107 protein-coding genes and 5 pseudogenes are annotated in these 115,343 nt (G+C 64.4%); 44 read left to right on the forward strand and 68 right to left on the reverse strand.

What is annotated here, in order from left to right; all coding sequences use genetic code 11:
• The 3 genes from N415_RS09290 to N415_RS31380 form a co-directional block, all read left to right on the forward strand.
• Nucleotides 1–1,141: Ldh family oxidoreductase (locus tag N415_RS09290; protein WP_068180016.1), on the forward strand; the 1,141-nt coding region annotated here is incomplete at its 5' end.
• 37 nt (nucleotides 1,142–1,178) lie between these two features.
• Nucleotides 1,179–2,300: a hypothetical protein gene (locus N415_RS09295; RefSeq protein ID WP_068180018.1), complete on the forward strand. Its 1,122-nt coding sequence runs from the start codon at nucleotides 1,179–1,181 to the stop codon at nucleotides 2,298–2,300.
• Between the two features lie 391 nt (nucleotides 2,301–2,691).
• Nucleotides 2,692–3,309, forward strand: coding sequence for a hypothetical protein (locus N415_RS31380; RefSeq protein WP_152531308.1), 618 nt, complete (start codon nucleotides 2,692–2,694; stop codon nucleotides 3,307–3,309).
• Between the two features lie 279 nt (nucleotides 3,310–3,588).
• On the opposite strand, the gene N415_RS09305 is transcribed toward N415_RS31380, so the two are convergent.
• Complete coding sequence (locus tag N415_RS09305; protein ID WP_161630285.1) at nucleotides 3,589–4,296, reverse strand: helix-turn-helix transcriptional regulator; 708 nt, start codon at nucleotides 4,294–4,296, stop codon at nucleotides 3,589–3,591.
• Nucleotides 4,297–4,523: 227 nt separating this feature from the next.
• Between N415_RS09305 and N415_RS09310 the strand changes: the two genes are divergently transcribed.
• Nucleotides 4,524–5,318 carry an SDR family NAD(P)-dependent oxidoreductase gene (locus tag N415_RS09310; RefSeq protein WP_068180026.1) on the forward strand — a complete coding sequence of 265 codons (795 nt, stop codon included), beginning with the start codon at nucleotides 4,524–4,526 and terminating at the stop codon, nucleotides 5,316–5,318.
• 209 nt (nucleotides 5,319–5,527) lie between these two features.
• A complete protein-coding gene (locus tag N415_RS09315) occupies nucleotides 5,528–6,085 on the forward strand; it encodes a cupin (RefSeq protein WP_152531309.1) in 558 nt (185 codons plus the stop codon).
• Nucleotides 6,086–6,121: 36 nt separating this feature from the next.
• On the opposite strand, the gene N415_RS09320 is transcribed toward N415_RS09315, so the two are convergent.
• From N415_RS09320 to N415_RS09335, 4 genes are all read right to left on the reverse strand, one after another.
• Nucleotides 6,122–6,667 carry a DDE-type integrase/transposase/recombinase gene (locus N415_RS09320; RefSeq protein WP_161630286.1) on the reverse strand — a complete coding sequence of 182 codons (546 nt, stop codon included), beginning with the start codon at nucleotides 6,665–6,667 and terminating at the stop codon, nucleotides 6,122–6,124.
• A 462-nt stretch (nucleotides 6,668–7,129) separates the two neighbouring features.
• Nucleotides 7,130–7,366 carry a hypothetical protein gene (locus N415_RS31885; protein WP_161630287.1) on the reverse strand — a complete coding sequence of 79 codons (237 nt, stop codon included), beginning with the start codon at nucleotides 7,364–7,366 and terminating at the stop codon, nucleotides 7,130–7,132.
• A gap of 260 nt (nucleotides 7,367–7,626) precedes the next feature.
• Nucleotides 7,627–9,258, reverse strand: coding sequence for an NAD(P)/FAD-dependent oxidoreductase (locus N415_RS09330; protein ID WP_068180033.1), 1,632 nt, complete (start codon nucleotides 9,256–9,258; stop codon nucleotides 7,627–7,629).
• Between the two features lie 98 nt (nucleotides 9,259–9,356).
• Complete coding sequence (locus N415_RS09335) at nucleotides 9,357–9,977, reverse strand: TetR/AcrR family transcriptional regulator (RefSeq protein ID WP_068180036.1); 621 nt, start codon at nucleotides 9,975–9,977, stop codon at nucleotides 9,357–9,359.
• A 151-nt stretch (nucleotides 9,978–10,128) separates the two neighbouring features.
• Here N415_RS09335 and N415_RS09340 point away from each other — a divergent pair, with 151 nt between their 5' ends.
• Nucleotides 10,129–11,247, forward strand: coding sequence for an NDMA-dependent alcohol dehydrogenase (locus N415_RS09340; RefSeq protein WP_068180039.1), 1,119 nt, complete (start codon nucleotides 10,129–10,131; stop codon nucleotides 11,245–11,247).
• Here the strand turns inward: N415_RS09340 and N415_RS31890 are convergent.
• Nucleotides 11,234–11,404 (reverse strand): hypothetical protein, encoded by a 171-nt coding sequence (locus N415_RS31890; RefSeq protein WP_161630288.1) that lies wholly within the window; start codon nucleotides 11,402–11,404, stop codon nucleotides 11,234–11,236. The two genes, N415_RS09340 and N415_RS31890, sit on opposite strands and share 14 nt — an antisense overlap.
• 230 nt (nucleotides 11,405–11,634) lie before the next feature.
• Here N415_RS31890 and N415_RS09350 point away from each other — a divergent pair, with 230 nt between their 5' ends.
• On the forward strand, nucleotides 11,635–12,255 hold the full coding sequence (locus N415_RS09350) for a TetR/AcrR family transcriptional regulator (RefSeq protein WP_068180052.1): 621 nt from the start codon (nucleotides 11,635–11,637) through the stop codon (nucleotides 12,253–12,255).
• A gap of 36 nt (nucleotides 12,256–12,291) precedes the next feature.
• Here the strand turns inward: N415_RS09350 and N415_RS09355 are convergent, their stop codons facing one another.
• On the reverse strand, nucleotides 12,292–13,488 hold the full coding sequence (locus N415_RS09355) for a serine hydrolase domain-containing protein (protein WP_239645476.1): 1,197 nt from the start codon (nucleotides 13,486–13,488) through the stop codon (nucleotides 12,292–12,294).
• Nucleotides 13,489–13,715: 227 nt separating this feature from the next.
• Between N415_RS09355 and N415_RS09360 the strand changes: the two genes are divergently transcribed.
• Complete coding sequence (locus tag N415_RS09360) at nucleotides 13,716–14,885, forward strand: LLM class flavin-dependent oxidoreductase (RefSeq protein ID WP_068180056.1); 1,170 nt, start codon at nucleotides 13,716–13,718, stop codon at nucleotides 14,883–14,885.
• 165 nt (nucleotides 14,886–15,050) lie between these two features.
• Here N415_RS09360 and N415_RS09365 read toward each other — a convergent pair whose 3' ends face one another.
• The 6 genes and pseudogenes from N415_RS09365 to N415_RS09385 form a co-directional block, all read right to left on the reverse strand.
• Nucleotides 15,051–15,839, reverse strand: a complete 789-nt coding sequence (locus N415_RS09365) for a glucose 1-dehydrogenase (protein ID WP_068180057.1) — start codon at nucleotides 15,837–15,839, stop codon at nucleotides 15,051–15,053.
• A gap of 39 nt (nucleotides 15,840–15,878) precedes the next feature.
• Complete coding sequence (locus tag N415_RS09370) at nucleotides 15,879–16,916, reverse strand: NAD(P)-dependent alcohol dehydrogenase (protein ID WP_068180060.1); 1,038 nt, start codon at nucleotides 16,914–16,916, stop codon at nucleotides 15,879–15,881.
• 454 nt (nucleotides 16,917–17,370) lie between these two features.
• Nucleotides 17,371–17,496: pseudogene (locus tag N415_RS31390) on the reverse strand (acetyl-CoA C-acetyltransferase); the annotation flags it as partial.
• Between the two features lie 54 nt (nucleotides 17,497–17,550).
• Nucleotides 17,551–18,594 (reverse strand): phosphotransferase family protein, encoded by a 1,044-nt coding sequence (locus N415_RS09375; RefSeq protein ID WP_068180314.1) that lies wholly within the window; start codon nucleotides 18,592–18,594, stop codon nucleotides 17,551–17,553.
• Nucleotides 18,591–19,337 carry an SDR family oxidoreductase gene (locus tag N415_RS09380; protein ID WP_255342518.1) on the reverse strand — a complete coding sequence of 249 codons (747 nt, stop codon included), beginning with the start codon at nucleotides 19,335–19,337 and terminating at the stop codon, nucleotides 18,591–18,593. Before N415_RS09380 ends, N415_RS09375 begins: the two co-directional genes overlap by 4 nt.
• 34 nt (nucleotides 19,338–19,371) lie before the next feature.
• Nucleotides 19,372–20,631, reverse strand: a complete 1,260-nt coding sequence (locus tag N415_RS09385; protein WP_239645477.1) for an acyl-CoA dehydrogenase family protein — start codon at nucleotides 20,629–20,631, stop codon at nucleotides 19,372–19,374.
• Between the two features lie 162 nt (nucleotides 20,632–20,793).
• On the opposite strand from N415_RS09385, the gene N415_RS09390 reads away from it, so the two are divergent.
• Together N415_RS09390 and N415_RS31395 are read left to right on the forward strand one after the other, a co-directional pair.
• The gene (locus N415_RS09390) at nucleotides 20,794–21,519 is read left to right on the forward strand and encodes a TetR family transcriptional regulator (RefSeq protein WP_204366817.1); all 726 of its coding nucleotides are present in this window, start codon (nucleotides 20,794–20,796) and stop codon (nucleotides 21,517–21,519) included.
• A 10-nt stretch (nucleotides 21,520–21,529) separates the two neighbouring features.
• A pseudogene (locus N415_RS31395) lies at nucleotides 21,530–21,622 on the forward strand (IS3 family transposase); the annotation flags it as partial.
• Nucleotides 21,623–21,696: 74 nt separating this feature from the next.
• Here the strand turns inward: N415_RS31395 and N415_RS09395 are convergent.
• The 8 genes from N415_RS09395 to N415_RS09430 form a co-directional block, all read right to left on the reverse strand.
• On the reverse strand, nucleotides 21,697–22,428 hold the full coding sequence (locus tag N415_RS09395) for a TetR/AcrR family transcriptional regulator (RefSeq protein WP_068180063.1): 732 nt from the start codon (nucleotides 22,426–22,428) through the stop codon (nucleotides 21,697–21,699).
• A gap of 22 nt (nucleotides 22,429–22,450) precedes the next feature.
• Nucleotides 22,451–23,590 (reverse strand): acyl-CoA dehydrogenase family protein, encoded by a 1,140-nt coding sequence (locus N415_RS09400; protein ID WP_068180066.1) that lies wholly within the window; start codon nucleotides 23,588–23,590, stop codon nucleotides 22,451–22,453.
• On the reverse strand, nucleotides 23,587–24,813 hold the full coding sequence (locus N415_RS09405; protein ID WP_081665147.1) for an acyl-CoA dehydrogenase family protein: 1,227 nt from the start codon (nucleotides 24,811–24,813) through the stop codon (nucleotides 23,587–23,589). Before N415_RS09405 ends, N415_RS09400 begins: the two co-directional genes overlap by 4 nt.
• Before the next feature lie 142 nt (nucleotides 24,814–24,955).
• Nucleotides 24,956–25,246 carry an acyl-CoA dehydrogenase family protein gene (locus N415_RS09410; protein ID WP_255342519.1) on the reverse strand — a complete coding sequence of 97 codons (291 nt, stop codon included), beginning with the start codon at nucleotides 25,244–25,246 and terminating at the stop codon, nucleotides 24,956–24,958.
• A gap of 18 nt (nucleotides 25,247–25,264) precedes the next feature.
• Complete coding sequence (locus N415_RS09415; RefSeq protein WP_068180075.1) at nucleotides 25,265–26,824, reverse strand: class I adenylate-forming enzyme family protein; 1,560 nt, start codon at nucleotides 26,822–26,824, stop codon at nucleotides 25,265–25,267.
• Between the two features lie 176 nt (nucleotides 26,825–27,000).
• On the reverse strand, nucleotides 27,001–28,251 hold the full coding sequence (locus N415_RS09420; protein WP_068180077.1) for an LLM class flavin-dependent oxidoreductase: 1,251 nt from the start codon (nucleotides 28,249–28,251) through the stop codon (nucleotides 27,001–27,003).
• Between the two features lie 68 nt (nucleotides 28,252–28,319).
• On the reverse strand, nucleotides 28,320–29,312 hold the full coding sequence (locus N415_RS09425; protein WP_068180081.1) for a cyclase family protein: 993 nt from the start codon (nucleotides 29,310–29,312) through the stop codon (nucleotides 28,320–28,322).
• 83 nt (nucleotides 29,313–29,395) lie between these two features.
• Nucleotides 29,396–30,253 (reverse strand): amidohydrolase family protein, encoded by an 858-nt coding sequence (locus N415_RS09430; RefSeq protein ID WP_068180084.1) that lies wholly within the window; start codon nucleotides 30,251–30,253, stop codon nucleotides 29,396–29,398.
• A gap of 206 nt (nucleotides 30,254–30,459) precedes the next feature.
• Here N415_RS09430 and N415_RS32600 point away from each other — a divergent pair.
• The 4 genes and pseudogenes from N415_RS32600 to N415_RS09450 form a co-directional block, all read left to right on the forward strand.
• Nucleotides 30,460–30,800, forward strand: a pseudogene (locus tag N415_RS32600) (acetyl-CoA C-acyltransferase); the annotation flags it as partial.
• Nucleotides 30,800–31,537 carry a 3-oxoacyl-ACP reductase FabG gene (gene fabG / locus N415_RS09440; protein ID WP_068180088.1) on the forward strand — a complete coding sequence of 246 codons (738 nt, stop codon included), beginning with the start codon at nucleotides 30,800–30,802 and terminating at the stop codon, nucleotides 31,535–31,537. The pseudogene N415_RS32600 and the gene fabG, both read left to right, overlap by 1 nt.
• 9 nt (nucleotides 31,538–31,546) lie before the next feature.
• On the forward strand, nucleotides 31,547–32,314 hold the full coding sequence (locus N415_RS09445) for an SDR family oxidoreductase (protein WP_068180093.1): 768 nt from the start codon (nucleotides 31,547–31,549) through the stop codon (nucleotides 32,312–32,314).
• A gap of 18 nt (nucleotides 32,315–32,332) precedes the next feature.
• Nucleotides 32,333–34,138, forward strand: coding sequence for an acyl-CoA dehydrogenase (locus tag N415_RS09450; protein WP_068180096.1), 1,806 nt, complete (start codon nucleotides 32,333–32,335; stop codon nucleotides 34,136–34,138).
• Between the two features lie 146 nt (nucleotides 34,139–34,284).
• Here N415_RS09450 and N415_RS09455 read toward each other — a convergent pair whose 3' ends face one another.
• Nucleotides 34,285–34,470, reverse strand: coding sequence for a hypothetical protein (locus N415_RS09455; RefSeq protein ID WP_068180099.1), 186 nt, complete (start codon nucleotides 34,468–34,470; stop codon nucleotides 34,285–34,287).
• On the opposite strand from N415_RS09455, the gene N415_RS09460 reads away from it, so the two are divergent.
• Nucleotides 34,463–34,765: a hypothetical protein gene (locus N415_RS09460; protein ID WP_068180320.1), complete on the forward strand. Its 303-nt coding sequence runs from the start codon at nucleotides 34,463–34,465 to the stop codon at nucleotides 34,763–34,765. The genes N415_RS09455 and N415_RS09460 overlap by 8 nt on opposite strands.
• A 256-nt stretch (nucleotides 34,766–35,021) precedes the next feature.
• Here N415_RS09460 and N415_RS09465 read toward each other — a convergent pair whose 3' ends face one another.
• Nucleotides 35,022–36,107: a CaiB/BaiF CoA-transferase family protein gene (locus tag N415_RS09465; protein ID WP_068180102.1), complete on the reverse strand. Its 1,086-nt coding sequence runs from the start codon at nucleotides 36,105–36,107 to the stop codon at nucleotides 35,022–35,024.
• A 275-nt stretch (nucleotides 36,108–36,382) separates the two neighbouring features.
• Here N415_RS09465 and N415_RS32605 point away from each other — a divergent pair.
• A pseudogene (locus N415_RS32605) lies at nucleotides 36,383–36,625 on the forward strand (IS30 family transposase); the annotation flags it as partial.
• A 402-nt stretch (nucleotides 36,626–37,027) separates the two neighbouring features.
• Here the strand turns inward: N415_RS32605 and N415_RS09470 are convergent.
• The gene (locus N415_RS09470; RefSeq protein WP_068180105.1) at nucleotides 37,028–37,264 is read right to left on the reverse strand and encodes a TetR family transcriptional regulator; all 237 of its coding nucleotides are present in this window, start codon (nucleotides 37,262–37,264) and stop codon (nucleotides 37,028–37,030) included.
• Nucleotides 37,265–37,363: 99 nt separating this feature from the next.
• Here N415_RS09470 and N415_RS09475 point away from each other — a divergent pair, with 99 nt between their 5' ends.
• Together N415_RS09475 and N415_RS09480 are read left to right on the forward strand one after the other, a co-directional pair.
• The gene (locus tag N415_RS09475; protein ID WP_068180106.1) at nucleotides 37,364–38,230 is read left to right on the forward strand and encodes an LLM class F420-dependent oxidoreductase; all 867 of its coding nucleotides are present in this window, start codon (nucleotides 37,364–37,366) and stop codon (nucleotides 38,228–38,230) included.
• Entirely contained in the window at nucleotides 38,227–38,964 is a 738-nt protein-coding gene (locus N415_RS09480; protein WP_068180111.1) for a hypothetical protein, read from the forward strand. The genes N415_RS09475 and N415_RS09480 overlap by 4 nt, the downstream gene beginning before the upstream one ends.
• Nucleotides 38,965–39,458: 494 nt before the next feature.
• Here the strand turns inward: N415_RS09480 and N415_RS09485 are convergent, their stop codons facing one another.
• The 3 genes from N415_RS09485 to N415_RS09495 all read right to left on the reverse strand — a co-directional run bounded on the left by N415_RS09485 (nucleotide 39,459) and on the right by N415_RS09495 (nucleotide 42,144).
• Nucleotides 39,459–40,076, reverse strand: a complete 618-nt coding sequence (locus N415_RS09485; protein WP_068180116.1) for a TetR/AcrR family transcriptional regulator — start codon at nucleotides 40,074–40,076, stop codon at nucleotides 39,459–39,461.
• An 80-nt stretch (nucleotides 40,077–40,156) separates the two neighbouring features.
• Entirely contained in the window at nucleotides 40,157–41,362 is a 1,206-nt protein-coding gene (locus tag N415_RS09490; RefSeq protein WP_068180324.1) for a cytochrome P450, read from the reverse strand.
• A 224-nt stretch (nucleotides 41,363–41,586) separates the two neighbouring features.
• Nucleotides 41,587–42,144: a TetR/AcrR family transcriptional regulator gene (locus N415_RS09495; RefSeq protein ID WP_068180120.1), complete on the reverse strand. Its 558-nt coding sequence runs from the start codon at nucleotides 42,142–42,144 to the stop codon at nucleotides 41,587–41,589.
• Between the two features lie 155 nt (nucleotides 42,145–42,299).
• Here N415_RS09495 and N415_RS09500 point away from each other — a divergent pair, with 155 nt between their 5' ends.
• A complete protein-coding gene (locus tag N415_RS09500) occupies nucleotides 42,300–43,235 on the forward strand; it encodes an alpha/beta hydrolase (protein WP_239645478.1) in 936 nt (311 codons plus the stop codon).
• 135 nt (nucleotides 43,236–43,370) lie between these two features.
• Here the strand turns inward: N415_RS09500 and N415_RS09505 are convergent, their stop codons facing one another.
• The 5 genes from N415_RS09505 to N415_RS09525 all read right to left on the reverse strand — a co-directional run bounded on the left by N415_RS09505 (nucleotide 43,371) and on the right by N415_RS09525 (nucleotide 49,933).
• Nucleotides 43,371–44,585: a CaiB/BaiF CoA-transferase family protein gene (locus N415_RS09505; RefSeq protein WP_068180328.1), complete on the reverse strand. Its 1,215-nt coding sequence runs from the start codon at nucleotides 44,583–44,585 to the stop codon at nucleotides 43,371–43,373.
• Nucleotides 44,586–44,847: 262 nt separating this feature from the next.
• Nucleotides 44,848–45,462, reverse strand: coding sequence for a PaaI family thioesterase (locus N415_RS09510; RefSeq protein ID WP_068180330.1), 615 nt, complete (start codon nucleotides 45,460–45,462; stop codon nucleotides 44,848–44,850).
• Between the two features lie 324 nt (nucleotides 45,463–45,786).
• On the reverse strand, nucleotides 45,787–47,325 hold the full coding sequence (locus N415_RS09515) for an acyl-CoA synthetase (RefSeq protein WP_068180126.1): 1,539 nt from the start codon (nucleotides 47,323–47,325) through the stop codon (nucleotides 45,787–45,789).
• 553 nt (nucleotides 47,326–47,878) lie between these two features.
• Complete coding sequence (locus N415_RS09520; protein WP_152531311.1) at nucleotides 47,879–48,544, reverse strand: TetR/AcrR family transcriptional regulator; 666 nt, start codon at nucleotides 48,542–48,544, stop codon at nucleotides 47,879–47,881.
• Between the two features lie 108 nt (nucleotides 48,545–48,652).
• Nucleotides 48,653–49,933 (reverse strand): amidohydrolase family protein, encoded by a 1,281-nt coding sequence (locus tag N415_RS09525; protein WP_068180134.1) that lies wholly within the window; start codon nucleotides 49,931–49,933, stop codon nucleotides 48,653–48,655.
• Between the two features lie 378 nt (nucleotides 49,934–50,311).
• Here N415_RS09525 and N415_RS09530 point away from each other — a divergent pair, with 378 nt between their 5' ends.
• Entirely contained in the window at nucleotides 50,312–51,091 is a 780-nt protein-coding gene (locus N415_RS09530; RefSeq protein WP_068180139.1) for a coniferyl-alcohol dehydrogenase, read from the forward strand.
• A gap of 386 nt (nucleotides 51,092–51,477) precedes the next feature.
• Here the strand turns inward: N415_RS09530 and N415_RS09535 are convergent, their stop codons facing one another.
• From N415_RS09535 to N415_RS09555, 5 genes are all read right to left on the reverse strand, one after another.
• Entirely contained in the window at nucleotides 51,478–51,777 is a 300-nt protein-coding gene (locus tag N415_RS09535; RefSeq protein WP_193376423.1) for a ferredoxin, read from the reverse strand.
• A gap of 8 nt (nucleotides 51,778–51,785) precedes the next feature.
• Nucleotides 51,786–53,084 (reverse strand): NADH-ubiquinone oxidoreductase-F iron-sulfur binding region domain-containing protein, encoded by a 1,299-nt coding sequence (locus tag N415_RS09540; RefSeq protein WP_068180146.1) that lies wholly within the window; start codon nucleotides 53,082–53,084, stop codon nucleotides 51,786–51,788.
• Nucleotides 53,081–53,473: a Rieske 2Fe-2S domain-containing protein gene (locus tag N415_RS09545; protein WP_239645479.1), complete on the reverse strand. Its 393-nt coding sequence runs from the start codon at nucleotides 53,471–53,473 to the stop codon at nucleotides 53,081–53,083. The genes N415_RS09540 and N415_RS09545 overlap by 4 nt, the downstream gene beginning before the upstream one ends.
• A gap of 69 nt (nucleotides 53,474–53,542) precedes the next feature.
• Nucleotides 53,543–54,685 (reverse strand): amidohydrolase family protein, encoded by a 1,143-nt coding sequence (locus N415_RS09550; RefSeq protein WP_068180152.1) that lies wholly within the window; start codon nucleotides 54,683–54,685, stop codon nucleotides 53,543–53,545.
• Between the two features lie 25 nt (nucleotides 54,686–54,710).
• Nucleotides 54,711–55,817 (reverse strand): amidohydrolase family protein, encoded by a 1,107-nt coding sequence (locus tag N415_RS09555; RefSeq protein ID WP_239645480.1) that lies wholly within the window; start codon nucleotides 55,815–55,817, stop codon nucleotides 54,711–54,713.
• A gap of 665 nt (nucleotides 55,818–56,482) precedes the next feature.
• On the opposite strand from N415_RS09555, the gene N415_RS09560 reads away from it, so the two are divergent.
• Entirely contained in the window at nucleotides 56,483–57,535 is a 1,053-nt protein-coding gene (locus tag N415_RS09560; RefSeq protein ID WP_239645481.1) for a cytochrome P450, read from the forward strand.
• Nucleotides 57,536–57,908: 373 nt separating this feature from the next.
• Here N415_RS09560 and N415_RS09565 read toward each other — a convergent pair whose 3' ends face one another.
• Nucleotides 57,909–59,315, reverse strand: a complete 1,407-nt coding sequence (locus tag N415_RS09565) for an aromatic ring-hydroxylating dioxygenase subunit alpha (protein WP_068180155.1) — start codon at nucleotides 59,313–59,315, stop codon at nucleotides 57,909–57,911.
• A gap of 205 nt (nucleotides 59,316–59,520) precedes the next feature.
• Between N415_RS09565 and N415_RS09570 the strand changes: the two genes are divergently transcribed.
• On the forward strand, nucleotides 59,521–59,955 hold the full coding sequence (locus N415_RS09570; protein ID WP_068180158.1) for an SRPBCC family protein: 435 nt from the start codon (nucleotides 59,521–59,523) through the stop codon (nucleotides 59,953–59,955).
• Between the two features lie 170 nt (nucleotides 59,956–60,125).
• Here N415_RS09570 and N415_RS09575 read toward each other — a convergent pair whose 3' ends face one another.
• From N415_RS09575 to N415_RS09585, 3 genes are all read right to left on the reverse strand, one after another.
• Entirely contained in the window at nucleotides 60,126–61,358 is a 1,233-nt protein-coding gene (locus N415_RS09575; protein WP_068180338.1) for an acyl-CoA dehydrogenase family protein, read from the reverse strand.
• A gap of 17 nt (nucleotides 61,359–61,375) precedes the next feature.
• On the reverse strand, nucleotides 61,376–62,527 hold the full coding sequence (locus N415_RS09580; RefSeq protein WP_068180161.1) for an acyl-CoA dehydrogenase family protein: 1,152 nt from the start codon (nucleotides 62,525–62,527) through the stop codon (nucleotides 61,376–61,378).
• 286 nt (nucleotides 62,528–62,813) lie between these two features.
• Nucleotides 62,814–63,707 carry a VOC family protein gene (locus N415_RS09585; RefSeq protein WP_068180164.1) on the reverse strand — a complete coding sequence of 298 codons (894 nt, stop codon included), beginning with the start codon at nucleotides 63,705–63,707 and terminating at the stop codon, nucleotides 62,814–62,816.
• A 104-nt stretch (nucleotides 63,708–63,811) separates the two neighbouring features.
• Here N415_RS09585 and N415_RS09590 point away from each other — a divergent pair, with 104 nt between their 5' ends.
• The 3 genes from N415_RS09590 to N415_RS09600 all read left to right on the forward strand — a co-directional run bounded on the left by N415_RS09590 (nucleotide 63,812) and on the right by N415_RS09600 (nucleotide 66,186).
• Nucleotides 63,812–64,303: a MaoC family dehydratase N-terminal domain-containing protein gene (locus N415_RS09590; protein WP_068180167.1), complete on the forward strand. Its 492-nt coding sequence runs from the start codon at nucleotides 63,812–63,814 to the stop codon at nucleotides 64,301–64,303.
• A gap of 21 nt (nucleotides 64,304–64,324) precedes the next feature.
• Nucleotides 64,325–65,752, forward strand: a complete 1,428-nt coding sequence (locus N415_RS09595) for an NAD-dependent succinate-semialdehyde dehydrogenase (RefSeq protein WP_068180170.1) — start codon at nucleotides 64,325–64,327, stop codon at nucleotides 65,750–65,752.
• A gap of 128 nt (nucleotides 65,753–65,880) precedes the next feature.
• Nucleotides 65,881–66,186 (forward strand): hypothetical protein, encoded by a 306-nt coding sequence (locus N415_RS09600; protein WP_239645482.1) that lies wholly within the window; start codon nucleotides 65,881–65,883, stop codon nucleotides 66,184–66,186.
• Between the two features lie 312 nt (nucleotides 66,187–66,498).
• On the opposite strand, the gene N415_RS09605 is transcribed toward N415_RS09600, so the two are convergent.
• Nucleotides 66,499–67,320, reverse strand: coding sequence for an SDR family oxidoreductase (locus N415_RS09605; protein WP_068180175.1), 822 nt, complete (start codon nucleotides 67,318–67,320; stop codon nucleotides 66,499–66,501).
• A 100-nt stretch (nucleotides 67,321–67,420) separates the two neighbouring features.
• Entirely contained in the window at nucleotides 67,421–68,542 is a 1,122-nt protein-coding gene (locus N415_RS09610) for a cytochrome P450 (RefSeq protein WP_239645483.1), read from the reverse strand.
• 184 nt (nucleotides 68,543–68,726) lie between these two features.
• Between N415_RS09610 and N415_RS09615 the strand changes: the two genes are divergently transcribed.
• From N415_RS09615 to N415_RS09625, 3 genes are all read left to right on the forward strand, one after another.
• Complete coding sequence (locus tag N415_RS09615; protein ID WP_068180178.1) at nucleotides 68,727–69,539, forward strand: enoyl-CoA hydratase-related protein; 813 nt, start codon at nucleotides 68,727–68,729, stop codon at nucleotides 69,537–69,539.
• Nucleotides 69,540–70,067: 528 nt separating this feature from the next.
• Nucleotides 70,068–71,624, forward strand: a complete 1,557-nt coding sequence (locus N415_RS09620) for an aldehyde dehydrogenase family protein (protein ID WP_068180180.1) — start codon at nucleotides 70,068–70,070, stop codon at nucleotides 71,622–71,624.
• 264 nt (nucleotides 71,625–71,888) lie between these two features.
• Nucleotides 71,889–72,320: a nuclear transport factor 2 family protein gene (locus tag N415_RS09625; protein WP_068180184.1), complete on the forward strand. Its 432-nt coding sequence runs from the start codon at nucleotides 71,889–71,891 to the stop codon at nucleotides 72,318–72,320.
• A gap of 91 nt (nucleotides 72,321–72,411) precedes the next feature.
• Here N415_RS09625 and N415_RS09630 read toward each other — a convergent pair whose 3' ends face one another.
• From N415_RS09630 to N415_RS09655, 7 genes are all read right to left on the reverse strand, one after another.
• Nucleotides 72,412–73,695: a DUF427 domain-containing protein gene (locus N415_RS09630; protein ID WP_081665149.1), complete on the reverse strand. Its 1,284-nt coding sequence runs from the start codon at nucleotides 73,693–73,695 to the stop codon at nucleotides 72,412–72,414.
• A 16-nt stretch (nucleotides 73,696–73,711) separates the two neighbouring features.
• Nucleotides 73,712–73,963, reverse strand: a complete 252-nt coding sequence (locus tag N415_RS32610) for a hypothetical protein (RefSeq protein ID WP_081665150.1) — start codon at nucleotides 73,961–73,963, stop codon at nucleotides 73,712–73,714.
• A 9-nt stretch (nucleotides 73,964–73,972) separates the two neighbouring features.
• Nucleotides 73,973–75,478: a fatty acid--CoA ligase family protein gene (locus N415_RS09635; RefSeq protein ID WP_068180187.1), complete on the reverse strand. Its 1,506-nt coding sequence runs from the start codon at nucleotides 75,476–75,478 to the stop codon at nucleotides 73,973–73,975.
• Nucleotides 75,475–76,230 (reverse strand): SDR family oxidoreductase, encoded by a 756-nt coding sequence (locus N415_RS09640; protein WP_068180189.1) that lies wholly within the window; start codon nucleotides 76,228–76,230, stop codon nucleotides 75,475–75,477. The genes N415_RS09635 and N415_RS09640 overlap by 4 nt, the downstream gene beginning before the upstream one ends.
• Nucleotides 76,230–77,696: an aldehyde dehydrogenase gene (locus tag N415_RS09645; protein ID WP_068180192.1), complete on the reverse strand. Its 1,467-nt coding sequence runs from the start codon at nucleotides 77,694–77,696 to the stop codon at nucleotides 76,230–76,232. The genes N415_RS09640 and N415_RS09645 overlap by 1 nt, the downstream gene beginning before the upstream one ends.
• Nucleotides 77,697–77,799: 103 nt before the next feature.
• Nucleotides 77,800–78,411: a TetR/AcrR family transcriptional regulator gene (locus tag N415_RS09650; protein WP_068180194.1), complete on the reverse strand. Its 612-nt coding sequence runs from the start codon at nucleotides 78,409–78,411 to the stop codon at nucleotides 77,800–77,802.
• A 238-nt stretch (nucleotides 78,412–78,649) separates the two neighbouring features.
• On the reverse strand, nucleotides 78,650–79,258 hold the full coding sequence (locus N415_RS09655; protein ID WP_068180348.1) for a TetR/AcrR family transcriptional regulator: 609 nt from the start codon (nucleotides 79,256–79,258) through the stop codon (nucleotides 78,650–78,652).
• Nucleotides 79,259–79,575: 317 nt separating this feature from the next.
• Here N415_RS09655 and N415_RS09660 point away from each other — a divergent pair, with 317 nt between their 5' ends.
• The 10 genes and pseudogenes from N415_RS09660 to N415_RS09700 all read left to right on the forward strand — a co-directional run bounded on the left by N415_RS09660 (nucleotide 79,576) and on the right by N415_RS09700 (nucleotide 88,635).
• Nucleotides 79,576–81,594: a dehydrogenase E1 component subunit alpha/beta gene (locus tag N415_RS09660; protein WP_068180197.1), complete on the forward strand. Its 2,019-nt coding sequence runs from the start codon at nucleotides 79,576–79,578 to the stop codon at nucleotides 81,592–81,594.
• Complete coding sequence (locus N415_RS09665) at nucleotides 81,591–81,818, forward strand: lipoyl domain-containing protein (RefSeq protein ID WP_068180200.1); 228 nt, start codon at nucleotides 81,591–81,593, stop codon at nucleotides 81,816–81,818. The genes N415_RS09660 and N415_RS09665 overlap by 4 nt, the downstream gene beginning before the upstream one ends.
• Nucleotides 81,815–82,669 carry an enoyl-CoA hydratase/isomerase family protein gene (locus tag N415_RS09670; protein ID WP_068180202.1) on the forward strand — a complete coding sequence of 285 codons (855 nt, stop codon included), beginning with the start codon at nucleotides 81,815–81,817 and terminating at the stop codon, nucleotides 82,667–82,669. The genes N415_RS09665 and N415_RS09670 overlap by 4 nt, the downstream gene beginning before the upstream one ends.
• Before the next feature lie 5 nt (nucleotides 82,670–82,674).
• Nucleotides 82,675–83,646 (forward strand): nitronate monooxygenase family protein, encoded by a 972-nt coding sequence (locus N415_RS09675; protein ID WP_068180205.1) that lies wholly within the window; start codon nucleotides 82,675–82,677, stop codon nucleotides 83,644–83,646.
• Between the two features lie 107 nt (nucleotides 83,647–83,753).
• Nucleotides 83,754–84,839: an S-(hydroxymethyl)mycothiol dehydrogenase gene (locus N415_RS09680; protein WP_068180208.1), complete on the forward strand. Its 1,086-nt coding sequence runs from the start codon at nucleotides 83,754–83,756 to the stop codon at nucleotides 84,837–84,839.
• Nucleotides 84,839–85,462, forward strand: a pseudogene (locus N415_RS09685) (MBL fold metallo-hydrolase). Before N415_RS09680 ends, N415_RS09685 begins: the two are co-directional and overlap by 1 nt.
• A 3-nt stretch (nucleotides 85,463–85,465) precedes the next feature.
• A complete protein-coding gene (locus N415_RS32220) occupies nucleotides 85,466–85,603 on the forward strand; it encodes a hypothetical protein (protein WP_193376422.1) in 138 nt (45 codons plus the stop codon).
• Nucleotides 85,604–85,697: 94 nt separating this feature from the next.
• Nucleotides 85,698–87,191, forward strand: coding sequence for a CoA-acylating methylmalonate-semialdehyde dehydrogenase (locus N415_RS09690; RefSeq protein WP_068180211.1), 1,494 nt, complete (start codon nucleotides 85,698–85,700; stop codon nucleotides 87,189–87,191).
• 146 nt (nucleotides 87,192–87,337) lie between these two features.
• Nucleotides 87,338–87,844, forward strand: a complete 507-nt coding sequence (locus N415_RS09695; RefSeq protein ID WP_068180214.1) for a nuclear transport factor 2 family protein — start codon at nucleotides 87,338–87,340, stop codon at nucleotides 87,842–87,844.
• Nucleotides 87,841–88,635, forward strand: a complete 795-nt coding sequence (locus tag N415_RS09700; protein WP_068180215.1) for an SDR family oxidoreductase — start codon at nucleotides 87,841–87,843, stop codon at nucleotides 88,633–88,635. The genes N415_RS09695 and N415_RS09700 overlap by 4 nt, the downstream gene beginning before the upstream one ends.
• A gap of 117 nt (nucleotides 88,636–88,752) precedes the next feature.
• Here the strand turns inward: N415_RS09700 and N415_RS09705 are convergent, their stop codons facing one another.
• The 12 genes from N415_RS09705 to N415_RS09760 all read right to left on the reverse strand — a co-directional run bounded on the left by N415_RS09705 (nucleotide 88,753) and on the right by N415_RS09760 (nucleotide 101,956).
• Complete coding sequence (locus tag N415_RS09705) at nucleotides 88,753–90,186, reverse strand: AMP-binding protein (protein ID WP_343203456.1); 1,434 nt, start codon at nucleotides 90,184–90,186, stop codon at nucleotides 88,753–88,755.
• A gap of 695 nt (nucleotides 90,187–90,881) precedes the next feature.
• Complete coding sequence (locus N415_RS09710; protein WP_068180220.1) at nucleotides 90,882–91,730, reverse strand: NAD(P)-dependent oxidoreductase; 849 nt, start codon at nucleotides 91,728–91,730, stop codon at nucleotides 90,882–90,884.
• A complete protein-coding gene (locus N415_RS09715) occupies nucleotides 91,723–91,914 on the reverse strand; it encodes a ferredoxin (RefSeq protein WP_068180224.1) in 192 nt (63 codons plus the stop codon). Before N415_RS09715 ends, N415_RS09710 begins: the two co-directional genes overlap by 8 nt.
• A 1-nt stretch (nucleotide 91,915) precedes the next feature.
• Nucleotides 91,916–93,103, reverse strand: a complete 1,188-nt coding sequence (locus N415_RS09720) for a cytochrome P450 (protein ID WP_161630289.1) — start codon at nucleotides 93,101–93,103, stop codon at nucleotides 91,916–91,918.
• A gap of 50 nt (nucleotides 93,104–93,153) precedes the next feature.
• Nucleotides 93,154–94,329, reverse strand: coding sequence for an acyl-CoA dehydrogenase family protein (locus N415_RS09725; protein ID WP_068180230.1), 1,176 nt, complete (start codon nucleotides 94,327–94,329; stop codon nucleotides 93,154–93,156).
• Nucleotides 94,326–95,351, reverse strand: coding sequence for an acyl-CoA dehydrogenase family protein (locus tag N415_RS09730; protein ID WP_161630290.1), 1,026 nt, complete (start codon nucleotides 95,349–95,351; stop codon nucleotides 94,326–94,328). The genes N415_RS09725 and N415_RS09730 overlap by 4 nt, the downstream gene beginning before the upstream one ends.
• A 1-nt stretch (nucleotide 95,352) precedes the next feature.
• Nucleotides 95,353–96,456, reverse strand: a complete 1,104-nt coding sequence (locus tag N415_RS09735; RefSeq protein ID WP_068180233.1) for an amidohydrolase family protein — start codon at nucleotides 96,454–96,456, stop codon at nucleotides 95,353–95,355.
• 2 nt (nucleotides 96,457–96,458) lie between these two features.
• Entirely contained in the window at nucleotides 96,459–97,730 is a 1,272-nt protein-coding gene (locus N415_RS09740) for an amidohydrolase family protein (RefSeq protein ID WP_068180236.1), read from the reverse strand.
• A gap of 117 nt (nucleotides 97,731–97,847) precedes the next feature.
• Nucleotides 97,848–98,543 carry a TetR/AcrR family transcriptional regulator gene (locus N415_RS09745; RefSeq protein WP_161630291.1) on the reverse strand — a complete coding sequence of 232 codons (696 nt, stop codon included), beginning with the start codon at nucleotides 98,541–98,543 and terminating at the stop codon, nucleotides 97,848–97,850.
• A 111-nt stretch (nucleotides 98,544–98,654) separates the two neighbouring features.
• Complete coding sequence (locus N415_RS09750; protein WP_068180242.1) at nucleotides 98,655–99,104, reverse strand: nuclear transport factor 2 family protein; 450 nt, start codon at nucleotides 99,102–99,104, stop codon at nucleotides 98,655–98,657.
• Nucleotides 99,101–100,327: a CoA transferase gene (locus N415_RS09755; protein ID WP_068180245.1), complete on the reverse strand. Its 1,227-nt coding sequence runs from the start codon at nucleotides 100,325–100,327 to the stop codon at nucleotides 99,101–99,103. Before N415_RS09755 ends, N415_RS09750 begins: the two co-directional genes overlap by 4 nt.
• Before the next feature lie 30 nt (nucleotides 100,328–100,357).
• Nucleotides 100,358–101,956 carry a GMC family oxidoreductase N-terminal domain-containing protein gene (locus tag N415_RS09760; RefSeq protein ID WP_068180247.1) on the reverse strand — a complete coding sequence of 533 codons (1,599 nt, stop codon included), beginning with the start codon at nucleotides 101,954–101,956 and terminating at the stop codon, nucleotides 100,358–100,360.
• A 257-nt stretch (nucleotides 101,957–102,213) separates the two neighbouring features.
• Here N415_RS09760 and N415_RS09765 point away from each other — a divergent pair, with 257 nt between their 5' ends.
• The 3 genes from N415_RS09765 (at nucleotide 102,214) to N415_RS09775 (ending at nucleotide 104,600) form a co-directional block, all read left to right on the forward strand.
• Nucleotides 102,214–102,822: a TetR family transcriptional regulator gene (locus N415_RS09765; protein WP_068180250.1), complete on the forward strand. Its 609-nt coding sequence runs from the start codon at nucleotides 102,214–102,216 to the stop codon at nucleotides 102,820–102,822.
• A 286-nt stretch (nucleotides 102,823–103,108) separates the two neighbouring features.
• Nucleotides 103,109–103,924 carry a hypothetical protein gene (locus tag N415_RS09770; protein ID WP_068180253.1) on the forward strand — a complete coding sequence of 272 codons (816 nt, stop codon included), beginning with the start codon at nucleotides 103,109–103,111 and terminating at the stop codon, nucleotides 103,922–103,924.
• 232 nt (nucleotides 103,925–104,156) lie between these two features.
• The gene (locus tag N415_RS09775) at nucleotides 104,157–104,600 is read left to right on the forward strand and encodes a nuclear transport factor 2 family protein (RefSeq protein WP_239645485.1); all 444 of its coding nucleotides are present in this window, start codon (nucleotides 104,157–104,159) and stop codon (nucleotides 104,598–104,600) included.
• A 541-nt stretch (nucleotides 104,601–105,141) separates the two neighbouring features.
• Here the strand turns inward: N415_RS09775 and N415_RS09780 are convergent.
• From N415_RS09780 to N415_RS09800, 5 genes are all read right to left on the reverse strand, one after another.
• On the reverse strand, nucleotides 105,142–105,942 hold the full coding sequence (locus tag N415_RS09780) for a thioesterase family protein (protein WP_068180256.1): 801 nt from the start codon (nucleotides 105,940–105,942) through the stop codon (nucleotides 105,142–105,144).
• Between the two features lie 536 nt (nucleotides 105,943–106,478).
• The gene (locus N415_RS09785; protein ID WP_161630292.1) at nucleotides 106,479–107,063 is read right to left on the reverse strand and encodes a TetR/AcrR family transcriptional regulator; all 585 of its coding nucleotides are present in this window, start codon (nucleotides 107,061–107,063) and stop codon (nucleotides 106,479–106,481) included.
• Between the two features lie 275 nt (nucleotides 107,064–107,338).
• Nucleotides 107,339–108,394 (reverse strand): NAD-dependent epimerase/dehydratase family protein, encoded by a 1,056-nt coding sequence (locus N415_RS09790; RefSeq protein WP_068180262.1) that lies wholly within the window; start codon nucleotides 108,392–108,394, stop codon nucleotides 107,339–107,341.
• Between the two features lie 39 nt (nucleotides 108,395–108,433).
• Nucleotides 108,434–109,228, reverse strand: coding sequence for a hypothetical protein (locus N415_RS09795; protein ID WP_068180265.1), 795 nt, complete (start codon nucleotides 109,226–109,228; stop codon nucleotides 108,434–108,436).
• 699 nt (nucleotides 109,229–109,927) lie between these two features.
• Entirely contained in the window at nucleotides 109,928–110,587 is a 660-nt protein-coding gene (locus N415_RS09800) for a TetR/AcrR family transcriptional regulator (RefSeq protein ID WP_239645486.1), read from the reverse strand.
• 375 nt (nucleotides 110,588–110,962) lie between these two features.
• On the opposite strand from N415_RS09800, the gene N415_RS09805 reads away from it, so the two are divergent.
• Nucleotides 110,963–111,781: an Emopamil-binding protein gene (locus N415_RS09805; protein WP_239645487.1), complete on the forward strand. Its 819-nt coding sequence runs from the start codon at nucleotides 110,963–110,965 to the stop codon at nucleotides 111,779–111,781.
• A 194-nt stretch (nucleotides 111,782–111,975) separates the two neighbouring features.
• Nucleotides 111,976–112,821: a VOC family protein gene (locus N415_RS09810; protein WP_081665155.1), complete on the forward strand. Its 846-nt coding sequence runs from the start codon at nucleotides 111,976–111,978 to the stop codon at nucleotides 112,819–112,821.
• Between the two features lie 25 nt (nucleotides 112,822–112,846).
• On the opposite strand, the gene N415_RS09815 is transcribed toward N415_RS09810, so the two are convergent.
• Nucleotides 112,847–113,722, reverse strand: coding sequence for a helix-turn-helix domain-containing protein (locus tag N415_RS09815; RefSeq protein ID WP_081665156.1), 876 nt, complete (start codon nucleotides 113,720–113,722; stop codon nucleotides 112,847–112,849).
• A gap of 130 nt (nucleotides 113,723–113,852) precedes the next feature.
• On the opposite strand from N415_RS09815, the gene N415_RS09820 reads away from it, so the two are divergent.
• Entirely contained in the window at nucleotides 113,853–115,094 is a 1,242-nt protein-coding gene (locus N415_RS09820; protein WP_068180276.1) for an amidohydrolase family protein, read from the forward strand.
• Nucleotides 115,095–115,343 lie beyond the last annotated feature (249 nt).

The following is a 115,343-nucleotide window of genomic DNA, read 5'->3' on the forward strand; positions in this document are numbered from 1 at the left end:
GGAGAGCCGCATGACAACTGACGTGAAGATGCAAGGCAGCCAGCACCTACAGGAGGGCTTCCGCGTCGATGCAGACCGCCTCAAGTCGTTCGTGCGGGTACCGCTGATCGCCGAGGGCATGACCGAGGAGGACGCTGACATCGTCGCAGAGGTCCTCGTTCGCACCGATCTCCGCGGCGTCCATTCGCACGGCACCCAGCCTCTCTGGAGGTACCTGACCGGCCTGCGTGGCGGCGCCATCAACCCGCGCGGAGGCTTCACGGTCGTTTCGGAAACACCGGCGACGGCAGTGATTGAGGGAGGTGGCGGGGAAGGTCACGTCCTCTCCTATAAAGCGACCAAGCTCGCCATGGCTAAGGCAGAGACCACCGGCGTCTCAACCGTGCTCGTACGCAACAGCAATCATTTCGGGGCGGGCGGCTTCTACGCGCTCATGGCGGCGGAAGCCGGGTTCGCATCGCTGATCATGACAAGCACGCCGCTCGTCCTGGTGCCCACCGGGGGGACTCGTGCCGCAATGGGTAACGGTCCGCTTGCTTATGGCTTCCCCAGCCGTGACGGAATTCCGGTCATTCTGGACCTGGCGATGAGCGTCACCGCGGGCAGCGTCGTGGAAGCTGCCGCCATGCGCGGAGAGTCGGTGCGAGAAGGGTCGATCGTCGATAGGGACGGCCTGCCGACGACCGATCCCACCAAGGTCGCCGGTCTCCTTCCTATCGCCGGCTACAAAGGCTATGGGCTGGCACTCATGTGCGAGCTTTTTGGTGGGGCGCTAGCCGGCGCAGATGTCGGATCGAAGGTCAATGGCGGGGGGGACAACTCGGATAATCTCGCAAACTGGGCCCGAGTGCGTCCAGACGTGCCTTTTGGTGTCGGGCACTCGTTCATGCTCTTCAAGCCGGAGTTCTTCCTGGACGAAGGGCGCCTCGAAGACACAGTCGCGGAGTACGCCGGTGAGCTCCGCAGCGAGCGCACCGCGCCCGGTGTCGACCGCATCTATACCCCTGGGGAAATGGAGCATTACCGCGAGCTTGACTACCGCGAGAACGGCATCGGATTCGACGAGGCGAGCATTGCGGCACTTCGCAAGATCGCGTCCGACTACGACTGTGGCGAGCTGCTGGAGGCTGCGATCCACTGAATGGTCACCTGCGCAATACACCGATCGAAGGGTAAATGTGCTTAATCCATTCGACGACTACCCGATTCATTCCAGCGCGGATCCGATAGCGCATCTGGTCAGCGGCGACCCGAACCACTATGACCGGTACTGGTTCAACGGACACCAGAACGATGGCGGTCTTTTTTTCGGCGCGGCCATGGGGCTATATCCGGTCCGAGGAGTTATCGATGCTGCGTTCAGCGTGGTGCTGGACGGGGTCGAGCACTCGATCTTCGCATCGGGAACGATGCCGCTCGACCGGACGACCAGCGTGGGGCCGGTCCATATGGAGGTGCTAGCCCCGATGCGAGTCATCCGCTTCTACGTCGAGCCAAACGAGCACGGTATTTCCTGCGATCTAACGTTCCGGGCAGTGACCGTTGCTGTGGAGGAACCGCGGCAGCGACGATTGAGTCCCGAAGGTGTACTCCTGATGGATCACACGCGGATGACCCAATGGGGCACGTGGCAGGGCACCATCACCGTCGACGGCGTCAAGATTGGGGTCGAAGCATGGCAAGTTTCGGGCACCAGGGACCGTTCCTGGGGTCTTCGCCCGTTGGGTGATCAGGTGCCGAACCAGCGTCAGATGGGCGAGTTTCAGTTGTTCTGGCTATGGGCACCACTTCATTTCAATGATCGCTTCACCCACCTTGCGCTGCACGAGCACGCCGACGGATCGCGGTGGTTGGAGACCGCCCTGGTGCTGCAGCCCCTACCAACCGATGCTGCGCCGTGGAGTACCGCCGGCGTACGCCGCTGTCGGAATATCGAATACGAGTTGGAATGGAAGCCTGGAACGCGGGAAATGAAACGAGCGCAGCTGCGGTTCGAGGACCCCGTGGAAGGACAAGTCACCATCGAATTGGAGAAACACTTCGCCTTTAGGATGCGCGGTATCGGCTACGCACATCCGTACTGGGCCCACGGCACACTGCATGGAGCACTCGAGGTCGGGCGAGAGTCGCTTCCACTTCATGACGTCGACCCCGTGGACTTCAGCTCACTTCATGTGCAGAACGTCGTCACGGCAACGATGGGTGACAGAACCGGCATCGGTGTGCTTGAGCAGATGCACATCGGCCCGCACGGTCCATCGGGGCTTACAGGACTGCTCGACGGCTATTCAGCCCGATGAGGGTCATCACCCCTGAGGTGAGCCAGCGGGATGGATGGACCTGCTAGACCGTGCCCTCGTACGTCTGAGCAGCGGGCACTGGACTCGCAACCCTACCGGGCCACGTCATAACGATCCTCGGTGCCGTCACGGTGTGCATCGTGATGGCCGGACTGGCCTTAACCAACCAGCTGCCCTCCTCGGCCACGCGCCGTGGCCCTGGGCGATATGTCGCGGGAGCCGGCGATTTCCGCCCCCGCGCGTTTGGCACTAGTACAACCCTCCTACTCACCCTGCTGGTACTCGCCGATGATCACATCGTCGGCTGGGTGATCTACGAACTTCGGGTCAAGACCCCAGCGGTGGATCTGCGGTCGCCCGGGACCCGCGCGTCCCGATCGCCCACCTCTCAATGTTCATCGCGACGACCGGCTTGTTCTCCGCGGCCATTGTCACTTCGGTCGTCTTTCAAGCGCCGTCGGCGACAGGCATCGGCCTCGGCCAGACCGCCTTGGGCGCAGCGCTCGTCATCGCACCCGGGACGCTCATCGGCGGTGCTCTCTTCAGCCCACTCGCGGGCCGAATGTCCACGGACACGGGCGCTGGCGTCGCAATGCTGGTGGGAAGCCTCATCATCTTCGTCGGCTATACAGCCCTCGTGTTCGGCGGCACCAAGCCGCCGATCCTCATCGGCGGCGTCCTATTGGGGCTGATTGGCATCGCCTTCGTCTATTCGGCCATCCCGAATCTGTTGCTGCCGGCGGTCGCGTCAGAGCGCACCAGTGAGGCCGCCAACCTGAACCAGGTGATGAAGTCGATAGGTGCCGCCGTGGGCCCGCTGGTCTTCTCCGCGATTCCTCGCGAGCAACCTGGTACCGATCAACGGCGTGCCCATGCCCTCACCGACGTCCTACCTCGGAGCCTTCATCTTCATGTCGCTCTCCGGTCTGGCGCTCGTTGTCCTGTCCATGCTCGTCATCCGGTTCGAGCGCCAGCGACTCGACCGGCTGAAGAAAGATCCGGCCACTGACGACATCGAGGTGGAGGTGGTAACCGAGTCGGCCGACTGACCTGCCGGTGATCTTGGACGGCTGGACCCACGCCATGCCAGCGTCGCCGAACAACGCCCACACCGCCGCCGCGGCCAGCGCCCTGGCGACCCTACAACTAATTGGTTCGGCCGCCCAGTGCCAGCACTTCACGGCGTTCGGCGTCATCGAGTGTCAAACCTGAACATCTCGCGACCCGCCGCAACACCGATGTGGCAACGGAAGAGGACCAACGTGCTTCGGCACCTCGTCACCTGACGTCAGTCTGTAGCCGCGAGGACTGCGAGCTCGGTACGCGATTGGCAGCCCGTTGTTGTCAGGGCCCGGCTCACGTACTTCTTGACGGTATCCTCGGTGAGCCACAATGCTTCGGCGATCTGGCGATTCGTCCGTCCGCGGGCAAGCAACTCCACCACGTCGCGTTGCCGTTTCGGCAACTGCGCCAGCGGGTCGAGTCGTACCCGAGAGGGCGCCAGCAGACGCGACAGCCCGCTCAAGCGGCGGCACAACGAGCGGAGTGCCGCCGCGTCACGGGCACTGACTGCATCCGGGTCGGGGTCGAACAAACCGATCAGCCCGTGCGTCGCGGTCCCCATCGGAAAGGTGAACGCGTTACCCGACTGAACACCGGCCGCGTAGAGAAACTGCGTGACAAACGGCGGCGCGGAGTCCCGAACTGACGGCAAGTCAAGCAGGCTGACCGATCCAGCCGTGCGCAGCCGATCCAGGGCGGTTGGGGTCGCAAACACGTCGTGCTCGCGCCACCTGCTCAGATAGTCACCCAGCTTCGCTCCAGTAGCGTCGCCCGTGATCACCGGCGTGGTGTCGGCGAAGGCCTCGGCCAACGTCGCTCCGGTGAAAAACGTGACTCCTTGAACGTCGAACACCTCGCTGACCGCACGCACGACGGCCAGGCGGAACTCGGCAAAGTCGGCCGTGGTGTCACAGGCGTCGAGCACCGCGAACACCTTCTCGTAGTCTGCTACCCGCAGTTCAGAAGTGACGTCGCCCACGCATCGAGTAAACGTCGGCGCATGCGAACTGTCCACTTTCGTGCACTTTCGGCGATGTGGGGGCGAGGCTAATCTTGCCGCTGACAAGCACACACTTCGCGGCAAGGAGGCCTGGTGTCCCCGGCTCCGGTTTGGTTGTTTCACCGCCCGCCCAAGAAGTACGGGGCCGAAAGATCCAATAAATGAGTGCATTTGACGGAAAAGTCGCTTTGGTAACTGGGGCCGCGTCAGGCATCGGACTGGCCGTCTCGCGGCAGTTGATCCAGGACGGTGCGAAAGTCGTCGGCGCCGACATCTCCGAGGACAATCTGAACCGGGCCGCAGCCGATATGGGTCCGAACTTCGCGCCCGCGATCACCGATGTCCGGATTGAGGAGCAGGTGATCGCGGCCGCTGCGATAGCCCAGAACCACTTCGGAGGCATGCACTTGGGGTTCAACATCGCCGGAGCGAGCAGCATCGGCGCGATCACCGACATGGACGAATCCACCTGGGATTTCACCGTCGATGTCGTACTCAAGGGCACATTTCTGTGCACCAAGCACGAAGGGCGCCGCATCACCGAAACCGGTGGCGGCGGGGCGATCATCAATGTAGCTTCGCTCAACGCCCATGTTCCGATGGAGTTGGGCAGCAGTTACGCCGCAGCCAAGGCAGGCGTCGAGATGTTCAGCAAGAACGCCGCTTTAGAGCTGGCTGCTCACGATATTCGCGTCAATGCCGTGCTGCCGGGATTGGTCGATACTCCGATGACGAGCCCGCTGCTGGGAATCGGACGAGTCCGCGAGGACTTCATGAATCGCATCCCGATGCGCCGAGCCGCCAGTCCGGAGGAAATCGCTGACGTATGCCTTTACCTGGCCGGAGATCGCGCGTCGTATGTCACGGGCACGAGCCTGGTGGTGGACGGAGGCTGGGAGATCACAAACTACCCGCCGCTCAGTCTGCACTTGGCGGCCCTGGCTGAAAGCCAGTGAGATCGGTGGCTACTTCACAAAATGACGCGATACTGTCCCGCTCGGCGGTGGTGGTACCTGGCCGGCCTCGCCGCGACGGATCACGCCATCGCGAGGACGACGGACCGCAGGCTCGGCACATGGTGACGCCCTAGGGGCAAGGAGAGCTGCTCGTTCGGTCGAATACCGAGTCGAGACGCCGTGAACCGTCTACTACGAAGGGTGAGTGCATGTCTGACGTATTGCCAACCGTCGAGCAAGGGAACGCTTCTGTCGACGCGACTGCCGGGCGGGCCCCGGGGATCAGCGTCTACTCGGGAGCGTCGCTAGGGCCCGTTACCGACGTCATGAGCTATCCGGAGTTTCCACCAGGAATCGTCGAGCAATTCGACATCTCCTTTCTTCTCGCCGGAACTGTCGTCGACGTCGTATTCGAAGACAGCAGGCCGGACGGCTTCAGCCTCACCAACATTCGGCTGGCCCCCGACTTCATCCTGCCGGCTCACCACCACGACGTCGACTGCCTGTACTACGTTCAATGCGGATGGATCCTGCTCGGTCGCAGGCGCATCGACCCGGGCGGTGGATTCTTGGTCCTCGCCGAGCGGCCTTACGGTTACCGCGCGGGCCCGGAAGGGGCCACCGTCTTGGAGTTCCGGCTTGCCCGCAGTTTCAACATGGTCGTCACCGAGACGAGCCCGGCTAAGTGGAAAGAAATGGTCGGCGTCGCCGAAAAGCACGCCAACTGGCCGGGATTCACTGAATCAGTCGCCCTGCCGACAGACTGACGGTCGAGCTCGGCCAAATGCCTCCGCTGACCGATTTCATGTGCGCGGAGGCCCCATATTCCACGGCGTGCCGGGCGAAATGTGGGACAGACCGACCTTGTTCACGCAGAACTGTTGCAGCGCTTGAGAAACCAACGCCGGCCCGTTGTCCATCCGCAGCACCATCGGCGGTCCGCCGGTTGCGTCGAACACCTTCTCGAGCTCGACGACGAGACGGTCGTCGATGATCGACCGTTCCACCAGATGCAGCAAGGATTCGCGGGTGTGCTCGTCGACCATCGAGGCGATTTTGATCGCCTTGCCGTCGACGGTCGAGCCGAATTGGAAGTCGATCGCCCACACCATCTTCGGGGCATCGGTGATCACCTCCGGCACCGAGGACACCCTGCGCGGGTTGTGCACGCGGCGCTGCAGCCCCTCCTGGCACCACAGCCGGTGCACCTTCTTCACGTTGAGCACCTGGCCCTCGTCGTGAGGCAGCGCCGCCCAGGCACGCCGGAACCCATGACACTGGTGTCTGGTGGCGTAGACACGCAACCACGCCCGCAGATCGGCATCGGGATCGGCTGGCGTCGCTGCCATCGGCAACGTCCGGTAGGTCGACCGGGCAAGCCCAACCGCTTTGCATGCCAACCGTTCCGACATGCTCCTCGTGTCCTTGAGCATGTCCACGGCGCGCCGCTTGGCGGCTGGGCTCAGAATTTTCCCTTGGCCACCTCGCGCAGGGCGTCCTTCTCCAGCTCCGCGTCGGCGAGCTGCCGCTTGAGCCGCCCGTTCTGCTCGCGGCAGCTACCGCGAACACGCCATGGATTTTGGTGGCCAACCCACCGCGCGACCGCCCGATCGCGTGACCTGCAGGTTCACACTCGGCCAGCGGAAGATTCGTGTCATTCGACCCAGCCCCTGTGTCCTGATTGGGGCGCGGTGAACCGCCCCGGCGAGTCCGGAGACTTCAATGTGCGCCGGAGTTCCTGGTGAACTGAGTTGCCCCGATTCCGGTGACTACGACAAGGTCGCGCAGCGGATCGCCAGGCACAACGGTGCTCAAGCGCCCGGCCCAGTGACACGCCAAGCGCGGGCAGGCACGCGGCCAGTGACTGGGTCGAGGCGCGCATGCGCAGGGCTGACCTTGACCAGTTCGGTCTTTGGCTCGCCGGGCATTGCGCCGGAAGCCTCCACGGCGGTATGCCACGTGGCAATGGCCAACGCACGATACTGCTCGAGTTCGTCGGGATCACCAACGTCGTCGGGAACTTGCATCTCGTACACCCAATCGGCCACGTCGTGAGATCCTTTCCGTTCGTCGCGGTCAGCGACGCAGAATCGTCCCCGGCGCAGTTGCCGGCGGCGCCGAGGACGTGGGCCAAACCAACACGGGCTGAGTCGATCTGACGCTTACCGCTTCTCCCCGCAGTTGCTGCACGATCTCGACGACCTGTCCCAGATGCGACGCACCGACCGGCTCACCCTAACTGATAAAGCCTCCGTTGGCGTTGACGGGCTTAGAGCCCCAATGTCGGTCACGCCGCGATCGATTGGCACTAACTCAGGGCGTGGATGGAGGCTTCTCTAGCAAAGGTGAAGCCCTCGAAGCCGTCCGCCTCGACCTGGTAGCAGACATCGGCGTACAGGTTGAGGTTGCCGGGCAGGAAGAGCGCCGCGTGTTTCTTCCCCGGAATGTTGGCGCCGACGTTCCACGCCCGGACCCCGATGCCCGCCGTCAGGATCGATGGTCGGCTCAGCAGTTTCACCAGCCGCCCGTTCCACGCCTCGACCGCCTCGGCGGTCGGCTCGGCGGTCCCGATCCCCTTCTCCTCCATCCACGCCACCATGCGTCCGATCCAGGTCGCGGTGAAATCGATCACCAACGGGATGTTCGAGAAAACGGTCTGCGGACCGGAGATCATGAACAGGTTGGGGAATTCGTCGATCGCGATCCCGAGGTACGTCCTCGGACCGTCGGCCCACTTCTCGCGCAGGCTCCGACCGCCGCGTCCGCGGATGTCGATCGAGGTCATGGCGCCGGTGCCAGCGTCGAACCCGGTGGCGAGGATGATCATGTCCAGCTCGTACTCGGCATCGGCCGTCTTGAGACCGTTCGGTGTGATCCGCTCGATCGGCGCCGTGCTGACGTCGACGAGCTCCACGTTCGGGCGGTTGTACATCTCGTAGTAGGAGTGCCCGAGAGGCGGACGCTTGGCCATCAAGGGATACCTCGGGCACAGAAGATCGGCGGTCTCCGGATCCTTGACGATCGCCCGGATCTTCTTCCGGATGTACTCGCAGGCGGCCTCGTTGATCTCCGGATTGGAGAACATGTCGGAGACGGTTTCGAAGACGAAGTGGAACCCACCGCGTTCCCACCCGACGTCGAACGCCGCGCGAAGCTCCTCGGGGCTCATGTCGGCGCCATTGCGCGCCGGTTCTGTCATGTCGTACCCGTAGAAGTGGTTGTGGCAGCGCTCCCAGATCGTCGCGTAGTCGCGCTTGATCTCGGCCCGCTGGGCGTCGTCGATCGGATGGTTACGGCCAGGCAGGACCCAGTTGGGCGTCCGCTGAAAGACCGTCAAGTGCTCGGCCAGGCGGCCGACCTCCGGCACCAGCTGGACGCCGGTCGCACCAGTTCCGATGATTCCGACCCGCTTCCCGTCGAATGACACTGTCTTGTCCTTCGGCCAACGGGCGCTGAGATAGAGCTCACCCGTGAAATCGTCGAGGCCCTCGAACGGCGGCACGTAGGTCGCCGAGAGAAGCCCCGTGGCGAAGACGACGTATCGGGAGGAGAGCGTGTCGCCCCCGGTCAGAGTGACCGTCCAGGTGCTCGAGTCCTCGTCGTATGCCGCGGCGTCGACGTGCGAGTCGAAGCGGATGTATTCCCGTAACCCGAGACGATCCGTCGCGAAGGAGAGGTAGCGCTGCACCTCCTCCTGACGGGGGAACCGGTGCGTCCAGTCCCACTCCTGGAGGATCTCCTGGGAGTGGCTCATCGCGTAGATCCAGGCCTCGCTGTCGGTACGGGCGCCCGGATAGGAGTTCCAGTACCAGGTCCCACCGACGTCGGATCCGGCCTCGAGCAGGATTGTCGAGAGCTCGAGCCGACGGAACTCGTGAAGCGTGCGCAGGCCGCCGAAGCCCGCGCCGATGATGATCGCGTCGACGTCGATCTCCGTCATTGCCTACCACCTCTCCCCTCGACGATGTCGTCTGAGACGATGGTTCAAGTTACCACATGGCTATTCGGTTTTTGAAGGTCGCGGACGAACCGACGGGATCATGGGTTTCCGCGTATCTCCCCCAGCTCCCGGAGCAGGAGCCGCCGTGCGAGGACCCAGACCTCGCTGCTCACGCCGATGCTGTCCCTCGCCTGGGAGACGGCGACGCCTCGAGCGGTGTCGACGACGAGCCAGACGAATGTGAGCCAGTTGGGGTCCGCCGGCGCGACACCCACCTCCCAGCCCGCGGCGGCGATCTCGCTGATCTGACGTACGCCATCCTCGGAGATCCGGTCCAGAGCGAGGCGCAGTTCGGCATCGGTGCGGGCGACGACCTGCACCGACAGAAAGGCCTGGTAGAACGGTCCGTAGAAGACGATGAAGATGTCGTCGAGGATCCGTTCGTCGCGGTCGGGCAGGGATGCCGCCTTCTTCACCCGACGCCGGAACCGCTGCACTCCCCCAGCGACCGCATCCTCCAGGATCGCGAGGCAGAGGTCTTGCTTGCGCGGGAAGTAGTGGGCGAGTGCGCCGGTCGAGAGGCCTGCCCGTTTGGCGACATCGCTGAAGGTCATCGCGTCGTAGCCCTTCGCGGCCAGAGCCTCTAGCCCGGCGGACGTGATCTTCGCCCGGGCGAGGGCCCGTCGTTCCGCCTGGGTCCTGCGTTGAGTCTCCGGCACCGGGTGGAGACTAGCCGATTGACAGGGTCTCCGGCATGCCCTATAAAAAATAACCGAACCCTCATGTTAGATCTTGCCGCCGCGCCCTACCGCGAGCGGTCTACCCGGGGAGGACCAGTGTGACCAGCGCGACCAGTGCGATGACCACACGATGAAGACCCGGGCCGCGGTGTTGACAGAGCTGAACACCCCTTGGGAGATCCTCGAGTGCGACCTCGAGGGGCCGCGCCAGGGCGAGATCACCGTGAAGATTAAGGGCTCGGGCCTGTGCCATTCGGAGATCCACATCTCGGCGGGCCGGCTCGCGGTCGGCCACCTCCCCATCTGCTGCGGCCACGAGGGCGCCGGCGTCGTCGTCGAGGTCGGGCCCGAAACGCCCGGATTCGTGGTCGGCGACCACGTCATCCTCTCGGCGCTCCCGTTCTGCGGCTACTGCCGCTGGTGCCAGAGCGGCCATTCGAACCTCTGCGATCTCAGCCGTCACCTGATGACCGGTGGTCGCTTCGAGGATCCACCGACCTTCCGCCTCAGCCATGAAGGCGAACGGGTGGGCCAGATCGTCGGCATCGGGGCCTTCTCCGAACTCACCACCGTCAGCACGATGTCGGTGGTGAAGATCGATCCCGAGGTGCCGCTCGACCGAGCCTGCCTAATCGGCTGCGCCGTGGCTACCGGCTGGGGCTCCGCGGTCAACCTCGGATCGATCGAGCCCGGCAACACCGTGATCGTAATGGGGACCGGCGGGCTCGGGGTCTTCGCGGTGCAGGGCGCCGTCCACGCCGGGGCGACGAACGTGATCGGCGTCGATCCCCTGCTCGATCGGCACGCCCAGGTCGAAGCGCTGGGCGCGACCCACACCTGCGCGAGCATCGAGGAGGGAACCGACCTGGCCCGCTCGATGACTAACGGGCAGGGCGCCGACACGACGATCATCACGGTCGGCAACCTCGAACGCGACATGATCTCCCAGGCGCTCACCTCGGTCCGCAAGGGCGGCACGGTTGTCGTTACCGGGCTCGGCGATCAGCGCAACTTCGACTACCCCTTCAGCATGGTCGATCTGACCTTGTCGCAGAAGCGGCTGCAAGGGTCACAATACGGCGGGATCGCGATGGGCCGGGACATGCCGCGTCTGATTGACATGTACCGGCGCGGCCACCTCAAGCTCGACGAGGTGATCACCAGGCGCTACACGCTCGACGAGATCAACAAGGGCTACGAGGACCTCGAAGCCGGCCTCAACCTGCGCGGCGTCATCACCTTCGACTGATGCCCCGTCGACCGGCGGCAGCACGGTCCCGGTGAGGTAGCCGGCGTCGGACGAGGACGAGGACGAGGACGAGGACAGCGTCGGCGATCTCGGTCGGCTCGGCGAAGCGACCCATCGGGATCAGCGCTTCGATCGCCTTGGGACCCTCCTCGGGCATCGAGTCGATCATCCGCGCCCGGGCATCAGGCGAGATCGCTTTGACGGCGCCCCGAAGCGGGCAAGCTCCTCGGCCGCGGTCTTGGTGGACCAGCGCGTGTTTAAGAAGTTGATCACAAGCCGCTGTGGTCGGTGTGTCATGAGCGGAGACAGGTGAGATCTCCGGTAGATGCATCAACGACGAAGAGACCAAATACCCGAGGCGGTGCGCCCAATGACTAGACTCGCGTCGTGTCGACCGAGCGGGTAGCGCCCCAGCGTCCCCCAATCCGGGAGTCGCAGAAGGCGGCGACCGCCAAGGTGCTACTGGACGCCAGCGAGGAGCTCTTTTTCGAGCAGGGCTACACCGCGACGACGATCGGTCAGATCGCCGCCCGAGCAGGCGCGAGTCGGGCCACGTTCTACCTCCACTTCGACGCCAAGTGGCGCACGGTGGCGGAGTTGGCCCGGCTCAAGCTCGTGCCCGAGACGATCGACTTCTACCGACGACTTGACGCTCACACCGACATCTCGCGGCATGACATGCGCTCCTGGCTCGACGACGCCCTCGAGTTCTACGTGCGCAACCGCGACTTGGTGCTGATCGTCGTCCAGGTCCTGCAGCTCGAGCCGGAGTTCGCAGCCGAGAACGAGCGCATCGTCCGCACCTTCGCGGCCGAGATGCCCCACCTGCTGCAGCGGTGGGGACCGGACCGACGCGCCGAAGTGCACCTGCGGCTCGGCTTGCTCATCTCCCAGCTCAGCGACTTCGCGGCCGGCTGGCTGACCGGGATCTGGAACGGCGTCGACCGCGCGGTGGCGATCGACGTGCTCACCGACTTCTGGATGGCCGGTCTGCGAGCCCAGGGGTGATCATGAGCGCGGGACGGACTTCGAGCCGATCGCGAGTCACAGGCACTGTCGCAGCGCCTCCACGATGACCGCTGTCCGCACTTCTCCCACCAGGCTTCTGCTCAGCTGGTTCGGGGTGTAGCCGAAGCCCACCCCGTGCCCGACGTCGGCGAATCCGAGAGCGCCACCGGCTCCGGGGTGACCGAAGGAGTCGTCGCCGAGCAGCGGCGCACTCGGGCTTGCGAGCATGAAGCCCGAGGCGTAGCGGCTAGGCCCCAGGGTGACCCGGTCGGGGCCGCTGACGACCTCGGCCCGTGCGGCGTCGACCGTGTCGGATCGCAGCAGGCGCACGCCGTCGACCTCGCCCAGCGTCGCGGCGTACATCTTGGCCAAGGACCGGGCGTTGCTCACGCCGTTGGCCGCAGGCTGCTCGTGCCGAAGGGCGTCGCGGGTGTTCCAGGTTGCGGCGTGCGGTGTCGGGAGAGCCCCGTTGGTCGTGAACACCCGCGACATCAGCGACTGCGGATCGACCATCGCGGCCAGCATCGCCTCGACGCCGGCCCGGACCTGCGGGTCGGCGATGCTTTCGACGGTCGAGAGGTCGGGCGTCCCGTCGAGCAGTGGCGCGAAGTCCACCTCGACCGCATCGGGGAGCCCGATCCAGAAGTCGAGCCCGAGGGGTCCCGCGACCAGATCGCCGAACAGCTCCGACACGCTCGAGCCGGTCGCGCGGAGCACCAGCTCGCTTACGAGCCACCCGAAGGTCAGCGCGTGGTAACCGTGCGCCGTCCCCGGCTCCCACAGCGGCTCCTGCGCGGCCAGCGCCTGCGCCGCCGGGGTCCCTGCGAAGAGCTCCTCCCGCGTGAGCTGCTCCGTCGGGACCGGCAGGCCCGCCTGGTGGCTCACGAGCTCGCGCACCGTGATCCGGTCTTTGCCGTGGGCGCCGAACTCGGGCCAGTAGTCGGCGAGGGGCCGCTCCAGGTCCAGTCGTCCCTCCTCGGCGAGTCGGTGCAGCACGATGCTGGTGGCGCCCTTGGTGGCCGAGTACACGAGCGTCACCGTGTCGGGCTTCCACGCCCGGTCGTGCGCGGGGTCCGCGAGGCCACCCCAGATGTCGACCACGCAGCGACCTCCGACGTATACGGCGAGCGCGGCGCCGACCTCCTCGCCGTCGGTGAAGTTCGAGCAGAAGGCGTCGGCCACGCTCTCGAAGCCGGGCTCCACGGTCCCCTCGACGCTCATTCGCTCAGCCATGTGTCCCCTCTGGTGACAGTCATGGACGACCGTGGTGTGGCCGCCGGGTGTCAGCCACCGTAGCCCTGGCGACACTGGAGTACAACGATCAGATTCAGAGCCACTGTGCAATCCTGGGAACTATCGCGAGACCTAAGTCTACTCGATTGACATTGGTATCCAGGAGGGGCACTCTGATCGGCAAAGCGTGACGGGCGTCACGTCCGCAGTGGATCCGGGAGGCAGACATGCGTTGTGGGATCACCTTGTTCATCCAGGCCTACCAAGACTGGGACCGCTTCGAGGCAGCGGAGCGGGGTGAGCCTGTGCCGGCTCTCGACCCAGCCGCAGACGCCACGCGCTTCCAGGAGGAGATCGAGTCTGCCCTCGAGCTCGAGGACCTCGGCTTCGACTCCCTGTGGACCGTCGAGCACCACGTCAGCCCCTACACGATGGTCACCAATCCGATCCAGCTGCTGACCTTCTTCGCCGGCGCCACCTCGCGGATGGACGTCGGGACGATGGTGGCGGTGCTGCCGTGGCACCACCCGCTCCGGATGGCCGAGGACATCACGATGCTCCAGTACGCGTTGCGCGGCCGCACGCCGTACATCGGCTTCGGTCGTGGGGCCGGTCGTCGGGAGTTCCGCCAGCTTGGCCTCAAGATGGAGGAGTCCAAGGAGCGCTTTTCGGAGAGTGTCGACATCGTCAAGCTGGCGCTGTCGCAGGAGTCGTTCTCCTATGCCGGTGAGTACTACAACTTCGAGAACATCACCATGCGCCCTCGACCGCGCGATGCCCAGCAGATCATCGACAACCTGCACTTCTCGTGGGGGACCCCGTCGTCGGCTCCAGTGGGGGCACGTCACGGGTTGAAGCCGCTCATCATCCCCCAGAAGCCGTGGGCCGAGTACGTCGACGACCTCGCCAGCTTCAGCGCTGCTCGTTCCGAGGTCGGCCTCGAGCCGGTCCGTCCCCGCATCCACATGAACGCCATCTGCGCCGAGACGGAGGAGGAGGCACGCGCGCTCGCCTACGAGTTCGTCCCGCAGTACGCCGACAGCGCGGCCCGGAACTACGAGACGGCGGGCGGCCACTTCGCCAGCATCAAGGGCTACGAGCACTACGCCGCCATCGCCGAGGCAGCCGGCGGCGACAAGGACGCCGTCGTGGACAACATGGCGCAGACCTACCTCGACAACCACCTGTGGGGCACCCCGGAGCAGTGCATCGCCAAGCTGCAAAAGATCGCCGACTTATTCCACCCCGAGGAGTTCATGCTGGTGATGCGTTTCGGCAACATGCCGCGAGAGGTGGCCGATAAGAGCACGGCGCTCTTCGCGCGCGAGGTGCTGCCTGCCGTCCACGAGTTCGCCGTCCGCGAGCCGATCACCTACCAGGTGCCGGCCGGGGTCTGAGCGACCAGCCCATCAGCTGGCCGACCCGACCCGATAGGCACGCGGCATGACGGCTGCTACGACTGCCTACGCGGCGGCAGCGACGTGGGAACAACCTCGCACCGTCTGAGCCTGCCGGGCCCCTCCGGCTCGCCGCCGCCTCGGCGGACTGAGGCCGCGGCGCAGTCAGGCAGGCGCGACGCGGGCGGCGTACGCCGCGTTCGACTCGCCGATCGCCACAGGCGATCCCGCGGCCCAGCCGCCGTCGACCACGAACTCCGACCCGGTGCAGTAGCTCGCCTCGTCCGAGGCCAGGAAGAGGACCACGCGTGAGACCTCCTCGGAGGCGCCCATGCGTCGTAGGGGGACCTTCCCGACCACGACGTCGTCCTGGAGCGGGCCGAGGATCGGGGTGCGAATGAAGCCAGGGTGGACGGAATTGACCCGGATGCCGAGGTCGGCGACCTCCATGGCGAGGGCCTTGGTGAGCCCGACGAGGCCGAACTTGCTGGCGGTGTAGGGCGCGCTGGACGGGGCGCCACGCAGACCGGCCCACGAGGAGACGTTGATGATCGCGCCACTGCCGCCCGTCCGCATCGAGCCCAGCACGGCCCGCGACCCGAGGAACGCGCCGTCGAGGTTCACCGACACGACCGCCCGCCAGGTCTCCAGTGACGTGGTCTCCACCGGGCCCGCAGCGCCGATCCCCGCGTTATTCACCAACACGGAGACCAAGCCGAACTCGCTCTCGGCGTGCTGCACGATCTCACGCCACTGATCCTCCGCGGTGACGTCGAGGTGCTGGTAGCGCGCCGCCTCGCCGAGCTCCTCGGCGAGCCGCAAGCCCTCCTCGTCCAGCACGTCGCCGATGACGACGCGCCCGCCTTCGGCGACGAAGGCGCGGGCGTGGGCTGCGCCCATCCCCCTCGCTCCGCCACTGATGAGGATCGTCTTCTCGTCGAACCGACGGGTCATGTCGTTCCTTTCTGTGATGCGGTGCGATGGAGCCGGTGCTCAGGGCACCAGGACGGCTCGTCCGGGAATGCGGCCGTGATGGAGGTCATCGAAGGCGCTCAGTCCGTCGTCGAGGGCGTAGCGGTGCACGTCGACTCGCACCAGCTCCTGTCGGGCCAGCTCGAGAACCTGTCGCTGGTCGCGACGCGTCCCACCGTAGGACCGTCGGACGTCGACGCCCCACGGCAGCGGCTCGGGGAGGGTGTCGGCCCTGAAGGTGAACCCCCCTCCGGCGACGCCCACGAAGCGCAGTGCGCCGTCGGGGGCCACAACGCGGGTCGCGAGGTCCACCGTCGCCTGGGCGCCGACGAAGTCGAAGACGGCATCGGCGCCGTAGCCGCCGGTGAGGTCGAGGATCGCGGCCGCCGCGTGGTCGTCCGCATCAAGGACGTGGTCGGCCCCGAGTGCCGTAGCCAACTCGCGCTTCGCCGGACTGGTGTCCACGGCGACCACGCGAACGCTGCTGGTGGCCCGCAGCACCTGCAGGCCGACGTGCCCGAGCCCGCCGACGCCCATGACCACCGCGGTCGACCCGGGTGTCAGTCGGTGCCGTGCGCCGTTGATCGCGTGCATCGGGGTCAGGCCGGCGTCGGCCAGCGGCGCGGCGGAGACGGGGTCCAGCGTGCCGAGCGGCTCCAGGTAACGTGCATCGACCGCGATGTACTCCGCCATGCCACCGTGGGGACCAAGACCGGGGCATGGTGGCAGACCCAGGCGGCCACCGGTCGTCTGACAGCAGTTGTCGCGGCCCTCCAGGCACGGACGGCAGCGGCCGCACGACCACACCAGGTAGACGAGGACAGGGTCTCCCTCTTTGACGTAAACGACGTCGCTGCCGACCGCAGCAGCCCAGCCCGCCGTCTCGTGACCGAGGGTCAGGGCGTTGGGCCAGGGGATCTGCAGCTGCACGAGGTGCAAGTCGGAGTGGCACACCCCGGCTCCGCCGACCTTCACCAGCACCTCGGTGGGGCCGATGTTGGGCACCGCGACCTCGCGGACCTCCAACTCGCCGGGACCAGTCAGCTGCAGCGCCCGCATCGTCGACACGTCTAAAATCTACTCACTGGACTGCAGAAAATTCACTGGTATCTGAGACAGCTTGGTTGATCGGAGCCTGAGAAGCCGCTGTCGCAGTGCGGCCGCGGACCCGCCTCGACTATCGGGACCCAGCTCGCGACCGCGTCGGGAGCCCCGCGCAGCCGACCGACCGAGGCCAGGGTCGCGGTGTCATGTCGCCGAGGTAAGACGTGCTCGGCGCCCGGGTCACCGCGGGCTTGGGCAATATCTGACTTCCTGATCGAGCCCACTTTTTGGTAGGGCGGCCTCGCACGCACGCTGGTTACGGGCGTCGTCGCACCTCATTACTATCGCCAGGTCCTTGCGCGCCAGCGACCGCCGTAAAGCCGTCCAAGAAAATCGAATGGATACTTTCAACCAACGGCTATGCGAAAGTGGCGGTGCGCACGGCGGACTGCAGCAAGGTGATGCTCGCCGCGGGGTCGATCCCGGTCCGCTCCACGACCCGACGGATCGGGTGGGCACCGAGGTCGGCGGGGTGCACATCGGCGAGCCCGCCCTTGCGACGCCCTACCGCATCGACGATATAGGCCTCGCTCATCAGGACGTCCTCTCGTTCTGTGGTCGGGGGACGGTTCCCCGACGGTGGGATGGATCAGTGCAGGTGACGCAGGGCCTGGTCGAACAACGCGACGGCGTTGCGGTGCAGTTTGTCGCCGGTCGCCTTGGGCGCCTTGCCGGCGCAAGCGCGGGCGTGAGTGCCCTCGAGGAGGATGCCGAGCTTGAAACAGGCAAGGATCTGGTACCAGTCGATCGCGGAGAGGTCCCGGTCGGAGTGCTCGGCGTAGGCCGCGACGAGGTCCTCGCGGGTCGCCAGTCCCCCGGCCTCGGCGACGGGCGTCCCGGACCAGACACCGTCCTCGCCAGGCACCGGCCAGGTCGCCAGCAGCCACCCGAGGTCGAGCAACGGGTCGCCGACGGTGGCCATCTCCCAGTCGACGATCGCGGCGACCTCGGGGCGGTCCGCACGGAACATGATGTTGGCGAGGTGGAAGTCGCCGTGCATCAGCCCGGGCGGCGCGGGCGCCGGCCGGTGTCGTTCCAGCCAATCGCCGACGGCACCGACCTCGGGCAGCTGCGGTCCGGGGTAGCCGTCGAGCTCGGAGTAGGAGTCGAGTTCGCGGCGCCACCGGGGGACCTGCCGTTCGAGGAATCCCTTTGGACGGCCGAGATCGGTCAGGCCGACGGCGGCCGGGTCGACCGCACCGAGAGCAGCCGCGGCGCGCGCAGCCGCGAGACCCGCCTCGCACCGGACGGCCGAGTCGTTCGCGTACGTCGGAGGCAATTCGACGGTGAGGTTGACCCCGTCGACGTCGTCCATGAGGTAGAACACTGCGCCGCCCAACACGTCGGTCGACGGGCACTGGGCGACGAGCCGGGGAGCGGGCACGGCGGTTCCGTTGAGTGCGTCAAGGACGCGCATCTCACGCCGCAGGGCGTCATTGCTCGTCGCACGCGGGTGTGGCGGAGGACGACGCAGCACGAGCCGTCTGCCACCGCGCCGGAAACGAACCATGACGTTCTGCGTCCCGCCGCCCATCGGAGAGACGTCGGTCAGCTCGGCGCCCGGCGGATGGTGTTCGTCGAGCCATCTCGCGACGCGCTCAAGGTCGGGGTGCGCCTCGAGGGCTGCGCTCATCGCCATCCCCCGTCGAGCCGCAGGAGCGATCCGGTGGCGTAGGACGACGCGACGGTGGCGAAGTACAGCACCGCGCCGACGATCTCGTGCGGCTCCCCGCAGCGGCCGAGGGCGACCTGCGACTCGGCATGCTCGCGCGTTCCCTCGGCCCAGTGCTCGGAGATGTCGGTGAGGAACGGCCCTGCCTGGATCGTGTTGATCCGCACGGTGGGGCCGAACGCCTGCGCGAAGCCCTCGGTGAGCACGTGCAGACCGGCCTTAGCCGCGGCGTAGGGCAGCGCCTGCGGGGTCGGTCGGATCGCCTCGATCGAGCCGATGTTGATGATCGACCCGCCACCGTCGGCGGCCATCCGCGAGCCGATCAGCGCCATGAGCCGGAACGGGCCGCGCAGGTTGACCGCGATGACCTTGTCGAACAGGGCCGCGCTGACCTCGGGAAGGCTCGGGTAGAGCGGGGACAGCCCAGCGTTGTTGACGAGCACGTCCACGCGGCCCCAGTGGTCTCGGACCGTGTCGGCGAGGTGGTCGCACTGCGCCCAGTCGCTGACGTTGACCGCGACGGGGAGAGCCTCGGCGCCGAAGCGGTCGTGGACCTCGGCGGCCACCGCCTCGCACGCCTTGAGCTTGCGGCTCGCGATCACCACCCGCGCTCCCTGTTCGGCGCAGGCGAACACGATCTGCCGCCCCATGCCTCGGCTGCCGCCGGTCACCACAACGACCTTGTCCTTCAACTCGCTGTTCACGACCGATTCCCTCCCGCCCGTCGCGTCGATGCGTTCACCGGCTGAGCGCGAGGTGGGCGAGTTCGCCCCTCGGCCCGGACTCGACTGCCGCGGCGAAACGCCGCTGCTCGGTACGGGCCACCGCCCGACGGTGGACCTCGTCGGGCCCATCGACCATCCGCATGATGCGAGCCTCCGCCGTCATCCGGGCGAGCGGCGTGGACTGGCTCAGCCCGCCGCCACCGTGGGCCTGCACGGCGCGGTCGACCACGCGGGAGACCATGGCCGGAACCGCCACCTTGATCCCCGAAATCTGGCTGGCCGCGGCCCTGTTGCCGACAGTGTCCATCAGGTGCGCGGCATAGAGGGTGTAAAGCCGGGCCTGGTCGATCTCCATGCGCGAGTCGGCGATCCACTCCTGCACGACGCCCTGATCGGCGAGCGGACGCCCAAAGGCGACCCGTGAGCGCACCCGGTCGATCATGAGCTCCAGGGCCCGTTCGGCCATCCCGATGTTGCGCATGCAGTGGTGGATGCGACCTGGCCCGAGGCGGGCCTGGGACATTGCGAACCCCGCGCCGGGCTCCCCGAGCATGTTGCCGACCGGCACCCGGACATCGGTGAGGCGAAGCTCGACGTGGCTGTCGAACGGGTTGTAACCGAGCACAGTCAGGTCACGCACGATCTCGACCCCGGGCGTGTTCTTCGGCACCAGCACCATCCCGTGGCGGTGGTGGCGATCCGCACCCTCTTCGTCGGTCACGCCCATGACGATCAGTAGCTCGCAACGGTCCCGCCGGGCGCCCGAGATCCACCACTTGTGCCCGTTGATCACCCAGTCGTCGCCGTCGCGCACGATGGTGGTCTTGATGTTGCCGGCGTCTGACGATGCGACGTCCGGTTCGGTCATGGCGTAGGACGAGCGGATTTCGCCGTCGAGCAGCGGCCGCAACCACCGGGTCTTCTGCTCTGGCGTGCCGAACATCGACAGCAGTTCCATGTTGCCGGTGTCGGGCGCCGAGCAGTTCATCGCCTCGGGCGCCACGTACACGCTGCGGCCGCTGAGCTCGGCCAGGAACGCGTAGTCCGAGTTGCTCATCGGCTCGTGCCCGTCCTCGGCGTGGGGCAGGAACAGGTTCCACAGCCCGAGCTGCCGCGCGCGCGCCTTCAGCTTCTCCATCACCAACGGCTGCTTCCGTTCGGCATCGAGCGGTGCGTCGTGCGGCAGCAGCGCTTCGGCGGGATAAACGTCCTCGGCCAGGAACGTCTTCATCGTCTCGATCAGGGCTGCCGCGCGCGGACTCGGCTGGAACACGGGACCTCCGGAAGCAAGGGGAACGATCGACCGGTGGCGATCGACGCGTTGAGGAAAGCACGTTTAATGCATCTGACACAGGATACCCCGCGCGTGCCTTAACTCTTCGCGCTACTCTGCGGGGGGCTCGTGCCGGAGGAGCGCTAGAGGCCGAGGAGGCAGATGAGCAGCATGGCCGCCCGTGTCCCCGCCGGGCGATCGGCACTGATCGCCGCCGCCGAGCGCTTGTTCGCCGAACGCGGCATCGAGGCCGTCTCCCTGCGGGAGATCATGCGGGCCGCCGGTCAACGCAACACCACGTCATTGCAGTACCACTTCGGCGACCGCTCCGGCTTGGTACGAGCCGTGGTGGACCGGCACGTCGAGCAGGTGTCGCTCCGCCGACTCGCACTGCTCGACCTCCTCGACGACATGAGCCTGCGCGACGCCGCGAAGGTGCTCGTCCAGCCCCTCGTGGCCAAGCTCGCGGACCCGGACGGCGGAGCCGAGTTCCTCCGGATCGCGGGCCAGCTCGTGAACGCGACCGAGCGCGTGGTCGAAGCAGACGACCCGGTAGCGCCGCTGATCTACGATCCGGCCGGCAGCATGCGACGCTGGGCCGAGCTCGTCGACCCGCTGATGCCGCCCGGGGTAGCGGGTCCCCCGCTGCATCGTCGCTACGCCGCCGTGCGGTTCACCCATCTCGAGCTCGCGCGCCGCGCGCACGCAAACCCGAAGGGCGATCAGGCCCTGTTCTCCAGTCACCTGACCGACCTGGTGTGCGCGATCCTCGGCACCCCGCTCTCCTCCGAGACGGCGAACCTGCTCTCGCGGCGGCCTTCCCGTACACATCCGCCGACCAGCACTGCCGTCGGCGAGATCGATCTCCAAGGTCCGCAGCACCCATGAGTTCGCCGCGACCTACGGCTCTCCGCGAGTGTGGCTCGAGCTGCGCCGGCAAGGAGTCGGGTGCAAGCGCGTCGAGAGAGTCAGGCGCGAGCGCGGCCTGCGAGGCGCTCACCCGCATTGCGGCTGGCGCCATAGAAGCACCCGAACCGCACCGCCGCCCCGGAACTCGTCGTTCAACTACTCCCCCCCGCGGCGGCGCTTCGCCGAGGCTCTCGTTGGTCGGGGTCCTAGCCGGAGACCGTGGCGCTCCGAGGCGACGGCGAGCAAGCTCAGGAGCTCTTCGCGTTGTGCGTCCATCTCCTGATCGACTTTTGCGGAGTCGTGCACTCCTGGCGCTGTACCGAGTCCCTCTAGGAAGATGTTGCAAAAGGATCGCGACAGGGTGCGGGCATCTAGCGGGCCAGACGGGTCGAGCCAGACCGAGGTGTAGCTGTGCATTCCGATGAAAGCCAGGCGGGCGACCGAGACGTCTGTGTCGCGGAACTCCCCGTTGCTAATACCTTCGACGATCACCCGCTGAAACATCTCGTCGTACGAGGCGCGACGGGCGAGGAAGCGTTCCTGGCGCTCTCCTTCGAGGCGCCGCAGTTCTGCGAGTAGAAGCCGAGCTTGATGGAGGTGATCGAATTGAACTGTCAGGAGGACCTCGGACAGCAGCCGGAGGCGAGCAGTCGCCGAGATGGGCAGGCTGACGATGACCCGGCCCACCGTGATGAGCGGCGCCAGGATGGACTCCTGGAGGTCGGACAGCAGATCGTCCTTGGTTCTTACGTAGTGGTAAAGCCCCCCCTTGCCGAGCCCGACCGCTTCGCCGATGTCGGCCATGGTGGTGCGGTCATAACCGCGCGTCGCGAAAAGCTCGGCGGCGGTGTCCAGGATTTCATGCCATCGGTTGCCGTCTCGTCTCATCGCGCGGTGACCGTATACCCTTCTAGTGTCGTGAGTCGTTCGGGCCCTTCAACACTATGTCGGCGAGACGGTCCCGCCCGGTCCAACCGTTGACAAGATAGCGCTCATCGAACTTCGCTCGCTTGAGCAGCAGATGACACTCGTGCTCCCACGTGTAGCCGATCGCCCCGTGGATCTGCATTGCTGAGCCCACCACCTCCGACGCCGAGTGTCGCGCGTAGGCGCCTGCTGTGGCCACGAGGCGAGGGGCCAGGGGGTCTCTGCGGTCGATCGCCTCGGCGGCTGCCCGCACACAGGCACCGGACGCGCTGACCGCGGTGTACATGTTGGCGAGCATGTGCTTGACGGCCTGGAACGAACCGATCGGTCGGCCGAATTGATGACGTTGTTTGGCGTACTGCAGAGCCAGATCGAGGGCGCGACGGGCGGCGCCGTGGGCGTCCGCGGCGAGGATGACGACCGCATTGGCCGCAACGCGCTCGAAGAGCGAACGCGCCTGATCCCCCTGTGCGATGACATCAGCAGCCGGGGCGTCAGAGAGTCGGACATGGGCAAGCCGATGGCCACGGTTGATCGTGGGGACCGGCGTGACGTCCACTCCACTGGTCTGGGGGTCGACGCGGACGATAACCAGTTCCCCGTCCGTGGTTCGAGCAGCCACCAGGACCAGATCGGCAAACGCAGCGTCGCCGGCGAAGTTCGCCTCCCCCGTGAGGGTCAGCCCATCGCCTGAGGAGGGCTGCGCGCAGACGTCGAGCAGTTGCGGGTCGGCCAGCCCCGCTCGGCCGGTGCAGCAGTAGGCCCCGAGCGACCGGCCGGCCGCAAGTTCGGGCAACCACGTCTCGGCGACGGTGTTGTCGCCGCTGCCCAGCGCCGTCGTGGCCAAGACGGCGCTGGAGATGAACGGTACGCAGGTGTTGTGGTACGCGAGTTCCTCCACGATCGTGGTGGCGGCGAGCATGCCGAGGCCGGCGCCGCCGTGTTGTTCCTCGGTCATGGCGCCGAGCCAGCCGAGAGAGGCCATGCGCTCCCAGAGCTCGACGTCGTAGCCGTCGCCGTGGCTCAACGCCCTCGCGAGGCTCGTTGCGCTGTGGTTAGACAGGACGGCCCGCACCGAGGCGCGGAGGTCTTCGATGACTTCCTTGTCTACGGTGGCGGTCATACCCCTGGCTCCCTCGGTAGCCCCAGCACACGCTCGCTGATGATGTTCCTCTGGATTTCGTTGCTGCCGGCGGCAATCGTCTGGGTCCAGGACCGTATGTGGTCGACCAGCCAGTCACCAGAAACCCATCCGGCGTCGGTGATTGCACCCGAGTCGATGTCGGCCGCCACGCCGCGGATCCGGGCGGCGAGTCCGGTAAGTCGCTGCAGCGTTTCGGTGTAGAACAGCTTGAGCACCGATCCCTCCGGTCCCACTTCGCCGTGCTTCGAGACACCTCCCACCACCGACGAGGCGAGCAGCCCGAGCGCGTCGACCTCCGAGACGCGGGCGGCGAGTTCCTGGCGGATCGCGGGGTCGTTGGCGGCGGTCACTCCCGAAGCGACGATCGTGCGGTGGCATTCGGCGGCGATCCACTCGACGGCCTGCTCTAATTCCGCGTGGTACGCCACGATTTGGGACATGCGCTCGGTGGCGAGGGTCGTGTTCGCGACGCGCCAACCGTGGTTCTCGCCTCCGACGAGCTCCGAACAGGGGATTCGGACGTCATCCAGGAAGATCTCGCAGAACTCGAGGACTCCGAGGGCCTGACGGATCGGTCGAATCTCGATCCCTGGCAGCGAGAGGTCGAGGAGAAAAACGCTGAGTCCACGATGCTTCGGGGCTTGTCGATCGGTGCGGGCGAGGAGCAGACACCAGTCTGAGCGATGGGCATTGGTCGACCAGATCTTGTTGCCATTGACGACGTAGTAGTCGCCCTGCTTCTGGGCAACGGTCCTCAAGCCCGCGAGGTCGGATCCCGCCTCAGGCTCGGAGAAACCTTGACACCACACCTCGCCGCCGAGGATCGCCTTGAGGTGCTGCTGCTGTTGGTACTGGCTGCCGTGGTGCATGAGCGTGGCCGCGACATGACCGAGCGCGATGCTCTGCAGCGTTGGCATCGGGAACTGGGCCCGCACAAGCTCCTGTTGCAGAACGACCTGCTGGTCGAGAGAGAGACCTGATCCACCAAACTCCACGGGCCAATGCGGGGCGAGGAACCCCTCCGCATGCAGGGTCGCGGCCTGCGTTCTCATCAGCTGGCGGAGTTGATCGTCGTCCGCCACCCGCAACTGGTCGTACCACGTCGGATCGGCGTGCTCCTGCGCCCACGTGCGGACTCGCAGTCGGAAGGCTCTGAGCTCGGCCGTCTCGCCACTGGTACCGGACACGCCACGAGTGAACACCAGCGCCTCAATTTAGTCAACCGGTCAGTCGGTCGTTCCGCGCGCAGAACCACGATGTGGACGGCTCGCCCGGCCTACGGAGGACCTACCTGCATCTTGACGGCTCTACCGCTTGCTACTGTCCGACCGGCCAGTCGGTCGTCTAGGTCAGTGCAGGGGTGCACAATGCCGTTCGGGCTCTCGTTCGCTCCCCGCCCTGGCGCTGGACCCTTGCATCGGTGAGATCGCAGCCCTCGGCTTCAACATCAGCTGCGGAACCCGGGGTGAAGCGTTTGTGCTGGAAGTTCCCGACCGGCCGCCCGAACACCTCCCGCTTCTCGACGTATTGCAGCGTGGTGGCGAAGGCCGCCTGGGCACGCGCCAGGTTGACCACGGCGGTGTGTTGCCGCTCCTGCGGCAGCCGCTCCATCATCGCCGGGAAGCCGCCGTTCAGATCCCCGTGATCCGATTCTCATCTCACGCTCCTGTCGATCGCGGCCGCGCTGAGCTTGAGCTCATCGCGCCGCACCTTGAAGGTCGCATTGCGAGGCAGCGAATCGCGCAGCTCGAGGTAGCGGGGCACCTTGAATCCGATCAGGTGGCTGCCGCAGTGTTCGAACAGATCTTCCGGGGTGACCGGCATCGAGTCGCGGACGACGACGAAGGCGGCGACCTCTTCGCCGCGAACCTTGTCGCGGATCCCGACCACGGCCGCCTCGACCACCGCTGGATGCATTTCCAGCACGTCCTCGATCTCGCGCGGGGCGATGTTCTCGCCGCTGCGCCTGATCATCGCTGACTGACGCTCGAGCATGTAGAGGTCGCCGCTCGGTGAGAAGTAGCCCACGTCCCCCGTCTTGAACCACCCGTCCTCGGTGAAAGTGCTCGCGGTCACCTCAGGCGTGCCGAAGTAGCGTTCGAAGACCGCGGGCCCCGTCACCTCGATGGCGCCCGGCACGTCGGCATCGCAGGGATCGCCGGCTTCGTCGACGACACGGACCGTGCTGCCCGGTTCGAAGCGACCGCCGCACAGAATCCCTCCGTGTGCACCGTGGATCCGGGAAGCATCGACTAGACCGCTGCGCCGGCCGCCGGTCATCGTCACGATGGTCGTCTCGGTGGAGCCGTAGCCGCTGTTCATCGAGATGTCGAAACGCTGCTGGAATTTGTTCCAGTCTTCCAGGGCGATCGATCCCTGGATCCACGCCAGCGTGTGGTCCCGATCGTCAGGACGAGCAGGCATTTCGAGCAGGTAGCGAGGGACCGGCTGCATCATCACGGCCCAGGTGAGCCGATTGGCATCGACCGTCTCCCAGAAGGTCCGGCGGTCGAAGCGGTCGACGTGGAACACAGGCGCACCGAGGCTGAACGGGGCGAGGAAGCCGCAGACAAGTCCTGCCTGGTGGTTGAGTGGCAGGAAGTTCAGGATCCGGTCCTCAGCCTCCATCACGTGCCTGCCCCAGACCCGGAGGAAGTACGCGTAGTCCGCCTGCGTGCGCTCGACGCCCTTCGGGATGCCGGTGGTGCCGGAGGTGAACAGGATCACCGCGAGGTCGTCGGGTTGCGGAAGCACCGGCTCCAGCGGCGAGACCGCGGTCTGCGTGACCTCCGCCAACCCGCGGACGGAGTGGTCGTCCTGGATCCCGTCGTGCACCCGCCGCTCGGTGCCGTCGTCGCAGAGGACGACCACCGGGTCGACCACTCCCGCGGCGATCCCTATTTCGCGGGCCTGGAATCGGAAGTTGACCGGGACGGCGACCGCCCCCGACAAGACGATGCCGAAGAAGGCGACCACCCAATCGACGCTCGGTTCGGAGACGATCATCACCCGCTCGCCGGGCTCGACCCCGATGGAGCGCAGGGCGCTCGCGGCCCGCAGACCGTGGTCGACCAGATCCTCGAAGGTGATGGAGGCGACGGCGCGGTTCTCGTCCGCCGCGATCAGCGTGAAGCACTCGCGTGACCCGTGGGCGGTCCCGCCCAGGAGGATCTCGGTGAGCGTCCCGGGCTCCGATCGCATCTCTACCGTCATTTATTTCACTCCTGCTCGGCGGCCAGTAGGCGTGCGGCGTCGCCGAGGACCGAATCGCCCCTCGAGCTGAGAGAACCCGACCGCGATGATCAGCACGGCGCCGGAGGCTTCAGTCGATCCGGTCGATTCCCTGGACGAGCTGCTGCACACGCGTCGACCTGTTGGAGGAAGCAGGACTATCTGAACGAGGGCATCACCTTGTTCATGAACAAGTCGAGCTGCTCGAGCTGCTCGTCGAGGGAATGGGTTCCCTGGAAGAAGAAGTTCCAACTCAGCCATTCAAGCTCGCCGGAATCCCCGTAGCACTTGTGCAGCCCGTCAACCTGGCGCTTGACGTCCTCGACGGTCCCGCAGATCAGGGCGCCGGTCTCGATCATGCGCTTGGTCAACTCGACCTCGTCCTTGAAGCTGACCTTCTTGTTCGGGTCGTCGGCGGCGGTGCGGAAGACCTCACCGAAGCCGAATTTGTTGAAGTAGTTGTGGAACTCATAGCCCGCGGTGGTGACCGCGTTCCCGAAGGCCTCTTCCGTGGTCTTGCCCAGCGCAATATTGCGGACAGCGCCGCAGAAGTGTCCGAGCTCGCGTTCGTGCCCGGCCTTCGCGGACTCCTCCCGGTAGGTTTCGCACCATTTGCGGAAGCGCTCGGGATTGGCCTCGAGCATGAAGGGGATGGCCGAGCGGCCGGCGGCCTGAACCAGCGTCGCGGGTGAAGCCGTGAAGGGCACGAAGACCTGCGGATGTGGGTCCTGGTAGGGCCTGGGGATGACGCCGATCCGGCGGATGATGCCCTCGTCGTCGATCTCGCCATCGGAGCCGAAGCGGCGCGTCCACTCGACCCCCGCCCAGCCACTGATCCCGTCTTTGTGGGGGAAGGGCACCTGGTAGTGCTTGCCGTCGTAGTCCCAGGCGTCCTTGGTCCAGGCATTGATCAGGATGTCGTAGTACTCGTTGAAGATCTCGCGGTTCAGTTGCTCTGTCTCAGACGGCTTGAGTTGGTCGTTCAGCGGCACGCTGCCGCCCTGGGAGAGGATCTGCACCCATCGCTTCTGGTAGCCACGGGCAAGACCGACGGCGGCGCGCCCCTTGGTCAGCTGGTCGAGCAGCGCGATATCCTCGGCGACCCGGATCGGGTCGTGAGTCGGAAGGACTATCGACAGCGGCATCAGCATGATGTTTTTCGTGCGCCCCGCAAGATCGGCGAAGAGCATCAGCGGGTTCGGCATCGCCTCGCCACCCTCGGTGTGGAGGTGATGCTCGGTTGTCGAGAAGGCATCCACGCCCATATCATCGGCGGCCGCCACCAAGGCGCGAAGTTCCTCGATCATCATCTGGTAGCGCTCGGTGCTGCGCCCGATCGGCCGCAGCTTCTCCCGTTCCTCCCAGGAGTCCGCGTGGATCGTCGGCATCGCAAAAAGATCGATCTTCATATTTCTCCTATCGCTCCGACCGGCCCTCCGGCGCGGTCGACTTTTGAAAACCGTGACCGAGCATGTCGTTACTTCAGAGCCACGGGATTGAGTGGCGACCCCACCGCGCCGACGACTCGCAGCGGGGGCGCGATCAGCTGGAACTCGTAGACGCCGTCGGCGGCGCAGTCGGCGGCGAGCGCCCTGACGTCCCAGAACTCACCCAGCATCAGGCCCATGTCCCGCAGGCAGAGCATGTGCAGCGGGAAGAACGTGCCGTCGATGCCGGAGGTCGCGTCCTCGACCTGAAGGTTGTCCGCGGCGATTGCGGCGACCTCGCGCTCGTGCAGCCATGAAGCGCAGCGCCAATCGAGTCCGGCGGCGATCGACGCGTCGCCTTTGCCGGTCTCGAGGAAGCGCGACCACCAACCGGTATGCACGAGGACGATGTCCCCCGTACCGATCTCAACGCCTTGAGCCCGCGCGACCTCGTCGAGCTCCTCCGGGGTGATCGGCTGTCCGTGTTCGAGATAGGTTTCCGCTCCACGGTGGCGGACGAGGTCGAGCAGGACGCCGCGCGACACGATGCCCTTGCAATCGACCTTGTCGATTCCGCACCGGTACGCGCCCTGACTGGTGACCGAGCTCGCCGGAAACCCGTTGTAGAGCTTGTCCTCGTAGTAGACGTGGGAGAACGCGTCCCACTGGGTCGCCGCCTGCAGAGGCATGATGATCATGTCGTCGTTGAAGCGGAACAGCTGGTTATCGAAGGCGTCGCTGAGCTGCTTGGCCGTGGGATTTCCGAGCCAGCTCCGCCCGTAATCCGTCAGGGTGTGAGCGTCGCCGCCGTCGACGGTCATGATGTGCACCGGGTTCTGGCGGAACTTGAAGGCCCCCTGCGGCCCGCCGGAACTGAAATCGACGTTGAGCGGGAAGACCTTGCCCGCACGCACGAGGCCGGCGGACTCCCGGACCTTCTCGGCCGTGATCAGGTTCAGCGTGCCGAGCTCGTCCTCGGACCCCCACCGACCCCAGTTGCGGACCTCGTCGGCGACCTTACGGAAATCCGTCAGGCTAGCCACGTCGCCACCTCTCGCTTCCTTCGACCCGGTCGGAGACTCCGACCACCGGTCGTCGTGTTGGCGATATCGCTCGCATATGTGCGTTATCCCCGCTCGAAGAACAGTCGCATGGCGTTGTCCCGCGCATACTTGCGAAGGACGTCCTCAGATCGGACGTCGAGCCCTGCCAGCTGCTCGAGGGATTGCTCGAATCCGATGACCGGATAGTCGGTCGCCCAGATGATCTTGTCGCTGCCGCTGCGGTTCAGGAAGTCGATAACGGGTGCCGGTACGCGACGAGGAGCGTACGCGGAGGTCATGTAGTAGAGCTCGGGCCACTTGCGCAACAGATGGATACACTCGTCGACCCACGGCGCGCCACCGTGGGAGAGCACGACTTGCAGCTCCGGAAAGTAAGCGCAGACGCTGTCGACCGCGAGCGGATGCTGGACCTGCCCGGCAACCCGCGGCCCGGGAAGCCCCACATTGATCCCGACCGGAACACCGAGCTCGGCACAGACCGTGTACACGGGGAAGTAGACAGCGTCGTCGTACGGCCGTTGCACCTCGTAGGCGAGCAATCGGACTAGCCGGACATCGGCTTCGAGCACGGCCCGGCGGATCAGCCGAACAGTCTCCATGGCCTGCAGCGGATCCACGACCAACGACGCGGCGAACCGGTTCGGCGCGGCATCCACGGCACTGGTCAGGGCCTCGAGACCCTCGACGCCTCGCCCCTGAAAGCCGGAAGTGAGCACCGCACGCTCGACCCCCGCCGCGTCCATCGCCGCCAGCAGCTGCTCCACGCCGGTGCCCTGCTCGAGCCGCTCAGCCAGGCCCGGGAACAGGTAGTCGACGTCGAGTCCCACCGACGCCGGCGAGGCGAAGTCGAGGTTGACCCAGCCATCGACCGGCTTGAAGTCGAGCGCCGTAGGCAACCGAACCTCCGTAATCTTGTCCATCGATGGACCGACCGACCAACCGGTTGCACAATATGACCGTCGTCGGAGGCGTGTCAAACTGCAAGTTCATCGCAGCTCTGGAGCACGGCGGTCGGCGGATGCACTCAGCGCAAGCTGAACGACCGACCAGCCGGTTGACCGTCGGGCGGCGAGTGAGGTTTACTCCTCTTGTGTTCCTGACATCCGCCGCCACCCGTCGGCGCCGGGTGACGGGCCTCTCCCGCGAGATCATGGGACTCGGACCGCTCGAGGCCGGTCATCAGGTGCTGGCCCGCGCCGGGATGACGGTCGACGACATCGAGATCAACGAGGCGTTCGCGGCCCAGGTCCTGCTGTCCGCCCGGGACCTGGGCATCGATCCCTCGGCGATCGGCTCAACGTGCACGGCGGCGCAATCGCCCTCGGGCATCCCTACGGCATGACGGGGTCCCGCATCACCACGACCCTGCTCAACGGGCTCCGCGCCCGAGATCGCAGCGTCGGCCTGAAGACCGTGTGTGTAGGCGGCGGTCAGGGAATGGCCATGATCATGGAGAGGCTGGCCTGATGCCGACCACCACCTTCGACTTCACCGACCGAACCGTGATCGTCACGGGCGGCGCACGCGGGGTCGGCCTCGCGATCGGGAAGACCTTTGCGTCCGCCGGCGCTTCCGTGTACCTCGTGGACCACGACGGCGACGAGGTCGCGACCGCCGCCGCGCGCATTGGCGCAGTCGGGATTGCGGCTGACGTCACCTCGACCAAGCAGGTGAACGGGGTCGTCGAGCGGGCCGCCGAGGAGTCCGGCCGGATCGATGTGCTCGTGAACAACGCCGGCATCTTGCGCGACGGCGTCGTCTGGAAGCTCGACGACGACGACTTCGAGGCCGTCATGGCTGTGCACAGCGGCGGGACGTTCCGCTTCACCCGCGCCGTCGTTCCGCACCTGCGGGCCCGCGGCACGGGGCGCATCGTGAACGTCACGTCGTTCACCGGGCTGCGCGGCAACCCCGGTCAGTCGAACTACGCGATGGCGAAGGCGGGCATCATCGGGTTCACGCGGACGACCGCACGGGAGCTGGCGCGGTTCGGGATCACGGTCAACGCCATCTCCCCCAACGCCCGGACTCGGATGATCGAGTCGATCCCCGAGGACAAGCGGGCGGCGATCACCGCATCGATCCCGCTCGGCCGCTTCGGCGAACCGTCGGAGATGGCGGCCGCCGTCGCGTTCCTGGCCTCCGACGAGGCCGCCTACATCACCGGCGTGGTCCTGCCCGTCGACGGCGGACTCGCGATCTGAGGTGCGACAGTGAGTGCTGAGCTCTTCGACCTGTCCGGCCGGGTCGCCATCGTCACCGGAGGAAGCCGGGGCATCGGGATGATGGCGGCGCGCGGGCTGCTGCGGGCGGGCGCTGCGGTGGTGATCTCATCCCGGGACGCTCGCGCGTGCGCCCAGGCGTGCGCCGACCTCGGTGGTGCCGTCTCCGCGGTGCCAGCCGACCTCTCCGGCGACGAGGAATGCCGCCGACTCGCTGCCGAGGTCGGTCGACGCCACGGCGCCGTCGACATCCTGGTCAACAACGCCGGCGCGACGTGGGGTGCGCCGCTCGAAGAGTTCCCGGCGGCCGCGTGGGACAAAGTCCTCGACCTCAACCTGAAGGCGCCGTTCTTCCTGACCAGAGCGTTCCTTCCGCTGCTGGAACGGGCCAGCACCCCGCGCACCCCGGCACGGGTGGTCAACATTGGTTCCATCGACGGGTTGAGCGTGCCGGGGATGCCGACCTACGCCTACTCGGCCAGCAAGGCCGGCCTGCACCACCTGACCCGCGTCCTCGCCCACGAACTGGGGCCCCGGAACGTGACATGCAACGCGATCGCACCGGGCCCGTTCCCGACGAAGATGATGAACCGCACGCTCGAGCAGCATCCCGAACGCTACACATCGACGTCCACGGTGAACGGTCCGGGTGAACCCGACGACATCGCCGGCGCCGTCGTGTACCTGACCTCGCGGGCCGGCCGTCACGTCACCGGGATCGTCCTCACGGTCGACGGTGGCCTGACGCTGGCCCGCTGACACGTACAAGGAGGGGTCGTGCCCGCACCGTCACTCATCCTGTCCCGCAGGGACGTCGACTTCCTGCTCGACGACTGGCTCGACGTCGCGTCACTTACCGCGCGTCCGCGGTTCGCCGAGCACTCCGCGGAGTCCTTCTCCGCGGTCCTCGACCTCTGCGCGGAGATCGCGGAGAAGGAGTTCGCGCCGCACAACAAGGCGAACGACGTCACCGAGCCCCACGTCGATGACGACGGTCGCGTCGTGCTGAATCCGGAGGTGAAGAGCGCGCTCGACACCATCGCCGATGTGGGCTTCCTCGCCGCGACGGCCGATGCCGACGTCGGCGGCCTGCAGCTCCCCCACGCCATCCGTACGGCCTGCACGGCCTGGTTCGCCGCGGCGAACATCGCCACGTGGTCCTACGCGATGCTGACCGTCGCGAACGCCAACCTGCTGCTGGCACACGGAAGCGGCGAGCAGATCCGACGGTTCGTGCTCCCGATGCTGGAGGGCCGCTTCCACGGGACGATGTGCCTGTCCGAGCCGCAGGCGGGGTCGTCGCTGGCCGACATCACCACACTCGCGAGGCCCGCCGGCGACGGCACGCATCGCCTGACCGGGACGAAGATGTGGATCTCCGGTGGAGACCATGAGCTGGGCGAGAACATCATCCACCTCGTGCTCGCACGCATCCCGGGGTCACCACCGGGAACGAAGGGGATCTCGTTGTTCGCCGTGCCCAAGTACCTGGTGGACGACGACGGCGCGCTCGGCGAGCGCAACGACGTGGTCCTCGCCGGGCTCAACCACAAGATGGGCTACCGCGGCACGGTCAACACTGTCCTGAACTTCGGCGATGGCGTTCATCGTCCGGGTGCGCGCACCGGCGCAGTCGGGTACCTCGTCGGCGAGCCGAGCACGGGCCTGGCCCAGATGTTCCACATGATGAACGAGGCCCGGATCGCGGTCGGGACCGGAGCGGCGGCGATCGGCTACACAGCGTTCCTCAAGTCGGTCGACTACGCGCGCACCAGGCGCCAGGGCCGCCTCCCGTCGGCGAAGAGCCCGACCGCAGAACCGCTTCCGCTCATCGAGCACGCCGACGTCCGACGCATGCTGCTCGCGCAGAAGTCCTACGTCGAGGGCGGCCTGGCACTCAGTCTCTACTGCGGGCGACTGCTTGACGAGGAGCAGACCGGGGTGACGGAGCAGGACCGCATCGACGCGCAGCTGCTGCTGGAGGTCCTCACGCCGATCGCCAAGAGCTGGCCTTCGCAGTGGTGTCTGGCCGCCAACGATCTCGCGATCCAGATCCACGGCGGGTACGGCTACACCCGCGACTACGACGTCGAGCAGCACTACCGGGACAACCGTCTGAACCCCATCCACGAGGGCACGCACGGCATCCAGGCGATCGACCTCCTCGGCCGCCGGACCGCGGTACGAAACGGCGCCGCGCTCACCGCGCTCCTCGTGCGGCTGCGGGCCACCGCGGACCGGGCCGGATCTGCCGGCGTCGAAGCTGCCGACCTGGGCAGTGCCCTGCACACCGCCGTCGACAGGCTCGAGGAGGTCACGGCCGTGCTGCACGCCGAGGCCGACGCCGACCTCCGGCTCGCGAACGCCACCAGCTACTTGGAGGCCGCAGGCCACGTGGTGATCGCCTGGATCTGGTTGGAACAGTTCCTCGCCACGGCCGGCCGCGGCGACCCCTTCCATCACGGCAAGCGGCAGACTGCGCGGTACTTCTTCCGCCACGAACTTCCGTGCACGATTGCGCAGTTCGATCTACTGGCGTCCCTCGACCGAACGACGCTCGATGCGGCGCCGGACTGGTTCTGAGTCCCCGACCGGGACTCGACAACGGCTGCTGAGTCCGGTCAGCCGAACCGAGCCCACCGGTCGGCCGACATCAGACCGGTCGACTCCTCGGCGAGCGCGTCGACACGGCCACGGACGAGATCGGCGAGCTCGCACACGAGGGCGAGCTACGCCGGGGTCATCTGGTCAATCAGGACCCGTCGTACATCGGCCACGTGCGGTGATGCGGCAGCCTTGATGAGCGCACGGCCCTCGAGCGTCAGCTCGACGATGTTGCCACGCTGATCGCTGCTACATCGCCGATGCCGGTGATCGTCCTCGAGCCAGATACCAATGCGGCCGGGCGTGATCAAGAACGGCGCCCGCCTGCAGTCCCAGGTCTGCGACACCCAGGTCATCGTCGTGCGCGCCTCCGACGCACTCGACGACCTGCGCATCGGCTGCGTCCCCGCCATCGCGCTGAACGCCGAGAAGGACACCAGCCTCACCCTCGACGACGCCCTGGCCGGCGGCACGCTCATAGGAAAACGCTACGTCGACGCCGACGGAGCCGAGGTGCTCGTCACCAAGGCCGGAAAAGGCACACTGACCGTTGGCACCACACCCCTGGAAATCAAGGAAGCCAAACCGCTGCCCGCCAGCGACTGACCACGGTTGTTGGTCTACTCATCGCACTCGACCAAGGCAGAAACCCGATGCCTTGTTTCACCGGAACTGCGGCGGCCACCTCCTCCGACAAAGCGGGCCTTGCTAGCTAAGCTAGCCTCGATTTTTCGTGGTGATTGTTGGGGCTGAGTCTGATACCGAATCGGATCAAGTTCACCTCGACGACCTTTTTGAAGGGCGTCGAGCGGTCCACGAATGTGCTTCCTTTCGGTAGCTCGACCTGCTGGTTGGTTGAGGCTTATACCCAGTCGCGCAGAACGGCTTCGTTGTCGGCTCCCGGAACACCGGGTGCGGCCGGTGCATCGAGGCGGGTGCGGGAGAACCGCGGGGCCGGCGCAGGGAAGGTCGAGCCCGCCTCGGTGTAGAAGCCATTGCGCTCGGTGTTGTGCGGTTCGGTGGCGACTTCGGCGAACGACAGCACCGGCGTGCAGCAGGCGTCGCTGCCGGCGAAGACCTTGGCCCAGTGGTCGCGGTCGTGGCCGGCGAAGGCCTTGGTGAGCACCGCCCGCAGTTCTGGCCAGCGGGCGATGTCGTTTTGGCCGGGCAGATCGGCGGCGTTCAGGCCGAGCTTGTCGAGCAGCTCGGCGTAGAACTGCTGCTCGATCGCGCCGACCGCGACGTAGCGACCGTCGGAGCATTCGTAGGTGTCGTAGTATGGCGCGCCGGTGTCGAGCATGTTGGTACCGCGCACGTCGCCCCACATGCCCATGTGGCGGAAAGCCCACATCATCTGAGCCAGCACGCTCGAGCCGTCCACCATCGCCGCGTCGATCACCTGGCCCAGGCCCGAGCGCTCCCGCTCCCACAGCGCTGACAGGATGCCGACCAGCAGGAACATCGAGCCGCCACCGAAGTCGCCGGCGAGATTCAGCGGCGGGACGGGACGTTCGTCGACCCGGCCGATGGCGTGCAACAGGCCGTTGAGCGATATGTAGTTGATGTCGTGGCCGGCCTGCTGGCTGCGCGGGCCTTCCTGACCCCATCCGGTCATCCGGCCGTAGATCAGCCGGGGGTTGACCTTGGCGCACTCCTCCGGGCCCAGACCGAGGCGTTCGGTGACGCCGGGGCGGAAACCCTCGATCAGGACATCGGCCTTAGCGATCAAGCCGAGCACCATGTCACGGTCGGCCGGGTTCTTGAGATCGGCGCCCACCGAGCGACGGCTACGCAGCAGGTAGTCGTTGCTTGGGATTCCGGTGCCCTTATCGAGTCGGTCGATGCGGACGACGTCTGCGCCCAAGTCACCGAGAATCATCGCGGCGTGCGGGCCGGGCCCGATACCGGCCAATTCGACGACGCGCAAACCGTCCAATGGTCCGGCCATAGCTGTGCACCCTCCAGTCGATCGATCGCCGCGTTAACTATTTACACCTGGACTGGGCCAGCGCGGGCTGCGCCCCAGCCCGGGCTAGGGACCCTCTCAAGGGGACTGGTCGACCTTGAGCCAGTGGTACAAGTCGACCGAGCTCCACTGCTTCGGGGAACTTACCAGTAAAGAGGCGAACTGTAAGTTGACCTAGCATTGTGTACAACGTTAGCCAAGGTCCGCCCCGTCTACTTAACAGATGTTCGTCCGCGAAGGCGCACGCGCACCGCTGACTGATCGCCGATCGCCCCGTCGAGGTCGACGATCGGGTACAAGTCGGGCATTGGGAAGGTGACTGCATCATGGGTAGTGGAAACCGTTCGGCGATAGGCACTCTCGTCGAACGCACTACCCGATTCCTGATACTGGTCCACCTACCCGCGGGGCGGGCGGCCGCTGAAAACATGCGTGACGGCATCGCCAATGCCCTAGGTGGGCTGCCGCCTCACCTTCGGCGGACGCTGACCTGGGACCGTGCGGCACCGAGGATCTGTCGGCGGCGAGCGTCGCGGTGCGCCTGCGTGACGCGCGGCATGGATGACCTCTCGTCATGATGTGAGAAGCGACGCTAGCCTACGTTGCGTCCGCACGTTCGAGATGCGCACCACGTGTGCCGCGGAGATTATGGTCAACCAACCGATCGGCCCCAGCGACACATGGAATGCCAGGCGCGCCCACACCTACCGCGGACGCCGGTGGCCCTCAGGAACGCCGGTTCAAGCTCGCCCGTTGGTTGTCGAGCGCGAAACATGTTGAAATTGTTTGTTTCAGTGCGCCGCCAGATTCGTCGATAATCGGCCGATTCGTCAAAGCGACGATTAATCGCCCAATTACGTTGCGCGCCAGCATCTTCCCGTATGCTTCATGGTTAATCTACATTATCCATGAAGATGCCGGGACGCGAGCAGCTCGAAAGCCGCTTGCTTGTTCGGCACGTCGTAATACACCGACGGCACGGCGGCACCGAGTTCAGCGGCGAGCTCACGCATCGTCACGCGTTCCACGCCGACCCGGCGCGCCAGCTCACGCAAGACCGCGACCTGATCACGGTCGAGTTCGCCATACGCGCGTCGCGCGGCGCCGGCCGTTGCGCCGCGCTTACCCGCGACGGGCACGATCAGATTCTATCGGCGTTCGAAATCTTTCGAGCATTGTTAGGATCTACCCGCGATGGGTTCGGCCGCACCAGCCTGCCTCTTGGTAAAATCGCCGCGATGGCGAAACTGTCGGTAGCCACGCCCGTGGTCATGCTGCCCGCCGCCAACGGCAGCTGGGAGAAGGACGCCTCGATCGAGGACCTCGCCCAGATCGCCGAGGCCGCAGACCGCCTGGGCTACCACCACCTGACCTGCGCCGAACACATCGGGCTGCCCGCCGCCGAGCGAGAACGCCGGGGCACCCGCTACTGGGATCCGCTGGCGACGTTCGGCTACCTGGCCGCCCGCACCCAGCGAATACGCTTGACCACCTACGTCCTGGTGCTCGGCTATCACCACCCGCTCGAGATCGCCAAGCGCTACGGCACATTGGACAAGGTCAGCAATGGGAGGCTCATTCTCGGAGTGGGCGTCGGCAGCCTCAAGGAAGAGTTCGAGCTGCTCGGCGCTTCGTTCGACGACCGCGGAGCACGGGGCGACGACGCGTTGCGGGCGCTGCGGGCGTCACTGTCGGTGCCCGAGCCCACCTACCACGGTGAGTTCTATTCGTTCAGCGGGATGGTCGTCGACCCGTGCGCGGTCCAGGATCGCGTCCCGATCTGGATCGGTGGGCGCACGCTGCGATCGCTGCGCCGCGCGGTCACGTTGGCCGACGGCTGGGCGCCGTTCAACGTGAGCCCGCAGCAGGCCCGGGAATGGCTGGGCCGCTTTGACATTCAGCCCGGATTCGAGGTTCTGCTGCCGCCGCTGGCGCCGTTGAACCCGATCGACGAACCGGACCGCACGCGCCACATCATCGCCGATACCGTCGCGCACGGTGCCACGATCGTCAGCACAATGTTCCGCCATAGGTCGCTGCAGAACTACTTAGAGAACCTGCACGCGCTCGCCGAGATCTATCCGCCCGATGGAGGTGCCGCGTGAACCGGGTCAAGGCAGGCGTTTTCAGCCTCACTCCGCCGGCACCGGCCGACGACGACGGCAGTTATCTGCGGTGGCACCTGTTGGATCACATGCCCGAGCAGTATCAGCTTCCGGGCATCGTGCACGGATTGCGCTGGATCGCCGACGGCGACTACGCCGACCACCGGCTGGCGGCCAACGGACCACTGAGCCAAATCGGCAATGCTGTGCACTATCTGGTCAGTGATCCCGTCGAAGAGACGCTCGACGACTTCGTGGCTTTAGGGAGTGCGCTGCGGGAAAACGGTCGCTTTCCCATCTCGCGGCCGTACCTGCAAGTTGCCGGACTGCGCCTGCTGCAATGGCATTCCGCACCGCAGGCGCTGATTTCCGGGGAGGTAGTGCCGTTCCGCCCGCATCGCGGAATCCTGCTGATCGTCGAGGAGCCCGCCGACGGCCGCTCGAACGAGTGGCTGCAATGGTTGCATGCCGAACACTATCCGGCATTGCTGGCCACGCCAGGCACCGTCGGCGCCTGGACGTTCGGAACGAGCACCGGGTGGATTCACCTGCCCGCGGGCTGGCGCACCGACCAGCAATACATCACCGTCGTGTACCTCGACGCCGACCCGCTCGCGACTACCGATGCCGTCGCCGCCCTTGTCGAAGACCGCTGGCGGTCAGCAGCCGTTCGGCCGGTATTCGCCGGCCCGTTGCGGACCATGATCAGCTGGGACGCCTGGCCCACGAGTTAGCGGCCGCAGTTCGTTTGTTTGCTACGGAATTGAGGGCTTTCGGCAACGATTAAGTCTTAGGACTACCTCGCGGTGCACAACCACGGGGGTATCGACCGGGTCGGCTTCTCGAGCATTGATATGACATCCCACGAACGCGGCTATCCTGCCCTGCTTGATATCAGCGGCGGCGTCCCTGTGGGGGCTCTGGTGTTCCGGGCTTGTCAACGCATTCGTCGGAAAGCCATGCGCCCCAAGGCAGTTCGTCACAGTGACGCGTTGCTAGGAGGAGAGGGAGGAAGGCTGGTCTATCACCGGCTACGTGGCCGGACCGCGGGGGTTCGCTCAAGGTTTCACCGCTCCATTTCATGGATAATCCGCATTATCCATGAAAGCTCGCCATGGCGGGGATTCACATCGAGTGTTGGACATGGGCCCAGCCTCAACAACTCAAGTTGCATTCGCACTGGATTGCGGTTGCGAGGCAGCAAAGCCAGTTGGGCCCGCGCGACGCGTTATGCGTTGTTTGTCGTGCGCACTGCTGGCAGGACCAGGGTGTCGATGACTTGGCGCACGAAATTGGCGTCGACGGTTTGGCCGCGCGCGACCTGCAGCAGGCCCATGGCTACAAGGACATCAGCGACCAGTGACCAGTCACGGTCGCCGGAGATCTCGCCGCGTTTAGCGGCGTGGGTCAAGATCGCCGTCATCGTGCGCTTGCCTTTGCCGAGCATGAGATCATCGAGCGCAGAAGCAAGTTCGGGTTCATGCGCGGCTTCCATCGCGACTCGCAGTACCAGGTCGTTGCTGACCAGGTCACTATCACTGCGTTTGATGCGCTCGACCAGGGCATCCAGGTCGCCGGCCAAGCTGCCCGTGTCAGGAACGTCGGCGCTGAGCAGATCGGGTCGCCAGTACACCAAGGCGTCGGTCATCAGCGCGGCTTTGGATGACCAACGCCGGTAGATCGCAGCCTTTCCCACACCTGCCCGGGCGGCGATGTCGTCCATGTTGGTGGCGTGGTACCCGTGTTCTGCCAGGGCTGCAAGCGCGGCGTTGAGGATGGCCGGGTCGCGTGATCGATTCAGTCGCCCGTCAGTGCGCTGGCGCAATCTTGGTTCTTGGTCTGTCATGGGTCCTGGTTTGCTTATTGACGACGCTGTCGCTGACAGTGTGGCAGAAGGGTAGCTCCGTGCTCGTGCGCTGTTACGCGCTATCGAGTCGCCAAGTGCAGGCGCTCCAAACGCCGAACCAGGATGCTCGGCAACCACTCTCCGATCTCGGCAGCCTCAATCCAGTCGGTTCGTTCGAGAAGGATGCCTAATACGACTCGAGCCTCCAGCCGGGCTAGTGCTGCGCCGATGCAGAAGTGCGCGCCCTTGCCGAAGGTGACGTGCCCTTTGGCCCCGCCGCGATCAAGTCGGAACTCATCAGGCGACTCGAATTGTGCGGCATCGCGATTGGCCGCTCCCCACATCAGAAGGAGGTGCGCGTCCGCTGGTAGCTCGACCCCGGCGAGAGCGGTATGCCGGCGGACGTGGCGGTAATGCGCACGAAACGGTGGCTCGTAGCGCAGTGTTTCCTCGATGAACGGGCCCAGGAGATCGGGATGGGCACGCACCTGCTCCTGAATGTCGGGTCGGCTGACCAGAATCCAGGCCGCGCTGCCCAGCAGCGACGCCGTCGATTCACCAGCGGCGCTAAAGAGGGTGAGCATCATGGACAAGGCGACGGGTTGATCCAGCTGACCGGAGGCGCAGCGCGCGGCCAGGTCGCTCATCAATCCGGGTTGTGCATCGGTGGCGGCCTTGTCGAAATGGTCCAGGACGTACGCACTTAACTCCATGACAGCCGTCCCGGCGGCTTCGAGCTGCGCCGGCGTGACGAGCCCGTCTAGCAGCGTGGTGGTGGCGAACCCCAGTCGAATCAACGTGTCGACATCGTCGTGCGGCAGCCCCAGCAGACGGGCCACCACCATCATCGGCAGCCGGTTGGCAACCGTGCTCATCCACTCGATGCGTCCGTCGACCAACGACTCGGACAGCAGCCGGCGCGCCGTTTCCTGTGCGAACTCCTCGATGACCCGCACGCGTTTTGCCGATAGATGTGGCAGCAGGATCTTGCGATGAACGGCGTGTGCGGGATCGTCGGCGGTGGCCAGCGAGTGCATCGGATCCCCGAGCGGCATCATGGAGTACGGTTCGACAGATCCGGTGTCCCCCTCGAAGACCACCGTCGCGGTGAGATTCGAGGAGAAGTCATCCACGCGCGCAACAGCTTCGACGACGGCGTCCCACCCGCAAACTGCGTAAAAGTCGGAGTCACCGATGCGGTGCACGGGGGATGCGGCGCGCATCTGCTCGTACAAGGGGTACGGATTCTGGATGGCGTCAGTGCCGAAGAACATGGCGGGATCCATGAGCGTTTCCACCGCTTCAGCCTCGGTGTTACCTCAACCTCACGTCAACGGGCCCGCAAAGGTTGCAACACCGCGTGCGACATTGTCGCCGGCCGACCTCGCATACACGGCCGTTCACCTGCACGTACTTATGAGAACATCGACGCTCAATCTCTCACGATGAGAAGACGGTGGAAGCGCCACGCGGCGCCGAGGGTGTTCGAGGCGACTCCCGTAGCTCTCGTCTAGCTCCCCGCGGCGTCATACGGCGGTCCGAGGAATCGCTGCAACATCTGCAGCTCGGCCTCGGCATCCTTCATCGGCCATATCCACAGTGCCAGAAAGACGTGAATCAGCCACTGCTGCGCAAGCGGATCGGGGTCATGCTGCCCGAGGACCTCCTGGGCGCATTGCACGACGACCTCGCTGGACGGCATCCAATCGTCGTCGATAGGAGGGCGCGTAGACCGGATCATCTGAGTCAGGGGATCGGATCGGATCCGTTGCAGCGCGATCGCGGTCGCCGACACGACGCGCTCCGCCCCTGTGAGCCCTTCGATGGCATCGCGCATCGATTCGATCACGCGGGCGGCATGAATGTTGACGACGGCATTGCGAATCGCGGTCCTGCCGCCGGCGTGGCGGTAGATGGTGGCGGGCGAACAGTGCACTTTGGCTGCGAGCGCGCCGATGGTGAAACCCTCCCACCCGCGTTCGGAGACCAGGTCGGCGGCTGCGGCGTGAATGCGCGCGGTCGCCTCGGATCCGCGGTCCTGCCCTACCAACCAGTCGACTCCTGCCATTCGTGGGGCTCCTTTTCTCAGGTCACCGGCGACCCGGAGGCGTCGTTGAACATCTATGCAAATTATGTCACTATGTTCCCGAAATGAACGCCACTTGTCCGGCCTGAACCCACAGCGGGGATCCTTCCCAGGGAGTACGAGCCCGGCCGCGAGGCGTGCGCCCCACGTTCCCCGCTGGCCGCGAGAAACGTTGGCGGACTGCCGATCCGATGTCTGAAAGGGTGAATATGCCGGTCGTGATGCAAGGTGACCTCGAGATCGCTTACGAGATTATCGGCGAAGGTGAGCCTTATATCCTCACGGGGGGTGGCCGTTTCAGCAAGGATGCGGGCGGTGTCCGTGAGCTCGCGGAGGCGATCGCGGATCGAGGCAAGAAGGTGGTCATCTACGATCGCCTCAACTGCGGTGCGTCCGCGGTGTGCTTCGAAGGCAGCTCGGAGTCGGTGATGCAGGCCGAGTCGCTCGCTCGCCTCATCGTGGACCTGGACCTCGGCCCGACAGTGTTGCTCGGTGGTTCCGGTGGAGCCCGGATCTCGTTGCTTGCCGCGGCGCGTCACCCCGAGATCGCGCGCGCGGTGGTGATGTGGTGGCCTAGCGGCGGTGCGTTCGGCAGCATGTCGCTGGCCGAGGTGTACAACTTCCCCTCCATCCGAGCCGCGTGGAACGGGACGATGGCCGATGTCGCCGACGATCCCACGTGGGCCGAAGTCATCACGCGCAATCCGCGTAACCGCGACCGATTCCTGGCTCAGGACAAGCAAACGTTCATCGAAACGATGGAACGCTGGGCCCACGTCTACTGCGCATGCGGCAATCCGCTCGTAGCGGGCCTCACCGACGAAGAAGCCGCGGCGATAACGCTGCCGGTACTCGTCTTTCGCAGTGGGAAGAGCGACTACTTTCACACCCGCGCGACGTCGGAACGTCTCGCGGCGAACCTACAGAACGCCGAGATCATCGACCCGGTGTGGGGCGACCGGGAGTTCCTCGATCGATATGAGGACAGTCGAGACAACGGGGTGTCGGTCTGGATCAATTGGAAACAGCTTGCGCCTCAGATCGTCGACTGGACGGAGAAGGTCCTCGATTGATCACCCCGAGGCGAGGGCGCCCGTCGGTAGCAAGCACGGTATGAGCGACCAACACGGCCATCCACAAGGACGTCTCAGCTCGCGCGGATCGGCTCAGCTTTTGAAAGGCACTCGGCGGCAGCCGATGTCACGATGTCAGGCAATGGCGCCGGCGTCCTTGAGGGCCTCGATGCGGTCCCATTCCATCCCGAGTTCCATTAGCACGATCTCGGTGTGCTCCGAGGCCTGGGGCGCACGCGTCGTCTCGAGCGGCTCGTGGTTGAACTGCACCGGACCCCGCACCACCCGGAACGGCTTGTCGCCCGCGGAGGCCTCGTACTCGACGATCATGTCGTTGGCGATGGCCTGCTCGTCTGAAGCCAGTTCAAGAAGGCTCTGGAAGGGTGCCCACTGACCCTTCATGGTCTTGAGATGCTCACGCCAGTAGTCGAACGATTTTCCGCGAATGGCCTTTGCGACGAGTTCCGCTGCCTCCGCGGCGTTTCGGATCAGCGGCATCACGTCGGAGAACCGAGGGTCGTCTGCGAGCTCCGGCAGTCCGAGATGCTCGAAGGTATCGCGGATGTAGCCGGTGGGGCTGACGATGCAGAGGTTGATGGTGCCGCCGTCGGAGGTGAGGAAGTTACCGAGGAATGGATTAAATATTGGCGGGGTCTCGTCGGGCATCGTCGAACGCATCGTCTCACCGGTCTCCATGCCCTGCGTGACGCTGGCGCCCGCGGCCCACCACGCCGTCGATAGCAGGGAAACATCGATCTCGACGGCCTCACCGGTCTTCTCGCGATGGAACAGTGCCGCCGAGATACCGCCGGCGATGTTCATCCCACCGATCGAGTCACCGAAGGCCGGGATTCCCTGTGGCAGTGCGCCACCGAGCGCTTCGGGAGTTAGCGCGTGTCCCACGCCGCTGCGTGTCCAGAATGCGGTGCCGTCGAACCCGCCGACCAACCGCTCTGGACCCTTGTCACCGTAGGCGCTGCCGCGCGCGTAGATGATGTTCGGGTTGGCCGCTCGAATGTGCTCGACGTCGAACTTGTTCTTCTGCCGCGCCTGCGGCATGTAGTTGGTGAGAAACACGTCGGAGGTCTTCGCGAGCTCGTAGAGCACCTCTTGACCACCCGGCGTGGAGACATCGACGCCCACGCTGCGCTTGCCACGGTTGGGGTGCTCGATCAGCGGGTGCCGGTCGGCTTCGAGCTTGATGCCGCCCATGTAGAGGAAGCCGCGCTGGGTGTCACCGCGCACCGGATGCTCGACCTTGATGACGTCAGCCCCCCAGTCCGCGAGGATGGCCCCCGCCGCGGGCACGAAAGTGTATTGCGCCAATTCGAGGACCCGCACGCCCTCCATCACCTTGATCACGTTGTCCCTCCTGGCCGTTTGGGCGGGGATGACTGAGCGGCGATGCGCTTTTCGCCGCTGACGAATAGCCCGATAGCTGGTAATCGGTTGTGCGACAACCCATGGACTCGAATTGACACCCGACTGAGGCGAAGCCCAGCTAGCTGGGTCACGGTCGACGACACGGACGGCTGAGGTGTCCAGCGGTGGTCGAAGTCCCAGGAATGCGCGGTTTGGGGGCAGCAGGGCATGCCTGTGCGTCCCGAGCCCTTCACGGCTGATTCGACTTCAACTGGATCATCAAGCCGCTGGCCTCGGAGAGCACGCTGCCGTCGGAGTCGGTCATTGTCGCGGTGACGAAGACTTTCCTTCCGTCGATGGTTTCTATGCGGCCACGAGAAGTCAGGGGTTGATTGATCGGCGTGACCTTGCGGTACTCGATGTGCAAGTACGCTGTGCGGCTGTCTCTTCGGTCGACGGCGGAGACGATCATCCCGAATTGCCAGTCATACAGCAGGGGGATCACGCCGCCATTCACGGCATTGTTGCTGCCGACGTGGTACTGACTGAAGTGACCCTGCATCGTCACCCCGTCGGGGCCGTACTCGGTCATCATCCATGGCGGCATGAGCGGATGACCCAGTCCAGGCAGGTGTGGTCCGCGGCCCCGAAGTCCGAAGCCTGCTGGGACACGGTGGAGCTCAAACCGCTCGCACAGGTCGTTCACCTCGCGCGCTGCGCTACCCCATAGCTCGTTGTCCGGATCCGTCGATACGACGACGTCTTGTAAACGCCGCATGGCCGCCATGAAGTGGCCCACCTCGGTACTCTTGCCGCCGGACTCGATGCCCGGAAACGATTCGACCGTATCCTCGACGTCGGTCACGGGGTCGTCCACGGGTCTCGGCCGCCCTTCGGAGTGGTCGTGGCCACGACGCCGCGAAATCGGTTCATGTGACACGTCATGTCCAGTAATCGATCGTTCCTCACGGCGGCCACCTCAACCATCGAAGTTCACTTACTGCCAAAAGTCAACTAATGACAGTTTAGGGGGCCCTGCGCGGCTCCGCACGAACGCATGCAGCGACCGCGCAAAAAGTGCCCGCGCTGGGATGTTGACGAAACCTGATGGGAGCACTTCGCATACGCTCACGTGCACCGCGAGTCGTTCCTCGACGCTCGCCGGACCGGGCGGGTCTGACGAACACGGTCATGGGGTCGAATTGCCCTGAGCGTACGCACTGCGCAAGTCAGCCTTACGCAACTTACCGGTTGGTGTGCGTGGCAGCTGTTCTAGGAAATCGACGGAACGTGGACATTTGAAGCTTGCCAACCGCGCCCGAGTGAACGCGATCAGCTGGCCGGCCAACTCAGGCGTGGCAGTAACGCCCGGCTTCAGCTGGACAGCGGCTTTAACCTCCTCACCGAACTCGTGGTGCGGTATGCCGAATACCGCAACGTCCTGCACGTCGGAATGCAGTATCAGCACGTCCTCCGCTTCCCGGGGATAGATATTGACCCCTCCGGAGATGATCGTGAACTCCTTGCGGTCGGTGAGATAGAGGTAGCCGTCGGCGTCCAGGTAACCGATGTCACCCATCGTCGACAACTCACCACCCGCACGACGTGACCGCTCCGTCTTTTCGGGGTCACCCTTGTATACGAAGCCCGGATCGCCGCTGAAATAGACCGTGCCGGTCTGCCCGGGCCCAACGACGGCGTCCGCGTCTTCGTCGACGATGTAGACCGCGCCGGTCCGCGAACGTCCGACGGAACCGGGATGGGCAAGCCAATCCAAGGAATCGATCACAGTGAAGCCGCCGCCATCGGAACCGCCGTAGTACTCGACAAGTATGGGACCCCACCAATCGATCATCTGCCGCTTGATCTCCGGCGGGCACGGCGCTCCCGCATGCAGGGCAACACTGTGAGTGCTCAGATCCGCTGCCTGCTTGTCCTCTGGTGACAAGGCCAGCATCCGAACGAACATCGTTGGTACCCACTGACTGTGGGTAACGCCGTGCATGTCGATCGCCTTCAGCGCATCGCGGGCGTCGAACTTCTCCATCATCACGACGGTGGCGCCGGCACGGTGCGCAGCGAGTGTGAAGGTCAGCGGCGCAGCATGGTATTGCGGAGCCGGCGACAGGTACGTTGACTGCTCATCGATACCGAACAGAGCAGCCAATCGGTGAGAAGCGGCGTCGAGATCGCCTGGTTTAGTATCGGGAAGCGGGCGGAGCACACCCTTGGGACGTCCGGTCGTGCCCGAGGTGTAGAGCATGGCGGCACCGCTTGACTCCTCGGCTGGCTCTCCCTCGAACGCAACGACACTCTCGTACGGCTCGAAACCGGTCGTGGTTCCGTCGGCCATCACACGGGTGGTCAGCGCCGGCAGGGTCCTCCAGTCTATGTCTTCAACCAGATCCGACTGCCTCGCCGAAGTGAAAAGCAACTTCGCCTCACAGTCGCCGATGACATAGGCAACTTCATCAGGCTTGAGGTGCCAGTTCACCGGCGTGACGTACATCCCGGATCGCAATGCAGCCCAGAGCATTTCAAAATAGCGCACATCGTTGTGCATCAGAATCGCGACATGGTCACCGCGCCGTAGCCCCCGCGACCATAAAAAGCCAGCCAAGCATCGTGAGCGCCGGTCGAGTTCACCGTAGGTGATCGTTTCACGCGTACCGGCCATGATGACGGCCGGGTGATCGGGCTTGGTAATCCCCCAATGCCCTGGATACATTCCACTCACCTCTTCTCGTAGCGGGCTACGCAGTCGCCGCCGGCGGACTGCGCACCGCAGGCCACTACCGCGATGTGGATCCGGCTCATACTCGCTGATTGTGCTGTGCAGCAGGACGCTCTCGGCCGTGAGAGCCGAACAGGGGGCCTGCGCCCGTACGGATTTCGATGCGGCCACGCTGCAATCCCGCGGACTGCGGCGCGGACGCACGGCCACCTCGACTCTGAGGCCGGCCCAGTCGCCTGAGTGTGAGGTCTGCTCAAATCTGCTGTGTTCGGGTTCCGCCTGCCCGCCCAACCGCGCAACGTCGGTGCCGTTGAGGACATCTCGTCGACCTCCGCATTCCTGCGAGCACCCATAGCCCGTACCAGATGACGTCACGCCACGAAGCCGGGGATCCGCGGAAAGGCTTGTGCTCTAGGCACTACGAGCGCGTCGCATCGGTCAGCGCTGCCAGCGCATCCGGCGATCAATCCCGATCGTGCGTGACAAACTCTATGGTCAGAGGTGACACTTGTCAATAACTGACAAATAACCACGCCGAATGCTGAACTCAGCGTCGGCCCGTTGGAGCTCGTCGGGTCGGCGCCGTGTTCGCGGCGCTGACGCGGCCGACCCGTCGGCCGTCTGCCGATTGCCTGCCCTTGTCGAAAGCGACACACACACGGTCGACGATATCCTGCAGCGCGACGAGGTCGAACGGTTCCTCGGAGACATACCACCGGCGAAACGCTGCACTCGTAGTCGATACCAACACTGAGGCGAACACCGTGGCCTCGAGGGACGCCACTTCACCCCAGTCCTCGGCAATGGCTGCGGTCAGGCACTGCTGATAACCCTCGCCAATCCGCAAAAACTCGGCCAACAGGGGCGGCGTCTCGTAGATGGCACGCATTCGCTCGCGCGACTCGGGTGTCTCCATCAGCGGCAGCGTCTCATTGCGGAAATTTCGCCAGCACGTGACGGCGTCGGTTTCGCGGACACCCAACTGGGCGCGGAATGACTCGAGAAGCTCGTGCTCGCCAGCCAGGGCCAACGCTTCCTTGGTGTTGAAATACCGCAAGATCGTGCGCACCGACATCACGCAGGCGTCGGCAATCTGCTCCAAGGTGACAGCGTCGTAACCGTACTTGCGAAACATCTTGTTCGCCACCTGAAGCACCTGACGCCGGGCGTCTAGCTTCTTTCGTTCACGCAAGCTCACTCGGGGTTCGGTCACCGCGTCAGCCTAACACCCAAATATGCCGATCCAGACATATGTCAGTCACCGGCAGAATCGTGTCGGTGGTTTGCGCGCAGGGCCTCCGCTCGCGTTGCAGCGAATCGCTCAGTCCGCGCCTACACCCCTGGCGTTGAACTCCGCGATGTTCGAGCCGCCGTGGTCGTACTTGCTCAGTGCGCGGATGGACACATCGTGGCCTTGGGCCGCCCTACGCAGGGCGCCAATTGTGGCTTGTTCCTTGCTGATGTGGGTGAACGGATCCCAGTGGTACCAGCGCATCGCGTTCTCGTAGGTCATCTTGTTGATCTCGTCGTCGGGCACGTTGTGCTGCTTGAGCACCTCGTCGAGCTGCTCGGGAGCGCCCGGCCACATCGAGTCGCTGTGCGGGTAGTCGGCCTCCCAACAGATGTTGTCGATGCCGACGTCGTTGCGCAGCTTCACGCCCACGTGGTCGGAGATGAAGCACGTCAGGAAGTGCTCCCGGAACACCTCACTGGGCAGTTTTCCGCCGAAGTCCTGATGCGTCCACGTCGAGTGCATTTCGTAGGTGCGATCGGCCCTCTCCAGGAAGTACGGGATCCACCCGGTGCCACCCTCGGACAGCGCGATCTTGAGGTCGGGATACTTCTTGATCGGCTTGGACCACAACAGGTCGGCTGCGGCTTGGACGATGTTCATCGGCTGCAAGGTGATCATCACATCCATCGGCGCATCCGGCGCGGTGATCGCCAACCGGCCCGACGACCCGATGTGCACGTTGAGCACCGTGTCGGTGTCTACCAACGCTTTCCACAACGGGTTCCAGTAGTCGTCGTGGAAGCTCTTGTAGCCCATGGCGGCAGGGTTCTCGGTGAACGTCAGCGAGTGCACGCCCCGCTTGGCGTTGCGCCGCACCTCTGCTGCACACGCCTCGGCATCCCAAATGACCGGCAGCGTCATCGGAATGAAGCGCGCCGGGTAGGCCCCGCACCACTCCTCGACATGCCAATCGTTGTAGGCCTGCACCAACGCCAGCGAAAACTCGGGATCCTCGGTGGCGAACAAGCGGCCCGCGAAGCCGGGGAAGGAGGGAAAGCACATCGAGCCCAGGATGCCGCCCGCGTTCATGTCCTTCACGCGTTCGTCGACGTCGTAGCAGCCGGGCCGGATCTCGTCGAGGCCCTGCGGCTCGAGGCCGTACTCCTCCTTGGGGCGACCGGCGACGGCGTTGAGCGCGACGTTGGGAATCACGGTGTCGCGGAACTGCCATGTATCGCTGCCGTCGGGGTTGTGTACCAGCCGCGGCGCCTCGCCCTGGTATTTCTTGGGCAGGTGGTTCTTGAACATATCGGGCGGCTCAACAATGTGGTCGTCCACGCTGACAAGGATCATGTCGTCTTTGTTCATACCTGTTCCCTCCACCGAAGTCGTCGGCTCATCGCTGCCGGCCCAACCTGAGGCGTCCACGGATTGGGTGAGCCGCAACATCCACAGTAGCGACTCGCGTTCCGAGATGACACTGATGGACAGATATCACTCATTGCCACCCATCTCCTACCACTTCAACACATATGGCATTTATTGACAAGTGTCAGCAAAGGGCACTAGCGTCGCATCGAGACTATAGGCACCTGCAGAGACGGATCCCGTTCCGGAGAATGAACTTTCGCGGCCTGGACCGTGCGGTGCACAATAGGCGCACGCGTCATGTGAAATCTTCCTGCCAGAACGGACGCTGCCCCCGCTGCTCGCGTTTGGGCACCAGACGAATAGAGAGCTCGAACGATGAACGCACAGCGCAAAGTGGTGGTCGTCGGCGCCGGTTCGGGAATCGGCGCGGCGACTGCCGCTCTATTCCATGATGCGGGCGACCACGTACTTGCGGTCGACCGCGACAACCGGAACGCCGTCGCGTCCGAGTACGTACAACTGGACTTGCGTGACTCATCCGCGATCGCCGATCTCCTGGCCGAAATCGGGCCTGGTTGGGACGTGCTTGCCCACGTTGCCGGCGTGCCCGGAACGCTGCCCGCACACGACGTATTGACGATCAACTTTCTGGGATTCCGTTTGATGGCAGAGGGCTTCCTCCCGCTGATGCGGCGCGGCGGATCCGTCATTGCGGTCGCCTCGACGGCGGGAGCGGCATGGGCTTACCGCGCTTCGGATCTAGAAGGCCTTCTTCAATGCACCACCGCTTCGGAGGTCGCCGATTGGCAGTCTGCCCAGGACGACACATATCCCCCCTACAACACCTCGAAGGAAGCGCTCATCCTCTTCGCGAAACGACTCGCGCCGCCGGCCTGGGCTCAACGCGGCATCCGAGTGAATACCGTGAGTCCAGGACCCGTCGAGACGCCAATCCTCCGCGACTTCGAACAGTCGATGGGCACAGAAATCTTGGAGCTGTCTCGAACTACGGTTGGTCGCCACGCGACGGTCGCCGACATTGCGCCCGTCATCGGATTCTTGGCGTCTCCGGCGTCAAATTGGATTGTCGGACAGGACATCCAAGTAGATGGTGGATTCGCGAATTCGATCATGTCTGCGGTACCAACATCGTAGACGCCCCACGTGAGGGAGGTCGACGCAACGAACGATTCGCAGCCCTCGCATCAAGTTTCCTGGGTCGGCAGCGGATTCTGCGAGTTACCTAGAACGTCGTTGATATCGCCGCCGATGGCTGGGGGGATGGAACGGCCGCTGAGGAGTTTCTCGAGAACCGGCGCGGAGAGATTTCAAGAGCCCGAAGTCCCGTTGCTCGGGAGCAGCACATAGTCCGACGCTCAAGGCACGTTTAGCTCTCTCATCACAAGAAAGCGTCCGCGCAGCGAACTAAGGGCCCACCATATTGGCGGCGTTGGTGCGCCAGAAGCCAGTGATCCTGACGCTGGGCGATATAGATCAACTTCTTTACGAGATTCGCATGGGTCTCGAAGCCACCACCAGGGTTACCGAACGAATTCTGAAATTGCTTCGTTGTCATCGGTTTTTGGGTGGGGCTCGGGCGCTTCGTGCGCTTCGTGGTGCTGCGCCGAACCGCCGCGTGGCCGTCGTTCACCGACAGTCGCGATGGCGTGCACAGGGCAGTCGAGCAGGGCGCGCATCACCCCGTGGCGGTCGTTCTGGGAAATAGTGCCGTCACCGATCAGCGTCGCGTAACCCCAGTCGTCCAACGAAAAGGTTTCCGGCGCATGCCTTGCGCAGATCCCGAACCCGTCGCACATGGTGCGGTCAAGCCGAATTCGCAAAGTTTCGCTCACGAAGAACGCGCCTCCTCCACTTCGTAGGGCCGCTCTGCGGTGAAGACTCCAGCCCGGCACGTCGTGCACTGGTCAACGAGGTGATGCTCCACCGTTGTCGGAAACTGCTTCAGCAGACTCGACGCGATGTTGGCGGCGCCGTCGAGAGTGCCGCAGGCACCTCGGCCGCGTAGCACGACCGACCAGCGTTCCAACCGGGACACATCCTCGTGGTTCGCCACTCCGTCACGCAACGCCGACATGACGGCTGCCATCGCGGCGGTGCCGTTGAAGCACGAACCGCACTGACCGGCGTTCTCCCGGTCGAAGTAGGACAGCACAGCAGCAGCGACGGCTACGGGACAGTCATCAACGAGGATCGAGATCGCGCCGCATCCCAGACCGCTGCCGAGCCGGCGAATCGTTTCGTGGTCCAGTGTGGCATCCAAAATGTCGCGGTTGACCAGGCCTGCGAAGTAGCCCCCCATCAGTACTCCGCGCACGGTATCGGCGGTCACGCCGTGCAGCGCCAGTAGCGTGGAAAACTTAGCGCCGTGCGGGATCTCGTAGAGCGTGGCCGGCCGTCCGGCACCGGTGACCGTGGCCAGGAAGGTCCCGGATGACATGGTGGTGCCGACGTCACGAAATCGTTGCGCGCCGTTCTGGTGAAGGTAGGGCAGGTTGGCCAGCGTCTCGACGTTGCTGACGAGCGTCGGAAGACCCGAGACGCCTTCTTCGAACGGCCTGGGCGGCTTATCGGTGGGTTTGGCCGGTCCTCCGTTGATACGGCGCACCGCCGCAGTCTCCTCCCCGGCGACGTACCCCGGGTCCACTGTCTGCACCGTGACGGCGGCCGAACCGTGGGCGTCCGCGTCGACTTCCGCCAGTGCGGTCGTTAGGGCGTTGGCCGACTGAGCATCCGACACGTACACGTACGCGCGTCGCGCTCCGACCATCGCCGCTGCCAGTCGAAGTCCGTCCAGCACGAGGTGGGGCCGGTGGCGCAGCAGCCAGCGATCCTTGACCGACGCGGGCTCACCCTCTTCACCGTTCGCGACGACGACGGTGTCCAAACCACGGCGGCTTGCGTCGCGGACAGTCCTTAGCTTCGTAGCGGTCGGGAACGCTGCGCCACCACGACCGAGGAGACCCGACCGATGTACTTGCTCAAGCAGTGCGTCGGCGTTGGCGAGGGCCCGGTATCCGCCCGCGCTGGTGTAGTCGGCGTACTGCTCGCGTCCAGCGTCGCCCGGTCGGAGTAGTCGCGGCGCGCAGTCCGGCCATGCCGCGACGGCGAGATGGGTAGAGGTCGTCATGCCTGCACCCGGACCTCATTGCCGACAACCCGCACCGGATAGGTGCGGATGCTCCATTCGGGTTTGACCGCGGTGGTGCCGGTCGCCAATTCGAAACCCCATTGATGCCATGGGCAGTAGATGTATTCGAGGTCGCGAACCATCACCGCATCACCCGGCACGGCCTCGTCGACGATCGTGCGTCCGCGGGCACGCCCAGAGCACAGGGGTCCGCCTTCGTGTGGACAGTAGTTGGCGATGGCATAGAACGTCCCGTTGACGTTGTAGACGCCGACGCCGTGTCTGCCGATCGGCACCAGTTTGTGCTTCCCAGGGGCGATTTCGTCGACGGTGGCCACGACGTGCTCGCGCCCCTGCGCCAGCCTCGGCGTCGCCCGTTCCTCAGTCACCCTGACCGACTCTTCCGGCGGCGGCCCGACCGCAGACATGTGATGCCCTCGGCACTTGTCTGGCTTGCATCAGAACACCCGCACCTGACCCTCGAGGGCCGGCACGGTTTCGGGTAGATGGTAGGTCGCAATGCCGTTGCGGAACATGACTGCCTCCCGTGCGTGCTCGGGCAGATGCTTGACCAGCCAGCGCGGGTCGTCGAACGTCCAGTGCGGGTAATCGGAAGAGAACAGCAGGATCTTTTCGCACTCCATCCACTCGAGCGCGCGAGTCAGTTCCGACTTGTCCTCCGGATAGTCGAGCGGTTGAGTCGTGAACTTGATGTGATCCTTCACGTACTCCGAGGGCTTGCGTTTGATGTCCATCCACGACTTTCGTGCCTCGTAAATGGCGTCCATCCGCCACATCAGCGGCAGGATCCAGTTGAACGCATGCTCGACGAGCACGATCCGTAGCGTCGGGAATCGGTCGAACAGGCCGTCGAAGATCATGCTCATCACCTGATTGGCGGCCAGTAGCGAGTAGGTGACCATGAAATCGTGGTTGTAGCTGGGGAAGCCGACGGGCGGCATCGGCAGTTCCTCGTGATGACTGCGCGACAGATGGCACGTCACCGTGATGTCGTGTTTGGTGGCGGCCTGCCATACCGGGTTGTACTTCGGGTCGCCCCACGCCGGCCTGGGCTCGGCTTTGATGAGGATCTGGCTCATGTAGGGATGCCCGGCCCAACGTTCGATTTCGCGGGCCGCGTCCTCGGGTGCCTCGATCGTTGCGCAGATGGATCCGCGCCAGCGCTCGTGCCAATTGTTGTGACTGTCCAGCCAGTGCTCGGCTTGCCATTCGTTGAGGGCACAGCTCATCGCGTGGGTCACTTCGGGGAAGCGCGACGGGTACGCACCAGGCTCGAGAATCGCTATGTCGGTGCCGGCCGCCATGATCAGCTGCTGGAACGCGAGGTCCGGATCACTGCCGGGGAACTCGCCATCAGCCGGGAAGGAGTCCACCCGCATCGCGTAGGCATGGGCGTAATCCGGTGCGTCGTAGTAGATCTGATCGCCGACCTTCTTCGACAGGAAGTACTTGCTGCGCCACGGTTCGGGGATGTACTGCGCCAGCACGCCGATCTTGGGAACAGGGTGCACATCGGAGTCGACGCACCGGACTCCGATGCGTTCCGCTGCGGGCTTGCGTTCTGTAGCTGAGATTGTCATTGTGGGCTCCTCGTCAAACGTCTCATCAACTTGCGCCGACGCCGGCGTCGACGTCGATTCCGTACAGGTGGGCGGCATTTCGCCAACACAGCTTGTCGCGCTGTTCGTCTGAGAATGCCTGGGGCACAGCTAGCTCGTTCAACTGCCAGTGCGGGTAGCTGGACCCGTACATCACCATGTCGTCTTTACCTGTGAAGCTCGCCCACTCCCCGGCGAACTCCACATCTCCTGGACCGTCCATTGCGCCCTGGACGAAGAACGTGTGGCCGGGTAGATAATCACTCGGCATCTTCGGAGCCCACGGCGTCTGCTCCAGATGCGGACGGCCAAAGCAGTCCATCCGCCAGATGAACGGCGTCAGCATGTCGGCGGCGCCGTCGGCCCACACGAACTTCAATGTCGGCATTCGCTCGAACACACCCTCGACGATGAGATTCATCTGGTGGTAGAGGAAGTTGAGGGCCATGAAGCTGAGGTAGTTCTCGTAGGTGCGCGGAACCCCCGACGGAGTCGGCGAGAATTGCACGCCTGATCCCACTTCGATGTGCACCGCGACAGGCAGGTTGGCGGCGGCCGCGGCCTCCCAGAGCGGCCAGTACTGCGGTTTTCCGTAGAGTTCGCGTGATTGCAGGGGGACACCGATCTGCACGACGCGCGGGTGATCCTTGAGCCTGTTGACCTCGCGTACGGCCCCGACGATGTCGTCGGGATTGACGCGAATCGTCCCGCGGTAGCGTTCGGCGAAGGGGTTATCTTCCAGCCAGCGTGACACCATCATCTCGTTATGCGCGGATGCGATCGCGGTCCCCAGGTGTCGATCCGGCATTATTCCCCTGGTCATGGGGTGGAGTATTGCGATATCGACACCGCGCTTGTCGAACAGGTGCCTGCCCGCGATCTCGGGATCGGAACCCGGATACCCGTCGTCGGGGCCCTCGGTGCCCGGAGCGTACTCGCCACCAGGCGCGCCGAACCAGTCCATCTCGTAGTCCGGGAACCCGCGGCTCTTGAACGGCTCGCGAAGGAAGTTGCGCCGCAGATCCTTGTTCGACTTGCTGAAGATGTGCACGCTGGCGTCGATGAGGGGCGTGCTGGTGCCGTCCGGATGCAGCATCACCACGGCCGTGCCCATTCGTGAGTGCCTATGCACCCGTCGAGGATGCGGAGTGAATCCGCAACGCCCTTGCGGGCCGAGTGCATGGGGTTATTTCTCACGTCCCACCTCCTAGCAGTGGTTTTCATCCCGGTCTCGTCCAACGGTTCCTCACACCCGCAACGGTGATGACGCCCGCGGCGTCCGCCGGAGCAGGTCGTTTGCCATCCACGTTCCTTTGACGACGACGAGGAGCCGCCGACCGTCCGCGAAGCACGTCGCGCTGCCTCCATTGACGATAGGACATTTTTTGACCTAATGTACAGCATGGCAGCGGTTCGAATCGTCCGAACCGGCTAAAACGGTGATGGGTCTTCACGCGGATTATGCGTTCGGATCTCGAACTCGACGCCGCCGTTGTACACGATCGAGGTCGGCAACTTAGACGTTGTGACGCACAGATCCCTCAGGCTAGGAGAGAAGCGATTACTACGACCACATCAAGTTCACCACGGCGGTACCACCGCCACAACATCTCGTCCGCGAGTTTCTGGGACTTGGGGTTTCGTGAGCGCGACGACGTCTTCGCCGAGCTGCGATCCGAAGACGGATTGACCTGGCACGAGCCGTTCAATTCCCCGTTTCCGCATGAGGAAACGGGCTTCTGGGCGGTCACCAAGCACGCTGACGTGAGGTTCGTCAGCATGAACAGCGACCTCTTCGTGTCCAGCGAGGGCATCTCCATCGAGCCGATGCCGGCCGAGATCCAACGGGCGACCGCCTTCTTCCTCACCATGGATCCACCGCAGCACACGCGCTACCGGCGCCTGATCAGTTCGGCGTTCACTCCACGGCAGGTGCGCAAAATCGAGCAGCAGATTCGCGACAACGCACGCGAGATCGTCGACGACCTCCTCGATGCACTGCAGGACGGCGCCGAGGTCGACTTCGTCGCCGAGTGCGCGTGCAAACTTCCCATGCACACGATTTCCGACATGATCGGGATCGACCGCACCGATCGAGACGTCATACTGGCTGCAGCGGAAGCGCTGTCCGGGGCGGGCGACGACGACTACACCGCGTCCGAAGACAAAGCGATCCACATGATGACGCAGTTCGGAGTGCTGACCCAGGCCGGCATCGACCTGGCTCAACGACGTCGCGTAGAAGGTCGCGACGACCTGATGACCAACATTGTCAATGCCGAAATCGATGGGCACCGGTTAACCGACGACGAGATCGGAGCGTTCCTCGTCTTGCTGTCGGTAGCGGGCAGCGACACGACCAAACAGGCGACGTCTCACGCCCTGAAGGCCTTGATGGACCGTCCGGAGCAACTCGCCTGGCTGATGGCCGATTTCGACAATCGCATCGACTCGGCGATCGACGAGTTCGTCCGGTGGGCGACACCCGTGCTGTCCTTCGCGCGGCACGCAGCCGTGGACACCGAAGTCGGCGGAACGCCCGTGAGGGCCGGCGAAAAGCTCGGCCTCTTCTACTGTTCGGCAAATCGCGACGCCGCGGTGTTCGACGACCCGCACGAGTTCCGTCTGAATCGCACGCCCAACAACCACTTCGGTTTTGGCGGCGGGGGCACGCACTTCTGCCTCGGCAGTAATTTGGCCCGGATGGAGTTGCGCAGCCTGTTCTTCGAACTGCTCACCCGGCTGCCGCAGGTGTCGATCGGCGCACCTGAATATCTCAGTGGCAGCAGCGTGATTCACGGCATCAAGCGAATGCCCATCAAGCGCGTGTGACGCGCCACGGTCCTTCCGCGGCCGCGTCGCGGACCTCCTTCCACATCGGAAGGGGCCAGGGCAGCATGTCTCGATCGACGCCCTAGGACGACCATGGCATGCGAACCTGTTGATGCTCAACTACGGGGACTGGCCTCAGCGATCAGGCGAACCCTGCCGGTCTCACGCACGTTCTTCGCGGGGCACAGGATGTAGTCGATTACACGCCGTTCTTCACGTCTGCTAATCAAACGCCGAGGGCGCAGAGCCAGCGTCGCCGCTGATCCGCCCAGTGACGTCCCCGCCACGGCGCTACAGCACCGGCCTGTCGATCACCGTGCGAACGTATCGGTTGTCGACGCTGTGCCCGTTGAATGCGGCCGGACCGACCGCGTCATCCGTCGGCGTCATCGACTCCGAAGATGAACCGATCGGCGATCCGGTGCTCGTTGCGGATCGACATCTCTTGATTGGTGTTGAGCCACAGTCCCTCAAATCCACGCGAGTGCATGCCCGCATGGATGGCATCGATGTTCATGAGGTCTTGCGTGGGCAGCTCCCCCCACCCGTCATGGTCCTGCCAGCGCTCGAACTCGAGCCAGCTGGTCTCAGGGACCTCGCCGGGCGGGAAGTGCTCGAGCGAGAACATTTCGAACACACAGCGATTGGGGTCTTCGGCGTCGGGAAGCATCCGGTAGCCCAGCACGCACGACTTCTCCACGAGGATGACCAGGGTGGGAAAGACGTGCCAGTCGCCATTGCCCGCGAAGTACTCCTCCATCGACATCTTCGGGTAATCGACACCCTCGGCAATGGCGAGTTCCTCGCACATCTGGTGGTAGATCACAAAGGGCGGGATGGGACCGGGTTCCATGTCGGCCATCTGCTGTGCGACGCGGTAATCGCGTTCGGTGACCAGGGAGTTGATCTCGAGATACTGGTATTGCATCCCATTGGCGAAGATCTTGGGCGATTTCTCCCGCTCCTCGCGGGCTTTCCCACCGGTGCTGTCGGGACGCGCGGTGTAGATGAAGCGCGAGTGGTTGCGGTACGGAGTGGTCGGGGTATAGGGCGCGTAGATGTACTCCTGGGGTTCGGCCGGCGCGGTGGAGGCCCGCACGCCCTGGTCGGCCCTGACCGTCTGCGGATGCGTACCGGGGCTGTGATAACCCTCGATGAATGCGTCGATGACTGTCTTGTAGTTGGCCGCCAACGGAGTCCGCTTCCGCCACCGGAACCGCATGTCATGCAGGCGGAACGGCGCAAGCGCCGTCGGAAGCGGGTCGAGCCAGTCGAGCAACGCCGGCGGATCCTCGGCCATCGTGATGAATACCCAGCCGCCCCAGGTATCGACCTTCACTGGCCGCAGAGCCCACTGCTCACGCGGCCGGTCGAGAAACTCGTCGCGGGACGGGACGAACGAGGAGCGACCGTCGAGCGCATATCGCCACCCGTGGAACTCGCACCGTAGGTGACCGCCGACAGCGCAGCCGTGACCCCGCACCACTTTCATTCCGCGATGGGCGCACGTGTTGTAGAACGCCTTGATACTCCCGTCCTTTTGCCGTACCACCATGATCGACTCCCTGCCGATGGTGTACTCGTGATAGCTACCTGGATCAGGGATCTCCTCCTCTCGACAAGCCGGTTGCCACACCTGCGTAAAGAGGCGGTCGAGTTCGAGTTGGAGGAACTCGCGGTCGATGTAGCGCCCTTTGGGGACGAACGTTTCACCGCACGCATAACGCGGGGGCACCTTACCCGTTGCCCTCAGATCGGTTGCCTCATCGATGGCGGTCATTGAGTACTCCTTCCGGTGCCCGAACGTGCGAGCGACTTGTCGAAGCTGCTGATTTCACGTACCGCTGCCTGGGGGTCGCGTCGAACTCGTCCGAAGCGGTGGGTCCCGGCACCGCCAACGGGCAAAAGCCAACACGATCGTCGATCGATGGTAGAACAATTGGACCGAAATTGTACATCTGATTATCCCCTGTTAGGGTCCTGCCATGGTTTGCATCGCCGTCACTAAGGAAGTCGCGGCACCAGCCGCAGCCGTTTGGGAACTACTCGCGGACTTCGGCGACATCAGCTGGATGCCCGTCGGGGACCGCGTCGACGTCGACGGGGACGGCATCGGCATGAGTCGGTCCATCCACGGCGCCGGAGACAAGCCAATAGTTGAGACGCTGACTCACCTCGACCCAGACCGCATGGAACTCGGCTACGCAATCAGCGACAACCCACTGCCGGTCTCACGATTCGAGGCGATAGTCGCGGTACGGCCCGTCGAGGCTGGTTCCAGCATCATCTGGAACGTGGATTATGACCCGCTCGGTCCGTCTGAATCAGACGCCGAAGCCGCTCGCCAGGCCGTCGAAGCCGTATACGGGATGATGGCCGGCTGGCTCGCAGACGCCGCCGCGAATCGAAAGCAAGTGTGACCCGGCGGCAGCGACTGCACCCGAAGTTCGCCGGCGACAACGCGATCACCAAATCCGGTCGTCAAAAGGCATAGCGCCAAAGCACATTGCGCGGACCAATTCAGCCGGAAGCCATTCTCACATTCAGCGCCACGGCAGCCCATAGCATCGAAGGGCCGCACGGTCGCGCGTCAGGATTCACTTCGTCGGCGTCGAACCTCGCGGAAGGGCACACCCCGATCTGCGGCAAACTCCCTGGGAAAGCCTAATACGCGCTCTGCGATGATGTTTCGGGCAATTTCCGTCGTTCCCCCGCCGATGCAGATTACCTGTCGCGAAAGGTACTTCTTTCCGATCGCCGCAATCGTCGGACCATCACCGATCACGCCTGCGGGACCCGCCAACTCGAGCGCGGCATCGACCCCGATGTTTTCGGCAAGCCCGTAGAAGAGGCGCGATATGGACCCAGCCGCGGGAGGCAATTGCCCCATGGCTACGCCGTGAAAGATGCTCTCGCCCAGCGCCTTTCCGACCATATGATGAGTTATGGCGCGTCCCGCCAGTCGGCGGGCGCCAACGTCGTCGCCCCTGCCAAAAGTATTCATCACCTCGACCAGGTCGGTCCGCCCGGACTCACCCTGTTCCTCGGCGGCAGAGTTGGCAAACTCAGAGCCCTTGGCTACCGCCCGCCGCTCGTGAAACAACTGTCGCGACGCAACCTCCCACCCCTTGTTTACTTCACCCACTACGTAATCGTCTCCTAGGTCGAGGTCGTCGAAGAACTCCTCACAGAACTCCTCGGAGCCGTTGACCTGCTTGATGCGACGCAGAGTGAGATTCGGATGTTTCAGGGGGACGAGGAACATCGTCAGCCCTTCGTGCTTGGGTACGTCCCAGTTGGTGCGCGCCAAACACAAGCCATGATCCGCGGCGAACGCGCTGCTGCTCCACGTCTTGGCCCCGTTCAGTATCCATTTGTCAGCACGCCGCTCGGCCCGGGTGATCACGCCGGCGAGATCAGACCCGCCGCCCGGTTCCGACAGAAGCTGGCACAGCACTTCATCGCCGCGTAGCGCGGCGCTGATGTACTTGCGCTTCAGTTCCTCACCTGCCGTGTCAAGCAGCGTTGGAGCGCAGATCGTCAGGCTCGGAATGTTGAGCACGACAGGCATCTCGTAGCCGATCGCTTCCTCGTTGAAAGCCTGTTGAAACGAAAAATTCAACCCCAGGCCCCCGTACTCGCGCGGAAAGCAAATGCCCGCGAAGCCTCCGTCGAAAAGCCTGCGCTGCAGCTCCCGCGCGCGCTGCCACGTTGCCTCGTCCGCGCGGTTGCTCAGCGGGGCCTCGCCTCCGAGCTTCGGCATCGCCTCCGCGAGCCACATGCGCGCGCGTTCGCGAAAGTCGTCGACTGAGTTGCAGGCCATGGTCACATCGCGGTTGGTCACAACGCCGTTCCCATCTCGTCGAAGTGCGCATAGACGCGCTCGTAGTGCTCCTCGGTGGTGCCGTAAAGCGCACGGTTCACCTCGATCCGCCGCAGAAAGACGTGCAGGTCGTGCTCCCACGTAACACCGATCCCGCCGTGAAGCTGAACGCAGTCCTGCGCGATGCGCACCGAGTACTCCCCTACGTAGGCCTTCGCTGCGCTGACCACGACGGCGGCGCTGGCTGAGCGCGATGCCACCTCTCGGACCGCTCGGTCGAGGATGGCGCGGCTGGCCTCGAGTTGCATCTTCATATCGGCGAGGCGGTGCTTGAGCGCTTGATACGACGCCAGCGGTCGACCAAAGCTGTGCCGGTCCTGCACCCACGACACCGTCATCCCAAAAACCGCATCGAGCGCACCAACGATCTCTGCGCATTGCAATAGCTGCGCTACCTGAGACTGACGGGAGATCAGATGCGCCGCCTCGGCGGCGGTTCCGACCGCTGCCTCACGGGGAACCTCCACCCCATTGAAGCGTACGGTCCCGAATCCGCGAACGAGGTCAACGGACGCGACTTCTTCGACGTCGACGCCAGCGTCGGCGGCACCAACGACAAATTGCATGACTCCGTCGTCAGCCCGCGCCGTCACCATGAAAAAGTCGCAGTCACAGGCAGTTTCGACTCGGTCCTTTACCCCGTCGAGGCGATACCCGCCATCGATCTCGGTGGCCCGTGTCGAGGGAGAGGAACCGAAAGGCGTCCCGGGCTCGTCGATGGCCCACGTCGCGACCGCAGAACCGTCGACCAACGCGGATATCACGTTGAGGAACGACGCTGAGGTGCTTGCCCCGGCGAGCCCTGCTAGCACAACGCTCACTGGAATTAGCGGCCCAGGCGCGACGACACCACCTAGCTGCTGCATGACGAGGGTAAGGTCTGAAACCCCGTCGCCAGATGCGCTGCCTCCGCCGAGCTCTTCGGGAACGAGAAGGCTGGTCCATCCGAGATTCGCTGCACGTCGCCACCAGTCACGTTCGAAATTTTTGCCTTGCCGGTGCAGTTCTCTCACTTGAGAGATCGACGCCTCTCGGTCGATGAACGATCGAGTCGTCGAAAGGAAGATCTCCAGCTCGGCGTTATCTGGCGCCGCGTTCACCCGAACCATTCCGACCGGACTCCTCCTCGCGCAGATGTCATCTGAAGCTCAGACGACCTCGGAGACTTCAACGCCTGCCTCCCACAACGAAACCTCGGCTGTTCGCTTGGACGAACACCCATCGTCCGCTTCCCGTCCCTAAGCGGCGCGATGAGTCGTTCGCATGCGTAACGCGCACTACTGACCTCGCCGACCGATCGACAGCCCGACGGCGCAGACGGGTCGCGGATCAAACCCTGCCTGCCGTGCCGTCTCGGGATCACAATCGGCGTGCCGGCGGAAGTCGGAGCCGATCTCAGACACGTTCGGCGAATTCGATGACCGCTCCGTGGCAGCTGCTTGGATCCGCGATCAGGCGGCGTCCATCCCGCTCGGCGATCTCGACACCGTGCTCGATCAGGTGCGACTCGGCCGCATCGAGGTCCGCCGTTTCGAAAACGCACGCATGGATGATTTCACCGTTGGCCGCGAGATCGCGTGCGGCGACGGTGTCCTTCGAGGCCGGCCGCACGAGCTCGACTGTCGTGTCGGTGCCCAGCCGGATCCGTCGCCGATGGGCGGCAGCGCTGATCTCGTCTGCGACGATGTCGCCGCCCAGCGCACGATAGACGTTTGTCGCTCTGTCGAGATCCTCCACTACCACGCCTATGCGCCAGCCCTCGACAGCCAGAGGGTGGGTGCGCCAGGGTTCCAGGGACCAACCCGGATCGTAGCGAGGGTCACCCCATCGGCCGGGGAACCCGAGTGGACCCGGCCGATCAGCGTTGAAGGGCATGAATTCCAACTGTCCCGCGGTGTCTTTCGGGTGCGTGAAGACCGGACCCCTTGGCCTAGCGACCATTTCGTCTCGACCCGATCCGCCGAGTCCGAAACACCGCACGCCTGCAGCGGTGAGCGTGTCGTAGACGTCGACGGATGGGCTGTCAACGAAGAACGCCATCGCGTGCAAATGAGGACCGAAGCGCTTCAGGAATCTGCCCAGGGGAAGATCTGCACCCGCCTGCGTCGGTTCCATGACGTCGATGGCGAGATCACCGACGACGACCATGGAAGCCCAGCGCTTTTCGACTTCCAGCCATTCATCGGTAAAGACATCGACGGCGCCGAAGACCGTCCGGTACCAGTCGGCGACGGTGCGATAGTCGTCCACGACGTGGTTGACATGCCACTGCTGGCCGATACGAATCACAACGCACCCTTCTCTGCTGCTCGGAACACTATGACAGATGTTGTATATCTGGGGTAGCGTTCGGTGGTCAGTTCGGCAGCCGCCGCGAAGGGAGACCGAGCAAGGTGAATGACACCCTGATCAGCGACCGTCTCGCGTCCGTGCTCGGCGTGTGGCACGACCAGGGAGCACCGTCGGCCCCCATCGACCGGTCCGACATCCGGCGTTGGGCGATTGCGACGTACTGGCCTCAGCGACCACCCCGTTTGTACTGGGACGAGAACTACGCGCAAACCACGCGATGGGGCGGCATCGTGGCTCCCGATGACTTCAATCCGTTCGCCTGGCCCATCGAACCGCTGGACACGGGCGCGACGAAATACGCTTTCCCGCGCCCCGGCGAACCGGGGCAGCACCTGCTCAACGGCGGAGTGGAACTCACCTTCGGCCAGCCGATGCGCCCGGGCGACGTGATCACGGGGCGGTGGCGGATCAGGGACGCCACCGAACGCCAGGGGCGTCTTGGACTGATGCTGTATGTCGCAATCGAGCGCGAGTTGCGCAACCAGTATGCGGACTTGGTGCGCACCCGAGTCGACACCGTAATCCGGTACTGAACCGAGAGGACTGATGCGGCGGTGTACATCAACGGCGAATGGGCATCGTCGGTGTCTGGTGCCACGTTCGACAGCGCGAACCCGGCTACGGGCGCCGTCCTAGGCGCCGTGCCCGACGGTGGCCGCGCAGAGGCCCGAGCGGCGATCGACGCCGCGGCCGCCGCGTTGGCGGGTTGGCGGGCGAAGACCGCTTACGAGCGGGCCGATGTCCTGATCGCCGCGCACCGCATCATGCTCGACCGGCTCGAGGAGCTGGCGACTCTCATGACCAGAGAACAAGGCAAACCGTTGAAGATGGCGCGCACAGAGGTAAAGTACGCCGCCGACTTTCTGCTCTGGTTCGCCGAAGAGGCCAAACGCGTTTACGGCGAGGTCATTCCGTCTGCGCGGGCCGACCAGCGTTTCCTTGTGCTGCAACAGCCCGTCGGGGTGTGCGCGGCGATAACGCCGTGGAACTACCCGATCTCGATGATCACCCGCAAGGTGGCGCCCGCACTGGCCGCGGGATGCACCTCGGTGCTCAAACCCGCAGAGCAGACGCCGCTGTGTGCGATCGAGACGTTTCGGGTGTTCGCCGACGCGGGCGTGCCGGCGGGGGTGGTGAACCTAGTGACCTGCTTGGAACCGCAGGCCGTTGCCGACGTGATGCTGTCCGATGCCGCGGTACGCAAGATTAGCTTCACCGGATCTACGACCGTCGGCAAGATGATCGCCCAGCGGGCAGGCGCCACCATGAAGCGGGTATCAATGGAATTGGGCGGGCACGCCCCCTTCCTCGTATTCGACGACGCCGACCCGGCGCATGCCGCCAAGGGCGCTGCCCTGGTGAAGTTTCTCAATACTGGGCAGGCCTGCATCTGCCCCAACCGGTTCATTGTCCACCGATCGATCGCCGACGAGTTCATCGCGACACTGTGCACCCGGGTTGAAAAGCTCGTTCCCGGTGACGGATTGGCGAACGGCACGACGGTGGGACCGCTGATTGACGCCGCCGCCCTGCAGAAGATGGAGCATCAGGTCACCGATGCCGCGGATAAGGGCGCAAAGGTGCTGATCGGCGGATCGCGATTGTCGGGAGGGAGTTTCGACGACGGTTGGTTCTTCGCTCCGACCGTCCTGTCCGACGTGAGCGCCGACATGTTGATCTGCACCGAGGAAACATTCGGGCCGATCGCGCCGGTGCTGGTGTTCGACGACGAAGCCGAGGCGATCGAGCTCGCCAACTCCACCAGCTACGGATTGGCCGGGTACGTCTACACGCGCGACATCAGCCGCGCGCTCAGGGTGGCAGAGGCTTTGGAGTTCGGGATGATCGGCATCAACGACATCAACCCCACCTCCGCGGCGGTGCCCTTCGGCGGCATCAAGGACAGCGGGTTGGGCCGCGAAGGCGCACGAGCGGGTATTGCCGAATACCTCGACACCAAAGTATTGGGGATTGCTCTGTGACTGAAACTCATCCGCTCGATGTCGATTCGATCGAAATTGGCGACCGCATACCAGAATTCGTTCGGAGCACGGGCTTGGCGGAATGGAATCGCTACGCCGCAGTCAATGACGAGTTCATCCCGATTCACATGGACGACGCCGCGGGACGCGCCGCCGGCAACGAGAACGGCGCCTTCGGAATGGGCAATCTGCGCTTGGCCTATCTGACCAACATGCTGCGCGCCTGGATCGGTGATGACGGCGAGATCCGTTCGCTCACCGCCAAGTACAAGGGAATGAATCAGAAGGGCGACGTGTTGCGCGCGGTCGGAGAGGTGGTTGACAAGCAGTGCGTTGACGGTGTCACAGTCGTGCACCTCGCGATCGACGTGATGGACCAGAACGGAAACAGCACGACACCCGGCCGGGCGACGGTGGTGCTGACGTCGCGCTGACGCGGTCAGTGTCTGCGAGTCCGGCGTTCGAGGACTTACTGTGTCCGATCGGTTGCCGATCGATGAGCACGGTCAATCGTCGGATCGACCCTCTTGAGGAATTGGAGCGCTACGCGAGGATCGGTTCCTCGATGACATCGACCTCGTGGGCGAGAGCTCCGCGTCGCCCTTGCTCTCTCGATAGACGGAGGCCAGCTGGATGGCGGCGACGGGATGCTGACGACGGGGCCAGCAGCCACGACGGGTTCTCATCACTCGAGAACTAGCCGAACAAGCCCTTGGCACGCCCGGCTCGGATGCTTCCCCGATTGGTCACCCGTCAAGCAGCATTTTGGCCATCGGTGTGCCCGGGGGGAAGGCCTCGGTAATCCCGGCGCTGAGATACCCCGAGTCGGTGACCAGCGTGATGCCGTTGACGACAGTGGCGGCATCGCTACACAGGAAGAGCAACGGGTATGCCTGTTCCGCCGGGGTGGCGGCCGACACGCCGACCTGCTCCCGATAGTCGGCGCCGAAATCCAACCAGATTTCCTTGTTCGCCTGCGCCAACGGCGTGTCCGTCGGCCCGGGGCAGATCGCGTTGATACGAATGCCGTCGGAGATGAACTGCATGGCCTCCCGCGCTACGTACGCACAGACCGCCTGCTTGGTGAACATGTAGTGCGCACACCCGTGATCAACCGCCCACGCCGATGCCGCTTCGAAGTCGGCGATGTCGAGAAACTCGTTGAGCTGCAGCATGTTCGAACGCCAGGCCAGCCCGGCTGCTGAGGATATGAAGCCGATCGCAGAACCCCTGCGCAGCATTCCCTGCGCACGCAGCCGCTCGATGAGGTGGCGGTGCCCGATGAAGTTGATCCTTTCGATGCCGGGCCCGTCCGCGACACCCGCGCACGCGAAAAGAGCGTCCACTCGGCCACCGCATTCCCCGACCGCGGCGTCGATACTGGCCTTCTCGGCGAGGTTGACTCGAATGGCGGTCACGTCCGGTATGTCGCAGGGTGCGTAGTCCATGACAACCACCTCAGCACCTGCGTCCAAGGCTAGCCGTGCGGTGGCGTTGCCCATCCCGGTCGCTCCCCCGACCACGAGAGCACGCTTACCGCGGAACGCGAAGGCATCGAATAAGCTCATCGGTCGGGCCCCCTCCGGCCGTTGGACTCATCACTCATCGACTCTGTTCGCTGTTCGACAGCAAGCGACGAGGCGTTAAGGTCGTCCGCAGCGCCGGTGGTCATAGCGCGATGGGAACGCTGGACGGGCCACGTACCGAGCTGGTGTGAACGAACTTCACGGTGGCCTCGTCGACGCCCCATGTCGGGAAACGCTTCAGCGTCTCTTCCAGCGCAACCCGCGCCTCCAATCGCGCCAGCGCCGCGCCCAAACAGAAGTGTGAACCGTGTCCAAAGCTGACGTGGCGTATGCCGGTTCGCGTGACATCCAACTCGTCTGGGCGCTCGTACTGGCGCTCGTCGCGACCCGCCGAGCCGGTCAGCAGTGTCACCTTTGACCCAGCAGGGATCACCGTGTCGTGGTATGTGACATCGCGCAAGGTGAACCGGCCTTGGACTGGTGAGGGCGCGTCGTATCGGAGCAGTTCCTCGACCGCGCCACCGATCAAGCCGGGTTCGGCGACCAACTTCGCACGCTGCTCCGGGTTGCGCGCCAGGGTCAGCGCCGCCCAGCCGAGAAGCCTGGCGACCGTCTCATTGCCCGCAACGTTGATCATCGCGACGAACATCAGCAGTTCGCCATCGTCCAGCCGGCGTGGTTCCGCCCCGGGCAAGACGAGGTCGGAAACCATCAGATCGCTGACAACGTCTTTCGTCCTGTGTTGGCGGCGGAGTTCGATCTGCTGCTGGTAATAGCCGAAGAGCTTCGCCGAGGCCTCCGCTCCGGCGGCGTTGCGCTCCGTACTCCCTTCGTCGCGATGCAGCTGCGCGTCCGACCACACACGCAGGTTGTCGTGGTCCTCCTCTGGAAAACCGAGCAGCGAGCTGATCACCATCACCGGCAGCTTGGCGGAGAAGTCCTCAACGTAGTCGAACCCACCGGTGCCGACATATTGATCCAGATAGCCCTTGCACAGTTCGCGGATGTGGTCCTCCAGCTGGGCAATTCGGCTACGAAAGAACGTCCGGTTGACCATCTTTCGCAGGCAAGTATGGTCTGGGGGATCCATCATGATCATCGGCTGAGGCGCGGGCAACGGTTCCTCGCTGATCGTGTCCAGGATGATGCCGTGCTCAGACGAGAATGATTCGGTGTCCAGCGACGCCGTCATGACGTCGTCAAACCGGCTGAGGGCGTAGAACTCGTATTCTGGGTTGTAGTAAACAGGCGCTTCGTCCCGCATGCGTCTCCACACCGCATATGGGTCGGCGTGCAGCGTGCGGTCGTAGGGATCCCAGCGCAAGTCCGTCGTTGTCATCGACACCATCCTTCCGGCTTTGAACACTATTACAGAAAATGTCTAGTAGCACTATTATGCGTTAGCATTCTCGGTACCCGGCGGGAACGAGCTTCAGGAGGAACTTCAGGTGGAAACGCGAGAACTGGCCCACGTCGTCTACGAGAAGGACGGGGCGATCGCGCGCATCATCCTGAACAACCCGGATCGCGCCAATGCGCAGACGTCCGAAATGGTGCACAGCGTCAACGAGGCACTCGACGACGCCCAGTACGACTATGGCATCAAGGTCGTCATCATCAAGGCCAACGGCAAGGGGTTCTGCTCCGGTCACATACCGGACGGCAGTTACCCGGAGTTCAAGGCCGAGAGCGAGGCGTCCGGCAAGATCTGGCGCTCGGCGGCGCAGCTGTTTCTCTGGCCCGTTCTGAAGCTGTGGGAGTTCCCGAAGCCTGTCATCGCGCAGGTGCACGGGTACGCGATCGGAGGCGGCACCACCTGGGCGCTGATCCCCGAGATCACGGTGTGCAGTGAAGATGCGTGGTTCCAGATGCCGCTGGTGCCCGGCTTCGGCTTGCCCGGATCGGAGACGATGTTCGAGCCGTGGGTGTTCATGAACTACAAGCGCGCCGCCGAGTACCTCTATACGGCACAGAAGATCACCGCGGAACAGGCTTTGGAGTTCGGCTTGGTGAACCGTGTCGTGCCAGCCGACCGGCTGGAGGCCGAGGTCGAGGAACTGGCGGCCAAGATCGCCAAGGCGCCCCTGATCACGTTGCAGGCGACCAAGGCCGGCATTCTGCGGGCGTGGGAGACCATGGGCTTCCGGACGCACCAGCAGGCGAGTAACGACCTTCAGGCGGTCGTCACAGGCTCCAAGGAGTTCTTGGACTACATGGTCGAGCTCATGCAGAAGGCTGCCAAACCTGCCGACCGGATCTGATACCCCCACCCGACCGGTGCCGATCCTTCATGATGCGATTCAACTCGAGAGCACCGTCACTCGGTGCGAGCGCAACCGAGTTGTACTCCGCGGCACTGGATGTGGCCGCATGAGGCCAGACGCGCGGTCGCGTGATCACCGTCCTGTGCGAATAGCACTGGGCGGGATATCGCCAGCTGGAAGCTTCGGTGAGAAGTGTTGCCCGCCGACGAGGGCTGGCGCATCGACGTCGTACGCGCGGGTCTTAACCGGGGCGTCGTGGACCCGCGGGCGTGAGTGGGTGACGGTGCCTGATGATCGCCTCAGTGTCTTGTGCGCCGGACCGATCCAGGATCTCCGCTGGGGCGTCGAGCGGGGGTGTCGGTGAACGGTGTACCTCACCGAGGCGCCGGTTTTACAACGGGCCGTCTCCGGTCGCGCGAGCCCGACGGACGCCGCGATCCGTCGGCGGCGCCGGGGTCGGCGTGTTCACCATGTCCTGAGGCGGCAATGACGGTCGCCAGCGAACCGAGAGGCGGTGCGGTAACAATGGCGGACTTGCAGGCCCTGCACGGTAACCAGCGAGCGGCGTTCGTGCGGGAGGGACCGGTGACTCTAGACGCGCGGTGCACGCGGATCGACGCGCTGGCGTCAATGTTGCTTGACAACGCCGATGATCTCGCCGATGCGATGAGCACAGACTTCGGATGCCGCGCCCGGTCAGTGTCGCTGTCGTCGGATGTACTGGCGTCGATTCTGAACATGGAGCACACGCGCTCGCACGTGGCCGAATGGATGCGACCGCGCCGGTTGAACCGCTTCGGCAGGCGCGGCATATGTGCCGATCTGCAACCCGACCCCCTCGGCGTGGTGGGGGTGGTCGCCCCATGGAATTTCCCCATACAACTCGCGGTAGTTCCGGCCGCATCCGCACTGGCGGCGGGCAACCGGGTGATGATCAAGATGTCGGAAAAGACGCCGTGCACCGCGGAACTGGTCGCCGCTTTGGCCGGCGCGTATTTCCACCCCGACGTGTTGACGGTGATCACCGGTGGCCCGGAGGTCGCGGCAAGGTTTTGCTCACTGCCGTTCGATCACCTGTTCTTCACCGGATCAACCGATGTCGGCAAGAAGGTCATGGCCCTGGCGGCCGAGAACCTCGTGCCAGTGACGTTGGAACTGGGCGGGAAGAACCCGGCCGTTGTCGGCACCGACGCCGACGTGCGACAAGCGGCCGCGCGCCTCATGGGCGCACGGCTCGTCAACGGCGGTCAGGTGTGTCTGTGTCCGGATTACGCGCTGGTCCCGCGTGCCCGCATCGACGAATTCGTTGCTGCCGCGCTGTCGGCGGCGCGCAAGGCGTTCCCCGACCCCCTGCGTGATCCGAATTACTGCTCGTTGATCGACCGAGCGGCCTACGAGCGGATAGTGGGCCTGATCGAAAACGCGCGAGAGCTCGGAGCGACAGTGAGAACGGTTGCCCCGCAAGGGCAGCCGTTCGCAGATGCCGCGCGACGTAAGGTTGCGCCCACGGTCCTGACTGCGGTCACCGGCCAGATGAGCATCGACGGCGAAGAGGTGTTCGGGCCAGTATTGACTGTGTACGGCTACGACAACGTCGACGAGGCGATCGAATTCGTCAATGCCCGTCCCTCGCCGCTGGCGGCCTACTGGTACGGGCCGCGTTCGCAGGATTTCGAGCGGTTCTCCCGGAGCACCCGCAGTGGTGGTGTGTCGCGGAATGAGTTCGCGCTGCACGCAACACTGAACGCGGCGCCCTTCGGCGGCGTCGGTTTCAGCGGTATGGGCGTCTACCACGGAAGGTTCGGCTTCGACACGTTCAGCCACTACAAGCCGGTGGTGGGCAGCGACTTGCGGTTCAACTTGCTGTCGTCGGCGTCGTCGCTGTCTCCGGGAGCGTTCTCGGCTCGTGTCACGTCCGCGGCGATACGGGCGTACGCCAAGAGGATCTCCCGCCGGAGGACTTCAACGGGCCAGCTTTCCGACGGGAGCGAACGGCGCGGTCAGGCGCCCGTCCAGCCTCTCGGCGAATCTGATTTCCCGGCGCGCCACCATGCCTTCGATGCGCTGGGTGGCCAGCGGTGAAGCCGGCCCGGCGGATCTGTCGTCATTCTCCTGGCCCGTACGGCGATGCGATGACAAAGCGACGAGTTCTCGACGGTTCGCTGCCAACGGCAACTCCACCCTGTCGGGATAGCGCAACGTCGACGACGAAGTCTGTTGTGCCCGTTCAGCATCGGGTTTGTGACTCATGCCTTGGTCCGGGACTATTCCGCGCGTTATCGCCATCAATGAGCCGGCGGTCCAAACGTCGGCCCACCACGTCTACGGTTAGGAGCGCTACATCGCATGACTGACACATCGACAGCGGGCGCCGACCTGCTTGCCCTCGCCGAACTCGCACAGGCCAAGGCCCGCTACTGCCGGATGATGGACACCAAGGACTGGGCGGGTCTGGCTGACCTGCTCACAATTGACGTCGTGGTCGATCTCAGCGCCGACGATCCAGCGTCGGTGCCCATCTCGGGCCGCGACGAGGTCCTCGCATCGGTGCGGGCGGCCGTGAGCGACGCGATCACCGTGCACCAAGTGCACGCTCCGGAGGTCGATCTGGCCGGCGATGAGGCGTGGGTCATCTGGGCGGTGCAGGAACGGGTCAAGTGGGCGAACGGAACGTCGTTGACGGCCTACGGTCACTACCGCGATCGCTGGGTCCGGTTGGACGGGCGTTGGCAGCTCGCCGAATTGCGGCTCACCCACTTACTGATGGAATTCGACTGAGGACGCAGTGCGATCGGAAGGGCTTCATTCACCGCTCTCCCCGCCACGCGACCTGCAGCGCCCGACGACCGGCTGGCTGTCGCGGCTGCGGCTACATCGCCGTGCGACTGTCGTGACCCATCTCCTGCGGTGATCGGTTGAAGCCCCGCACCATGGCCTGAACGCTGTAGGACGCCGCGAGTCGGCCGTCGCGGGTGTAGACGCGTCCGTCACCTTGCACCAGACCACGCCCCGACCAGAATGCATGGTTGGAGTACAGCAGCCAGTCAGAGACGTCGACGTCATAGTGAAAGGCGATCGTCGCCTTCATGATGCCCGTCGAAAGGGTGCGATGCGCCTCGGCCTCGCCAAATCCTTTGTGCGGTAGCATCCCCGCGGCGATCGTCCAGTGCGTCGTGGACTGGGCGAGAAGCGCCCGGTTGAGGTGCGCTTCGCCGGGCGCATCGCGAAATCGCACCCACGACTGGATGAACGGCGGGTCCACTCGTTGGGGATCCGGATCGTAGGCAGCGTTCACCACGCGGATCTCGCGTCCGGTCATCCCGAACCCGGCGAACGAAACAGCGGCATCCGGCCCGGGCACCACGGGCATCGGCGGCCCATGGCGCATCACGTCCTCGGCGCCGCTGTCGGCCAACAGGATCCCGGCACTGCGCAGCACGCCGCGTTGGCTGATGCGGACTTCTGCAGTCGAGAACGTGCGACCCCGGCGCAGTACGTCGACGTCGACCTCCACGGGCGCGGTGAACGACGCGGCTTTGATGAACGTCATCGACACCGACGTCACACGTTGGTCCGGCAGCGTCTTCGAAACCGCGACAACCGCCTGCGCCACGAGCTGACCGCCCTCCACGACGTCGCGCTGCGTCGGTCCGTGGGCCGGTCCGGTGAAGCGGTGATCACCGGTGGGCGCGACGTCGATCAGCCGAACGAGCTCGGCAGCATCACCCCACAGCGGGAATGTCAGTGAAACGGCGGTCCCATCCGGCCAACGGTCGACCGCTACGACCCGAAAGGCTGTGTCGTAGAACGACACATGTCCGCGAATCGGTGCGACCTCGGCAAGCGGAGTTCGGTACGTCCACACCACGTCCGGCTCGACCGATTCGGTACCGGTCAGGTTCCAGTAGGTCGCTTCCCCCTTGAAGGGGCATACGGTCGTCGTTGCCGAGTCGGTGAAGAGGTTCCAATCAACCGCCTCTTCAGGAAAGTACAGACGGTCCACATGGTCCGTCTCGGTCACGACGAGGCATTTGTCGCTTTCGGCCACCAGGACCTCACCCGCCCACACCTGGCCGGTGAATGGAGCAACGGAAATGTCGATCCGGTAGTCGGGGTAAGACGGCCATGCCGACTCCACTTGTGCAGGCGCCATATTCGTCTCCTTTCGATTAATCGTGGCAGTCGCTGGCGGGTAGTGGCTTGGCTTCCTCGATTCCTGCCGGTGTGGTGCCGATCCTTCGTGAGCCCTTCCCTGCTCTGGTGACGAGCACTTCAGTACCGTCGCCGTCGCGGTAGCGCTTGCCCATCAAGGTGCAGCTGGCGAAGGCGTCATCAAGGGTCAGTGACTCGTGGGTTGATTCGCCGAGGCGGACCTGGGTGTCCCAGACTTGGCTTCGGAGGCCGGTGCCGTTCGTGACTATGCTGACTCCTTACTGGACATCACTGGCGTTGAGCTCGTTGACGAGTTCGCGGCGCAGCACCTTTCCCGTTGCGTTGGTGGGCAGTTCGGTGCGGAACACCACCTTGTCGGGCGTGCGCGAACCCCGCAGCTGTCCGCGCACGAAACCGCGTAGGTCCTCGACCTCGGGTTCGGTGCCCGGCGCGGGCACGACGACCGCGACGATGATCTGGCCCCACTCGGGATCGTCGGCGCCGATCACCGCGCAGTCGCGCACGTGCGGGTGCTCGACGAGCACGTCTTCGATCTCCGCTGGGGCGATGTTCTCCCCGCCGCGGATGATGGTGTCGTCGGAGCGTCCGCCGATGAACAAGTAGCCCTCGGCATCGAGGTAGGCGACGTCCTTGGTGGGAAACCAACCCTGCTCGTCGAGCACGGACCCGATGCCGGTGTAACGGCCCGACACCTGCTCGCCGCGTACGAACAGTTCGCCGGGTTGGTCGGGTCCGAGGATGGTGCCGTCCTCGGCGCGGATTTGCACTTCGATCGTGGGCACGGGTTGCCCGACGGAGCCGAGGCGGCGTTGCACGCCCGGATCGCTGGAAGCCAGCGCGCTACGGTGGTCCTCGGGGCCCAACACGGCGATGGTGGATGAGGTTTCGGTGAGGCCGTAGGCGTTGACGAAGCCGACGTCGGGCAACAGCTCGAGGGCCTTACGGACAAGCGGCAGCGCGACTTTGGAGCCACCGTAGGCCAGTGTGCGCAGCGTCGGCAGCGTCGTCGCCGTGGTCTGCAGGACGGTGACGATGCGGTCGAGCATGGTCGGCACGACGGTGGCCGAGGTGACGGCTTCGGTGTCGACCAGGCGCACCCATTCGGCGGCGTCGAATGCGGTGAGGTAGACCGTCTTGCGGCCCGCGTAGAGGTTCGACAGAGCCGCCGACACCCCGGCGATGTGGTAGGGCGGCACGCAGATGAGCGCGGCGTCGCCGGGTTCGGCGGAGTCGAACTCGACGGTGCCGGTGATGTAGCTGGTCAGGTTGTTGTGGGTCAGCTCAACGGCTTTGGGTGCCGAGGTGGTGCCTGAGGTGAATAGCACCACCGCCACGGCGTCGGGGTCGGCGAATTCGGCAGCCGGTTTGGCGATCCGGGCGGCGGCCAGGAACTCGGCCGATGACATGGCCGCTACACCGGCGTCGCTGACCGCGTCGCGGTAGTCATCGTCGACGATCACCAGGGCGTCGGGCAGCCGCCCGATCAGGGTGCGCAGTCCGTCGACCGAAAGCCGGTAATTGAGTGGGGTGACCGGGATCGCGGCGCGCGCCGAGGCGAACAGCAGCAGCGGCAGCATCGCCCCGCCGCCTCCCACGTAGGCGACGTGGCGGGCACCGCAGGCCGCGATCACACCGGCGCCTCCGTCGGCGAGCGTGCTCAGTTCGTCCACGGAGAGCCGCAAGTCACCGGAAACCAGCGCGGCCTCACCGCTGACCGCCAGGGCCGTCGCCTGCGCCATCTCCAACAACAGCGAAATGCTCATACGCTCATCGGCGGAGCGGGCGATCTGAGCGTGAGGTGGTCCACCCCGACGTCCGGGTTTTCCAGCGCGCTGGCGTAGACACCGGCCATGGTGTCGGCCACCCCCTCGGGGGTCATGTGCGTCGCCGGCACCAGGCCGCGGGAGATCCACTCGCCGGCAGCGACCCCGAGGAGCTCGGGGTCGAACTCGGACACGAAGTCGGTGGGAACGGTCGCCCCGATCTCTACACAGCTGAACCGCAGCCCGGGGTGTTCCAGCCGCCAGGCGACCAGGCTGCGCTCCATCGCGGCCTTGCTGGCGGAATACGCGCCCAGGGCGCGGTGCGGATGGCGCACCGAGTCCGACGACAGCACGGCGACGATCGCGGACGGCGCCAACACCGCAAGGTGGGCCTGAATGAGCTGGTGCACCCCAATCACGTTGGTGGTCAGCACTTTAACCCAGTCGTCAGCGTCCATCGCGGCGAACGGCTTCAACGGAGCATAGGCAGCGGTGATCAAAATCAGATCCACTTCGCCAAGTTCGTCCGCCGCAGTTCGGCCGACGCGAGCGCAGTCTGCGGGGTTGCGTATATCGGCAGACAACGACGTGGCGGCGACTGCGCCGGCCAGCACGTCGGGGGGCAGCTCGCGACGGGCCACCAAAACGAGTCGCGCGCCGTCGCCGATGGCTCGGGTGGCGAACGCTCTTCCGATGCCGGCGGAGGCGCCCACGACGACGATGCGCTTACCGGCCAGCGTGCGATCGCTCATCACGCTCCGATCGCGATCGACTTGATCTCGAGGTACTCCTCGAACCCCGCGACCCCCATCTCGCGCCCGATTCCGCTCTGCTTGTAGCCGCCGAAGGGCACGTCGACGCCGTAGAACACTCCGCCGTTGACGTTGACAGTGCCGGTGCGCATCCGATTCGCGACCGCAAGTGCGCGCTCGTCTGACGCGCTGAACACCGCCCCGGACAGGCCGTATCGGGAGTTGTTGGCGATCTCCACCGCGTGGTCGTCGCCGTCGTGCGGGATGGCCACGATGACAGGTCCGAAGATCTCATCCTGCGCCACAGTGGAATTCGGCTCCACATCCGCAAGAACCGTCGGTTCGACGTAGTAGCCGGTCGGTAGCTGCGCGGGTACCCCGCCACCCAATGCGATCGTGGCGCCCTCGTCGACTCCCTTGTTGATGTACCCGAGTACGCGTTGACGCTGCTCCTCACGGATGAGCGGACCCATGAGTATCGAGGGATCGGTGGGATCTCCGCACGGCCATCCTCGGAGCGTCTCGGTCAACTTCTCGACCCCCTCGCGATACTGTGCACGCGGCAACAACAGTCGGGTGGTGTTGGCACATCCCTGTCCGGCGTGCGTCGTGGTGGCAAAAGCCGCGTTCGTGATCACCGAGTCGATATCGGCATCGTTGAGAGCGATGAGCGCGGACTTGCCGCCCAGCTCGAGGAACACCTTCTTGATCGTCGGTGCGGCCGCCGTCATGATGCGTGTACCCGTAGCGGTAGATCCCGTGAATGAGATCATGTCCACCCGCGGATCTTCACAAAGCTGTTGGCCGACAGCGTGATCCGCCGAGGTGACGACGTTCACCACGCCGGCGGGAATGTCCGTGTGCTCTGCGATCAACTGGCCGAGCAATGTGGCCCCGAATGGCGTGTCCGGCGCGGGCTTCAGCACGACGGTGTTGCCGGCCGCAAGTGCGGGCACCACCTTGGCCAGGTTGATCTGGACGGGGTAGTTCCACGGTGTGATCGCGCCGACGACACCGACGGGCTCCCGCCGCACGGTGCGGAGGGTCTTCATCCCAAACGGCTCGGCGATGCCGAGGCTCGTTTCCCATTCATAACGCTCGGCGAGGTCGGCCACCCACGCTAGGCCGGAAACCGGTGCGTCCAACTGCGGACCGTAGGTGAGTGTGAGCGGGCATCCGACCTCGGCGATCGTGGTAGCCCGCAGGTCGTCGGCGCGCTTGACGAGGGCGTCGTGCAACTGCCGGATACAGCGCACGCGGAATTCGTGCGACTGCGACCAATCCGTGTCGTCGAATGCACGTCGAGCCGCGGCGATCGCGTCGTCCATGTCGCTCGCGGTGCCGTCCGCCGCGGGACCGATGACGTTCTCCGTCGCCGGGTTCACGTTGTCGAATGTCTGCCCGCTAGAGGCGGTGACTAGTCGCCCGTCGATCAATATTCGCGCTTCTCGCCAGATTTCTGCCATGGTCTCCCGATCTGTGCGACTCGGCAGCGATGGAACCGCTGCTGTCTCGCGAAGAACAGTAGACCAAAAATTGTTCAGCTGACCAGAAATGTGTGAGTCAGCGTCAACGCAGGCCGTTCACCGCGAACTTCTCGACGTACTTGCGCACCGTGGCTGGCTTCGACATGTCGAAACTTTGCGCCTGGTACACGGTCGAAAGTGAATAGATCACGCGAGCCAGCCACTCGCTGGCGGCCAGGGCATCGACCCGCTTGCCGACCTCGCCTCGTTTCTGCGCGTCGCGGACGTAAGGCAGCAAGAACTCTGTGGAGCGACGCACCGCCGCGTCTCCGTCGGCGATCAAGTGACGCATCAGTTCGGCGTCATCGGCCATCAACCGGTTGCGGGTGCGGTGACCCAAGAGAATCGTCGCGTGCGTCTCGGCCATCGCGCCCACCTTCGTGGCCAGCGTGGACTCTTTCGCCATCGCAGCGGCGACCTGCTGGTAAAACCTTTGCGCTCCGAACCAGATGGCCGCGTCAATAAGCACGTTTCGATCTTCGAAGTAACGATAGACGGTGCCGCGCGAAACACCGGCCATGCGTGCGACGTCTTGAACACTGGTGCGCTGAATGCCCAACTGTGAGAAGCACTGATTGGCGGCCTCCAAGATCTGAGCGCGCCGGTCGGGGTCATCCTGCTCGACCACTTCCGACGTCGCACGTGAGGTCACCATTGCGCTCCTTGCCGGTTGAGGGGACCATGACAGACGTTCGTAGGAGTGTCTTATGGTACGCGCGCGGTGATCTGGCGCGACCCGACGCTGGCACCGCTGCACCCGGCGCGCCCTGGTTCTGGGAGCCGGAGTCGTCTACCGAGGACTCCTCGATGCGCCGCGAGGGCGTCGAAACGCTTACCCGCAGACGGGCATTGCGTGGACGAATTCGCGCGAGCAGCCCCCCAAATCAGGGGGCTTAGCGAAGGCCGTTGACCGCGAACGTCTCGACATACTTTCCTACTGACTCGGGCCTGGAAATATCGAACGTCTGACCCTCATGGACAGTAGATAGGGAGTGCATTATCCGGGCAAGCCACTCGCTGGCAGCTATGACGTCAACTTCGGGTGCAACCTCACCTCGTTTCTGACCTTCGCGGACGTAAGGCACCAGAAACTCGGTCGTCCGACCAACCACCGCGTCGCCGTCGGAGATCATGTAGTGCATGAACTCGGCGTCATCGGCCATCAACCGGTTGCGGGTGCGGTGATCCAGCAGGATCGACGCCTGCGCCTCGGCCATTGCACCCAGCTGCTCGGACAGGGTGCGCTTGTCGGCCATCGCGGCGGCGACGGTGCGATAGTACTGTTGTCCACCCAGCCTTATGGCTGCCTCGATGAGCATCTTCCGGTCATCGAAATAGCGGTAGACGGTGCCCCGCGCAACACGGGCCATGCGCGCGACGTCTTGAATGCTCGTGCGCTGGATGCCCAGCTGCGCGAAGCAGAGCAGAGCAGCTTCCAAGATCTGATCGCGCCTGTCGAAGTCGTCGTCGTCAACTTCCGTCGGCACATTTGGGGTCGTCATGACGCTCCTTGCCTGTTGGGGCACGCGTTGCGGCCTCACCGCTGATGCTTCATGTTACGTGATGTCGCTGCCGTTCCTACCGACCGTCGGATCTAGGGCGTCGTCACCTCGGCAAGCCGAGGGCACGGTTGGTGTCTGGCTGTGCCCGGCGGGTCGGCAGTGACGTCGCACAGCGCCTCGCCCGTTGCACTCCGCGTGGTAAGGGCCGTCGAGCGTCCGCCAACGCAGCATGTCCTCGGTCCGCGGAGGATCCCCCCAATACGATCGAACAAAAAAAGTCATAATGTATAGTTTCGGCCGGATGCCGAGGAGTGTAAATGTCAATTCAACTGCAGAATGAAACGTCGCTTGATCGTGATCGCGCGCTGGACCTATACCGGCTGATGAGCAGGGTTCATCACGGCGATATGCGTGTTCGCAAAGCGCTGTCCTCAGGTGAGGCCGCGATGAGCTATTGGCCGGTGGAAGGCCAGGAAGCAATGTCGGCCGGGGCGATGCTGGCGCTGTCCGAGGACGATCAGCTCGTCACGACGTACCGCGGATTGGGTGACGTGTTGGCCAAGGGCGTTGATCTTCGCCGATATTTCGCCGAACTGCTAGGCCGCCGGGACGGGCTGTCCAAGGGCAAGGCCGGTGCCATGGGCATTCACGACCCGCAGCACGGGATCGCCTGGACCACCGGAATCGTCGGCGCGGGGCCGCTGATCGCGAACGGAATCGCGCTGGCCGCCGAGCGCCGCAACACTGGACAAGTGGTGCTCGTCAGCTTCGGTGACGGTGCCACCAGCATCGGCTTCGTCCACGAGGCCATGAACATGGCGGCGCTGTGGTCGTTGCCGGTGATCTTCTTCTGTCAGAACAACTCCTGGGCCGAAGGCACCGCATTCGATCGGTACACCCGTTCAGAACGGTTGTCGGACCGCGCGCACGGCTATGGCATGCCGGGAGTGACCGTCGACGGCACCGATCCGCATGCGGTGTACGAGGCAGTCGCGGCGGCGGCCGACCGTGCGCGAAGCAAGCAGGGCCCCACGTTCGTCGAAGCCGTGGCCTACCGGCTGCAGGGCCACTACTTCGGCGACGCGATGGCTTACGCGGACCAAGACGAGCTCGCCGCCAAGCGCGCGGACCCGCCGTTCGCGCGCTTCCGTCAGCGCCTGATCGATCAGGGCGCGGCTGCGGGCGCCGACCTGGACGCGATCGACGCCCAAGTCGTCGCGGAATTAGACGCCGCGTTCGCGGCCGCCGTTGCGTCCACCCCGACCGACCTCGAGGAACTGACCCGAGACGTGTTCGCCGCCAACGGGTCCGCGGTGTCCGACGCCGACCAACCCCGCTTCGAGCTGCCCGACGGCGAGACCGAAAACCTCGGTTTGGTGCAGGCGATCAACCGCACCCTGGACCGCGCCATGGCGGCCGACGACTCGATCGTGCTGCTCGGCGAGGACATCGGCGACCCGTCCGGCGGCGGCATGTTCAAGATCACCGCGGGCCTGTCGGCCAAGTACGGTGAGGATCGCGTCCTCGACACTCCCATCGCCGAGTCGTCCATCATCGGAGCCGCGGTCGGGGCCTCCCTCGGCGGGCTGAGACCGGTCGCCGAGTTGATGTTCATGGACTTCCTGGGTGTGGCCATGGATCAGATCGCCAACCACGCCGCGAAGATCCGGTACATGTCGGGCGGCCGCCGGAGCGCGCCGATGGTGATCCGGACGATGGTGGGAACCGCTGCCGGACCGCAACACTCGCAGGCCTTCGAGGCGTGGGCGATGCACACGCCCGGGCTGAAGGTTGTGTGGCCCAGCACCTCGGCCGACGCCGCCGGATTGCTCAACGCGTGTCTCACCGACGAGGACCCTTGCCTGTTCATCGAGTCCATGAAGCTCTACTACGGCGGCGGAAGGGGCCCGGTGCCGGTGGCCGACTACGTCATTCCGCTCGGCCAGGCCGACGTGAAGCGGGCCGGCTCCGACGTCACCGTCGTGACTTACGGTGTCATGGTGCACGCCGCCCTTGAAGCGGCGGAACAGGCTGTGGCCGACGGGATCTCGGTCGAAGTGGTGGATTTGCGCACGCTGGTGCCGCTGGATCTTCCGACGGTGCTGGCCTCGGTGCGCGCGACGACCCGGCTGGTCGTCGCGCACGAGTCGGTCGGGTTCTGCGGTCCTGGCGCCGAGATCGCCGCGGCCGTGGGTACCGAACTGTTCGGGGTCCTCAGCGCCCCGATTCAGCGCGTCGCCGGCACGTACACCCCGGTGCCGCGCGCCGCCACTCTCGAGGTCGCCTGCCGGCCGGGAGCCGCCCAACTGCTGCAGGCGATCAGGAGGACCGCGTGACCGACGTTCGACTACCCAAGCCCGGTGACGCGATCACCGAAGCGGAGGTGACCGAATTCCACGTCGAGGACGGCGCGGCGGTGAGTGAGGGTGATCTGCTGTACTCGTTGGCCACGGACAAGGTGGAGATGGGCATTGAGGCGCCCACGTCGGGCGTGGTGGCCTGGAAAGTCGAAGCGGGCGGAACCTACGACGTCGGCACGCTGATTGCGGTGATCTCATGACCGAATTGCCCAGCGAGGTCGACTTGCAGGCCGCGGAACTGTCCGGCCGGATCGACGGTGATGTGTTGACCGTAACCATCGACCGGCCCGAGAAGCGTAACGCCGTGACTGTCGACGGCTATCACGGGATCAAGCGGGCCGCGATGATCGTGGCCGACGAGCCAGCGTTGAACTTCCTCGTGATCACCGGCACCGGCGACGCGTTCTGCACCGGCGGCGACATGGGGGCGGACAACAATCCACAGCGGCGTTGGGACATGTTCACCGAAGCCTACGACGCGACGCCCTTTGAGACGCTGGGCAAGATCCCGAAGATCGTCGTATGCGCCATCAACGGAATGGCACTCGGCGGTGGCCTGGTGATGTCGCTGTACGCCGATCTGGTGATCGCCTCCGATCGTGCTCGGCTCCGTGTGCCGGACCTGACGCGCGGTGTTTACGAGGCGTTCGTCGCCGCTCGGATTCCGCAGCGCATCGGCACCCTGCGGGCGAATCACCTCATCTACGGCAACGAATGGATCGACGCAGCCGAAGCGGAGCGATTGGGACTGGTCGGCAAAGTGGTGCCGCACGATTCGCTCGCGGAAGAGACTGCCGCACTGCTGGATCGAGTGCGCAAGACAGGCCCGGCAGCTCGTACTGCGATGAAACGCGAGATGGCTCGTGCGCTCCCACCGGTGGACGTGTCAGGCTATTGGGCCTCCATGGGGACGGCCGAGCAGATCGAGGCGTTTAGTGCGTTCCTCGAGAAGCGCACACCGAACTGGCCGGTGGCTGGTGGTCGCGAGGGGTTTGCGGCGAGTCGTAGAGCCGGTTGGACATCGACTCGCCGGGCCCGCGAAAAGGACTGAGCCAGTTGATCAGAACCAAGTTCACCGAATCGTTCGGTATCGAGGCGCCCGTCGTACAGGGCGGAATGCAGTGGGTGAGTCGCGCGGAACTAGCTGCCGCGGTGTCGGAGGCAGGTGGTCTGGGGCTGATCACCGCGCTGACCCAGCCAACCCCCGCGGATCTGGCCAACGAGATCGCACGGACCCGCGACCTTACCGACAAGCCCTTCGGGGTGAATCTGACCATTCTGCCGACGATCGACCCGCCGCCATATGAGGAATACCGGCAGGTCATTGTCGACGCCGGAATAACGATCGTCGAAACCGCTGGCGCTAATCCGGCTCCCCACCTGCCGATCTTCCACGACAACGGCATCAAGGTCCTGCACAAGTGCACCTCGGTGCGCCACGCCGCGAAAGCTCAGGATCTTGGCGTTGATGGCATCAGCATCGACGGCTTCGAGTGCGCCGGACACCCAGGCGAAGACGACATCCCCGGTCTGGTGCTGATCCCCGCCGCGGCCAAGGTGATCGAGATTCCGATGATCGCGTCCGGCGGCTTCGCGGACGGACGCGGGCTCGTCGCGGCGCTTGCCTTGGGCGCGGACGGTATCAACATGGGATCCCGATTCATGTGCACGGTCGAGTCACCGATTCACCAGAACGTCAAGGAGGCCATCGTCGCGGGGAACGAACTGGACACGGAGTTGATTTTCCGCACGTTACGCAATACCGGCCGCGTAGCGAGCAACTCGATATCACGCGAGGTGGTCGAGATCTTGAACAGCGGAGGGCAATTCGAGGACATCGCGCACCTAGTCGCCGGAAAGCGCGGCGTGAAGGTCTATGAGACCGGCGACCTGGAAGCCGGCGTCTGGTGGATCGGTACGGCGATGGGCTTGATCGAGGACATTCCCCCGGCGGGTCAGGTCGTAACGCGCATCGTCGCCGAAGCCGAGCAAATCATCGGCGACCGGTTGGGCTCCGCGGTCCGTTGATGGTGGGTTAGACGGCTCAAACTCGGGGAGTCGCTCGAGATACGGCCACGCGACCGGGCGGTCACTCAGGGCATTTGAGCGGACGGCGTCAGGAAAGGAAGTTTGTGATGGCGCAGACGGTACGTGGGGTGATTTCGCGGTCCAAGAAACAGCCGGTCGAGATCGTCGACGTGGTGATCCCCCATCCGGGTCCCGGTGAAGTCGTCGTGAAGGTCATTGCGTGCGGCGTGTGCCACACCGACTTGACCTACCGCGAAGGCGGGATCAACGACGAGTACCCGTTCCTGCTTGGCCACGAGGCCGCAGGCACCGTGGAGTCGGTCGGCGCCGGCGTAACTGCGGTCGAGGCAGGCGACTTCGTCATTCTGAACTGGCGCGCGGTGTGCGGACAGTGCCGGGCCTGCAAACGCGGGCGCCCGCACCTGTGCTTCGACACATTCAACGCCACCCAGAAGATGACGTTGACCGACGGGACCGAGCTCAGCCCCGCGCTGGGGATCGGCGCCTTCGCCGACAAGACCCTGGTACACGAGGGGCAGTGCACCAAAGTCGATCCCGAGGCCGACGCGGCGGTCACAGGCCTGCTGGGCTGCGGCGTGATGGCCGGCATCGGCGCGGCGATCAACACCGGCGCGGTCAACCGAGACGACACCGTGGCCGTCATCGGCTGCGGCGGCGTCGGTGATGCGGCCATCGCGGGAGCCGCACTGGTCGGCGCCAAGAAGATCATCGCCGTCGACATGGACAACAAGAAGCTCGAATGGGCACGCGCGTTCGGCGCCACCCACACCATCAACGCCCGCGACTTCGACGTTGTCGACACCATTCAAGACCTCACCGATGGCAACGGTGCCGACGTCGTCATCGACGCAGTCGGTCGGCCCGAGACCTGGAAGCAGGCGTTCTACGCCCGCGATCTTGCCGGAACCCTTGTGCTGGTTGGTGTTCCGACCCCAGACATGACGTTGGAGATGCCGTTGGTCGACTTCTTCTCCCGCGGCGGCTCGCTGAAGTCGTCGTGGTACGGCGACTGCCTACCCGAACGAGACTTCCCCACCCTCATCAGCCTCTACCGCCAGGGCCGGCTGCCGCTGGAGAAATTCGTCTCCGAGCGCATCGGGCTGGAAGACATCGAGGACGCCTTCCACAAGATGCACGCCGGTGAGGTGCTGCGCTCGGTGGTGATTCTCTAGTGGCCGGAATCCAACGACTCGTCACCAGCGGCACGTTCGAACTCGACGGCGGCAGTTGGGACGTCGACAATAACATCTGGATCGTAGGTGACGATTCCGACGTCATCGTGTTCGATGCCGCACACACTGCTGACCCGATTATCGAGGCGGTGTGCGGCCGCAACGTTGTCGCCGTCATCTGCACGCACGGCCACAACGACCACATCACCGTCGCACCCGAGCTCGGCGAGGCGCTCGACGCGCCCGTGTTCCTTCACCCAGCAGACGCGATGCTGTGACGAATGACGCACCCTGACAAGGACTTCCGTACCATCGGCGATGACGCTGTGCTTACCGCGGGTGACGTCGAAGTCCGCGCACTGCACACGCCGGGCCACTCGCCGGGTTCGGTCTGCTGGTACGCACCAGACCTCGGCGCCGTGTTCAGCGGCGACACGCTGTTCAACGGCGGCCCTGGCGCCACGGGTCGATCGTTTTCAGACTTTCCGACCATCCTGGAGTCGATCTCCGGCCGACTCGGCACATTGCCGGGCACGACCGTCGTCTACACCGGACATGGGGGCACCACCACCATTGGTGACGAGATCGTGCACTACGACGACTGGGTCGCGCGGGGGCACTAACGGATGGACGAGTTCGGTTTTGGCGAAGCGCTGCATGCGCGGATCATCGCGCAGCAGTGTCATCAGTCCGCGCAGGCGGACATCGGACGAGCGGAAGGAGCGGCGCTCGCTCTCCGGCATCGCGATGGTGATTTACCTTGATGAATACGAGATGTAACGGCGCGATTGGCCACGCTTGGACTTGAGGTGGGCCAATCGAAGGCCCGCTCTAGAGACTCTGGAAAGGTATGGCGCGGTGGTGAACAAGATCCGACACTGGCTGAACAACGACTTCTTCGCCGGAGCCAACGGCGCCACTGCACTGGTGACCAACCCAGCGACGGGACAGGTGACTGGCGAGGTGGCGCTGGCCAGCGTCGAGGACGCCCGCGCCGTCATCAACGCGGCGGCTGCGGCGTTCCCGGCGTGGCGCGACACCTCGCTGGCCAAGCGCACGCAGATCCTGTTCGCCTTCCGCGAGTTGCTCAACGAGCACAAGGGAGAACTAGCCGAGATCATCACCAGCGAGCACGGCAAGGTCGTCTCCGACGCGCTCGGTGAAGTGTCGCGCGGCCAGGAAGTCGTCGAGTTCTCCTGCGGCATACCGCATCTGCTCAAAGGCGGGTTCACCGAAAACGCCTCAACCAACGTCGACGTCTACTCGATCCGTCAGCCGCTCGGTCCGGTTGGCATCATCTCGCCGTTCAACTTCCCGGCCATGGTTCCGATGTGGTTCTTCCCCATCGCGATCGCCACCGGCAACACCGTGGTGCTCAAACCCTCCGAGAAGGATCCGAGCGCCTCGCTGTGGCTGGCCAACCTGTGGAAGGAAGCCGGCCTACCCGACGGGGTATTCAACGTCCTGCAGGGCGACAAGACCGCCGTCGACGAGCTCCTGACGAACGCGAAAATCAAGTCGGTGTCGTTCGTGGGCTCAACCCCGATCGCCCAGTACGTCTACTCCACTGGCACCGCGGCGGGCAAGCGCGTACAGGCCCTCGGCGGCGCCAAGAACCACGCCGTGATTCTTCCCGACGCAGATCTGGATCTCGCTGCCGATGCGATGGTCAATGCCGGCTTCGGTTCCGCCGGTGAGCGTTGCATGGCCATCAGCGCGTGCGTGGCCGTCGGCCCGATCGCGGACGACCTGGTAGCCAAAATCAGCGCGCGGGCGCGCACCATCAAAACAGGCGACGGCACAAAGGATTCCGACATGGGTCCACTGGTGACCAAGGCTCATCGTGACAAAGTAGCTTCCTACATCGATGCAGGCGAAGCCGACGGCGCCAAGGTCGTCATCGATGGCCGCAGGATCGAGGCCAACGGTCAGGACGGCGGCTTCTGGCTCGGGCCGACCCTACTGGACAACGTCACGCCGGAGATGAGCGTCTACACCGACGAGATCTTCGGCCCGGTGCTGTCGGTGCTACGGGTGGAGACCTACGACCAAGCGCTCGGGTTGATCAACTCCAACCCGTACGGAAACGGCACCGCCATCTTCACCAACGACGGCGGCGCGGCCCGGCGGTTTCAGAACGAAGTCGAGGTCGGCATGGTCGGCATCAACGTGCCGATCCCGGTTCCCATGGCATACTTCAGCTTCGGCGGCTGGAAGGCCTCGCTATTCGGGGACAGCCACGCCCACGGCATGGACGGCGTACAGTTCTTCACCCGCCAGAAGGCCATCACCCAACGCTGGCTCGACCCCAGCCACGGCGGCATCAATCTGGGCTTCCCCGAGAACAAGTAGCCCCCGGGCACCAGGAGTCGTGCGACATCCATGGATGATTAAATCCACTACAAGCCGTGATCCTGTCCGCTCCGAGTGCGGCGGCAGCCCGATGCGTTGCAAGCCAGGCCACGAATCTCAAATCCCAAGGAGGAACAGGTACCAACATGGCTCATGACGACGACCTCACCGAACTGAACAAGCGGCTACGTCGGCTCGAGGACGAGTCGGCGATCACCCGGCTCGTCATGTCGTACGGCCCTGCCGCTGACGCCGGGCTGACCAGGTTCGCGGGCCAGTTATGGTCCAGCGACGGCGAGTACGACTGGGACGCCAACGGCACTGCCTTTCAAGGCAGTGCCGGAGTTGATCGGATGCTGCAGGGCGACGCTCACCAAAGCCTGATCGCTGCCGGCGTAGCCCACTTCACCGGCCCCCTCCTGATCGAACTCGGTGATGACACCGCCACTGCGCTCAGTTACTCGATGGTCATGCGGCGTGAAGGCGACCGCTTTTACCTGTGGCGCGTCAGTGCGGTCCGCTGGGACCTCACGCGGGGCGACTCCGGCTGGCGAGTGCAGCGGCGCACGAACCGCCTCCTCGACGAGACCGGAGCTGGCCGAGAGTTCTTCGCCGACAGCCTGACCGAGTTGTTCGCCGAAGCCGCCAAATGAGCGACGGACCTGGCGGCCGACTCGCGGGGAAGGTCGCGATCATCACTGGGGCCAGCACCGGGCTTGGTCCCGTCATGGCGCAGATGTTCGTCCGCGAAGGCGCACGCGTACTGCTGACCGCGCGCCGCGAAGAGCTGGTCCAACAGGCGGCCATTGCCGCCGGCACTGGCGCGATCGCCATGCGTGCCGACGTCACCCGTGAGGACGACGTCGCGGCAATGGTCACCCGAGCGATCGACGAGTTCGGTCACGTCGACATCATGTGCAACAACGCGGCTGCCCCTGGTAAGGATCTGTACATCTGGGAACAGACACTCGAGAACTGGAACTCCACCATCGCGATCGATGTCACCGCGGCGATGCTGTGTACCCGTGAGGTTCTGAAACGTTCCATGCTGCAACGGCGTTCGGGCGTCATTCTGAATTTCTCCTCCATCGCGGGTTATCAAGGCGTGCCACGCAAGACCCACTACGTCACGGCGAAGGCGTCACTGCGGGCGTTCACCAAAACGGTTGCGCTGGAAGTCGGCGAGTACGGCATCCGCTGCAACTGCATCGTGCCTGGCGGGATCGACACAGACCTGTGGCGCAACTGGGTCAAGCGAACCGCAGCCGAACAGGGCATCGATTACGAAGCACGTCGGGCACAGTTATTGAAGGGTGTTGCCCTGCACGACATCTCCTCGCCGGAAGACATCGCCAACACGGCACTGTTCCTTGCCAGCGATGAAAGCCGCACGATCACAGGCCAGTCGATACCCGTGGACGCCGGCGGTTTCATGCAGGGCTGACGCATCCATGGTGAGACTGTCGACATCAGAGTCCCCGGTATTGCAGCGATCGCCGAGATCGACCAACCACGTTTGCGCAGAGCATGTATGTCTGCCGCGCGACGGCATATCCGGGTATCACAGGGTTTCGTCGTCAAGCCTCCCCTGGCGAAGTTGTGCGCGCAGCTTGAACTTTTGGATCTTGCCCGAAGGGGTGCGGGGGAATGCGGTCACGATTCGCACCGACTCGGGCCATTTCTGTCGCGCCAGTCCGGCGGAAGCCAGGTGTCTGCGAACGTCCTCGAGGTGCGGTCCGCGGTTGTCGTCGAGGACCCTGACCACCGCGACGGCGCGTTCACCGAACCGGTCATCTGGTTCGGCCACCACAGCGACCTCGGCAACCGCGGGGAGTCCCAGCAGCAACTCCTCGACTTCCTGGGCCGAGATGTTTTCACCACCGCGGATGATCACATCAGAGATCCGGTCGGTAATCGTTAGATAGCCGTCGGCGTCGAGGACGCCTACGTCACCGGTGCGATACCATCCCTCGTCATCGAAAACCTCTGCGGTGAGGGAAGAATCGGTGTAGCCGAGGAAAAGATCCGGGCCCCGGCTGAAGATCTGACCCTGTTCATCCAGCCTGATTTCGACCCCGGGCAACGGATGGCCGTCGGTGGTCAGCCGCTTTTCTTCGGGCTCGCTGAATTCACACCCGGTGATGGTGGGATGCTCCGAGCTGCCATAGCTACGGATCACCTCGATGCCCAGCGCGGCCAGCCGGCGCGCGAAGGCCACCGGGACCGGCGCCCCGCCGAGTCCCGCCGCGGGCAGGTGGGAAAGATGGGCTGCTGTGAAATCGGGGTGCTCGAGCACACTGGTGAGGAAGTACGGCGCCCCTCCTGTGACGCTTACATCCTCGGCGATCATCAGCCGCAACACCTCCGCCGGGTCCCACACATCGAGCAGATTGATGGGCACGCCGCGCACCAGCGAGTTCAAGAACGCGCCGAGCATGCCCATGAAGTGTCCGACAGGCGCTCCGGTGAGGGGCGGGGGTCCGACAACTGCGAAGATGCGTGCGCATTGACGTGCCTCGAAACCGATGCTGCGGTGCGAGTGGATGACACCCTTCGGGGCACGAGTGGTACCGGAGGTGAACGCGATCATCGCGGGCAAATCGGCCCCGACCGCGACGGGTTCAGATAACGGCTCGCAGTCCAGCGCGCAGTCGAACGCGAACGCCCCTGTCGGCAGCGCAGAATCCGAATCCGCGACGATCGCCCACGGCAACTCGAGGTCGGCGACCAGACCGGCAAGGTTGCCGCAATAATCGACACGCCCAAACCGGTCAGGCGTGATCAACAGCGACGGAGCGCAGTCGCGTAGTATGTGGTCGAGTTCCTTGTTCCCGTAGAAGTGCACGACGGGCACGATCACCGCCCCCGCGTAGGCAGCACCCCAGAACACGACGGCGGCCTCCACCCAATTCGGCAGTTGCATCACGACGACGTGGCCCGGCCCGATGCCACGCCGGACCAACCAACCAGCGAACGACCGCGCCGCCGCGGCCACTTCGCCGATGGTTCCTCGCCAAGGTCTCAGCTTTGAATGAACAACGAAGGGTAGCCGCTGCGCCTCACGCAGCCCCGCATCAACGAACTCGCCCAAGCTGCGCGAGTCCCACCAACCGAATTCCACGTAACGCCGAACCAACTCGGCCGGCACCGCGCGAAGCGGCCACCGAACGCTTGGGGATTGCCGTTCCACCGGCGCACTCCGTTCTGGTTTTCAACCGTCCCTAATGCCTGCTAATGCGTTGCCGCCTAACAGCATTGCCGTGGTCGGACCCCGACAACGACGACGTTACGGTGTCTGACGCCCACTTCCACGTCGCGCTGCCTCCGGGTCTTCGCGTGCCACAGTGAATGCCTCGGCGGCCCGCAACTACTAAACCCATTTGTCTTGTCTCAATCCATCGGACCAATGAACAGTCCGTGAAATACTGTCCTTCCCCGATGAGAAGGGCAAGACGACTGACGAACGCGCCTCAGGTAGAACAAGCGGCGAACCGGTCGGGGCGCGGCGATTACCGGTAGGCACACGCCGTCTCCTCGGAGATGATCGCGTCATTGGAGGTCTCGGCTCACCGCCTGGGTCAGCGCGGAATGTGACCGGCCTCCTGCGGAGATGCGGAGCGCCTGGGCCGTTGCCTGACTGCCGCTGCCGTGCAGCGCGAAGGCCGTCCGCCGCGGCTCCTAGGGTTGTGCTCAATCTCGCGGGCAGCCGAAAAGCTCGAGCGCGTCATCGGCGACGGTGACCAGCGATCCCGTTGCGACGCCGCGTTCGCCGGTGAGCCTGTCGAAGATGGCCACGTCCTTGCGCAGCAACGATCCGACCATTGGCGCCAACACATCGAAGCCACCGACGGACACGGCGATGTTCAGCGAGTAGCTGTTGGCGCTGCTGACGGACAGGACTCGTCCGAGCGCCTGCTCATCGAGGCCCAGCTGTGTGCCCGCGCTCAGCGCGTCGCGCGCCAAAGCGTAGTGCGCGCAGTGCAACACGTTGTTGACCAGCTTCGCCAGTAGCCCACTGCCCAGCGGGCCCAGGCGCGTCACATGCCCGCCGAAGGTTTCCAGTACTGGGCGCGCCGTTTCGTAGGCGGCGGTCTCGCCGCCGACCAGGACCGTGAGTTCTCCTTTGGCTGCGGCAAATCCGCCACCGCTGACCGGAGCGTCGATCACCGAAACGTCGCGCTGCGCCGCCGCCTCGGCGACACGTTGCAGCATCGACAGGCTGATGGTGGAGTGTATTGCCAGTAGCGATCCGGCGCGCATGCCCGACAGTACGCCGTCTTCGCCAAGTACCACCTGCTCGACACCCGCGTCGTCGACAACGCAGATGCCGACCACATCGCTTTGCGCCCCGAGTTCGGCCGGTGTTGGGGCGAAACTCGCCCCGCCGCCACGGAACGGTTGCAGCGAGGCATCGCGGCGAGCCCACAGCGTCGTCGGGATACCGCACTCGATCAACCGGCTGGCCATTCCGCCACCCTGATCACCCAGACCGATGAATCCGGCCCGTAGAACCGCGGTTTCGTTGTCCGGGTCACTCATGAAGGGTGATCACCTCTTCGGGGCACGAGGCTGCGGCGTCGCGGGCTGGGCCCTGCTGGTCCTCGGGAACTTCGGCGACCCGTAAGAGGCTGTGCCCCTCGCCGTCAGCGTCGAACAGGTCCGGCGCCATCGTGTAACAGCGTCCGTGCCCCTGACATCCAGCACTGTCAAGTTCTAGCCTCACCTCAGCGCGCCCAACTCAGCGGCAACGGGCGCGCCAACCGAACCGGCATGGCTTCGTAGCTGAATTTCTCACCGGGCGTCAGCTGGTAGTTCGGTATGCGCTTGTGGAACTGGTCCAGGGCCGCGCGCAATTCCATGCGCGCCAAATGACTACCCAGACAACGATGAAATCCGCTGGCGAACGAGTAGTGCGGGTTGGGCCGCCGGGTAAGGTCGACGGTCATTGGGTCCTTGAACTTCTCCGGATCCAGATTGGCCGCCGCCCACAACACGACGACCTCGGTGCCGGCCTCAACGACGGTATCGCCGATCTGAGTGTCGATAGTCGGTGTACGCACGGCGACGGGTACTGGCGTCTCCCAGCGCATCAATTCCTCGATCGCGTCCGGCCACATCTGCGGGTTCGCGACGATGCGTTGACGGTCTTCGGGATGTCGCGCCAACCACGCCAGGATGCACGACAGCGACGCGGCTACGGTGTCCAGGCCCGCGATCATCAGCAGAAAGCAAATATCCAGAATGTTTTCGCGGGTCAGCGAGTGCCCTTCGACCTCGGCGGTCATCAGACGCCCCAGCAGATCGTCGCCGGGCTCACCACTGGCCTCCCGCTCGTCCATTACCTTGTTGAAGTAGTCGTAGCAGCGTGCGCCGGCGACCTTGTACCGTGCATCACGCTGGTTGACGGTCTCCCCTTCGACATCGCGCAGCAGATCGTCCTTGTTCTGCAGGAAATAGTCGAGACGGTCCAGTGGGATCCCCATCAGTCGAAGAAAGATGGTGGACGGCAAGATCGCGCAAAACTCGCCGTAGACGTCGGCCTGGCCGCGGTCGATGAACCCGTCGATGAGCTCGTCGGCCAGCGCACGAACGTCGGCTTCCAGTGGCGCAATGACTTTCGCCGCGAAGATAGGGTCGAGCAGTTTGCGGTATTTCGTGTGTTCAGGCCGGTCGATGTCTAGCGGTATCAACGGCCGTTCGGCACCCTGGGTGTTGCCCGACGCGCCGCTACCTCGTACGTGGTGGCTGCGGGTGAGGATGTCGACGCTTTTGGCGGCACCGACGATCATGCGGTCGCCCACTGCCAGGATGGGGCACGAGCCGATGCCGGCATAAACCTCGTGCGGCTCGGGGACGGCCAGCGCTGCAGCGAAATCACCTCCAAAGCTGTTGGCGGCGACGCTGTCGGCCATCTGGTCGTCGGACTGGCCGGGAGTGGCTTCGGGCCGCGTCGTTGTGTCGGTCATTGCTTGCTCCTCCGTGGTGTACTACGCGGTAAGCCAAGGAAACGCTCGGCGATCACGTTGCGCGCGATGTCAGTGGACCCGCCGTAGATAGCGGTAGCCGGTGCGAAGCGAAAGCCCTCCTCGAACACGCCGTTACCGGCGGCGCCATCGGCTCCCCGCATCAACAGCGCCGACGGACCGACGACGTCAATGAGGTCAGAGGCAACCTCGATCAGCAGCTCCGATGACAGGATGCGGCCTGCCGGACCCGCGGCGGCCCGTGTCAACTCAACCGCCACCAACGCCTCTCCGAGCCGCTCTTGAATCGCGGGATCGTCGATCAGCACTGTCCCGCAACGCCGTTCGTCGCGTGCCCACTCGATGAACGCGTCGACGAGCTTCTCGCACTCGGCCAGGTACGGCGCCGCCGGCGCGGTTTCCTCCCCTTCCGGGCGGATGCCGTGCTCGGCGTTCAGCGGGGCGGCGACCACCGACCATCCCGCATTGACATCTCCCAGTCGCCAACGGTCATCGATCCGTACGTCCTGCAGGTAGACGAAGTTCGTCCGTTCGCCGCCGAGGGTGTTGATTGGTCTGATCTCCACCCCCGCGGTGTTCAGGGGAAGTAGGAAGACCGTGAGCCCCTTGTGGGTGGAGGCGGCCGGGTCGGTTCGCGTGAGCAGGAAGCAGTACTGACTGAATTGGGCTCCGGTGGTGAACATCTTCTGGCCGTTGATGATCCAGCCGTCACCGTCGCGCTCAGCGCGTGTACGCACAGCCGCCAGATCCGACCCACAGTCCGGTTCGGTGTAACCCAGGCAGATGCGGACGGTGCCGTCGGCGACTCGGGGCAGAATTTCGGCTTGGAGCTCAGGGGAACCGAACATGCGAATGGCGATCGGCGGCAGCAGGGTCGTGCCCGCGAGAATGTAGGGCGCGCCGCTGCCGAGGAACTCGCGCCTGACGATCTGCGCGCGCAGCGAGTCCAGCCCGGCGCCGCCCTCGGACTGCGGCCATTCCGGCGCCACCCACCCGCGCTCCCCCATGGCCACATGCAAGCCTTCGTTGAACCCGCCGCCGCGGTGACGCTCCTCATCGAGGAGTTCGGGCGTGACTCGCTCGGCGAAGAAGTCCCGCACGTCCCGCCAGAAAGCCAGCGTGTCGGCGTCGAGGTCGATGGTTCCGAAGTTCATTGCGCCGCAACCGCCTTCGATTCCGTGGTCTGTCGGGCGATCCTGCGCAACAGCGTTCGACGATCCCCCGCCAGCACCGCAAAGGCCTTGGCCCGGCGGTAGTAGAGCTGCACATCGGATTCCAGGGTGACGCCAAAGCCGCCCTGGGTGTGAATCGCCGTCGCGCCCGCCTTCTCCGCCGCATCACCAGCGCCGACGATCGCGCACAGCGCCTGCGTCCCCACCATTTCAGGTTCGTTGTCACAGAACCACGCCGCGCGCCAGACTACCCGTCGCGCGGCATCGACGGCGTTTGCCGCGTCGACCAGAGGATGAGCGATGGCCTGCAGCGCGCCGATGGGCACCCCGAACGCGATGCGATCCTTGGCGTACTGCACTCCCAAGTCGACCGCGACCTGCCCCAGACCCACCAGAGTGGCCGCAGTCAGGATGTGCCACTCACGTTCAATCGGCACCCAGTCAACCGCCGTACCGATCCGTGCGCCGTCGGCGAGGTGCCACCAACCCACCGGTGCGCCGGCAAGATTGGCCTCTAAGGCCGCCGGCGCGCCTGTGGTAACCAGAAGGTCGTCACCGTGCGGGGCGATGACGGCGGTCGCAACGGCACCCGAGGGCACCAGTCGGCGGTCTCCCTCACCCGGTGCCACCGTGGCTATCGCGCCGTCGTCGCGAAGCCGCGCCAGCAGCTCCCCACCAGGGTCGAGACGTGCCAAACCACGTGCGGCAGCCAACACTTCAGGCAGCGGAGCCGGAACGGCACGCCGGCCCGCTTCTTCGGCAACCAGAGCCAATTCGACGAGGCCGGCGCCGTCGCCGCCAGCAGATTCCGGCAGTCCCATCGAGACGATGGCGCGCTCTCGCAGTTCGTCCCATAACGCCGGGTCGAATCCGGTCGGCTCGGCGGCACGCACCCGGGACGAAGGAACCGTCTTGTCGAAGTACGCCCGGAAAGACTCGCGCAGTGCGCCCTGCTCGTCGTCGAGGCGAAAGTCGTAGCGGCGCAGCTGATAGCCGCCCACCACGTCAGGGATTGTCCTTGAGGACACTGTCGTCGAACCCGAAGAGGCGGTGCGCATTTCCTCCGACGATCGCACGGGCGCTGTCGATGTCGACTCCCTGGAAAAGTCGATCCAGCACTTGCAGAGACTCCGGATAGGTGCTCTCGGGATGGGGATAGTCATTGCCCCACAACAGGCAGTCGGCCCCGGTGTCGGCGAGGTTGGTGATAGCGACCGGGTCGTCCTGGAAGGTCGAGTGAATCTGATGCCGAATATAGTGGCTGGGCAATTCCTTCAGCTTCGGCTTGGTCCAGCCGATCTCGTCATGCGCCTGGTAGTAGTAGTCGAGCGTCTGCATGGCCCATGAAATCCAGCCACCGTTGCACTCCACGAACACCGCGTGCAGCTCTGGGTGGCGCTCTAGGATGCCGCTGCAACTCAGTAACGCGGCCGCACGCGGCGCCATCGACTGGGTGGCAAGCAGATTGGCGGTGCCACTGCCCCAACCTCGGTAAAAGATCATGTCATGGCCGCTGCCCTGGTGCATGACCACGGGCTTGCCGGTGGCCGCGATGACACTCCACATGGGCTCCCAGTCACGCGAATTCCACTCGGGCTTACCGACCAGGGGAAGCAGCGAGGCGCCCACCGAGGGATCGCCGGCTACGCGTTCGATTTCCGCGATGGCCATGTCGGGGTCCCAGGTGGGGATCATCATCGCCAGCTTGATGCGATCATGACCACCGATTTGCTCGCGTATCCAGTCGTTATAGACCTGGCACACCGCCTGTCCAGCCAGCGGATTGGCGATATTCCAGGCGTACAACCCGATGGTGGGGAACACGATCTCACCATTGATGTGGTCGGTTCGCATCATGTCCAGACGTACCTCGGGTGCCGCGGCGGCGATCCGCGCGGCCTCCTTGGCCGCGGACTCCTCGGCCGATAATTCGCTCCACCCGATGGGGTTGTTGTTGATCACCAGGCTCCAGCCGCCCTCGGCGTTCGCTTGGATGCGACGCGGAGCGAAATCCCGCAGATCGTCGCTGAGCCGCTGATACCACAGGTCGTGCGGCTCATCGACGTGGGCGTCCGCCGAGATTTTCGGAAGCTCGATTGTGCTTGCCACGGTTAGACTTTCACCGCCTGCTTGCCCGTTGCCTCGGCACGGGCCCGATATTCCGCTTTGCTCACCGTCGAAATGTCGACGTCCGTCGCCCGCGCCCGCAGGGCGCCGACCGTCGCCTCCTGTTTCGGGGTGTGCTTAAACGGATCGAAATCGAAGAATCGGCAACTGTTTTCGAACGTGATCTTGTTGATTTCCACGTCGGTTGCCTTTGCGGCTTGGAATTCACCCCAGAGCAGTTCGGGCGAGCGCGGCCAGGTCGAGTCGGTGTGCGGGTAGTCGCACTCCCACGCAATGTTGTCGATGCCGATCTCGTTGCGCAGCTTCACCCCTGCGGGATCGGTGATGAAACAGGCCATTATCTGGTCCCGGAAGATTTGGCTCGGCTTGCGCGCAGACCAGTCCTGGCCGAGCCAGAGCTGGTTGGAGACATGCCGATCGGCGCGCTCCAGGTAGTAGGGAATCCAACCAATTCCACCCTCGGACAACGCCACTTTGAGGTCGGGGAACTTACGCAGCGTCCGACCGAACATGATGTCCTGCAGCGCCATCAGACTCAGCTGCGTCGGCAGAATGATGTGGTGGTCCAAAGGAGCGTCCGGAGCCAGAGTGATCAGGCTGCCACTGGCGCCGATATGCATGCAGAGCACGCTGCCGGTCTCCGACATGGCGGTCAGCATCGGATCCCAGTACTCGGTGTGGAAGCTGGGAAAACCGAACGCGTGCGGCGCTTCGAGGAAACTGATCGCCCGGCACCCCTTGGCCGCCAGACGGCGAACCTCGGCAGCACAGAGTTCTGGATCCCACATGGGCACGATGCCGATCGGAATGAACCGTCCAGGGTGCGAACCGCACCACTCATCCAGATGCCAGTCGTTGTAAGCCTTCAGCATGATCAGCGCCAGATCCTTGTCCTGCGCCTCGCAGAACGTGCGCGCGTTGAAGCCGGCCATGGTGGGGAAGTTCATCGAGGCCAGCACCCCGTTGACATCCATGTCTCGGACCCGCAGATCGACGTCGTAGCAGCCGGGCCGGATCTCGTCGAAAACTCCCGGGTTGAAACCCCATTCCTCCTTCGGCCAGGTGACCACCGCGCACATGCCGAACGGCGTCGACGTTTCGATGCCCTGGAACACCCAGCGATCGATGCCCTCGGGGCTGCGTTCGACTTTGGGCGCGTCGTCCGCCCAGCGCTGTGGGACGTGGCCGTCGAAGAGGTCCGGCGGTTCGATCACATGGTCGTCGATGCTCACCAAAATCATGTCGTCGAGATTCACGGCCGCTTCCTTACATGTATTTGATTCGCCGTATTCACTGCAGAAGAACGGTGTTCTCAGCTGTGAGGCTAATGGACGCCCGTCCGCGTGGCAATGACGATTTCTACCGCGTACAGCTCAGTGGGGTCCGAAGGTGAATGCCGACGCCAGGAATGTCCATACCCGCTCGGCGGTGACGCTGTTGCCTCCCACTTCGAAGCCCAACACCCGCGCCTGCATCATCTCCATCATCAGGTGGCTGAGGATCGACGCCGTCGTTGAATCATCGAGGTCTGGGCCGCGCATCCCGGCCTCCCGGCATCGCCCGAGCAGTTCGGTCAGCGCCGCGTGTTGGGGCTCCAACAGGATGGCCAGTTCCGTCGGCCGGGTCTCCGAGAGCCGTTGGTGATAGACGACCAGGGAGCGCTGCAGGTTCGGCGAGGTCTGCTCCAGGACGATCCACTCGGCCTCCATGAAAGCGCGCAGGCGGTCCAGGGGGTTGGATCCGGCGTTGGCTACGGCCTGCAGCTGCCGCTCCAGCCCGCCGAGCGTCGCCTCTTCGTAGATAGCGAGGAACAAGTCGTCCAGTCCCTCGAACGACTGGTAAAAGGACCGCAGCGACATCCCGGATCGGTCGACGACTTTACGCACCGACAGATTGTCCGACCCGCCTTCGCTGAGCAGGTCGAGCGCAATCTTCAGGAACCGATCACTGCGGCCCTCGGCCTTTTTGCGCACCTCACGGGTGGCCCGCTCGGCCGAGCGTTGACGCCACCGCGGAGCCGACCGCGGACTTTCGACAAGCCACTCCTGTGGCGGGGCGTCGTCAGCCACGCTCGCAGTGTAGAGGTTTGCCCGAGCGGTTTCCCGAGACTCATCGGCGCGGCGGGTGGAGCGCCGCTTGGAGACGGAAGAAACAGTTGTGGTCTTCATCGACACACCTGTTCACACGGCGGTGGATTGGTTTGCTGGACGAGCCAATGTCTGTATGCGCCTCGTGGTGATCCGCCACGCACCGTCCGCTCCTCGCCGCAACGTGTCGTGGTAGTGGCCGGCCAGGGCGACAACGGTGCGTCCGCCAGCACCGCTGCGGTCGATCATCGCCCACCCGCTGACCGCGGTCGCGCTGCCGCCGTCGACGCTGATCTGCGGGTTGACCAAGACATGCAGGGTGCCTGGCCGGTCGGTCCTGGACAGTTGACCCCATACCGGTTCCAGCGCCGCGCGGCCTTCGAAGGTCCGGCCCATCATGGTGATCGAGCAGTCATCGTCGAACAGATCGAGGAGTTCGTCGCCCGCGCCGCAGTCCAGCAGCGCACAGTATTGTTCGAGCGCCCGCCGTACTCCCATTTCGGCGATCAGCGACTCATCCGCGGACGCGTTGATAGTGGTCACGCGATGACCCCCTTGACCTTCAAATCGACGACGGTGTCCCAGTCGATGCCGAGGTCTTCGGTGAGGATGACATCACCGTGTTCGTTGAATTCCGGCGCGCGCCGCGTCGGGGAGGGCGATCCGTCGAATTGCACCGGGGTGGCCACCAGCGGATGCTTCTCCCCGGTCGCGGATTCAGCGTCGACGATGTAGCCATTGGCGACGACCTGGGGATCCGAGGTGACCTCGATCGGGTCCTGCACCGGTGCCCACTGCCCGCGGAAGTCGGCCAGTCGCGTCTTCCATTCGGCCAGGCTGGATTGTGCGAAACGCGCCGCCAGAACGGCCTTGGCGTCGCCGGTGTGTGCAGCGAACGCTTCGGGTTCAGAGAATCTTTCGTCGTCGATGAGGTCTGCCAAACCGGTCACCCGGCACGTTTCCGGCCAATAGTGGAAGCCCTGCAGGCAGGACAGCTGTATCCACCTGTCATCGGACGTGCGGTAGGTCGCCGTCAACGGGTTGCCCACGTCGGCGCCGACCGGCATCTGGCCCCAGGGGTGGTTGAGCTCGTGGGATAACGCGATGCCAGCGCCCATCGCCCACATTCCCGTGGCCAGCAACGAGACGTCGACGACTGGGGCCTCGCCGGTGCGTTCCCGGTGTAGCAGGGCCGCCGAGATGCCCCCGGCGATCGTCATCGCACCGATCGAGTCCCCGTAGGCGGGTGCGGGTTGAGAGGGGAAGGTGTCAACTTCGACGGGCTTGGCGCCATAAGCCGCGCCGGACCGGCACCAGTAGCCAAGGATGTCGTAGCCACCGCGATCGGCATCGGGCCCCCGTGATCCATACCCCGAACCACGGACGTAGACAATGTTGGGGTTGACGGCCCGGATGTCGTCGACGTCGATGCGTAACTTTGCCCGAACGGCGGGCAGTTTGTTGGTCAGGAATACGTCGCAGGTGGCGGCGAGCTGGTAAACGATGTCGACGCCTTCTTGAACCGACAGGTCCAGGGCAAGGCTTCGTTTGCCGCGATTGGAGTGGTGCAACAGCGGATGCCAGCGGTCGCTTCCACCGAGGCCCAGACCGCCGGTGGACATGATTCCGCGCATGGCATCACCACGTTCGACGGGTTCGATCTTGATGACGTCGGCACCCCAGTCCGAAAGGATGGCAGAGGCGGCTGGAACGAATGTGTGCTCAGCTACCTCAAGGATGCGAATTCCGCGCATTACTTCCGTCACTGCAGTCGGTTCCTATCTTGTCGGTGCGGGTCAGCGATCGGCCAAGATGAATTCGGCGGCGCGCCACGCCATCGCCATCACGGGACCGTTGAGGTTGCCCGCGACCATGGTCGGCATGATCGAGACGTCCACGACACGCAAGCCCACAACGCCGCGCACTCGCAGCCGGGCGTCGAGCGGGTCGGTTTCGGCAGGCCCCATGGCGCACGCACCCGACGCGTGGTAGCCACAGCCCCCGTACAGCATTGCTGCGCGCAGGATGCTCTCGTCGTCCTGCACGGCCCCGCCCGGCTCGATCTCGCTGAACAGCATGTCGGCGATGGGATATTGCTCCACGATGTCGCGCATCCGGCGAAACATCGCGGTGGACACGCGCCGGTCATAGTCAGTCTCGAGGTAAGCGACCTCCACCCGGGGAGGCACGGCAGGATCTGCCGAGCGGATGCGCACCGAACCTTCGCTGGTCGGGCGGAGCACAAATCCGAGCAAAGTCAGACCAGGCCGGCTCTCCAGCCCGCCGTCGGCGGGTCCGACGCCGAGACTGAACGGGGTCATCAGCACCTGAGCATCCGGGCGGTCGGCTGAGGCGTCGGCGCGCAGGAACGTGAGCATGTCATAGGCGGGCGTGGCGACGGGACCGGTGCGCGACATCAGGTATTTCAGGCCAGCCCGGGCCTGCCCGGACCGCGTCGAGAGAATCCGGTTGTAACCCTTGTTCTCCTTGAGCCGCATCTGCAGGGAAACGCATCGGTGCTCGTGCAATCCTTCGCCGACCCCCGGGCTGTCCACCCGAACTTCGACACCGGCGGCGGCCAACACATCGCGGGGTCCGATTCCCGACAGTTGGAGCAGCTTGGGGGTGGCCAGGCTGCCGGCACACAAGATCACTTCGCGACGGGCCTGCACTTCGGCGGGCCGGCCGTGCTTGTCGATCACCGCGACGCCAACCGCGCGGTCGCCATCAAAGAGGAGCCTGGAGGCGGTGGTCCGTAACAGAACCGTGAGATTGGCGCGTTTGCGGGCCGGGTGCAGGAAAGCCTTCGCTGAGCTGACGCGTCGCCCCTTGAACATGGTGGCCGGCGCGTAGCCGGTGCGTTCGTCGTCAAACGCGTTGATGTCATCGACCCGCTTGATGCCCAGCGCGCTGGCCGAATCCATCAGCGCTTCCGACACTTCCTCACCGGTTTGGTTGATGCTCACCGACAGCGGCCCACCAGCGCCGCGGGTGTCGGACTCGCCCAGGCTGTGGTCTTCGATGGTGCGAAAGATCCGCAGCATCTCCGTCCAGTCCCAGCCCGGGTTCCCGGCCGCGGTGATGCCGTCGTAGTCGGCAGGGCATCCGCGGTTGTATACGAGCCCGTTCAGCGAGCTGGAGCCGCCCAGGAGCTTGCCGCGAACCCAGTGTTCGACCTGGTCGTCGGGCCCGAAGGGCTCGGTGTCGTACTCCCAGAGGTAACGGGGGTTCTTCAGCAAGAACGCGAAACCTTTGGGCATCGAGACGGCGGGGTTGCGGTCGGAGCCGCCGGACTCGACCAGAAGGACGGAGTTCGACCGATCCGCACTCAGCCGGTCGGCGAGAACGCAGCCGGCCGATCCCGCTCCCACCACGATGTAGTCGTAGGCAGTCATGGGCCTCCTTGCCCCGGGGGATGGATGTATTCAGCCGGTGAGAACACCGTTCTCGCACGGAGAGTACACAGATTTCCCTACCTTGTACAAGTTGCACTCAGAGTCGGCTCAGCAGTAGGTGGTGCTGCTTATCGCGTCGAGCACCGCCACTCGCTTCGTCTGTCGCGTATCGTCGCGGCGTGGCCGACACTCCAGTCACGTCGTCGCCGAATGGGTCGCCCGCGGGCGGGCCAGCCGACGCTGTCGGATGTGAGACCTTGGACCAGAACCGGCACGATCCGAGTCGCCGGCGGAGCGCGATTCTCAACAGCGCAGAGCTGGAATTCGCTAGACACGGGTACGACCGCGCAAAAGTTGCGGCGGTCGCGAAGCGTGCCGAGTACCCGCTATCGGTGGTCTACAGGACTTTTCCGGGCGGCAAGATCCAGATTTGGAACGAGTTGAACGACGATCGTTTTGACGAACTCGTGAAATTCGTTCTGCCGAGCGCGGGCGACGAAATGCCCCCGGCGAGACGCATGATCGACAGTATCCGGGCGGCATACATTTTCATGTGCAGACATCCGAACTTCTTGGAGCTGCACTTGCGAGAAGGCTTTAGCTGGGCGACCGCGACTGATTCCGGGCGAGGAAGCCAGCGTCGATCGTGGGCCGCCGCGGTCGACATCTTCGTCGATATGGCTGCTGCCGACGGCGGTGCCGCCACATCGGCTCATTTCTCAGCCACCCGCATTGCGCGACTGGCAATCTCCATCGTTCAGGTTTGGCTCTACGAGTGGTGGCACGGTCCGCGCGACAGCGCCATTGAGGAGGATGCCGAGCGGCTGGTGTCCTTCTTGTCGTTGTGGCTCCGCGACGAGGATTGATGGCGATTGCGCCGCGTAACGGCGCGCGTGTGTCGCTCAGGTAACGCTTCGGCCACGGCTTAACTCGCCCTCAGCGAACGGATCAAGCCCGCGCCATCAGGTCCTGCGTGGCAGTCGCGAAGGCCCGTCGGGCACAAAACCTTGACCTGTGCGCCACGGCAATTATCATTCTGCCCTAGACAGAATGGCTGTTCTGTCTAGGGCTCCGGACAGATCGTGCTCCGCGCAGCCGGTACTGCCGTGCGGTCGCTCCTACCCGTCCGCGTGACATTCGAGAGGACTCTCAATGATTGAGCATCACGACTTCACCAAACCGTGGGCGCAAAACAGAAGAAGGGTGTACCGCTGGGTTGCCGCGGTGATGACAGCGGGCTACATAGTCACCGCGGCCGGCACCGGTCTCAAGATATTTCCCACCACGCCGATCACCGGTCTCGTTGCCTGCATCATCTTCACGAATGCGATTTTCGTCGCGTTTTGGGCGTGCTGGTTCCTTGAAGGCCCCGGCAAGAAGCGAACGACGCTGGAAAAGGCAGACGAGTTCACGATGATCTGGGCCTGTGTTGCAGCGGTCGGCAGTGAGATGACCTGGGAGCTACCCTGGCTCGTTGCCGACGCCCTAGGTCGTGCCCACATCACGCCGCACGACCGATGGGTCTACATCTGGTACTACTACGCCCGCGTGGATGAGCGGTATCTGATCAGCGACGGCGCGCTATGGGGCATGGAGGCGGTCGTCATCCTTGCGGCGGTACTGCTGCTGGTTCAATGGTTCCGCTTGCGCAGCGCGCCGACCCACGATCCCAAGCGCATCAGCGCTCTGTGGTGGTCGCTGCTGGCGATGGTCGTCATGCTCACCATCTTCGTGGTTTATTACGCCGCTGAAGTCCGGCACGGCTTCGCCAACGTTCAACGCGGATTCTGGGACATCACGGTCATCTTTGTTTACGAAAATCTCCCCTGGTTGGCGGCCCCCATCATCAGCATCCCCCTTACCGCCAAGCAGCTGGCCTACCTCTATCGGGAGCAAGGTCGTCGCACCGCTCTGGCAGAAGAAGGCGCCCTTGCCGACGACCGTGCAGACGTCAGGAGTCTCGTTTAACAATCCCCGATTCTGGCCGAGGGCGACACGATGGTGCCGCCCTCGGCCGACTGTTCTCTACCGAAATGGATGGTCTGCAGCCTTTCAGCCAAATCAGCAACCTTGCGCGACGGCGCTGACGCATGCATCAGCGCGCACACCGGTAAAGCGGCAGCTTGTGTTTAAGTCGCGCCGTCAATGCAACGCTTTGCGTAGTGGCACGGCCTGGACAACACTTGAGGAGGTAGGAAGTTTGACGATCTTCAAGCAGGAAATCAAAGCCGCGATGACACCCGACATGACAACCGACTCCGCGCTGCGACGCAGTCGCGAGGAGTTGGTGCTGCGCCATGTCGCCGCCGAGAATGCGCACGACATCGACGCAGCAATGGCCACATTCACCCACCCCCGCTACGAAATCATGCCTACCGGAATGGTGTTCGACGGCGCTGAATCCGTCCGTACCATGCTGTTGCAGCAGTGGGCACAGCTGCCGATGCTGCAGTACTCAGCCGAGGCTATCTACCACGGCGAGCACGGCTTGGTCGTCGAGACGCGCACTACCGCGCCCGGTAGGTCGATAGACATGCTGAGCATGAATCTGTTCGGCTTCCGAGGAGCGGACCTTGTCCTCGAACGCTGCTACTTCGATCAGTCGCTGCTGGCCGCACAACTTGAGGCCTTGGCACCTGACTAGCAGGGCGAAGGCACCACGCGCCGGGGATGAGCCTGGCCCCGGTCAGGATCGGCGGCCGCCAGCAGCCGCGGCTCCCGATCGGGGGCCTACTGCTGCATGGAGGCCTCGGCCGGCACTCCCACCGGCCGCAGGCCCAGGGAACGGTCGTCTGTGCCGTACACCGGCGTCTCGGTGAATTTGAATCGTCTGCGCCGCAAGGCACTCGGCCCGTCCACCTACCGGGCTGGGTTGCGCGGGTACAGTCAGCCAACAGCTGGCCATCGACGTAGGAATTTGACGGGACTCTTCGAACGCCGGGGTTCGCGTCCGAATATCAGGTCCGCGCTCAGACCGTGCTCGGGACATCGGCGGTGACCCGGTTGACCCGAAACGGCTCGATGATCTCAATCGAGATCGACCCAACCCGGGTGAGCATGCGATCCAAGGGAGGCGCGACCCCAAGCGAACACCGACGTTGGGGCGTGCGCATGCTGGGACCGTTAGCGCATTCGCTGTCGCGCCGTCGGATACACGAATGAGAGGTGCTCTGAACCTTTACGGATTAGAGCGCTCCGCCGCGAAAAGTGGTGTTCGCCGCCGCAGTCGTCACACCGGTGCCAATGGGTCCCTCGGCGTCGAAGAGGGTGGCAGCCCCCACCCCGACACCAGCAGCGCTGTGGTGAGTGAGGCCGGCGAGGCCGACGAATGACCCCTTCGGAAGTCGACACAGGGTCAGTGTGTAATCAGCGTTGATGAAGCCAAGACCTGTTCGCGTGAAGCCTGTCATCGACGCCGTTACATCGACTGCCATCGCAGCGCGGATGAACGGGGTGAGCTCTTCATCGCCGACGAGAGAACGGATTTCGCGGATCCATGCCTGACGGAGACCATCCTGCTGCCAGGGGAGTTGACCCGACATCTCGACACCATCGTTGTACGGCACGATCTGCATAGGTACACCCTTCGGCAAAGCAGTAAGCTCTTCCGGCAGCGGCGGCATCGACCGCGTTGGTGTCCACGGAATCTCTTGAGGCTGCTCACTTTGCCGCAGGAAAAGCGTAGCCGCCCGGGCAACGAGTTCGCCGTCTTGCGTCATAACTGCATCGACGGCTTGCATGCGACGTCCGGAACGGACCACACTGGCTTCGACCCGCACGGGCGCCAGCGCGACCCGGCGCAGGATGTCAACGGTGAAACGTGCCGGGATCAGGGTCTCGTCGGCGCGTTCCGATTCCACGGCACGGGCAAGCAACCCACCTATCGCGTGACCGCCGACAGTGGGTCCCCATCCGCCGCGCGCGACGTCGCTTGGCACGAACGTTTTGCCATTCTCGGTGAAATACGGCTCCTGTGGCGATGCCATAGTGCGTCCCCTCCCCTGGCCTGTCGCCAGGGTATTTCGGCCAGCGCGGGCTCGGCCTACCTCGTTAGCTTCTTAACCCCAAGTGCCGCACGGCCAGCTCCTGTTGCACGCGGAGTTGATTTAAGGGCGAGCCTGGCCTTGCTGCAGGATACAGGCGGTGCGACGGCCTGTTTACACCACGCCCACAATGGGTCCTCGGTCAGCTTGGAACCCTTGGCGTTCAAGCGAAACGCCAATCTGAATCGCTGGGTTAAGCGTGGGTTCAGCAATGTCGTTCGGTGCGCCGCGGTCATGTCCGTTTGGACCAGGCCTGCTGTCAACGGCGGCCGAAAATTGACAGTGATTATTGCTCCGGAGCTTGGTGGCGGGCCTGGCCCGAAAATCTGATCGGTGCCGGATGGCTGCCTGCATTTGAGTGGGATGTGCAGATCCGTCCCCGAGCCCATGCACCCGCTGAGGGCGTGCTTGGGGCGATTTCTTCGGTAGCGGGACTGCCGCTGGACAAGCCAGGCCCCCTGTGCTCGTGTTGGCGGGTACTACCAGATCATTGGCGCGAAGAATTTTTGGGCAAATTGCCGGGCGGCTGCAGGATCGTCGGCGTCAAGGATCGCCGACGGGCTGTTCATCAGAGAAGTGGTGAGGCGGATCATCAACTCGACGACGATCCGCAGGTCAGCGGGAGGCATTTTCGCGCCGGCATTAATCGCTTGCGCCACAGCGAGTTCGACGGCTCGGTCCAGCACTGCGGACATACCCGGACCGAAGAATCCCAGCAGCGCGGCCAAGGTGTCGGGCTCGGCGACCATCAGTTGGTGAAGCACGGGATTGGAGGTGGTTTCTCGGACCGCGATACAGAACACTTCGACGACTAGCTGCTTGGCTGTCATCCCGGTCGTATGGTGCTGGAGTTCGGCGAAGATTGATTCGGTCAGTCGGCCGACGACTGCGTACAGCAACTCTTCTTTGGTAGGAAAACGGCGGTAGAGCGTGCTGCGGCTGACGTTGGCTCGGCGCGCGACGGCATTAAGATTTGATCGGCGCACCCCGACACGACCGAATTCCTCGGTAGCAGCGGCGAGAATGGCCTCCTCTTGCTCCTGCGGACTTGCCGTTGTCCGCAACTGTCGGGCCAGAATTGCCTCCTATCGTGCCAACGCAATTACCAGACGTCGAGATCTTAGCGAACGGCCTTGGCATTGCCGGGCTGCCGCGGCTTGCGCCGTGGCGTCGACACGACCGGCCGGACTACGGCAGCGGTAAGTGCCAGTGTAATTTTGGCAGCCAGGTACGGCCGCGGATAACGCACGAGGTCGACCCGCTTTGGCCGTCGATGCAGTGGCCTGGGATACGCCGCCGCACCGTCTGCTCCGGCGCAAGCGCCACTGTCACAATACCGTTAGCCCGCTTGATGTTTCATCGTCTTGAACATATCGGTGTAGTAAAGGAGACTGCTGGCAAGGCCCTGTTCTCGGGTGAACATTGGTTCATAGCCCAGATCGCGGCGGGCTTTATCGATCGAGTAATAGTTGTCGACGCAAAGCCGCGTCACTATTTGAGGTTCCAGCGGGGGCGCGGTCACGCCAAGCCGGAAATGCAACCACTGCCACCACGTCATCACCGCGCGAACCAGTCCGCCCGGCACACGCAGCCGGGGCCAATGCTGCCCGCATGCTTCGACGACCGGGCGCGCGAACTCGAAGACATTGACTGGCTCGCCATCGGTGATGAAATACGCCTGCCCAGATGCCCGGCCATTTGGACCGAGCTGATTGGCGGCCAGGATTTCAGCGTGCACCAAGTTCCCAATGTAGGTGTAATCCATGACAGTTTTGCGGCTGCCGATCAAAGCGCGAACTTGCCCGGAGGCGACCGCTTCGAGGAGTTTGCGGAACATCGTCTGGTCGCCGGGCCCCCAGATCCCGCTGGGACGCACTGCGCAGGTAAGCAGGCCTCCAGAACCATTGTGCTGCAGTACCAATCGCTCGGCGACAACCTTGGTCTCGGTGTACAGGTCAGCGAAACGCGTGGTGTATGGCAAACTTTCGTTACCTCCCACGATGGGCTCGTCTCCCATTACCACAGTGTTACTCGAGGTGTACACGAGTCGGCTGACTCCCGCGTCGCGCGCATGACTGACCAATGATTGGGTTGCTTCGACGTTGACTGCGAAGCTGTGTTCCCGGTACTGCGATGTGGCCGCCCTGCCGCCGAGCAGGCAGATGACCGCGGCCGTGTGAAACACCGTGTCGATCCCGTCGACAACCTCAGCGACTACGCGCGGATCGCAGATGTCGCCGATCGCGACCTCGATCCGCGAGTCGGCATCGGGGTTGCGCGTCAGGTCCAGCGAGCGGACCTGGTGGCCTTGGGCAAGAAGCTCCAAGATCAAGTTCCGGCCCACAAAGCCCGAACCTCCGGTCACCAAGACTCGGCCTAGTCCTGCATCGCCCACTTTATTGCGACTCCGTGCGCCCCGCGATCGGTTATCGGACTACACCGCGTGCTGCAGTTCCGCGCCAGGTTGCACATCCTGGTGGATCGATCGCGGCATTGACTTATACAGGTAGTCAATCTGTTTGATCATGAACGGGATCGTGATCAGCGGAGCGAAGACCCACCAGATGTTCATAAAGATGAACTTGAACATGAATCCCTCCCAGAAACCTTGTTCGAGATTACGGAAACCTGCTCGGGTTTCGGAGACGTAGTAGATCGTGACCACCGCCAACATCATCGAACACGCGACGATCCCGACGAACAGGCCTTTGATGCGCTTCATGGTGTCGCCTGTGTGTTTGGCGCGTAGGAGATAGAACCAGGCGGTGAACAAGGCCAAGCCTCCGATCACGGCCACGACTTCCATGCCGTATAAGCCAGCGTCGCTGGTCAGGTAGCGAGTATCAGCGGCGCCGTAACCCCACCACAGCCACACCCAGCGGTCCTGAGGTCCCGCGCCATGCATGACACCGGTGAGGTCGCCGATGAGCCACGGTGTTTCCCAGGTGATTTGGCTGCTGGCTGTTACCGGGAACCACACCATGGTGAATTCCGCGGCCCGCTCGGTCCAGGTCCCGTTCTCACCCGGCGCGTCCCGCCACGCCGTAAACAACGGCACCAGCAGCGGGATGTAGATCAGTGCGCCCCAGATCTCGTAGGTGGGTTCGGGAGGCATGAGGCCAAAACCCACGCCGAAGAAAGGGATCCCGGTGACCAGGCAACCCAGTACAAACATGGCGACATACACCCGCTTGCGGCCGGCGGCTACGGGCCGGTTGAAGTTTTGCACGGTAACCCGGCTTCCTTGGGAGACTTTGACACAAAGAACATTAGAACGTTCAACATATCAACTGCCGGATGATGGGTACAAGGGGTGCGCCACCTCGGGCCGTGCCGACCCAGCGGGCCTTAAAGCTAGCGCGCAAAGCTTCGAGCGGACGCCGTCCAGACCGTTCCGTCCCCGCAGCGTCATCAGATGCACCTCGGCGTCCGTTGACATGGTTCACGCTCTCGAAAACTGGGCTCAGACATCACCCACTCGTGGCGTGTCCAGTCAGATTCGCCTCGCGAGAGCGTCAGGCAACTAGAGCAATTACACGAGCCGTTGGCCGGCGACGCCGCTGTGAATCACCCTGTTCGCCTCCGCGCGCAGATGATGAGCCCGGCGATATCTCCGGCCTGCAGACGTGGATGCCAACAGGCACAGACGATTTCGAGACGATTGAATACCTGGTCGGCACAGCCCTGTGCATCGACGCCAGAGGCGTTCGCTGACCGACGATTGCCATGATCTGCGCGGGTCACCTCCCCTGAACCCGTCGCTGGCACGAACGTGCCTGCGCTTCTCATTGTTTGCGCGACGTCGCGCTTGCGTATTCATTTCAGTCTGAATGCACGAGTCCTCCAATACAACGCGCCCGAATAAAGTTCTTTGCATCGTTGGTTGGTCGCCGGAGGTCCCGCCCGGCGTATTACGTCAGCGTTCTGTTCAATCGCGAAGCGGCGTCGTATCCGTCGCACGTGGCACAACCAGTAGTCGGCGCAGGTAGTCCTGAAGCTCATCGGCGATCTGCGACGGGGATCGTTGCACCCCGCTATTCACCCAGTCGGTCAGCCACACCTGCAGCGCCGAGACCGCCAGTCCTGCCACGATCTGCGGCCGGAGGTGTCGGAGTTCGCCAGACGCCGCGGCAGCCTCCGCCTCGCGCACCATCACCGCAATCCCGACCCGCCACGCGTCACGCTGGCCACCGCGGGCCGCCTCGGTCGCCGTGGCCCAACTCCAATTTTCTTTGACATTGAGACGCAGGAAGTTTGGATGCTGAGCGAAAAAATCGACCTGTGCCCGCGCGCCGACGATGATCCGCTCTAACGGAGACTGGACCCCGACGGTCGCCGCGCGGGCGAGGCCGACCAACTCGTTCGTCCTTTGCTCGACCAGAGCATTCCAAATCTCGTCTTTGCCCGCGAAGTTTTTGTACAACGTTGCCAGAGACACGTCAGCGGTCGCCGCGATCGTGGCGACTCTGGTCTCCGCAAAACCCGTGCGAGCGAATTCATACTCCGCGGCGGTCAGGATCTGCTGTCTGTACATCTCGCGACGAGCGCCGCGGATTCCCGGCAGCGCGTCCGACCTGCGATTCGGCATGCGTGCCCCTGTGTCCTTTCACGCGTATTGCAAGAGTTGATGCTATCACGGTTATATTGAATGAAATCGCAGTTCTGCTACCTACCCGAGGTAGGGCACGCGGCGCTGCCGCCGACCACGGGTTGCAGCGCTCGGTCTGGTGGCCCCGTCGCAGCTTGCGCATACTCCGCAGCTTCAAGGCTTGCAGGCAAGGCCATTTCAAGCACCAATTCGTTGCTATAACGGCGAGCGCGCTGAGGCTGGTCGAAAGGAACGAACGCCGCCGGAAGGGATTGACACAGGAGAGTTGCAGAATTACGGTTCTGCTTTGAGGCATTCAGGCGGCGGAGTCGGCTGGTTGCCCGACGTCACTCGTTGGAATGAAAGGACACTTCAGTGTCGGTGCAGCAACTCACAGAGCAGCATGACTTCACTCGGCCGTGGGCGAAGGAGCGAAAGCGCGTCTATATCTGGTGCGCGATTGTCATGACGATCGCGTTCCCCGGGGCTATCGTCGCGGCGGGACTCGGGATTATTCCCATGGTTCGTGCGACGGGTGTCATCGCCTGCTCAGTGTTCACGATTCCGATGATGATCGTCTTCGTCACGGCCTGGCGTGATGCGCCGGGGGAGAATCGTACGTTGCTCGAACGAGCCAACGAGTTCCAGACGATCTGGTTCTTTGCGGCCGCCGCTGGTAGTGAGATCACTTGGGAGACACCTTGGCTCATCGGTGACCTCATGGGATGGATGCATCTGACGCCGAAGGACACCTGGGGTTTCGCCTGGTGGTACTACGGCGACGTGGACCAGCGCTACCTCACCAGCGATGGAGGCCTGTGGGGATTGGAACTGGCGGTGGTCGCCTTGGCCGTCATTCTCCTGGTGCAGTGGTTTCGGCTTCGCAGTGCGGCGACGCACGACCCTAAGCGCATCAATGCGCTGTGGTGGGCATTCTTTGCGATGGCCGGGATGTTGAGCCTCTTCGCCACTTACTTCCTCATGGAGGTCCGCCACGGGTTCAGCGACTTTAAACTTGGCTTCTGGGAGATCACGGTAATCCTCGGTTTTGAGAACCTTCCTTGGCTCATCGCGCCGGTGATCAGCCTGCCGTTCGTGGCCAAGCAGCTGACCTACCTCATTCGGTCCGCCCCGGCAGCGACCGGCACCCCGCTCCGCAGCGGCGCCGTATCTTCCTCCGCCGCGGGCCTATAACGGGGTTCCGCTCGATCGCCGACAGATGCGGGTGCCGGCGCTGGAACCGCAGGCGCGGCGTGCGACATCAATCGTCGCAGCGCACGAAACCACGTTGAGCGTGGCCTAGCGGGGGGACTGGGCGTGCCAGGAAGCGGGTGATATCTTGCGGCGTCTGCTCACGACGCGCAAAACGAACACTAGGAGGGGAGGTCATGGGATTCGCCGGCCTCGACGAGAATGTATTGCCGCCTTTGGAATGTCTTCGGATGAACCACATCAACATCGTCGTTGAGGAGTTCGACGCGGCGGTCATGCACTTCCAGCGGGTGTTCGGCGCGCAGTTGGTGTTGGATCTGCCGCAACCGGAATGGCATGCGTGCCTGCTGGATATCGGCGACGTGTTGTTCGAGGTGTTCTCGCCCCCACAGTTCCTGCTCAACGCCCGGTACGGTCCTCATTACGTGGGTATCGAATACCAAACCGGAATGGATGCGGCTCGCCGCGCTGTCACCATGCGCAACATCCGGCTCGTCCGCGATATCGGCCACGCGATCCACACCCATCCCGCGGACACGTTGGGTATCGCGTGGGAGTTCTTCGACGGAGACTTCCGGGTAATGCCGAACCTGAAGTGGCTCGAACCGCTGCACTCGCCGGAGCGCTGGCGTGCACATCCGATCGGCTACACAGGCTTGAGGCGCTTGAGTGTGGCGGTCCACGACTGCGACCGGGCGGCTCAGTTCCTGGCCGATTTTTTCGGCGCAATGATCGTTTACAAAGAATCACGGAAATCATTGAGCGCCACGATTATTGGGATGTTACTGGCGGATACCACCATCGAGCTGATCTCGCCGACCGGCGAGGGCGCGATCAGCGAACACTTGCACCGTTACGGTGACGGCATCCGCTCAACTGTGTTCGAGGTTGCCGATCTGGAACGAACTCATGCGCACTTCAAGGCGATTGGTATCGATTTGGTGGACGGTGACGGGCCGTCGACTCTGGCGATAGAACCGCGCGACAACCTTGGGGTGATGATGGAGTTCTGTGCGTCGTAGCCGGCAGCAGACTAAAGTTCTCGAGCTAATTGGGCGCACGCCCGCCGATCGTCGTCGTAATCCGCTGACACGTGTGGATGAGCGGGCGCAGGTAGTGTTCCACCTCCGAGATGTCGATCGGCACCGGGTTAAACGTCAGTAGCAGCGCCAGCACCGGCTTGGCGTCGGCGCCGAAGATAGGCACCGTTATCGCACTCAGGGTGCCGGTGCGTGGTCCTCGACCGTATCCGCGCCGTTGTAGCAGTTCGAACAGTCGGTCGCCGCCCGGTTCGTCCTCAGAAGCCGAAGTTTGAATGAGTTCGGTCGCTAACGGAGTCTGCTCAGCTGGATCGGCCCACAGAAAGCGGTATCGGTCGCGCCGAATCTCGGCCAGCAGCGCGTGCATTCGTGTTCGTTCCGTGGTGTCGAGGGCGCGTTGCGGGCGATTGAGCCATTCGTCGATGGTGGCGTCCGATTCCCATGCGATGAACTCTGCACCGATCGGCGGTACGGCGGCCAATCGGTAGCCGACCGGGGTGAATGCGGCGATCGGACCGTCGGTGTCGCGGCGGGCGAGTACGACCGTGTCCGGGCCGACGAGTGCGCGCGCAACGCAGGAAACGTGGAGCTGGTGGCGAAGTCGCGACATCTCGGGTTCGGCGAACTCCAACACGCGGTAGGAGTCGAACGCGCTCGCCACACCCCAGGTGACCAGAGTGGGCCCGAGCGCATACCGTTTGGTTCCCGGATGACGCACCAGCACACCGGCTTTCACTAATTCTGCCAGCATCGAGTGGCAGGTGGACAAGTTAAATCTCAGCTGTCCGGCGATCTCCGAAATCGAAAGCGTCTCGCCGCGAAGACCTGCGAGCAGATTGACCACCTGTACCGCCCGGTCAACCGCCGGCGCTGCTCGTGACATCGCGGGCCTTTCGTGTGCAGTGGCAAGCAAAATAACGTCCCGCAACAAACTTTTGCAATAGCAAAACGTTCATTGACACTGCAAAGGTCGGTTCCTACGTTTGGCTCACCAGCCCAGAACAGGAGCGCCCATGATCATCGATGCTGACGCCCACGTCTGCGAGCCGCCAGACACCTGGCTGTCCCGCATGTCGACGAAGTGGGGCGAACTTGTCCCGCGGATCAAACGAAACGAGGAAAACGACTCCGACATGTGGTACATCGCCGACCACGCCGTCAACAGCCTTGCGCTGACGGTGATGTACAACAGCGCCGACGATGACGAGCCGCATCGCCGCAAGGACGACTTCCCTGCCTGCCCGCGCTACATCGAGGAGGTGCACCCCTCGTCGTGGGATCCCAGCGCGCGCGCCAAAGTGATGGACAACTACGGCATTACCGCGGCCGCACTGTATCCCAATCTTGGCTTGACGTCACCCGACCGCTACCAGACGATTCCCGGTGCCTCCCTGGAGTTTCAACTCGAATTGATCGCGGCCTTCAACGACTTCGTGTTGAGCTGGAAGCAGCGCGAACCGGGCAGGTTCATTCCACTTGCTGTGATTCCGTACTGGGACCTCGAAGGCTGCGTAAAGGAGATCGAGCGGTGCGCCGAGCTCGGGCACAAAGGTTTCGTCATGAGCGGCACGCCGGAGTATCACGATTCCCCCGTCCTGGCCAGTCGCCATTGGGACCCACTGTGGTCGGCCATCAATGCCACAAACCTGCCGATCGCATTCCATGCCGGCACGTCGACGAATCTCAAGGAGTTCTCCGAGCAGATGGCTCGGGAGCGTGAGGGCGGCGACAACAACGTGCTGATCCCGGGAGGAAACAACGTCACCGCGATCACGGGCGTTCTTAAGACGTTCCTCGACAACATCCAGGCGACCGGCAACTTGATCATGTCCGGTGTGCCGACCCGCTATCCGGATCTGAAGTTCGCGATTGTCGAGAGCGGTTCGGGCTGGGTGCCGTTCCTGCTGGAATCCCTCGATGTGCACTTTCTGCGGTATCGGCCTTGGGAGACAAGGCCTAGCCTGCGACGCGACGACTTGCCCAGCGACATCTTCCGCCGCCAGATTTACGTCAACACCTGGTATGAACGGCTGCGGCCGGACGACCTCGCTCTCCTGCCCATCGACAACGTCATGTTCGAGTCGGACTACCCGCACCCCACCTGTCTCATGGGCGACGAGGTCAGCGACTCGGTCACTGACAAATTGAGCGCGCTGTCCGACGAGGATCGAGAAAAGGTCAGCTGGCGCAATGCCATGCGCTGCTTCAGCCTGACGCCCGACGATCTGCCGGTGACAGCTACGGCAACGGTCTAGCTTTGACGCCGCCAGGGCACGCGGCCGCGTCGGGGGTCGTCCACCAGCGCTGACCGGTCGTCGGCTGGCCCACGTGCGCGACCTGGCCGCCCACGGTATGCCGGTCGCCGGACACATTGCTGGTCGGAGGATCGACCATGTACAGGGCGCTACGGGCTAGCATCGACATGCACGGTACGTAGGGGGGCATCAATCAGCGTCGACCGTCTGGAGCGCACAGTCGTCGAGCTCGTGGAGGCCCGTCGGCTA

The organism is Mycobacterium sp. UM_CSW, assembly GCF_000455205.1.
Taxonomy (GTDB): domain Bacteria; phylum Actinomycetota; class Actinomycetes; order Mycobacteriales; family Mycobacteriaceae; genus Mycobacterium.

Excerpts from the sequence above, each read along its gene's own strand:
- N415_RS09660 (WP_068180197.1), top strand. The coding sequence starts at position 79,576 with ATGTCAATTCAACTGCAGAATGAAACGTCGCTTGATCGTGATCGCGCG.
- N415_RS09530 (WP_068180139.1), top strand. The coding sequence starts at position 50,312 with ATGAACGCACAGCGCAAAGTGGTGGTCGTCGGCGCCGGTTCGGGAATC.
- fabG (WP_068180088.1), top strand. The coding sequence starts at position 30,800 with ATGCCGACCACCACCTTCGACTTCACCGACCGAACCGTGATCGTCACG.
- N415_RS09495 (WP_068180120.1), bottom strand. The coding sequence starts at position 42,144 with ATGGCAGGAGTCGACTGGTTGGTAGGGCAGGACCGCGGATCCGAGGCG.
- N415_RS09400 (WP_068180066.1), bottom strand. The coding sequence starts at position 23,590 with ATGACCGCCACCGTAGACAAGGAAGTCATCGAAGACCTCCGCGCCTCG.
- N415_RS09655 (WP_068180348.1), bottom strand. The coding sequence starts at position 79,258 with ATGACGACCCCAAATGTGCCGACGGAAGTTGACGACGACGACTTCGAC.
- N415_RS09430 (WP_068180084.1), bottom strand. The coding sequence starts at position 30,253 with ATGGACAAGATTACGGAGGTTCGGTTGCCTACGGCGCTCGACTTCAAG.
- N415_RS09465 (WP_068180102.1), bottom strand. The coding sequence starts at position 36,107 with ATGGCCGGACCATTGGACGGTTTGCGCGTCGTCGAATTGGCCGGTATC.
- N415_RS09720 (WP_161630289.1), bottom strand. The coding sequence starts at position 93,103 with ATGGCCGACAGCGTCGCCGCCAACAGCTTTGGAGGTGATTTCGCTGCA.
- N415_RS09770 (WP_068180253.1), top strand. The coding sequence starts at position 103,109 with ATGATTGAGCATCACGACTTCACCAAACCGTGGGCGCAAAACAGAAGA.
- N415_RS09505 (WP_068180328.1), bottom strand. The coding sequence starts at position 44,585 with ATGGAGGGCGTGCGGGTCCTCGAATTGGCGCAATACACTTTCGTGCCC.
- N415_RS09570 (WP_068180158.1), top strand. The coding sequence starts at position 59,521 with ATGGTTTGCATCGCCGTCACTAAGGAAGTCGCGGCACCAGCCGCAGCC.
- N415_RS09375 (WP_068180314.1), bottom strand. The coding sequence starts at position 18,594 with ATGAGCGCAGCCCTCGAGGCGCACCCCGACCTTGAGCGCGTCGCGAGA.
- N415_RS09680 (WP_068180208.1), top strand. The coding sequence starts at position 83,754 with ATGGCGCAGACGGTACGTGGGGTGATTTCGCGGTCCAAGAAACAGCCG.
- N415_RS09395 (WP_068180063.1), bottom strand. The coding sequence starts at position 22,428 with ATGAGACGAGACGGCAACCGATGGCATGAAATCCTGGACACCGCCGCC.
- N415_RS31890 (WP_161630288.1), bottom strand. The coding sequence starts at position 11,404 with ATGCCCGAGGAGGGTCCCAAGGCGATCGAAGCGCTGATCCCGATGGGT.
- N415_RS09635 (WP_068180187.1), bottom strand. The coding sequence starts at position 75,478 with ATGAGCATTTCGCTGTTGTTGGAGATGGCGCAGGCGACGGCCCTGGCG.
- N415_RS09815 (WP_081665156.1), bottom strand. The coding sequence starts at position 113,722 with ATGTCACGAGCAGCGCCGGCGGTTGACCGGGCGGTACAGGTGGTCAAT.
- N415_RS09310 (WP_068180026.1), top strand. The coding sequence starts at position 4,524 with ATGAGTGCATTTGACGGAAAAGTCGCTTTGGTAACTGGGGCCGCGTCA.
- N415_RS09670 (WP_068180202.1), top strand. The coding sequence starts at position 81,815 with ATGACCGAATTGCCCAGCGAGGTCGACTTGCAGGCCGCGGAACTGTCC.
- N415_RS09695 (WP_068180214.1), top strand. The coding sequence starts at position 87,338 with ATGGCTCATGACGACGACCTCACCGAACTGAACAAGCGGCTACGTCGG.
- N415_RS09575 (WP_068180338.1), bottom strand. The coding sequence starts at position 61,358 with ATGGCCTGCAACTCAGTCGACGACTTTCGCGAACGCGCGCGCATGTGG.
- N415_RS09725 (WP_068180230.1), bottom strand. The coding sequence starts at position 94,329 with ATGAACTTCGGAACCATCGACCTCGACGCCGACACGCTGGCTTTCTGG.
- N415_RS09800 (WP_239645486.1), bottom strand. The coding sequence starts at position 110,587 with ATGCCGAATCGCAGGTCGGACGCGCTGCCGGGAATCCGCGGCGCTCGT.
- N415_RS09710 (WP_068180220.1), bottom strand. The coding sequence starts at position 91,730 with ATGAGTGACCCGGACAACGAAACCGCGGTTCTACGGGCCGGATTCATC.
- N415_RS32220 (WP_193376422.1), top strand. The coding sequence starts at position 85,466 with ATGGACGAGTTCGGTTTTGGCGAAGCGCTGCATGCGCGGATCATCGCG.
- N415_RS09315 (WP_152531309.1), top strand. The coding sequence starts at position 5,528 with ATGTCTGACGTATTGCCAACCGTCGAGCAAGGGAACGCTTCTGTCGAC.
- N415_RS09780 (WP_068180256.1), bottom strand. The coding sequence starts at position 105,942 with ATGGCATCGCCACAGGAGCCGTATTTCACCGAGAATGGCAAAACGTTC.
- N415_RS09475 (WP_068180106.1), top strand. The coding sequence starts at position 37,364 with ATGGCGAAACTGTCGGTAGCCACGCCCGTGGTCATGCTGCCCGCCGCC.
- N415_RS09390 (WP_204366817.1), top strand. The coding sequence starts at position 20,794 with ATGAGCAGCATGGCCGCCCGTGTCCCCGCCGGGCGATCGGCACTGATC.
- N415_RS09525 (WP_068180134.1), bottom strand. The coding sequence starts at position 49,933 with ATGAACAAAGACGACATGATCCTTGTCAGCGTGGACGACCACATTGTT.
- N415_RS09645 (WP_068180192.1), bottom strand. The coding sequence starts at position 77,696 with ATGGCAGAAATCTGGCGAGAAGCGCGAATATTGATCGACGGGCGACTA.
- N415_RS09760 (WP_068180247.1), bottom strand. The coding sequence starts at position 101,956 with ATGACTGCCTACGACTACATCGTGGTGGGAGCGGGATCGGCCGGCTGC.
- N415_RS09330 (WP_068180033.1), bottom strand. The coding sequence starts at position 9,258 with ATGACGGAGATCGACGTCGACGCGATCATCATCGGCGCGGGCTTCGGC.
- N415_RS09355 (WP_239645476.1), bottom strand. The coding sequence starts at position 13,488 with ATGGCTGAGCGAATGAGCGTCGAGGGGACCGTGGAGCCCGGCTTCGAG.
- N415_RS09485 (WP_068180116.1), bottom strand. The coding sequence starts at position 40,076 with ATGACAGACCAAGAACCAAGATTGCGCCAGCGCACTGACGGGCGACTG.
- N415_RS09420 (WP_068180077.1), bottom strand. The coding sequence starts at position 28,251 with ATGAAGATCGATCTTTTTGCGATGCCGACGATCCACGCGGACTCCTGG.
- N415_RS09550 (WP_068180152.1), bottom strand. The coding sequence starts at position 54,685 with ATGACAATCTCAGCTACAGAACGCAAGCCCGCAGCGGAACGCATCGGA.
- N415_RS09580 (WP_068180161.1), bottom strand. The coding sequence starts at position 62,527 with ATGGTTCGGGTGAACGCGGCGCCAGATAACGCCGAGCTGGAGATCTTC.
- N415_RS09320 (WP_161630286.1), bottom strand. The coding sequence starts at position 6,667 with ATGGCAGCGACGCCAGCCGATCCCGATGCCGATCTGCGGGCGTGGTTG.
- N415_RS09565 (WP_068180155.1), bottom strand. The coding sequence starts at position 59,315 with ATGACCGCCATCGATGAGGCAACCGATCTGAGGGCAACGGGTAAGGTG.
- N415_RS09820 (WP_068180276.1), top strand. The coding sequence starts at position 113,853 with ATGATCATCGATGCTGACGCCCACGTCTGCGAGCCGCCAGACACCTGG.
- N415_RS09340 (WP_068180039.1), top strand. The coding sequence starts at position 10,129 with ATGAAGACCCGGGCCGCGGTGTTGACAGAGCTGAACACCCCTTGGGAG.
- N415_RS09620 (WP_068180180.1), top strand. The coding sequence starts at position 70,068 with ATGGCGGACTTGCAGGCCCTGCACGGTAACCAGCGAGCGGCGTTCGTG.
- N415_RS09365 (WP_068180057.1), bottom strand. The coding sequence starts at position 15,839 with ATGACCCGTCGGTTCGACGAGAAGACGATCCTCATCAGTGGCGGAGCG.
- N415_RS09540 (WP_068180146.1), bottom strand. The coding sequence starts at position 53,084 with ATGACGACCTCTACCCATCTCGCCGTCGCGGCATGGCCGGACTGCGCG.
- N415_RS09810 (WP_081665155.1), top strand. The coding sequence starts at position 111,976 with ATGGGATTCGCCGGCCTCGACGAGAATGTATTGCCGCCTTTGGAATGT.
- N415_RS09600 (WP_239645482.1), top strand. The coding sequence starts at position 65,881 with ATGGACGACGCCGCGGGACGCGCCGCCGGCAACGAGAACGGCGCCTTC.
- N415_RS09555 (WP_239645480.1), bottom strand. The coding sequence starts at position 55,817 with ATGGGCACGGCCGTGGTGATGCTGCATCCGGACGGCACCAGCACGCCC.
- N415_RS09625 (WP_068180184.1), top strand. The coding sequence starts at position 71,889 with ATGACTGACACATCGACAGCGGGCGCCGACCTGCTTGCCCTCGCCGAA.
- N415_RS09650 (WP_068180194.1), bottom strand. The coding sequence starts at position 78,411 with ATGGTGACCTCACGTGCGACGTCGGAAGTGGTCGAGCAGGATGACCCC.
- N415_RS09560 (WP_239645481.1), top strand. The coding sequence starts at position 56,483 with ATGAACAGCGACCTCTTCGTGTCCAGCGAGGGCATCTCCATCGAGCCG.
- N415_RS09360 (WP_068180056.1), top strand. The coding sequence starts at position 13,716 with ATGCGTTGTGGGATCACCTTGTTCATCCAGGCCTACCAAGACTGGGAC.
- N415_RS09370 (WP_068180060.1), bottom strand. The coding sequence starts at position 16,916 with ATGCGGGCGCTGCAGCTGACTGGTCCCGGCGAGTTGGAGGTCCGCGAG.
- N415_RS09640 (WP_068180189.1), bottom strand. The coding sequence starts at position 76,230 with ATGAGCGATCGCACGCTGGCCGGTAAGCGCATCGTCGTCGTGGGCGCC.
- N415_RS09605 (WP_068180175.1), bottom strand. The coding sequence starts at position 67,320 with ATGAGCTTATTCGATGCCTTCGCGTTCCGCGGTAAGCGTGCTCTCGTG.
- N415_RS31380 (WP_152531308.1), top strand. The coding sequence starts at position 2,692 with ATGTTCATCGCGACGACCGGCTTGTTCTCCGCGGCCATTGTCACTTCG.
- N415_RS09700 (WP_068180215.1), top strand. The coding sequence starts at position 87,841 with ATGAGCGACGGACCTGGCGGCCGACTCGCGGGGAAGGTCGCGATCATC.
- N415_RS09415 (WP_068180075.1), bottom strand. The coding sequence starts at position 26,824 with ATGACGGTAGAGATGCGATCGGAGCCCGGGACGCTCACCGAGATCCTC.
- N415_RS09610 (WP_239645483.1), bottom strand. The coding sequence starts at position 68,542 with ATGCGGGACGAAGCGCCTGTTTACTACAACCCAGAATACGAGTTCTAC.
- N415_RS09515 (WP_068180126.1), bottom strand. The coding sequence starts at position 47,325 with ATGTATCCAGGGCATTGGGGGATTACCAAGCCCGATCACCCGGCCGTC.
- N415_RS09490 (WP_068180324.1), bottom strand. The coding sequence starts at position 41,362 with ATGGATCCCGCCATGTTCTTCGGCACTGACGCCATCCAGAATCCGTAC.
- N415_RS09630 (WP_081665149.1), bottom strand. The coding sequence starts at position 73,695 with ATGGCGCCTGCACAAGTGGAGTCGGCATGGCCGTCTTACCCCGACTAC.